General features: G+C 26.6%; 111 protein-coding genes, 1 tRNA gene, 1 rRNA gene, 1 other RNA gene and 1 pseudogene (2 of these 115 cut by a window edge). 63 read left to right on the plus strand and 52 right to left on the minus strand.

Translation table 4 applies throughout. The annotated features are described in order from the left end of the window. A protein-coding gene (locus AC1RP9_RS00255; RefSeq protein WP_481822413.1) for a hypothetical protein crosses the window boundary here: on the minus strand, positions 1–1,641 show its 5' portion. 348 nt of this gene lie to the left of the window's left edge; the window shows 1,641 of its 1,989 coding nt (coding positions 1–1,641); it begins with the start codon at positions 1,639–1,641; its stop codon lies off the left edge, out of view. Positions 1,642–2,205: 564 nt separating this feature from the next. Beyond that, positions 2,206–2,394 (minus strand): hypothetical protein, encoded by a 189-nt coding sequence (locus AC1RP9_RS00260; RefSeq protein ID WP_481822414.1) that lies wholly within the window; start codon positions 2,392–2,394, stop codon positions 2,206–2,208. 363 nt (positions 2,395–2,757) lie between these two features. Between AC1RP9_RS00260 and AC1RP9_RS00265 the strand changes: the two genes are divergently transcribed. Beyond that, the gene (locus tag AC1RP9_RS00265) at positions 2,758–3,057 is read left to right on the plus strand and encodes an HU family DNA-binding protein (protein WP_481822415.1); all 300 of its coding nucleotides are present in this window, start codon (positions 2,758–2,760) and stop codon (positions 3,055–3,057) included. On the opposite strand, the gene recU is transcribed toward AC1RP9_RS00265, so the two are convergent. Together recU and serS are read right to left on the minus strand one after the other, a co-directional pair. Continuing rightward, entirely contained in the window at positions 3,054–3,539 is a 486-nt protein-coding gene (gene recU, locus AC1RP9_RS00270; RefSeq protein ID WP_481822416.1) for a Holliday junction resolvase RecU, read from the minus strand. The two genes, AC1RP9_RS00265 and recU, sit on opposite strands and share 4 nt — an antisense overlap. A 50-nt stretch (positions 3,540–3,589) precedes the next feature. Further along, positions 3,590–4,855 carry a serine--tRNA ligase gene (gene serS / locus AC1RP9_RS00275; RefSeq protein ID WP_481822417.1) on the minus strand — a complete coding sequence of 422 codons (1,266 nt, stop codon included), beginning with the start codon at positions 4,853–4,855 and terminating at the stop codon, positions 3,590–3,592. Positions 4,856–5,050: 195 nt separating this feature from the next. On the opposite strand from serS, the gene rpmH reads away from it, so the two are divergent. Genes rpmH through yidC form a run of 3 tightly spaced genes read left to right on the plus strand, consistent with a single transcriptional unit; the run spans position 5,051 to position 7,573 of the window. Further along, positions 5,051–5,197 (plus strand): 50S ribosomal protein L34, encoded by a 147-nt coding sequence (gene rpmH, locus AC1RP9_RS00280; RefSeq protein WP_036464075.1) that lies wholly within the window; start codon positions 5,051–5,053, stop codon positions 5,195–5,197. A 5-nt stretch (positions 5,198–5,202) separates the two neighbouring features. Continuing rightward, entirely contained in the window at positions 5,203–5,535 is a 333-nt protein-coding gene (gene rnpA, locus AC1RP9_RS00285; RefSeq protein WP_481822418.1) for a ribonuclease P protein component, read from the plus strand. Further along, positions 5,519–7,573, plus strand: coding sequence for a membrane protein insertase YidC (gene yidC, locus AC1RP9_RS00290; RefSeq protein WP_481822419.1), 2,055 nt, complete (start codon positions 5,519–5,521; stop codon positions 7,571–7,573). The genes rnpA and yidC overlap by 17 nt, the downstream gene beginning before the upstream one ends. Before the next feature lie 51 nt (positions 7,574–7,624). Here the strand turns inward: yidC and rrf are convergent. Continuing rightward, positions 7,625–7,730 (minus strand): 5S ribosomal RNA (gene rrf / locus AC1RP9_RS00295). Between the two features lie 103 nt (positions 7,731–7,833). Here rrf and AC1RP9_RS00300 point away from each other — a divergent pair. From AC1RP9_RS00300 to rpmG, 4 genes are all read left to right on the plus strand, one after another. After that, positions 7,834–8,481 carry a DUF402 domain-containing protein gene (locus AC1RP9_RS00300; RefSeq protein WP_481822420.1) on the plus strand — a complete coding sequence of 216 codons (648 nt, stop codon included), beginning with the start codon at positions 7,834–7,836 and terminating at the stop codon, positions 8,479–8,481. Positions 8,482–8,770: 289 nt separating this feature from the next. Then, positions 8,771–9,511 (plus strand): hypothetical protein, encoded by a 741-nt coding sequence (locus AC1RP9_RS00305; protein WP_481822421.1) that lies wholly within the window; start codon positions 8,771–8,773, stop codon positions 9,509–9,511. Positions 9,512–9,563: 52 nt separating this feature from the next. After that, the gene (locus tag AC1RP9_RS00310) at positions 9,564–10,079 is read left to right on the plus strand and encodes a hypothetical protein (RefSeq protein WP_481822422.1); all 516 of its coding nucleotides are present in this window, start codon (positions 9,564–9,566) and stop codon (positions 10,077–10,079) included. Between the two features lie 155 nt (positions 10,080–10,234). After that, positions 10,235–10,387: a 50S ribosomal protein L33 gene (gene rpmG, locus AC1RP9_RS00315; RefSeq protein ID WP_036434678.1), complete on the plus strand. Its 153-nt coding sequence runs from the start codon at positions 10,235–10,237 to the stop codon at positions 10,385–10,387. 14 nt (positions 10,388–10,401) lie between these two features. On the opposite strand, the gene AC1RP9_RS00320 is transcribed toward rpmG, so the two are convergent. Then, positions 10,402–11,214: a type III pantothenate kinase gene (locus tag AC1RP9_RS00320; RefSeq protein ID WP_481822423.1), complete on the minus strand. Its 813-nt coding sequence runs from the start codon at positions 11,212–11,214 to the stop codon at positions 10,402–10,404. Beyond that, entirely contained in the window at positions 11,202–12,410 is a 1,209-nt protein-coding gene (gene coaBC / locus AC1RP9_RS00325; protein ID WP_481822424.1) for a bifunctional phosphopantothenoylcysteine decarboxylase/phosphopantothenate--cysteine ligase CoaBC, read from the minus strand. The genes AC1RP9_RS00320 and coaBC overlap by 13 nt, the downstream gene beginning before the upstream one ends. A 117-nt stretch (positions 12,411–12,527) precedes the next feature. Here coaBC and AC1RP9_RS00330 point away from each other — a divergent pair, with 117 nt between their 5' ends. From AC1RP9_RS00330 to AC1RP9_RS00405, 16 genes are all read left to right on the plus strand, one after another. Further along, complete coding sequence (locus tag AC1RP9_RS00330; RefSeq protein ID WP_481822425.1) at positions 12,528–13,046, plus strand: hypothetical protein; 519 nt, start codon at positions 12,528–12,530, stop codon at positions 13,044–13,046. Between the two features lie 101 nt (positions 13,047–13,147). Further along, positions 13,148–15,097 (plus strand): DNA topoisomerase (ATP-hydrolyzing) subunit B, encoded by a 1,950-nt coding sequence (gene gyrB / locus AC1RP9_RS00335; protein ID WP_481822426.1) that lies wholly within the window; start codon positions 13,148–13,150, stop codon positions 15,095–15,097. Between the two features lie 276 nt (positions 15,098–15,373). After that, positions 15,374–17,335 carry a S8 family serine peptidase gene (locus tag AC1RP9_RS00340; RefSeq protein WP_481822427.1) on the plus strand — a complete coding sequence of 654 codons (1,962 nt, stop codon included), beginning with the start codon at positions 15,374–15,376 and terminating at the stop codon, positions 17,333–17,335. After that, entirely contained in the window at positions 17,319–18,299 is a 981-nt protein-coding gene (locus tag AC1RP9_RS00345; protein WP_481822428.1) for a hypothetical protein, read from the plus strand. The genes AC1RP9_RS00340 and AC1RP9_RS00345 overlap by 17 nt, the downstream gene beginning before the upstream one ends. Before the next feature lie 86 nt (positions 18,300–18,385). Further along, positions 18,386–19,324 carry a hypothetical protein gene (locus AC1RP9_RS00350; protein WP_481822429.1) on the plus strand — a complete coding sequence of 313 codons (939 nt, stop codon included), beginning with the start codon at positions 18,386–18,388 and terminating at the stop codon, positions 19,322–19,324. A 188-nt stretch (positions 19,325–19,512) separates the two neighbouring features. Next, entirely contained in the window at positions 19,513–19,812 is a 300-nt protein-coding gene (locus AC1RP9_RS00355) for a hypothetical protein (protein ID WP_481822430.1), read from the plus strand. Positions 19,813–20,940: 1,128 nt separating this feature from the next. Beyond that, positions 20,941–21,195: a hypothetical protein gene (locus tag AC1RP9_RS00360; RefSeq protein ID WP_481822431.1), complete on the plus strand. Its 255-nt coding sequence runs from the start codon at positions 20,941–20,943 to the stop codon at positions 21,193–21,195. Between the two features lie 225 nt (positions 21,196–21,420). Then, positions 21,421–21,597, plus strand: a complete 177-nt coding sequence (locus tag AC1RP9_RS00365) for a hypothetical protein (RefSeq protein ID WP_481822432.1) — start codon at positions 21,421–21,423, stop codon at positions 21,595–21,597. After that, positions 21,560–22,000 (plus strand): S8 family serine peptidase, encoded by a 441-nt coding sequence (locus tag AC1RP9_RS00370; RefSeq protein ID WP_481822433.1) that lies wholly within the window; start codon positions 21,560–21,562, stop codon positions 21,998–22,000. The genes AC1RP9_RS00365 and AC1RP9_RS00370 overlap by 38 nt, the downstream gene beginning before the upstream one ends. Continuing rightward, positions 21,982–22,431, plus strand: a complete 450-nt coding sequence (locus AC1RP9_RS00375) for a hypothetical protein (protein ID WP_481822434.1) — start codon at positions 21,982–21,984, stop codon at positions 22,429–22,431. The genes AC1RP9_RS00370 and AC1RP9_RS00375 overlap by 19 nt, the downstream gene beginning before the upstream one ends. 47 nt (positions 22,432–22,478) lie before the next feature. Next, positions 22,479–22,733: a hypothetical protein gene (locus tag AC1RP9_RS00380; protein ID WP_481822435.1), complete on the plus strand. Its 255-nt coding sequence runs from the start codon at positions 22,479–22,481 to the stop codon at positions 22,731–22,733. After that, entirely contained in the window at positions 22,717–24,804 is a 2,088-nt protein-coding gene (locus tag AC1RP9_RS00385) for a hypothetical protein (protein WP_481822436.1), read from the plus strand. The genes AC1RP9_RS00380 and AC1RP9_RS00385 overlap by 17 nt, the downstream gene beginning before the upstream one ends. 148 nt (positions 24,805–24,952) lie before the next feature. Next, entirely contained in the window at positions 24,953–25,378 is a 426-nt protein-coding gene (locus tag AC1RP9_RS00390) for a hypothetical protein (protein WP_481822437.1), read from the plus strand. Between the two features lie 744 nt (positions 25,379–26,122). Further along, entirely contained in the window at positions 26,123–28,129 is a 2,007-nt protein-coding gene (locus AC1RP9_RS00395) for a S8 family serine peptidase (protein WP_481822438.1), read from the plus strand. After that, positions 28,113–29,411, plus strand: coding sequence for a hypothetical protein (locus AC1RP9_RS00400; RefSeq protein ID WP_481822439.1), 1,299 nt, complete (start codon positions 28,113–28,115; stop codon positions 29,409–29,411). The genes AC1RP9_RS00395 and AC1RP9_RS00400 overlap by 17 nt, the downstream gene beginning before the upstream one ends. A gap of 148 nt (positions 29,412–29,559) precedes the next feature. Then, on the plus strand, positions 29,560–30,777 hold the full coding sequence (locus AC1RP9_RS00405) for a hypothetical protein (RefSeq protein ID WP_481822440.1): 1,218 nt from the start codon (positions 29,560–29,562) through the stop codon (positions 30,775–30,777). A gap of 364 nt (positions 30,778–31,141) precedes the next feature. On the opposite strand, the gene plsY is transcribed toward AC1RP9_RS00405, so the two are convergent. The 4 genes from plsY to AC1RP9_RS00425 are packed head-to-tail and all read right to left on the minus strand — an operon-like array spanning position 31,142 to position 35,099. After that, positions 31,142–31,852, minus strand: coding sequence for a glycerol-3-phosphate 1-O-acyltransferase PlsY (plsY, locus tag AC1RP9_RS00410; protein WP_481822441.1), 711 nt, complete (start codon positions 31,850–31,852; stop codon positions 31,142–31,144). A gap of 36 nt (positions 31,853–31,888) precedes the next feature. Further along, the gene (gene gpmI / locus AC1RP9_RS00415) at positions 31,889–33,406 is read right to left on the minus strand and encodes a 2,3-bisphosphoglycerate-independent phosphoglycerate mutase (protein WP_481822442.1); all 1,518 of its coding nucleotides are present in this window, start codon (positions 33,404–33,406) and stop codon (positions 31,889–31,891) included. Positions 33,407–33,442: 36 nt separating this feature from the next. Then, a complete protein-coding gene (gene rsmG, locus AC1RP9_RS00420; RefSeq protein ID WP_481822443.1) occupies positions 33,443–34,135 on the minus strand; it encodes a 16S rRNA (guanine(527)-N(7))-methyltransferase RsmG in 693 nt (230 codons plus the stop codon). Next, entirely contained in the window at positions 34,125–35,099 is a 975-nt protein-coding gene (locus AC1RP9_RS00425) for a ribose-phosphate pyrophosphokinase (RefSeq protein ID WP_481822444.1), read from the minus strand. The genes rsmG and AC1RP9_RS00425 overlap by 11 nt, the downstream gene beginning before the upstream one ends. A gap of 130 nt (positions 35,100–35,229) precedes the next feature. Here AC1RP9_RS00425 and AC1RP9_RS00430 point away from each other — a divergent pair. Further along, a tRNA-Arg gene (locus AC1RP9_RS00430) sits at positions 35,230–35,306 on the plus strand. Positions 35,307–35,398: 92 nt separating this feature from the next. On the opposite strand, the gene AC1RP9_RS00435 is transcribed toward AC1RP9_RS00430, so the two are convergent. Further along, on the minus strand, positions 35,399–35,701 hold the full coding sequence (locus tag AC1RP9_RS00435) for a hypothetical protein (RefSeq protein ID WP_481822445.1): 303 nt from the start codon (positions 35,699–35,701) through the stop codon (positions 35,399–35,401). Positions 35,702–36,227: 526 nt separating this feature from the next. After that, positions 36,228–36,542, minus strand: a complete 315-nt coding sequence (locus tag AC1RP9_RS00440) for a hypothetical protein (protein ID WP_481822446.1) — start codon at positions 36,540–36,542, stop codon at positions 36,228–36,230. Between the two features lie 338 nt (positions 36,543–36,880). Between AC1RP9_RS00440 and AC1RP9_RS00445 the strand changes: the two genes are divergently transcribed. The 16 genes from AC1RP9_RS00445 (at position 36,881) to AC1RP9_RS00520 (ending at position 56,492) form a co-directional block, all read left to right on the plus strand. After that, the gene (locus AC1RP9_RS00445) at positions 36,881–37,555 is read left to right on the plus strand and encodes a hypothetical protein (RefSeq protein WP_481822447.1); all 675 of its coding nucleotides are present in this window, start codon (positions 36,881–36,883) and stop codon (positions 37,553–37,555) included. A gap of 200 nt (positions 37,556–37,755) precedes the next feature. Further along, on the plus strand, positions 37,756–39,042 hold the full coding sequence (mobL, locus tag AC1RP9_RS00450) for a relaxase MobL (RefSeq protein WP_481822448.1): 1,287 nt from the start codon (positions 37,756–37,758) through the stop codon (positions 39,040–39,042). Then, the gene (locus tag AC1RP9_RS00455) at positions 38,999–39,544 is read left to right on the plus strand and encodes a single-stranded DNA-binding protein (RefSeq protein ID WP_481822449.1); all 546 of its coding nucleotides are present in this window, start codon (positions 38,999–39,001) and stop codon (positions 39,542–39,544) included. The genes mobL and AC1RP9_RS00455 overlap by 44 nt, the downstream gene beginning before the upstream one ends. A gap of 2 nt (positions 39,545–39,546) precedes the next feature. Continuing rightward, positions 39,547–39,681 (plus strand): hypothetical protein, encoded by a 135-nt coding sequence (locus tag AC1RP9_RS00460; RefSeq protein WP_481822450.1) that lies wholly within the window; start codon positions 39,547–39,549, stop codon positions 39,679–39,681. 1 nt (position 39,682) lies between these two features. Then, positions 39,683–40,294 (plus strand): hypothetical protein, encoded by a 612-nt coding sequence (locus AC1RP9_RS00465; protein ID WP_481822451.1) that lies wholly within the window; start codon positions 39,683–39,685, stop codon positions 40,292–40,294. Positions 40,295–40,304: 10 nt separating this feature from the next. Next, positions 40,305–41,483, plus strand: coding sequence for a hypothetical protein (locus AC1RP9_RS00470; RefSeq protein ID WP_481822452.1), 1,179 nt, complete (start codon positions 40,305–40,307; stop codon positions 41,481–41,483). A gap of 10 nt (positions 41,484–41,493) precedes the next feature. Continuing rightward, a complete protein-coding gene (locus AC1RP9_RS00475) occupies positions 41,494–41,718 on the plus strand; it encodes a hypothetical protein (RefSeq protein ID WP_257077226.1) in 225 nt (74 codons plus the stop codon). Positions 41,719–41,720: 2 nt separating this feature from the next. Next, positions 41,721–44,384 carry a type IV secretory system conjugative DNA transfer family protein gene (locus AC1RP9_RS00480; protein WP_257077228.1) on the plus strand — a complete coding sequence of 888 codons (2,664 nt, stop codon included), beginning with the start codon at positions 41,721–41,723 and terminating at the stop codon, positions 44,382–44,384. A gap of 25 nt (positions 44,385–44,409) precedes the next feature. Next, positions 44,410–44,673, plus strand: coding sequence for a hypothetical protein (locus tag AC1RP9_RS00485; RefSeq protein ID WP_257077230.1), 264 nt, complete (start codon positions 44,410–44,412; stop codon positions 44,671–44,673). Further along, positions 44,627–45,691, plus strand: a complete 1,065-nt coding sequence (locus AC1RP9_RS00490; protein WP_257077232.1) for a hypothetical protein — start codon at positions 44,627–44,629, stop codon at positions 45,689–45,691. The genes AC1RP9_RS00485 and AC1RP9_RS00490 overlap by 47 nt, the downstream gene beginning before the upstream one ends. A 293-nt stretch (positions 45,692–45,984) precedes the next feature. Continuing rightward, complete coding sequence (locus AC1RP9_RS00495) at positions 45,985–46,341, plus strand: Mbov_0395 family pilin-like conjugal transfer protein (protein ID WP_257077233.1); 357 nt, start codon at positions 45,985–45,987, stop codon at positions 46,339–46,341. A gap of 6 nt (positions 46,342–46,347) precedes the next feature. After that, the gene (locus AC1RP9_RS00500; protein WP_257077236.1) at positions 46,348–47,985 is read left to right on the plus strand and encodes an Mbov_0396 family ICE element transmembrane protein; all 1,638 of its coding nucleotides are present in this window, start codon (positions 46,348–46,350) and stop codon (positions 47,983–47,985) included. Then, a complete protein-coding gene (locus tag AC1RP9_RS00505; RefSeq protein WP_481822453.1) occupies positions 47,986–50,652 on the plus strand; it encodes an Mbov_0397 family ICE element conjugal transfer ATPase in 2,667 nt (888 codons plus the stop codon). It begins immediately after the preceding gene. Further along, complete coding sequence (locus AC1RP9_RS00510; RefSeq protein ID WP_481822454.1) at positions 50,645–51,304, plus strand: Mbov_0398 family ICE element protein; 660 nt, start codon at positions 50,645–50,647, stop codon at positions 51,302–51,304. Before AC1RP9_RS00505 ends, AC1RP9_RS00510 begins: the two co-directional genes overlap by 8 nt. Continuing rightward, positions 51,276–55,205, plus strand: a complete 3,930-nt coding sequence (locus AC1RP9_RS00515; protein WP_481822455.1) for an Mbov_0399 family ICE element protein — start codon at positions 51,276–51,278, stop codon at positions 55,203–55,205. Before AC1RP9_RS00510 ends, AC1RP9_RS00515 begins: the two co-directional genes overlap by 29 nt. 138 nt (positions 55,206–55,343) lie before the next feature. Beyond that, positions 55,344–56,492, plus strand: a complete 1,149-nt coding sequence (locus tag AC1RP9_RS00520; RefSeq protein ID WP_481822456.1) for an Mbov_0401 family ICE element transposase-like protein — start codon at positions 55,344–55,346, stop codon at positions 56,490–56,492. 835 nt (positions 56,493–57,327) lie between these two features. Here AC1RP9_RS00520 and AC1RP9_RS00525 read toward each other — a convergent pair. The 9 genes from AC1RP9_RS00525 to rpsP all read right to left on the minus strand — a co-directional run bounded on the left by AC1RP9_RS00525 (position 57,328) and on the right by rpsP (position 64,349). After that, a complete protein-coding gene (locus AC1RP9_RS00525) occupies positions 57,328–57,753 on the minus strand; it encodes a hypothetical protein (protein WP_481822457.1) in 426 nt (141 codons plus the stop codon). Positions 57,754–57,816: 63 nt separating this feature from the next. Next, on the minus strand, positions 57,817–58,140 hold the full coding sequence (locus AC1RP9_RS00530; protein WP_481822458.1) for a hypothetical protein: 324 nt from the start codon (positions 58,138–58,140) through the stop codon (positions 57,817–57,819). Positions 58,141–58,622: 482 nt separating this feature from the next. Then, positions 58,623–59,318: a hypothetical protein gene (locus AC1RP9_RS00535; protein ID WP_481822459.1), complete on the minus strand. Its 696-nt coding sequence runs from the start codon at positions 59,316–59,318 to the stop codon at positions 58,623–58,625. A gap of 1 nt (position 59,319) precedes the next feature. Then, on the minus strand, positions 59,320–60,714 hold the full coding sequence (locus AC1RP9_RS00540; RefSeq protein ID WP_481822460.1) for a hypothetical protein: 1,395 nt from the start codon (positions 60,712–60,714) through the stop codon (positions 59,320–59,322). 188 nt (positions 60,715–60,902) lie between these two features. Further along, complete coding sequence (locus tag AC1RP9_RS00545; RefSeq protein ID WP_481822461.1) at positions 60,903–61,328, minus strand: hypothetical protein; 426 nt, start codon at positions 61,326–61,328, stop codon at positions 60,903–60,905. 534 nt (positions 61,329–61,862) lie between these two features. Beyond that, positions 61,863–62,897 carry a hypothetical protein gene (locus AC1RP9_RS00550; RefSeq protein ID WP_481822462.1) on the minus strand — a complete coding sequence of 345 codons (1,035 nt, stop codon included), beginning with the start codon at positions 62,895–62,897 and terminating at the stop codon, positions 61,863–61,865. 176 nt (positions 62,898–63,073) lie between these two features. Continuing rightward, positions 63,074–63,424 (minus strand): 50S ribosomal protein L19, encoded by a 351-nt coding sequence (gene rplS / locus AC1RP9_RS00555; RefSeq protein ID WP_257043668.1) that lies wholly within the window; start codon positions 63,422–63,424, stop codon positions 63,074–63,076. Further along, entirely contained in the window at positions 63,414–64,097 is a 684-nt protein-coding gene (gene trmD / locus AC1RP9_RS00560) for a tRNA (guanosine(37)-N1)-methyltransferase TrmD (RefSeq protein WP_481822463.1), read from the minus strand. The genes rplS and trmD overlap by 11 nt, the downstream gene beginning before the upstream one ends. A gap of 3 nt (positions 64,098–64,100) precedes the next feature. Continuing rightward, a complete protein-coding gene (rpsP, locus tag AC1RP9_RS00565) occupies positions 64,101–64,349 on the minus strand; it encodes a 30S ribosomal protein S16 (RefSeq protein WP_257043670.1) in 249 nt (82 codons plus the stop codon). A gap of 105 nt (positions 64,350–64,454) precedes the next feature. Between rpsP and ffs the strand changes: the two genes are divergently transcribed. The 4 genes from ffs (at position 64,455) to tsaD (ending at position 66,499) form a co-directional block, all read left to right on the plus strand. Then, positions 64,455–64,551, plus strand: an RNA gene (gene ffs / locus AC1RP9_RS00570) — signal recognition particle sRNA small type. A gap of 52 nt (positions 64,552–64,603) precedes the next feature. After that, positions 64,604–65,008, plus strand: a complete 405-nt coding sequence (gene tsaE / locus AC1RP9_RS00575) for a tRNA (adenosine(37)-N6)-threonylcarbamoyltransferase complex ATPase subunit type 1 TsaE (RefSeq protein ID WP_481822464.1) — start codon at positions 64,604–64,606, stop codon at positions 65,006–65,008. Continuing rightward, positions 65,008–65,568, plus strand: coding sequence for a tRNA (adenosine(37)-N6)-threonylcarbamoyltransferase complex dimerization subunit type 1 TsaB (tsaB, locus tag AC1RP9_RS00580; protein ID WP_481822465.1), 561 nt, complete (start codon positions 65,008–65,010; stop codon positions 65,566–65,568). The genes tsaE and tsaB overlap by 1 nt, the downstream gene beginning before the upstream one ends. 1 nt (position 65,569) lies before the next feature. Then, positions 65,570–66,499, plus strand: coding sequence for a tRNA (adenosine(37)-N6)-threonylcarbamoyltransferase complex transferase subunit TsaD (gene tsaD / locus AC1RP9_RS00585; RefSeq protein WP_481822466.1), 930 nt, complete (start codon positions 65,570–65,572; stop codon positions 66,497–66,499). A 12-nt stretch (positions 66,500–66,511) separates the two neighbouring features. Here tsaD and AC1RP9_RS00590 read toward each other — a convergent pair whose 3' ends face one another. From AC1RP9_RS00590 to lplA (AC1RP9_RS00600), 3 genes are all read right to left on the minus strand, one after another. Further along, on the minus strand, positions 66,512–67,312 hold the full coding sequence (locus AC1RP9_RS00590) for an alpha/beta fold hydrolase (protein WP_481822467.1): 801 nt from the start codon (positions 67,310–67,312) through the stop codon (positions 66,512–66,514). A gap of 1 nt (position 67,313) precedes the next feature. After that, a complete protein-coding gene (lplA, locus tag AC1RP9_RS00595; protein ID WP_481822468.1) occupies positions 67,314–68,294 on the minus strand; it encodes a lipoate--protein ligase in 981 nt (326 codons plus the stop codon). 104 nt (positions 68,295–68,398) lie between these two features. Continuing rightward, the gene (gene lplA / locus AC1RP9_RS00600) at positions 68,399–69,379 is read right to left on the minus strand and encodes a lipoate--protein ligase (protein WP_481822469.1); all 981 of its coding nucleotides are present in this window, start codon (positions 69,377–69,379) and stop codon (positions 68,399–68,401) included. Positions 69,380–69,458: 79 nt separating this feature from the next. Here lplA (AC1RP9_RS00600) and dnaJ point away from each other — a divergent pair, with 79 nt between their 5' ends. The 3 genes from dnaJ to AC1RP9_RS00615 all read left to right on the plus strand — a co-directional run bounded on the left by dnaJ (position 69,459) and on the right by AC1RP9_RS00615 (position 71,900). After that, positions 69,459–70,571 carry a molecular chaperone DnaJ gene (gene dnaJ, locus AC1RP9_RS00605; protein WP_481822470.1) on the plus strand — a complete coding sequence of 371 codons (1,113 nt, stop codon included), beginning with the start codon at positions 69,459–69,461 and terminating at the stop codon, positions 70,569–70,571. A 59-nt stretch (positions 70,572–70,630) separates the two neighbouring features. Continuing rightward, complete coding sequence (gene tpiA, locus AC1RP9_RS00610) at positions 70,631–71,362, plus strand: triose-phosphate isomerase (protein ID WP_481822471.1); 732 nt, start codon at positions 70,631–70,633, stop codon at positions 71,360–71,362. 349 nt (positions 71,363–71,711) lie between these two features. Then, positions 71,712–71,900, plus strand: coding sequence for a hypothetical protein (locus tag AC1RP9_RS00615; RefSeq protein WP_481822472.1), 189 nt, complete (start codon positions 71,712–71,714; stop codon positions 71,898–71,900). 101 nt (positions 71,901–72,001) lie between these two features. Here AC1RP9_RS00615 and AC1RP9_RS00620 read toward each other — a convergent pair whose 3' ends face one another. Both AC1RP9_RS00620 and AC1RP9_RS00625 read right to left on the minus strand, forming a co-directional pair. Next, the gene (locus tag AC1RP9_RS00620) at positions 72,002–72,685 is read right to left on the minus strand and encodes a winged helix-turn-helix domain-containing protein (RefSeq protein ID WP_481822473.1); all 684 of its coding nucleotides are present in this window, start codon (positions 72,683–72,685) and stop codon (positions 72,002–72,004) included. 89 nt (positions 72,686–72,774) lie between these two features. Continuing rightward, on the minus strand, positions 72,775–73,977 hold the full coding sequence (locus AC1RP9_RS00625; RefSeq protein ID WP_481822474.1) for an IS3 family transposase: 1,203 nt from the start codon (positions 73,975–73,977) through the stop codon (positions 72,775–72,777). A 222-nt stretch (positions 73,978–74,199) separates the two neighbouring features. On the opposite strand from AC1RP9_RS00625, the gene AC1RP9_RS00630 reads away from it, so the two are divergent. From AC1RP9_RS00630 to AC1RP9_RS00640, 3 genes and pseudogenes are all read left to right on the plus strand, one after another. Further along, positions 74,200–74,625: a hypothetical protein gene (locus tag AC1RP9_RS00630; RefSeq protein WP_481822475.1), complete on the plus strand. Its 426-nt coding sequence runs from the start codon at positions 74,200–74,202 to the stop codon at positions 74,623–74,625. 155 nt (positions 74,626–74,780) lie between these two features. After that, positions 74,781–75,035 (plus strand): hypothetical protein, encoded by a 255-nt coding sequence (locus AC1RP9_RS00635; protein WP_481822476.1) that lies wholly within the window; start codon positions 74,781–74,783, stop codon positions 75,033–75,035. 60 nt (positions 75,036–75,095) lie between these two features. After that, positions 75,096–76,300 (plus strand): annotated as a pseudogene (locus AC1RP9_RS00640) (IS3 family transposase). Positions 76,301–76,576: 276 nt separating this feature from the next. Here the strand turns inward: AC1RP9_RS00640 and AC1RP9_RS00645 are convergent. The 12 genes from AC1RP9_RS00645 to AC1RP9_RS00700 form a co-directional block, all read right to left on the minus strand. Beyond that, a complete protein-coding gene (locus tag AC1RP9_RS00645; RefSeq protein WP_481822477.1) occupies positions 76,577–77,293 on the minus strand; it encodes a hypothetical protein in 717 nt (238 codons plus the stop codon). 101 nt (positions 77,294–77,394) lie between these two features. Next, positions 77,395–77,808, minus strand: coding sequence for a hypothetical protein (locus AC1RP9_RS00650; RefSeq protein WP_481822478.1), 414 nt, complete (start codon positions 77,806–77,808; stop codon positions 77,395–77,397). A gap of 404 nt (positions 77,809–78,212) precedes the next feature. Next, a complete protein-coding gene (locus AC1RP9_RS00655) occupies positions 78,213–78,764 on the minus strand; it encodes a hypothetical protein (protein WP_481822479.1) in 552 nt (183 codons plus the stop codon). A 156-nt stretch (positions 78,765–78,920) separates the two neighbouring features. After that, complete coding sequence (locus tag AC1RP9_RS00660) at positions 78,921–80,324, minus strand: hypothetical protein (RefSeq protein ID WP_481822480.1); 1,404 nt, start codon at positions 80,322–80,324, stop codon at positions 78,921–78,923. Positions 80,325–80,652: 328 nt separating this feature from the next. Continuing rightward, positions 80,653–81,477 carry a hypothetical protein gene (locus AC1RP9_RS00665; RefSeq protein ID WP_481822481.1) on the minus strand — a complete coding sequence of 275 codons (825 nt, stop codon included), beginning with the start codon at positions 81,475–81,477 and terminating at the stop codon, positions 80,653–80,655. After that, a complete protein-coding gene (locus AC1RP9_RS00670; protein ID WP_481822482.1) occupies positions 81,468–82,040 on the minus strand; it encodes a hypothetical protein in 573 nt (190 codons plus the stop codon). The genes AC1RP9_RS00665 and AC1RP9_RS00670 overlap by 10 nt, the downstream gene beginning before the upstream one ends. Positions 82,041–82,197: 157 nt before the next feature. After that, complete coding sequence (locus AC1RP9_RS00675; RefSeq protein WP_481822483.1) at positions 82,198–83,592, minus strand: hypothetical protein; 1,395 nt, start codon at positions 83,590–83,592, stop codon at positions 82,198–82,200. 272 nt (positions 83,593–83,864) lie between these two features. Next, entirely contained in the window at positions 83,865–84,665 is an 801-nt protein-coding gene (locus tag AC1RP9_RS00680; protein WP_481822484.1) for a hypothetical protein, read from the minus strand. Next, positions 84,656–85,252: a hypothetical protein gene (locus tag AC1RP9_RS00685; protein ID WP_481822485.1), complete on the minus strand. Its 597-nt coding sequence runs from the start codon at positions 85,250–85,252 to the stop codon at positions 84,656–84,658. Before AC1RP9_RS00685 ends, AC1RP9_RS00680 begins: the two co-directional genes overlap by 10 nt. A 136-nt stretch (positions 85,253–85,388) precedes the next feature. Further along, a complete protein-coding gene (locus AC1RP9_RS00690; protein ID WP_481822486.1) occupies positions 85,389–86,804 on the minus strand; it encodes a hypothetical protein in 1,416 nt (471 codons plus the stop codon). 135 nt (positions 86,805–86,939) lie between these two features. Further along, complete coding sequence (locus AC1RP9_RS00695; RefSeq protein ID WP_481822487.1) at positions 86,940–87,206, minus strand: hypothetical protein; 267 nt, start codon at positions 87,204–87,206, stop codon at positions 86,940–86,942. Between the two features lie 525 nt (positions 87,207–87,731). Beyond that, complete coding sequence (locus AC1RP9_RS00700) at positions 87,732–88,178, minus strand: hypothetical protein (RefSeq protein WP_481822488.1); 447 nt, start codon at positions 88,176–88,178, stop codon at positions 87,732–87,734. Between the two features lie 472 nt (positions 88,179–88,650). On the opposite strand from AC1RP9_RS00700, the gene AC1RP9_RS00705 reads away from it, so the two are divergent. From AC1RP9_RS00705 to AC1RP9_RS00725, 5 genes are all read left to right on the plus strand, one after another. Continuing rightward, positions 88,651–89,487 carry a MurR/RpiR family transcriptional regulator gene (locus AC1RP9_RS00705; protein ID WP_481822489.1) on the plus strand — a complete coding sequence of 279 codons (837 nt, stop codon included), beginning with the start codon at positions 88,651–88,653 and terminating at the stop codon, positions 89,485–89,487. A 77-nt stretch (positions 89,488–89,564) separates the two neighbouring features. Further along, the gene (locus AC1RP9_RS00710) at positions 89,565–91,577 is read left to right on the plus strand and encodes a PTS fructose transporter subunit IIABC (RefSeq protein ID WP_481822490.1); all 2,013 of its coding nucleotides are present in this window, start codon (positions 89,565–89,567) and stop codon (positions 91,575–91,577) included. Continuing rightward, positions 91,555–91,833 (plus strand): hypothetical protein, encoded by a 279-nt coding sequence (locus tag AC1RP9_RS00715; protein ID WP_257043660.1) that lies wholly within the window; start codon positions 91,555–91,557, stop codon positions 91,831–91,833. Before AC1RP9_RS00710 ends, AC1RP9_RS00715 begins: the two co-directional genes overlap by 23 nt. Continuing rightward, positions 91,826–92,731, plus strand: coding sequence for a type I phosphomannose isomerase catalytic subunit (locus tag AC1RP9_RS00720; protein WP_257043661.1), 906 nt, complete (start codon positions 91,826–91,828; stop codon positions 92,729–92,731). Before AC1RP9_RS00715 ends, AC1RP9_RS00720 begins: the two co-directional genes overlap by 8 nt. Positions 92,732–92,900: 169 nt before the next feature. Further along, entirely contained in the window at positions 92,901–94,793 is a 1,893-nt protein-coding gene (locus AC1RP9_RS00725) for a P68 family surface lipoprotein (RefSeq protein ID WP_481822491.1), read from the plus strand. Between the two features lie 50 nt (positions 94,794–94,843). Here AC1RP9_RS00725 and AC1RP9_RS00730 read toward each other — a convergent pair whose 3' ends face one another. The 10 genes from AC1RP9_RS00730 to AC1RP9_RS00775 all read right to left on the minus strand — a co-directional run bounded on the left by AC1RP9_RS00730 (position 94,844) and on the right by AC1RP9_RS00775 (position 104,171). Then, a complete protein-coding gene (locus tag AC1RP9_RS00730; RefSeq protein WP_481822492.1) occupies positions 94,844–95,656 on the minus strand; it encodes an ABC transporter permease family protein in 813 nt (270 codons plus the stop codon). Next, a complete protein-coding gene (locus tag AC1RP9_RS00735) occupies positions 95,649–96,605 on the minus strand; it encodes a hypothetical protein (RefSeq protein WP_481822493.1) in 957 nt (318 codons plus the stop codon). Before AC1RP9_RS00735 ends, AC1RP9_RS00730 begins: the two co-directional genes overlap by 8 nt. Further along, on the minus strand, positions 96,586–97,764 hold the full coding sequence (locus AC1RP9_RS00740) for an ATP-binding cassette domain-containing protein (RefSeq protein WP_481822494.1): 1,179 nt from the start codon (positions 97,762–97,764) through the stop codon (positions 96,586–96,588). The genes AC1RP9_RS00735 and AC1RP9_RS00740 overlap by 20 nt, the downstream gene beginning before the upstream one ends. 888 nt (positions 97,765–98,652) lie before the next feature. After that, positions 98,653–99,456 carry a hypothetical protein gene (locus AC1RP9_RS00745; protein ID WP_481822495.1) on the minus strand — a complete coding sequence of 268 codons (804 nt, stop codon included), beginning with the start codon at positions 99,454–99,456 and terminating at the stop codon, positions 98,653–98,655. Positions 99,457–99,854: 398 nt separating this feature from the next. After that, complete coding sequence (locus tag AC1RP9_RS00750; protein ID WP_481822496.1) at positions 99,855–100,151, minus strand: hypothetical protein; 297 nt, start codon at positions 100,149–100,151, stop codon at positions 99,855–99,857. A gap of 447 nt (positions 100,152–100,598) precedes the next feature. After that, a complete protein-coding gene (locus AC1RP9_RS00755) occupies positions 100,599–101,297 on the minus strand; it encodes a hypothetical protein (RefSeq protein ID WP_481822497.1) in 699 nt (232 codons plus the stop codon). 19 nt (positions 101,298–101,316) lie between these two features. Further along, complete coding sequence (locus tag AC1RP9_RS00760) at positions 101,317–102,201, minus strand: ROK family protein (protein ID WP_481822498.1); 885 nt, start codon at positions 102,199–102,201, stop codon at positions 101,317–101,319. Positions 102,202–102,385: 184 nt separating this feature from the next. Further along, entirely contained in the window at positions 102,386–103,225 is an 840-nt protein-coding gene (locus tag AC1RP9_RS00765; RefSeq protein WP_481822499.1) for a hypothetical protein, read from the minus strand. Continuing rightward, positions 103,219–103,560 carry a hypothetical protein gene (locus tag AC1RP9_RS00770; RefSeq protein ID WP_481822500.1) on the minus strand — a complete coding sequence of 114 codons (342 nt, stop codon included), beginning with the start codon at positions 103,558–103,560 and terminating at the stop codon, positions 103,219–103,221. The genes AC1RP9_RS00765 and AC1RP9_RS00770 overlap by 7 nt, the downstream gene beginning before the upstream one ends. Positions 103,561–103,949: 389 nt before the next feature. Continuing rightward, a complete protein-coding gene (locus AC1RP9_RS00775; protein WP_481822501.1) occupies positions 103,950–104,171 on the minus strand; it encodes a hypothetical protein in 222 nt (73 codons plus the stop codon). 142 nt (positions 104,172–104,313) lie between these two features. On the opposite strand from AC1RP9_RS00775, the gene AC1RP9_RS00780 reads away from it, so the two are divergent. The 7 genes from AC1RP9_RS00780 (at position 104,314) to AC1RP9_RS00810 (ending at position 111,895) form a co-directional block, all read left to right on the plus strand. Continuing rightward, a complete protein-coding gene (locus AC1RP9_RS00780; protein WP_481822502.1) occupies positions 104,314–105,270 on the plus strand; it encodes a phosphate acetyltransferase in 957 nt (318 codons plus the stop codon). A gap of 2 nt (positions 105,271–105,272) precedes the next feature. Beyond that, the gene (locus tag AC1RP9_RS00785; RefSeq protein ID WP_481822503.1) at positions 105,273–106,460 is read left to right on the plus strand and encodes an acetate/propionate family kinase; all 1,188 of its coding nucleotides are present in this window, start codon (positions 105,273–105,275) and stop codon (positions 106,458–106,460) included. After that, positions 106,450–106,887, plus strand: coding sequence for a pantetheine-phosphate adenylyltransferase (gene coaD, locus AC1RP9_RS00790; protein ID WP_481822504.1), 438 nt, complete (start codon positions 106,450–106,452; stop codon positions 106,885–106,887). The genes AC1RP9_RS00785 and coaD overlap by 11 nt, the downstream gene beginning before the upstream one ends. Further along, positions 106,880–107,476 carry a ribosome biogenesis GTP-binding protein YihA/YsxC gene (gene yihA / locus AC1RP9_RS00795; RefSeq protein WP_481822505.1) on the plus strand — a complete coding sequence of 199 codons (597 nt, stop codon included), beginning with the start codon at positions 106,880–106,882 and terminating at the stop codon, positions 107,474–107,476. The genes coaD and yihA overlap by 8 nt, the downstream gene beginning before the upstream one ends. Beyond that, positions 107,457–108,572 carry an MAG1430 family protein gene (locus AC1RP9_RS00800; RefSeq protein WP_481822506.1) on the plus strand — a complete coding sequence of 372 codons (1,116 nt, stop codon included), beginning with the start codon at positions 107,457–107,459 and terminating at the stop codon, positions 108,570–108,572. The genes yihA and AC1RP9_RS00800 overlap by 20 nt, the downstream gene beginning before the upstream one ends. A gap of 159 nt (positions 108,573–108,731) precedes the next feature. Continuing rightward, positions 108,732–110,162, plus strand: a complete 1,431-nt coding sequence (pyk, locus tag AC1RP9_RS00805) for a pyruvate kinase (RefSeq protein WP_481822507.1) — start codon at positions 108,732–108,734, stop codon at positions 110,160–110,162. A gap of 119 nt (positions 110,163–110,281) precedes the next feature. After that, positions 110,282–111,895 carry a hypothetical protein gene (locus AC1RP9_RS00810; protein ID WP_481822508.1) on the plus strand — a complete coding sequence of 538 codons (1,614 nt, stop codon included), beginning with the start codon at positions 110,282–110,284 and terminating at the stop codon, positions 111,893–111,895. A gap of 79 nt (positions 111,896–111,974) precedes the next feature. On the opposite strand, the gene tig is transcribed toward AC1RP9_RS00810, so the two are convergent. From tig to gatB, 3 genes are all read right to left on the minus strand, one after another. Next, on the minus strand, positions 111,975–113,303 hold the full coding sequence (gene tig / locus AC1RP9_RS00815; RefSeq protein WP_481822509.1) for a trigger factor: 1,329 nt from the start codon (positions 113,301–113,303) through the stop codon (positions 111,975–111,977). Positions 113,304–113,377: 74 nt separating this feature from the next. After that, the gene (locus tag AC1RP9_RS00820; protein WP_481822510.1) at positions 113,378–114,535 is read right to left on the minus strand and encodes a YihY/virulence factor BrkB family protein; all 1,158 of its coding nucleotides are present in this window, start codon (positions 114,533–114,535) and stop codon (positions 113,378–113,380) included. Next, positions 114,516–115,343, minus strand: the 3' portion of a protein-coding gene (gene gatB / locus AC1RP9_RS00825) for an Asp-tRNA(Asn)/Glu-tRNA(Gln) amidotransferase subunit GatB (protein WP_481822511.1). Its footprint extends 600 nt past the window's final position; the window shows 828 of its 1,428 coding nt (coding positions 601–1,428); its start codon lies beyond the right edge, outside the window — the gene reads right to left on this strand; it ends in the stop codon at positions 114,516–114,518. The genes AC1RP9_RS00820 and gatB overlap by 20 nt, the downstream gene beginning before the upstream one ends.

Here is a 115,343-nt window from a genome sequence, read left to right on the forward strand (position 1 = left end):
TTGTTCACTTACAGCTGGTTTAACTTCTTTTGGTTCAGTGTTTTGGTTTAAAGAAGTTTGACCTGAGGTATTGTTGGATGTAACGGTACCTTCAGTATTATTTTTATTGTTTTTGGCTTTTGATAGAGTGATATTGTCTGTTGGGTTAGGACTAATGGTTAGGACTAAATCAACTAAGTATGTTTGACCTTCCAAAACATATTGTACTACTAAGTGTCCTTGTTGCACCACAACAGGCTCATGTCCATTCTTTTTATTAAAGGTTTTTGAATATACTTTGATTCCCTGTGCTGGACTACCATCCGATTTTATTCCACTTAATTGAGGGGTTCCTGCAGGAACATTTAAAATAGGGTCATTTTGTTGAAATAAATCATATGAATTAGTAGTTGGGTGGAAGTAAAGAGAAATATATCCTTTTGTTTCTGCTTTCTTTAATTCTTGTAAAAGCAATTCTTCATTGGCTATTGTGAATTTAACAAGTTCCATTTTAGGAGTTTCCATTTTCTTTTCTCTTATTTCTTTAATAGTTTCATTTGCAATTTCAATAGCTTTTGCTAACGATTCTTTATAATTAGTCAACCTTTCTGCACTAATTTCGGGTGAAAACTGAACATCAGCTAGAACATTAGCTAAATCCTCAATTATTTTTTCATCACCATTTTTTTCACCCTTATCTAAAGTTTCTGTAAGAGCTTTAAAAAAGAAATTATCAAATGATTTTTCTAGTCTATTTTTTTGTTCGGTATTTAATTTATTGGTATCAATTTTTGCATATTGTTCAAATCAGGTTTTTAAATCATTAGGTGTAGCGTTTTGGACTTCATATTTTTTAAGATTTTCAATTAGTTCATCGTTTTTCTTATTATCAAGTGCATCGTTGATGGGTTTAGACAATTGTTGCTTCATTTTTTCAAAGTAGTCTTTAAATTCTGAAGATAAATTTTGCGGAACTTGTAAATCATTAAAAATGTTCAATAATTCTTTAATTACATTTTCATTATTATTTAAAAGATTTTTCTGTACAAATAAAACTAATTCTTTAAGGAAATATTTATTTAAAGAATCAATTACCTGCAATTTTCCTTCATTAGTTGCTTCTGGACTACTTACAATTCTATAAGCTGCTTGGATATAATTTTTAAAATTTTCAACTGAAGGATTTGGAACTTCATATGTTTTAATTATTTTCTTTTGTTCTTGAATTTGTGGAATATAGCTCTTAAGTAAAGTTGTAAATTTATCCTTCATAGTTTTAAAAACCGTCTCTAAGTCAGACGGTAAACCTTGAGGGATTTGTAAATTATTAAAAGTAGCTAATAATTTATCAAGATTTTCTTCATTATTATCAGCAAAATCTTTTTGTATAAACGAAGTTAAACTTTTACTAAGATAATCAGTTATAGAATTCTTAAGTTCATCTGTTTGTTGAGTAGTTATTTTTGGATTACTTGCAATTTTAACAAATGCTTCAAGATAATTTTTATAATTATCAGTAGAAGGTGTTGTGTTTTCATAATTTTTAATTGAAACATTTGACTCTTCTTTTGGATTTTCACTGACTGTTGAACAAGATAAAGCAACAGCAACAGGTGATATAGCGGTGGTAAAAATTATTAGTGGTTTAAAAAATTTTTTCATAAATTTCCTCTAAATTTTAATTCATATTGTTTTTATAAAAAGTTATTTTTTTAATTATATGTATATTTAAAAAGATAATCAAGCAAAAACCAAAATTTATAAAAAGACATATAGATTTAAGTAAATTTTTAAAATATTTTAAGAATGTCTTTAATTTTTAGACAAAATTAAAACTTAAAAGCTATTTTTTGATTAATTTATTGAATTTAAGCAATGAAAAGTATCGATTATTTATAGAGGAGGGTTTCCTGGGGATTCTTTTTGATTAACTCCCTGATTATCTTTAAATAAAGAAATTGTTTTATCAACATCGTTTTTGTATGGGTTGAATTGTTCTAAAATCATTTTTTTAACATTATCAGGGGTTTCATCAGGAAAGACAAAACGAGAAAAATCAAAAATAGCTTGTAAACTTTCAAGTTGTGAAAGGTTTTTGTGTTTTATGGTATCTATAATTTTTTCAGAAATACTTAATTTAAAGTAATTTTCAAGAGAATTTGATAATTCTAATTTTTGCTTATTAGTTATGTTTGGTTTTGTTGATAATTTAATAAAAGCTTGGATTTAAACCCTTAAGCTATTTACATTTGGGTTGGGTCTTTCATATTTTTTAATTGAATTATCAATTCGCAACTCTTCTTGTGGAGGTTGATTAACCTTTTCTGTTTTTGGGTTGCTTGAACATGATAATGATACAGATATTGGGACCAATAAAGTTAGAGGAATATACCATCGCTTATACATTTTTTTCATAATTTCCTTTAATTTTCAATTATTTTGCTTATTTTAAGAAGTCTTTTTAAAACCAAAAAACTAATTTTTAGCTCTTTTTAAAAGCATTTTTATATTCTTTGGTTTTTAGTTAATTAATTAGCAAAATAACTATTTTATTATATTAATAATTATGAAATTTTGTTTACATTAAATGATTTTAATGACTAAAAATTAAAAATTTTGCATAAATATTGAATTTAGGTTTGAAAATTAGCCTTTTTATCAATTAATTTAGCAAGCAAAAAATATTTTTAACCACAAATCTAAGCTTTTTTAGTTATTTATTTGTCTAAAGTCTATATAATTAACTATATAAATTACCGACAAATTTAAGGAGACAACATGACCAAAAAAGAATTTATTGCCGCAGTTGCAGAAAAAATCGAAGTTACTCCAAAAGAAGTAGACAGGGTTTTCGATGCAATGGTTTTTGTTTTAAAAGAACAATTAATCACCGAAGACAAAATTCAATTATCTCAATTAGGTATTTTTTCGACTGCAATTAAACGTCCACGTAAAATTTATAATAAATTCTCTAAAGAAGAACAAGAAGGTGATGTTAAATTTGTAGATATTCCACAAAGACGTGTAATTAAATACAAACCTTCAAAATACTTACGTGAATTAATTGACTTCAACTAATCAATAAAGTTTAAATAACCAGGAAATTCTAAGGTTAACTCTTTAGAATTATCTTTTAATCAGCTAATATTCACTGATTTTACAGTATTAAAAGCCTTTTGCAATACTTCAAAAGGTATTTTAAAAAATAGATTGTAATTTGACATATATAAAATTACGAAAGCAATTCCTGATAATTTGTTGATTTGAGATAAATACAAGAACTGATGTTCTTTAATTTGATTTAGATAAAAAGAATCTCCTTCACAGGTTTTAGCTTCAAAACAAATAAAGTGACCTTTTGAATTTATTCCGATATAATCTACAGTACTCTTGCCAATAATTTGGACTGAATGAGCCTTTAATTTATTTTGAACTCGTTCAATAGTTCTAAATTTGTATGGTAAGAGTTTCTTTTCAATAAAAGCAATTTTATTAATAGCTAAAAATTCAATTGTATTATTAATAATTTCTTCGAGCAACATTCCTTTGTTTTTGTTCATATCTTAGTAATAAGATTTTTGTGTAAAAAACAAAAAATAAAGCATAAGCTTTATTTAATTATTGATATACCCATGTATGGAGTTAGAACTTGTGGGACAGTGATTGTTCCATCGCTATTTTGATATATTTCAAGAATAGCTGCAATAACACGATCTATTGCTAGAGCAGAACCATTCATTGTATGAGCGTATTGGTTTGTTCCTTGTTCATCTTTATAACGAATCATAGCTCTTCGAGCTTGAAAATCACCCATGTAGCTCACTGAAGAAACTTCACGATAACGTTGTTCACTTGGTAATCAAAGTTCCAAATCAATAGTTTTTCGTGAACCAAACCCCATATCTCCAGTACACAAAAGCACTTCGCGGTAAGGAATTTGTAGCTGTTCAAGCACATCTTTTGCATCGTTTAGCATTAGATTAAACTCTTTTAATGCATCTTTTTGGTTGGTTATTTTAACTAATTCAACTTTTTTAAATTGGTGTTGTCTAATGATCCCTTTAGTATCTTTTCCTGAGCTACCTGCTTCACTTCTAAAGCATTCAGTGTAAGCTGTTACTCTAAAAGGAGTGCTTAAATCAACAATTTCATTATTGTAATAATTAGTTAAAGTAACTTCAGCAGTTGGAATTAAATAAAAATCATCCCTATCAAGTTTGAATAAATCTTCTTCAAACTTAGGTAATTGACCAGTTCCGTATAAAGCTTTAGATTTTACTAATACTGGAGTGGTTAATTCACAATAACCCTTAGAATTGTGCAAATCCAGCATAAAACTAATTAAAGCACGTGCTAATTTAGCCCCAGCATTTTTATACATAATAAAACGTGAACCTGATAATTTAACAGCACGCTCAATATCTAAAATATCTAATTTTTTAGCTATTTCATAGTGAGGCAACATTGGTTTAACTAATCCACGACCCAAGTTTGGATGCTCAGATAAAATAACATTATCTTGTTCGTCTTTTCCAAATGGTATTTCATCAAGCGGAAGATTAGGGATTTCAAGAGCTAATTTTTGAATTTGCTCATTTAAAGCTTGTTCCTGTTCATTTAGTAAGTTTTCTTGTTGTTTGCTTTGAACAATTAAACTCTTTAACTCTTGCAATTTGTCAGGTTGATCTTTGTATTTTCCAAAATCTTTAGAAAGCTTTCCTAGCTCAGCTTTTTTGCTTTGAGCTTGAAACATTAGGCTTCCCCTTTTTTGTGCTAATTGCAAATAACGATCAAAAATAGCAAGGTTAAATCCTCTTTTTTGCAAGGATTCTCTCGTTTTTTCAGGGTTTTTTAAAACATATTTAATATCTAACATATAGCCTCATTTTTGTGATTAAAATTATACACTTTTTATCCTAAAAATAAAGCAAAAGTGTGCTTCTAAATAAGAAAAATTATACTTTTAAGTGCGAAAAATGAATAAAAAAGTTATTTAAATATGCATAACGTCTTTTTTAATCTATTTGCTATAATATATATACGTCTATTTTAAGTATTAAAAGGAGGATTTATGAGCAAGAGAACATACCAACCAAACAAACGTAAACATGCTAAAGTTCATGGTTTTCGAGCTAGAATGAAAACAGCAAATGGTAGAAAAGTATTAGCTAGAAGAAGAGCTAAAGGTAGAAAATATTTAACAGTTTCAGATAAATAATTAAAATGAAAAAAGAAAATCGACTAAAGAAAAATTGAGAGTTCAATGAAATTATCGAACTCAAACAGCAATTTTTGAATAAATATATTATTGTTTATTATCAAGAATCAAATTTTTTAAAAGTTGGTTTAACAGTTCCGAAAAAATTTGCTAATGCAGTTAAAAGGAACTATTACAAGAGACAATTACGAGCTATTTTGCAAAATATTCATATTCAAGAATTTAAATATAAGTTTGTCATTATAGTTCGTAAAGAATTTTTAATAGCTTTATTTGAAGATAAACAAAAAGCTATTAAAGAATTATTTGAAAAGTTTAAAAATGGAAAGATCAGATAAATTTAATTATTTTTTAAAAGATAAAGATCCTGTCGAAAGAAGAAAAAAGCTCTTAAAAAGAATCTGAAAATGATTCAAGGTAATTGTCGTTATTGTTGTTTTAGGATTTACATTAACAGGGTGTATTCAGTCATTTGTAATTAGACAATCTACCAATGTTGGAGCCGGATTAGAATTTACCAGTTCAAAAAATCAAATAGGACCTAAAGTTACTGTTTTAGAAAATGAAACGCAAACTTTAGAGTTACCTTCTTCAGGGGAAAATTCTGAAACAACCAAAATAAATATTAATACCTACAAACCAAATACTAATACAAACCCTTACATTTCAAATCCCACTATTTTAGATCAAATTAGAAAACAATTAAATGGAGAAAATGGAGAAGAGGGTTATTACGGAAGAGACAACACTTACTCATCAGGAATTGTTTTAAACGAAAACAAAAACACCATTTATAATAAAAATAATAATTACTTAATTGCAGCAATAAGCTCAAGAAATGATATTAAACGTTTTTTACCTGACTATCATTTTGTAAACGACATTAAAGATATTTACTTTTTTAATTGATTTGAAAAAGTAAATGACAAAATAGAGTTTTTAAAGTATCTTAAACCAAACAGTCAAAACCAAGAACTTATTTCTGACGCAAAACAAGCAACTAATAATGGTGTTATCTCTGTTGGTTGGGTATCCGGTTTATCAAAAATCGACCCATATACTGAAGAAATTTCAATTATTAATGGAGTGAACAAACAAGAAACTCAAGAGAAACAAGAGAGACTTTTGATAAGAAAATTTAACAGAGATATTCTTCAATTGTTTTATGATAAGACTTTTGCTCAAGGTTCAGATTTTGTGAAAGCTTTAGGAAAAGATCCTTCTTTATTCTTAAAAGAAAAATTTGATGAAGCACAAAAAAATGCACAAGCAAAAAATCCGGTTTTATTCACATTAACTCCAAAAGAAGAAGTATTAATTAGAAAATACATTGAAATAATGGGTTCATGGTTTTCGAGAACAGGTTTTGTATTAAATAATAAAACCGATTTAGAACCTAAAAATAATCAACCAGGCACAACAACAAACCCAAATGTTGGTAACAATTCTACTACTGAAAATAACACAGAAGCAGTAGCACAAGACAACTTTAAGAAATATTTATATGATGAAAATCTTATTAAAATATCAGACGGGAATATTCCGCTTGCTTTCCAAGATTCAATGCCGTTATTAAACATTTCTTCATGAGGAGAAGCTTGAAAATATGGGCCATTTTACGGAATTTTCGTATATCCAACATCAGCAGTTATTAATGCACTTTCTCAAGGAATTGGAATTTTAAAAGGTTGAGGAACTATTATTGTTTTATTCTTAGTTACCTTCATAATTAGGGGTGCAGTATTTGCTTTAACTTTTAAATCAACAGCTAAAATGTCTGTTCAAGAAGAGCTTAAAAGTAAAAGAGCCATAATTGAAGCTAAATATGTTGGTTTTGATAACAACAAACAAATGAAGGCTCGGAAGGCACAAGAATTACAAGCTTTAAATAAAAAGTACAATATTTCATTCTTAGATACTATTGGTGCCCAGATTCTAACGCTTCCAATTTTTATTACAATGTGAAGGGCAATTCAAATCATTCCTTCAATTAAATCAACAGAATGATTGGGAATTAACTTTAGTTCAACATCATACACAAAGGTTGGAGATGGTGAGTTTATTTACTTATTAGTGCTGATTTTGGCAGTGTTAATTCAATTACTTTCTTCAGTTCTTCCGATTATGCTAAATAAGAAAAGATTCAAAGAAAGAACATCACTCGCAGAACAACAAGCACTCAAAAAACAAGAAAGAACACAACGTATTATGATTATTGTGTTTACTGTGTTTGTTGTCCTATTTTCAGCCGGGGTTCAAATTTACTGAATCTTCACTGGATTATTTACCATTATTCAAACACTAGTAATGTGAAGAGTTAAGAAAACTGAATGATTTAAAGAACACTTTTCTCTTAAAGCACTTGCAAGACAATAAAAAATAACCGCAAGGTTATTTTTGTTTTTAAATACAAAAAATGCAATAAAAAAACAGCAACTCCCTATTTTTGCATCTCTGCTATCTTCGGCACTAACGGGCTTAACTACTGAGTTCGGAATGGGTTCAGGTGATCCCCGTTGCTACAATCACTGTGAAATAATTATAGCACAAAAAATCTTTTTTAATATTTTTCTTCAATTTTTTTAAGCGTTATTAGTATAATTAAAACATAACTATTAATATAGAAAAGAAAGAGTATGGAACAAGAATTTAAAGATTTAAAAGTAGGACAAATTATCGATGTTCAAGCTTATAAATTTAATGGATTTTTGTATCGTCAATGAAATTCGGCTAAAGTTATTTTTAACAATTCTAGACATATTGTATTATTTTTATATAAAACAAAAGTTAGTGATTATAATAAAAAAATCAATCACTGAAGATATAGTGAAAATGCACTATGATTTTTTCCAAAAAACTCATATTTCAATGCAATTTTACTCCTTAAAAAGAATTCAAAAGTTTATCATTATATAAACATTGCTTCTAAACCAATTTTTGAAGACAACACTATTAAATTTATTGATTTTGACCTAGATATTAAATGTTATCCTGGAAAAGACTTACAAATTGTCGATCGTGATGAATACATAAAAAATAGTATTCAAATGAAATATCCCAAAGGGATTAAAAAATTACTTTTTAATGAAATTCAAAATATTTGCTCATTTTATGCAAATTATAAGTATTTTTTTAATCCACAAATTCTAGCTTATTATGTTGAGATTCTATTTAAAGATAAATTGATAGATAAAAAGTTTTTTGATAAAATTCTCAAACTCAATGCTCAAGAATACAGCGAAGAATTTAATATGCTTTCTGATTTAACAGAAAAAATTATTTAAAACAAACAACAAACACCCAAACTTAGATAGCGAATCGCTTTAGAGGGTGTTTGTTGTTTTTTATTTAGAAAGAAACCATTACTAAAATATACCAAATTCATCCAAATTTACCTTTTTAGTTGATTTTTAATCAAAATATGGGAACTTTCTGGGAACTTTTTAAATGGTCAAAATTTTATATATAATGAAATTAGATTTAGGTAAACCTTTTACTATTTAATAGTAAAAAGAACTCATTTTTTATTCATTAGACAATCAAAAAGTAACAGGAGTATTATGAGAATTAAATATGATTACTACATCATGCTCACTGAGTGCTTTATTAGCTAAAAACTATTTAGAAAGTTTAAAGATTAAAACCCCTTATTTTATTAATCTAATTAGATTAAAACAACAAGAACAAGAAGTAAAAACTAACAATAGCATTATCTTTGATCAATTTGTAAAAAATTTACACAATAAATCTCATTCTAATACACAGGATAACAAAATTAATTACTATCAATACGATTTTTTAAAAGATAAAAAACAATTAATAAGCTCAAAACAAGATTTTTCCGATCATATTATTAACAAAATTAATTCATTATATCAAGAACTTAAACTCCCTAAAACTTTTTCTGATGAGCAAATTACAAAAATCTTTGAAGATGATTTTTTGAATGGTCAAAGTATTGAGAATGTTTTAAATAATAATAATAATAATAATATTCTAATTTTACAATCAAACGATGATCGCTCTCCTATTGGACTAGAATATGTTCTCAAAGAAGAAACAGAAAATCATGTAAATATTTTAAAAATTGATCCACTTGAAATCGATCAAATTGAAGCTCTTGATATAATAGCAACAATTTATTTAAGTCAAAAACCAGTCTTTAATGTTATTTTGCTTCCAAAAGGTAAACAGTTTAAACCTAAACACACAAACAAAGAAGAAAATAATCAATTATTACTTAATTTATATCAAAAATATAAATTCAGAGCAAACCAGTTTTTATGATTGATATTTTGATGACAATATTTTTAAAAAAATAAATGCTATCCAAAACAAACAAGGAATTTTATATAAGCAAAATTTATTGTTAAATAATTTAACTGACGAATCTATCGATGATTTACCTTTAAAATCAAAAATAAAGATTATCAAAAATACTGATGATTTTAATGAATTTATTGTTAATCCAATTCAAAAAGTTGCTCAAAAACTAAAGGATTCCTTGACTAAAGAAAAAGTAATTAATGATTTTGAAATAAACTTTTTAAATGCTCAAAAACTAAATAATGTCCTTAAAAAGTTTGATATTGTAGTGCAACGAATAATTGAAAAACCAAGCATGTTGTCATTAAATGATCCAGATCAATTGGTCAAATTACCTAGTTCTAATTCATCAAAAATACATTTAGCTTTTATTAATGCAAGAGAATTAATTTTTAATTTTACAGGTAAATTTCAATCTCTTAACAAAAAACCAAAGCTTTATTATCAGATTCTTGTAGTTCCAAAAAACTCACAGATAGAGATTGTAGATAAGTTAAATTTCAAAGAAACTCATCACTTTTTATTATCTAACAAAAACTTATATTTAAATAATTAGCAAAAATGGAAGTTTGACATTTAATAGGTGCTCTTAAATTACAAAATAATTTTCATACTTAATTTAATATTTTTTAATATAATAAAAAGTAAACGATTTTATTTTTGAAATATTAAAAATAAAAATCAGTTTCTATATTTATTTTAAGGAGTAATATGGCCAGAGAAGGTTACACATTAGCATGTACTGAGTGTAAAATGGAAAATTACATTTCAAAGAAAAACAAAAAAAATCATCCCGAAAGAGTAGAATTATCAAAACACTGCTCAAAATGCAACAAACACACCAATCACAAAGAGAAAAAGTAAATTCCAGAAGGAATTTACTTTTTATTAATTGCATTTAAGTATCCTAGAGCAACCATTGCTTGACAAACATGAATTTTGAGATGTGGAAATAATTGATTGATTTGCTCTTGCAAATTTTGGATAAGATTAATATCTCCTCCAGTAATAAAAATATTGTTTATAAGCTTATTTTTAACGTTTTGATTTAAAAATAAGTGTGCAATAATATAACCTAAAAAAGTTCGATATGTTCCACTATTCACTGAGTTTAAAGTATTTAGACCCATTTGTAAATTAAAGGCAATTGGATAATTTCAAGTTGCATTTCCAGATGAAGATTTTTTCAAATGTTGTTGTAATTTGTGAAAGGAAAAACCAATACCAGGAGCAATTGAAACACCAGTGATGGTTTTATTGATAATTTCAATAGCCACGGAAGCACTTCCAAACATAAACACAAAACTATTTTCAGTAAATGTATTAGCATACCCAGCACATGAGAGGATATCTAATCCAATTTTTTCTTTCCTTGTAAGAGTTTGTACATTCAAATCATAACTATGATCAATGATTTGAATGTTTTGGAGATTAAAAGTATTATTTAAAATATTTTTTAAACTCTGAGCAAATATAATTGAAGGACTTCCAATATAAATTTTTGACTTTGGTTCTAGTAAATTTTCAAGTTGTTTTTTAAGTGAATTTATAAGCTTACTTTTGTTCTTTTTCAGCAAATATTGTGAAGATCCAATAATTATTTCTGGTTGAAGTTCTTGATTAGTTTGTGTATTAAAAAGATTCATTTTGATATTAGTATTACCAATATCAAAAATAACTATTTTATTCATAATTGTTCCAATATTTTATCAATTTTTATAGCTAAATAATACTTGTCTAAATGAAGAAATTTGCTTATGTGTCCATTTTTAAGAATAATATATCCACTACTCTGATTGCTTGCTAAAGTTTGAGCATTGTTAATAATAATAGCATCCAAGTTTTTGGAAATGAGTTTTTTCTTACCATTTTCTAAGATATTTTGAGATTCTAGAGCATAACCAATCTTAATTTTTTCTGGATATTTAAGAGCAATATCTTTTAATACATCTTTCCCAATGGTGTATTCAAAATAAATTTGCTCATTCTTTTTAATTTTTTGCTCGTGAGTTTTAAAAATTAAATCACTTACAGCACAAAGAGAGATAAAACAATCATTTTGCTGAATATATTCATCAACAGCAGTGTAGTATTCTTGTAGAGTTTGAATGTTAATGATTTGTACATGAGCAGGAATTTGATTGTTTAAGTGTTCCAAATTCCCACTAATAACGGTCAAATCGTATTTTTGAGCTAGAATTTGGATTAAAGCTAATCCACTTTTTCCGCTTGAAGGAACGCAAACAACTCGAACTGGATCCAGATTAACTCTGGTATATCCAAAAGTTAATAAAACCTTCTTTTTAGGTTTATTTTCAAGAAAATCAATTAAATATTCTGGTTCGATTGCTCGACCAATACCTGTGTCTCCATCTTTAAGTTTTCCATAATTTGGACCGATAAATGTTGCCCCGAGTTGTTTAAGTTTTGCTAAATTAGCTTGTAAAAAGTCATTTTGATACATTTTAGTATTCATAGCCGGTGCAAAAATTACTTTATTAAAACTTACAAGACTTAATGCAGTGGTAACAAAATTATCAGCTATCCCACTAGCAACTTTTCCAATAGTATTAAAAGTAGCTGGATAAACAATTATTCTATCAGCTCATTTTACAATATCTACATGAACAGAATTATTCTTTTGATATCAATTATTTGCCAAACAATTTTCTAGCATGAATTGAGGAACAAAATTACGTGCAGAAGGCGAAAGGGCATATTGAACCCTGTGCTTTTGTTTTCTTAAAACCTCAATAAGTTGTGGAGATTTAATCGCGGCAATGCTCCCTGTAATTAGTAATAAGACTTTCATAAATGCATTATAATTATAAACAATATGTCCTTCTTGCAAATATTTAATAAAACGAAGAACCACAAATTTAAGCACTTTTTTGATAAAACAAGAGTTTTCAATTCGGTTTCGTTTGTAGTTTATTTAGCCATTTGACTTTGCTTATTCGTTTTATTAACATTTACACGCACTGGTCTTATTCCACTAGGACCAGTGAGTATTAATTTAAATACCATTTTATTAATTCTAATGGGAATTCATTTAGGGTTTAAAGGAGCTATTTTTGGTGGTTTGTTTTTAGGTTTTTGTTCATTTTTCGGAGCTATGACTTTTGGTTCGATTTTGTTTATTTATCCATTAATATCGATTTTTCCTCGCTTTGTGCTTGGATTTTTTGTGTATTGATTGTGTTATCAAGCCCGGAAAATGATTGATTATGCAACTAAGAAAAGCAAAAAGAATTTATGAATGATTAAATTAACTTGTTATTTTTTAGTTGGTGCTTTAAGTGCTTTAGCAAATACAGTACTTGTTACATTTGGATTATTTTTACACAAATTAATTTTTGGACTTGAAAGCATAGGATCATTTGAAATATGAATTGGATTAATTTGAATTCAAGCAATTTTTGAGTTTTTATCAATTGGTCTTTTATGTTTAATAATGTCTAGTTTTTTATACTCGCTTTCATCAAGGAAAATATCGTTTTATTCCCAAAAAATTAAATGATAAGCAGTTATGTTTTTGCAATTGTTTTTTATCTTAGAAATAAAGCCTAATGTTGATTTTTGCTCATTTTGGTATAATTTAAAATAATTATTATAAGGAGCAAAATGGAAGCAAAAAAACACAATTATGATGCAAGTAATATTAAGTTTTTAGAAGGATTAGAACACGTTAGAAAACGTCCTGGAATGTATATCGGAACTACATCAAAAACCGGACTTCACCACATGATTTGAGAGATTGTAGATAACTCAGTTGATGAGTGCATGGCCGGATTTGCAACTCGAATTGAAATTACCATTACTAATGACGAACATATTATTGTTGAAGACAATGGTCGCGGAATTCCAGTTGGTATTCACGAACGTTTTAACATTAGTGCTTTAGAAGTGGTTTTAACTAAATTAAATGCTGGTGGGAAGTTTGAATCAAATGCATATAAAGTGTCAGGAGGATTGCACGGAGTTGGTGCCAGTGTAGTTAATGCATTAAGCGATTCAATGAAAGCCTGAGTTAAAAGAGATGGTAAACTTTACTATGCTGAATTTGCTAATGGTGGAAATACTGTTCAACACACTCATGTTATTGATGAGGTTCCAGAAGGAATTACTGGAACTAAAATTGAATTTCATCCAGATTATTCAGTCATGGAAAAAGTGCCTTTTGATAAAGAATTAATTATTGACCATGCTAAACAAATTGCTCACTTAAATAAAGGACTTTTTGTCTCGGTTACTGATCATCGAGACAATTCGTATCAAGAATTTCAATACGATAATGGAATTATCGATTATGTCAAAGAACTAAATGAAGGACAAACTCCAATTAATAATGAAATTATTTATGCTTCAGGAGATTTTTTAGTTAATTCAGATAACAATAGCAATCCAGTAAATATTGGAGTTGAAGTTGCTTGTCAATATTTGCAAAATTTTTACAGAAGCAATATCATTTCATATACTAACAATATTTCAACCCACGAAGGCGGCACCCATGTTTTAGGGTTTTATGATTCTTTAATTAGAATTGTAAATAATTATGCAATTGAAAAAGGTTATGTTAAAACTGATGCTGAAAAATTTGCTCGTGAAGATTTAATCGAAGGATTGACAGCAATTATTTCAATTAAGCATCCTGATCCACAATTTGAAGGACAAACTAAAGGTAAATTAGGTTCTAAAGATGCTCGTCAAGCTGTTAATAGAATTTTTTCTCAAGTTTTTGAAAGATTACTGATTGAAAATCCTGATTTAGCAAAGAAAATTATTGATAATGCTATTTTAGCTCGTAAAGGAAGATTAGCTTCAAATGCTGCCCGTGATAGTGCACGTAGAAAAAGTGCTTTTGATAATGGTGGCTTACCAGGTAAATTAAGCGATTGTTCAAGTAAAAACGCTGAAATTAGCGAACTTTATATTGTCGAGGGGAACTCAGCTGGGGGTAGCGCTAAAATGGGTCGTGATCGAACTATTCAAGCAATTTTACCACTTAGAGGTAAAGTAATTAATGTTGAAAAAGCTCGTCAAGAAAGAGTTTTTGAAAATGAAGAGATTATGTCGCTCATTACTGCTCTAGGAACTGGACTTGGTGATACATTTAACATTAATAAACTCAGATATCATAAAATTATTATTATGACTGATGCTGATGTTGATGGTTCGCACATCCGCACCTTACTTTTGACATTTTTCTACCGTTATTTCCGTGAATTAATTGAATATGGATTTGTATACATTGCTCAACCTCCTCTTTATAAAGTGCAACAAAACAAAACTGTTGAATATGCTTACAACGATGCTCAAAAAGACCAAATTATGAGCAAATTAAATCCAACACAAAAAATCAACATTCAACGTTATAAAGGACTTGGAGAAATGGATCCAGCTCAACTTTGAGAAACCACTATGAATCCAGAGAATCGAAAAATGCTCCAAGTGCAAATTAAAGACGCACTCAAAGCTGATAAAGCATTCACCACTTTAATGGGTGAATTAGTTGAACCAAGAAGAAGATTTATCGAAACCAATGCCAAATATGTCAAAAATATTGATTTATAGTTTTAAGCAAAAATTAAACTCAGAACGGGTTTAATTTTTTGTCAATTTTTTGCCTTTAGATTAAAATGTGGAAATTTTATGGAAATCTTTTAAGGGGTAAAAATTTTATATATAATAAAGTTAGCCATGGTAATTTTTACTTAATAAGTAAAAACATTATTTCGTTCTTTTATAACTAGTTTTACAATTATGCTGATTAAGATATTTATCTTATAAATATTTTAATCCCTGTTCTAATTTTATTTAACATCAATAACATTTAATCAGGAGAAACACATGAAAAGTAAAAAAAGATTAATAACAAGCACATTATCAATTTTAGCTTTAGGAACTATTGTTTCTACAGCAATAGTTTACACAAGCAAACACAGCGTTAAAAAAGAATGATATGACGGAATTAAAAACGCTAAATTTGAAGTTAGAGAGGCTTTCTCTCAAAGTCAATCAACAAATTCGAGCGTTAGAAATGCTAATAATGACTTTGAATTAAAGTTATTATTGAATCATAAATATGATAATTTCAATGATTTAACAAATTCAGAATATTTAGAAAAACAAAATCTCAATTTTGTTAATTTAATTAAAGACAAGAAATTAAAATTTAAAGATTTTATAATCAGTAAAGAAACACCAATTGTTTGATTTTACTTTAATAATGAGCAAGAAAGGGAAAAATTTGTAAAAAAACTACAAGAAAATGAAAATATTTACAAATTTATCGTATACAAAAATAATTCTTCTAATAATACAAAACAATTAAGTTATTCAAATTCATATAACAATTTTTACTATAACAATGGTATAGATTTAAATCAATATGACATTTTAAATAAAAATGATGTTTTTAGAACAGTTAATTTTAGTCAACAAAGAGACCGTGATTTGAAATGAAAAAGTTCAAATCCACATTCAGTAGCTGTTTTAGAATTTGATGGTGGCTTTATACCATCTCTAACTACTAACAATTTCGAAAAAAACGAAATTGAATTTTTAAATAGAAATGCAGAAACAGATAAACATTCCATTATTGTTTCTTCTATTGTAAGCGGTGAGGAAGGTATTGATACTAGATCAAAACTCTATTTTTCACAATGAGAAAAAGAAGGTGTATGACAACAAAGACTTGAAGATCTTATTAAAAATAATGTAAAAATTATTAATCACAGTTATGGAGCTGGAGATGATTGAGCCAATAGATTTTATGGGGAAAGAAGCTATATAATCGATTATCTTTCGAGAAAATATGGTGTTGTTAATGTTTTTGCTGCCGGTAATAGTTACGGTTGAATAAGCAGAGAAGCGCTATCATATAATTCTATTGTTGTTGGTGCTCTTGATGAAAAATATAGAAATGACGTGCGTGATAACAAAGTATTTGATTATTCAAATTATAAACTTGATGAATCTGTAGAAGATTTAGCAAAACCTTTTGTAGTTGCTCCTGGTCATTATGAATTTAAAATTGACAATTACGACGGAACAAGTTTAGCAGCTCCTGTTATTACTGGTCTTATATCGACATTATTACGAATTAGACCATGATTAGATAATGATGATTATAGAATTCCTTCAATTAAAAGTATTTTAAGTGCTTCAGCGGTTTCGACCAATGATACTGAGCAAACAACAAAAAGAAACGGTTTTAGCAATAAATATGGTGCAGGGATTCCTGACTTTGAAAAAATGAAAGAAGCTACTGATAATTTAAGACGCTTTAGCGTTGATTTTAACGATAAACGTGATATAGTTGGAGAGTCAAATAGTATTTATCTTTCTTCGGGAAAAACCATAAAAGCTTCCCTTTCTTGATTGTTTAATGCTGGATTACTAAACAAACAAGAAAATCTACCTACCTACAATCCTAATGTAAATTGATGATGATTCTTATTCCCTATTGGTGGCATTGTAGCTAACATAGTTGAAGGTGATAGACTTAATAGAGAGACTGCTAATTGATACCAAACACACCGTAATTCCGAATGATTAAAACAAGCAGAAGCTTTAAAAAGGCAAAATTCTAAATTTTCTGATTATGATTTATTGTTACAAAAATATGAATATGGTAGAGGTTGAGTAACTGTTAAAAGTTCTGCCTCAATAAAATCTAACGATGAATTATTAGAATATAAGGTGACTGAAAGTGGTTCATATAGAATTGTTGTTAAAAAATATAAATCTGCTTTATTTAATAATTCAGCACCTGACAAAGGAGCGTTTACATATGTCATTAAGGAATAAATTATTAAAAATCACTTTAATTGGTGCACCAGCATTATCAACAATTATTACATCGTCTTGTTCGTTTAGTTTTTTAACAAATAAAGATTATTTAGAAAGCATAAGATATAAAACACCTTATTTTATCAATTTAATTAGAACAAAACAACAAGATCAAGGAATCAAAACCAATAATAGCTTAATTTTTGATCAATTTGTTGGAAGTTTGCATAATAAATATTCTCATTCAGATACACCTGAGATCAAAAAGAAATATCGTCGTTATAACTTTTTAAAAGACAATCAACAATTAATTAGTTCAAAACAAGATTTTTCAAATCATATTATTAACAAAATTAATTCATTATATCAAGAACTCAACCTTGATAAAACTCTTTCTGATGAGCAAATTACAAAAATCTTTGAGAATGATTTTTTAAATGGGCAAAGTATTGAGAATGTGCTAAAAGATAACAAGATTCTCATTTTAGAATCAATACATGATGAGGTTCCTATTTGATTAAAATATGCTTTAAAAGAAGAAGTAGAAAATAATATAAATGTTTTATGAATCGATCCGTATCAAATTAAGCAAGACGGAGATTACGATACACGATATATTATTAGACCTAATAGAAGCATTTTCAATGTTATCTTAATTCCAAAAGATAAAAACTTTACAATTAAAGAGACAAGAAAGGAAGAAAACAATAAACTATTAAGTGATTTATATCACGAATATAATTACAAAGCAGACCAGTTTTATGATTGATATTTTTCACGCGTTACAGGTAGAATAAATATCATTCAAAATGAACAAGGAATTGCATATAAACAAAATTTACTACTAGATAATTTAACTGATGAATCTTTAAGTGAATTACCTTTAAATTCTGAGATGAAAATTATTCAAAATTCTAATGATTTTAATGAATTCATTACCAACCCAATGCAAAAAGTTGCTCAAAAACTAGGAAATCCTTAACTGATCAAATAATAATAAGTGATTTTGAAACAAATTATTTAAATGCTCAAAAATTAAATGAGGTACTTAAAAATTCTGATATTGTAGTGCAACGGACAATTGAAAAAGGGAACATACTCTCGTTAAATGATCCAGACCAATTGGTAAAATTAGCAAATCCTAATTCATCAAAAATAGAATTAGCTTTCATTAACGCAAGAACATTAATTTTCAATTTTTTAGGTAAAGGTCAAGCATGACATTACTTTGTAAATAAAAAACCAGAGATTTCTTATCAGGTTTTAATAGTTCCGAAAAGCGCTCAAGTAGAGATTAAACCAAAATTAAACTTTAAAGAAACAAGCGACTTTTTATTAAATAATAAAAGCTATTATATAAAAGCTGAGAAAAAATTTTATTTAGAAAACATGCTTGAAAAAACGACTCATCTTATTAATTTAGTTAGAATGAAACAAGAAGATCAAGGAATCAAAACTAATAATAGCTTAATCTTTGATCAATTTGTTGAAAGTTTAGATAAAAAAGCTTTTGATAAAGAAAACCCTAAAAAATTAAAGGGTAACTATAATAAATACTCTAAATACAATTTTTTAAAAGATAATCAACAATTAATTAGTTCAAAACAAGATTTTTCAAATCATATTATTAATAAAATTAATTCATTATATCAAGAACTTAAGCTTGATAAAACTCTTTCTGATGAACAAATTACAAAAATCTTTGAAACTGATTTTTTAAATGGACAAAGTATTGAGAATGTGCTAAAAGATAACAAGATTCTCATTTTAGAATCAATTGATAATCGTTCTGGTATTGGTTTTAAATACGCTCTCAAAGAAGAAACAGAAAACCATGTAAATGTTTTATGAATCAATCCGTTTGAAATTAAGCAATATCAGAAATTTGATGATATCAATACAAGCTCATTTAAACCTAATAGAAGTGTATTTAATGTTATTGTGATTCTAAAGATAAAGAATTTACAGTCAAAAAGACAACTAAAGAAGAAAATCAACAATTATTAAATGATTTATACTATCAGTACGATTATGAACCAGATGAGTTTTATAATTGATATTATAATGATGATATTTGAGAAAAAATAAACAAGATACAAAATAAGCAAAAAATTTTCTATATACAAAATTCACTATTAAACAATTTAACTGATGAATCTGTAAGTGAATTACCTTTAAATTCTGAGATAAAAATTATGAAAGAAATTAAGGACTTTAACGAATTTATTGTCAATCCAATGCAAAAAGTTGCTCAAAAACTAGGAAAATCTTTAACTAATCAAGTAATCCTAAACGATTTTGTGAAAAATCATTTAGGAGGTTATCCATTAGACAAAGCACTAGAAAATTATAATATTATCGTGCAACGTTCAATTCAAACAGGAAAGACATTTTCGCTAAACACTCCAGATCAATTGGTTAAATTATTAAATCCTGATTCACCAAAAATAGAAGTAGCACTGGTTAATGCAAGAGAATTGAATTTTAATTTTTAAATAATAATGAAGAAAAATTCAATCGTCTTAATAACCAAACCCCAAAGATTTTTTATCAAGTACTTGTAGTACCAAAAAATACTCAAGTAGAAATCAAACCTAAGTTAAACTTTAAACAAACAAATAAGTTTTTATTAAACAACCAATAATTATATTCAAACAATTAGTCAAAAATAAACAAGAACAATATCTGGTTAAAATAGAAGAGATTTCCTTGTTTAGCGTAATTTACTAATTAAAACAGAATAAACTTTTTATTTATAGAACAAAATATTATTGCATTTTTTGATACAAGCACATTCAGTCAAGTAATAAACACAGTTGGATATAGTATTTTATTATTGGCGTTAAAAGTAATTATAATCGCAATAACAGTAGTATTTTCTGGATTTGCTGTTTATCATTTAGAGATCTTTAATTTGGACTTGGTTTATTCTAAAATTTTTACATTAATAACAAATTTTAAAAACAAAAATGTCTTAATCTCTGTAAATTAAAGTTTTATAGTTAAAAGAATAAAAACCGTTTATATCCTTTAAATGTGGATAAACGGTTTTTTAATTACTAAATATTATAAATGTTAACTTACTAAAGTTAATTCTCATACAATTTTTCCATTTCGATAGCTGAATTATTTTACAACTCATTTTTTCTTGTTATTTTTTTCTTTTAAATATGTTTAATTAAAATATGAAAAAAATGTGGAAATTTTATGGGAATCTTTGTAAGGGGTAAAGTTTTTATATATAATAAAGTTACATATAGCAAGATTTTACTTAATAAGTAAAAACATTATTTCGTTCTTTTATAACTAGTTTTACAATTATGCTGATTAAGAGATTTTTAAGATAAATATCTTAAGCTCTGTTCTAATTTTATTTAACATCAATAACATTTAATTAGGAGAAACACATGAAAACTAAAAAAGATTAATAACAAGCACATTATCAATTTTAGCTTTAGGAACTATTGTTTCTACAGCAATAGTTTACACAAGCAAACACAGCATTAAAAAGAATGGTATGACGGAATTAAAAACGCTAAATTTGAAGTTAGAGAATCTTTTATCAAAACCAATCAACAAATTCAAGCGTCATAAATATTAACAATAACTTTGAATTAAAGTTATTGTTAAATCACAAATACAATAATTTCAATGAATTATCAAATTCAGAATACTTAGAAAAACAAAATCTCAATTTTGTTAATTTAGTTAAAGAGAAGAAAGTAAAATTTAAGGAGTTTATAATTAGTAAAGAAACACCAATTGTTTGGTTTTACTTTAATAATGAGCAAGAAAGAGAACAATTTGTAAAGAAATTACAAGAAAATGAAAATATTTACAAATTTATCGTATACAAAAATAATTTTTTAATAAGATAAAACAATTAAGTTATTATAACTCTTACAATAATAATTTTAGTTATAACAGTGGTGAAGATTTAACTAAATATGATATTTTAAACAAGAATGATGTTTTTAAAACAGTTAATTTTAGTCAACAAAGAAAGCGTGATTTAGATTCGGGTGGTTGAAATTCACATTCAGTAGGTGTTTTAGAGGTTTATGACGATGAATATCCTTCAGCATCTAATACTGACAATTTTCATGCACAATGGTTTTACTTCGTTAGTAAAAGATAAATTAAAAACAATAAGAGAACATGGAATTAAGGTGTCTTCTGTTCTAGGAGGTGATGAAGGTATTGATACTCGTTCTGAACTTTATTTTTCTCAATTTGAAACAGATGCTGAATGACAAAGAAAAATTCGAAGAACTCATTAAAAATAATGTCAAAATTATTAATCATAGTTATGGAGCTATTAATGATATAAAGCATAGATTCTATTCAGAATGAAGTTATATAGTTGATTTTCTTTCAAGAAAATATGGTGTTGTTAATGTGTTTGCTTCCGGAAATGAAAACGATGATGGAATAGATTTTGAAAGTCAAATCGAACATGGTTGAATAAATAATTCTGCTTTATCGTATAACTCTATTGTTGTTAGAAATTTTGATAAAAATTATAAACAAGATGTTCGTAATAATAAAATAGACCGTTATTCAAATTATAAACTCGATTCATCTGTAGAAGATTTAGCTAAACCTTTTGTGGTTGCTCCTGGTCATTATGAATTTAAAAGTACAACGAGCGAAGCGTACAAGTTATGCAACGACCTGTTGTAACTGGTCTTATATCAACATTATTAAGAATTAAACCATGATTAGATAATGATGATTACAGAGTACCTTCAATTAAAAGCATTTTAAGTGCTTCTGCAATTGCTACTAATGACGATACACAATGAACAAAATCAAATGGTTTTAGCAATAAATATGGTGCAGGGATTCCTGACTTTGAAAAAATGAAAGAAGCTTCTGATAACTTAAAACGCTTTAGCGTTGATTTTAACGATAAACGTGAGATAGTTAATGAGTCAAATAGTTTTTATGTTTCTTCAGGTAAAACTATAAAAGCATCACTTTCTTGAATGTTTAATGCTGGATTGCTTAATAAACAGGAAAATCTACCTACTTATAATCCTAATGTAAATTGATGATGATTCTTATTCCCTATAGGTGGTATAGTTGCTAATGCAATTGAAGCGATCGATTAAAAAGAGAAACTGCAAATTGATATCAAACACACCGTGATACTGAATGATTGAAACAAGCAGAAGCTTTAAAAAGGCAAAATTCTAAATTTTCTGATTATGATTTGTTGTTACAAAAATATGAATATGGTAGAGGTTGAGTCACTGTTAAAAGTTCTACATCAGGAAGTTCTAATGACGAGCTAATAGAATATAAAGTTACTGATGGTGGTCTATATAGACTTGCAGTAAAAAAATTTAGCTCTGCCCTATTTAATAATTCAGTACCTGACAAAGGAGCGTTTACATATGTCATTAAGGAATAAATTATTAAAAATCACTTTAATTGGTGCACCAGTATTATCAACAGTTATTACACCATCTTGTTCATTTATTTTTTTAACAAATAAAGATTACTTAGAAAGTGTAATGTTAAAAACACCTTATTTTATCAATTTAATTAGAACAAAACAAGAAGAACAAGGAATCAAAACTAATAATAGTATTATCTTTGATCAATTTGTTGAAGGTTTGCATAGGAAATATTCTAATTCAGATATACACGAGATCAGAAGAAAATATCGTCGTTACAATTTTTTAAAAGATAACAAACAATTAATAAGTTCAAAACAAGACTTTTCAAATCATATTATTAACAAAATTAATTCATTATATCAAGAACTTAAACTCCCTAAAACTCTTTCTGATGAGCAAATTACAAAAATCTTTCAAGATGATTTTTTAAATGGTCAAAATCTTGAAAATGTATTAAAAAACAACAATATTCTCGTTTTAGAATCGATTAATGATTTTTCTCCTATTGGATTGAAATATGCTCTTAAAGAAGAAAAAGAAAATCATCTAAATGTTTTATGAATCAATCCGTTTGCAATTAATCAAAAATATGTTTATAATAAAAATGCCGTTATTAAACCCAATAGAAGTGTTTTTAATGTTGTTTTAATTCCAAAAGGTAAAGAATATACATTTAGAAAAACAACCGAGGAAGAAAATAATCAACTATTAAGTGATTTATATAATAAACATAATTACAAAGAAGACCAGTTTTATGATTGATATTTTTCGGATGTTAAAGGGAGAATAAATATCATTCAAAATGAACAAGGAATTGCATATAAACAAAATTTACTACTAGATAATTTAACTGATGAATCTTTAAGTGAATTACCTTTAAATTCTGAGATGAAAATTATTCAAAATTCTAATGATTTTAATGAATTCATTACCAACCCAATGCAAAAAGTTGCTCAAAAACTAGGGAAATCCTTAACTGATCAAATAATAATAAGTGATTTTGAAACAAATTATTTAAATGCTCAAAAATTAAATGAGGTACTTAAAAATTCTGATATTGTAGTGCAACGGACAATTGAAAAAGGGAACATACTCTCGTTAAATGATCCAGACCAATTGGTAAAATTAGCAAATCCTAATTCATCAAAAATAGAATTAGCTTTCATTAACGCAAGAACATTAATTTTCAATTTTTTAGGTAAAGGTCAAGCATGACATTACTTTGTAAATAAAAAACCAGAGATTTCTTATCAGGTTTTAATAGTTCCGAAAGGCACTCAAGTAGAGATTAAACCAAAATTAAACTTTAAAGAAACAAGCGACTTTTTATTAAATAATAAAAGCTATTATATAAAAGCTGAGAAAAAATTTTATTTAGAAAACATGCTTGAAAAAACGACTCATCTTATTAATTTAGTTAGAATGAAACAAGAAGATCAAGGAATCAAAACTAATAATAGCTTAATCTTTGATCAATTTGTTGAAAGTTTAGATAAAAAAGCTTTTGATAAAGAAAACCCTAAAAAATTAAAGGGTAACTATAATAAATACTCTAAATACAATTTTTTAAAAGATAATCAACAATTAATTAGTTCAAAACAAGATTTTTCAAATCATATTATTAATAAAATTAATTCATTATATCAAGAACTTAAGCTTGATAAAACTCTTTCTGATGAACAAATTACAAAAATCTTTGAAACTGATTTTTTAAATGGACAAAGTATTGAGAATGTGCTAAAAGATAACAAGATTCTCATTTTAGAATCAATTGATAATCGTTCTGGTATTGGTTTTAAATACGCTCTCAAAGAAGAAACAGAAAACCATGTAAATGTTTTATGAATCAATCCGTTTGAAATTGAGCAATATCAGAAATTTGATGATATCAATACAAGCTCATTTAAACCTAATAGAAGTGTATTTAATGTTATTGTGATTCCTAAAGATAAAGAATTTACAGTCAAAAAGACAACTAAAGAAGAAAATCAACAATTATTAAATGATTTATACTATCAGTACGATTATGAACCAGATGAGTTTTATAATTGATATTATAATGATGATATTTGAGAAAAATAAACAAGATACAAAATAAGCAAAAATTTTCTATATACAAAATTCACTATTAAACAATTTAACTGATGAATCTGTAAGTGAATTACCTTTAAATTCTGAGATAAAAATTATAAAAGATGCTAATGATTTTAATAAATTTATTACCAGTCCAATGCAAAAGGTTGCTCAAAAACTAGGAAAATCTTTAACTAATCAAGTAATCCTAAACGATTTTGAGAAAAATCACTTAGGAGGATATAAATTAGACAAAGCACTAGAAAATTATAATATTATCGTGCAACGCTCAATTCAAACAGGAAAGACATTTTCGCTAAACACTCCAGATCAATTGGTTAAATTATCAAATCCTGATTCACCAAAAATAGAAGTAGCACTGGTTAATGCAAGAGAATTGAATTTTAATTTTTTAAATAATAATGAAGAAAAATTCAATCGTCTTAATAATAAAACCCCAAAGATTTTTTATCAAGTACTTGTAGTACCAAAAAATACTCAAGTAGAAATTAAACCTAAATTAAACTTTAAACAAACAAATAAGTTTTTATTAAATAACCAAGAATTATATTCAAATCATTAATCAAAAATAAACAAGAACAATATCTGGTTAAAATAGAAGAGATTTCCTTGTTTAGCGTAATTTACTAATTAAAACAGAATAAACTTTTTATTTATAGAACAAAATATTATTGCATTTTTTGATACAAGCACATTCAGTCAAGTAATAAACACAGTTGGATATAGTATTTTATTATTGGCATTAAAAGTAATTATAATCGCAATAACAGTAGTATTTTCTGGATTTGCTGTTTATCATTTAGAATCTTTAATTTGGACTTGGTTTATTCTAAAATTTTTACATTAATAACAAATTTTAAAAACAAAAATGTCTTAATCTCTGTAAATTAAAGTTTTATAGTTAAAAAGAATAAAAACCGTTTATATCCTTTAAATGTGGATAAACGGTTTTTTAATTACTAAATATTATAAATGTTAACTTACTAAAGTTAATTCTCATACAATTTTTCCATTTCGATAGCTGAATTATTTTACAACTCATTTTTCTTGTTATTTTTTTCTTTTAAATATGTTTAATTAAAATATGAAAAAAATGTGGAAATTTTATGGGAATCTTTGTAAGGGGTAAAGTTTTTATATATAATAAAGTTAGCCATGGCAAGATTTTACTTAATAAGTAAAAACATTATTTCGTTCTTTTATAACTAGTTTTACAATTATGCTGATTAAGAGATTTTTAAGATAAATCTCTTAATCCCTGTTCTAATTTTATTTAACATCAATAACATTTAATCAGGAGAAACACATGAAAACTAAAAAACGATTAATAACAAGCACATTATCAATTTTAGCTTTAGGAGCTATTGTTTCTACAGCAATAGTTTACACAAGCAAACACAGCGTTAAAAAAGAATGGTATGACGGAATTAAAAACGCTAAATTTGAAGTTAGAGAGCCTTTTTATCAAAACCAATCAACAAATTCAAGCGTCATAAATATTAACAATAACTTTGAATTAAAGTTATTGTTAAATCACAAATACAATAATTTCAATGAATTATCAAATTCAGAATACTTAGAAAAACAAAATCTCAATTTTGTTAATTTAGTTAAAGAGAAGAAAGTAAAATTTAAAGATTTTATAACAAGCAAAGAGACACCAATTGTCTGATTTTACTTTAATAGTGAAAGCGAAAGAGAAAAATTTGTAAAAAAATTGCAAGAAAACGAAAATATTTACAAATTCATCGTATACAAAAATAATTTTTCAGATACTAAAAAACAATCGAATCATTATAACTCATACATTAATAATTCTAGTTATAACTATGGTAAAGATTTAACTAAATATGATATTTTAAACAAGAATGATGTTTTTAGAACAGTTAATTTTAGTCAACAAAGAAAGCGTGATTTAGATTCAGGTAGTTGAAATTCACATTCAGTAGGTGTTTTAGAGGTTTATGACGATGAATATCCTTCAGCATCTAATACTGACAATTTTCGCCACAATGGTTTTACTTCATTAGTAAAAGATGGAACAACAATAAGAGAACATGGAATTCAGGTATCTTCTGTTCTAAGTGGTGATGAAGGTATTGATGTTCGATCAGAACTTTATTTTTCTCATTTCCCGACAAACGCTGAATGACAAACAAAATTTGAAGAGCTTGTGAGAAAAGAAAATTTAAAAATTATTAATCATAGTTATGGATACAATTTTAAACATGATTGAGAACACAGATTTTATGAAGAAGAAAGTTATATAGTTGACTATCTTTCAAGAAAATACGGTGTTGTTAATGTTTTCTCATCCGGTAATGCAAACAAAAAATATTATAAAGGTCAAGGACGAGGTTGAATAAGTGGTGGAAAATTATCATATAATTCTATTGTTGTTGGTGCCCTTGACGAGAATTATAAAAAAGATGTTCGTGATAACAAAATAGCTGGTTATTCAAATTATAAACTCGATTCATCTGTGAGAGATTTAGCTAAACCTTTTGTAGTTGCCCCTGGTCACTATGAATTTAAAAGTATAACAGACGAGGGTACAAGTTTTGCTGCACCTGTTGTGTCTGGACTTATATCTACATTATTACGAATTAGACCATGATTAGATAATGATGATTACAGAGTTGCTTCAATTAAAAGTATTCTAAGTGCTTCAGCAGTTTCGACTAATGATACAGAACAAACAATAAAATCAAATGGTTTTAGCAATAAATACGGAGCAGGGATTCCCGACTTTGAAAAAATGAAAGAAGCTTCTGATAACTTAAAAAATTTTAGTGTTGATTTTAACGATAAACGTGAGATAGTCGATGAGTCAAATAGTTTTTATGTTTCTTCAGGTAAAACAATAAAAGCTTCACTTTCTTGAATGTTTAATGCTGGATTGCTTAACAAACAAGAAAACAAACCTACTTATAATCCTAATGTAAATTGATGATGATTCTTATTCCCTATTGGTGGTATAGTTGCTAATGCAATTGAAGGTGATAGACTAAACAGAGAAACTGCAAATTGATACAAAACACATCGTGATACTGAATGACTGAAACAAGTAGAAGCTTTAAAAAGACAAGGTTCTAAATTTTCTGATTATGATTTATTGTTACAAAAATATAAATATGGTGAAGGTTGAGAAACTGTCGAAAATTCTACATCAGGAAGTTCTAATGACGAGCTAATAGAATATAAAGTCACTGATGGTGGTTTATATAGACTTGCAGTAAAAAAATATAAATCTGCTTTATTTAATAATTCAGTACCTGACAAAGGAGCATTTACATATGTCATTAAGGAATAAATTATTAAAAATTACTTTAATTGGAACACCAGTATTATCATTGATTACCGCATCTTGTTCATTTAGCTTTTTACAAAATAAAGATTACTTAGAAAGTATAAGATACAAAACCCCTTATTTTATTAATTTAATCAGATTGAAACAAGAAGAACAAGGAATCAAAACTAATAATAGCATTATCTTTGATCAATTTGTTGAAAGTTTGCATCAAAGAGCTTTCTCTAGAGATCAAGAAGTAACAGAAGAGAAAAGAGACGAAAATTATAGAAAATATGTTCAATACAATTTTTTAAAAGACAATCAACAATTAATTAGTTCAAAACAAGATTTTTCAAATCATATTATTAATAAAATTAATTCATTATATCAAGAACTTAAACTCCCTAAAACTCTTTCTGATGAGCAAATTACAAAAATCTTTCAAGATGATTTTTTAAATGGTCAAAATCTTGAAAATGTATTAAAAAACAACAATATTCTCATTTTAGAAACTAACGGTGATGAAGATCCTAATGGTTTACCATATGCTCTGAAAGAAGAAAAAGAAAATCATCTAAATGTTTTATGAATTTACTCATCTGAAATTAATCAAGATGGACGTTATTATACAAAAACAGTTGTTAGACCTAATAGAAGCATTTTCAATGTTATCTTAATTCCAAAAGATAAAAACTTTACAATTAAAGAGACAACAAAGGAAGAAAACAATAAACTATTAAGTGATTTATATCACGAATATAATTACAAAGCAGACCAGTTTTATGATTGATATTTTTCACGCGTTACAGGTAGAATAAATATCATTCAAAATGAACAAGGAATTGCATATAAACAAAATTTACTACTAGATAATTTAACTGATGAATCTTTAAGTGAATTACCTTTAAATTCTGAGATGAAAATTATTCAAAATTCTAATGATTTTAATGAATTCATTACCAACCCAATGCAAAAAGTTGCTCAAAAACTAGAGAAATCCTTAACTGATCAAATAATAATAAGTGATTTTGAAACAAATTATTTAAATGCTCAAAAATTAAATGAGGTACTTAAAAATTCTGATATTGTAGTGCACCGAACAATTGAAAAAGGGGACATACTCTCGTTAAACGATCCAGACCAATTGGTAAAATTAGCAAATCCTAATTCATCAAAAATAGAATTAGCTTTCATTAACGCAAGAACATTAATTTTCAATTTTTTAGGTAAAGGTCAAGCATGACATTACTTTGTAAATAAAAAACCAGAGATTTCTTATCAGGTTTTAATAGTTCCGAAATAGCACTCAAGTAGAGATTAAACCAAAATTAAACTTTAAAGAAACAAGCGACTTTTTATTAAATAATAAAAGCTATTATCTAAAAGTTGAGAAACAACTTTATTTAAAAAACAACAGTCAAAAAACAACTGATTTTATCAATTTAATTAGAATGAAACAAGAAGGTCAGGGAGTCAAAACTAATAATAGTATGATTTTTGATCAATTTGTTGAAAGTTTAAGTAAAAGAGCCTATGATAAAGAGGATCATAAAAAATTAAAGGATAACTATAAAAAATACTTTAAATACAATTTTTTGAAAGATAACCAGCGATTAATAAGTTCAAAACAAGATTTTTCAAATCATATTATTAACAAAATTAATTCATTATATCAAGAACTTAAGCTTGATAAAACTCTTTCTGATGAGCAAATTACGAAAATCTTTGAAACTGATTTTTTAAATGGACAAAGTCTTGAGAATGTTTTAAAAAATAACAAGATTCTCATTTTAGAATCAATTAGCTCTAGCTCTCCTGCTTATTTTAAATACTCTCTCAAAGAAGAAACAGAAAACCATGTAAATGTTTTATGAATCAATCCGTTTGAAATTGGGCAATATCAGAAATTTGATGGTATCAATACAAGCTCATTTAAACCTAATAGAAGTGTATTTAATGTTATTGTGATTCCTAAAGATAAAGAATTTACAGTCAAAAAGACAACTAAAGAAGAAAATCAACAATTATTAAATGATTTATACTATCAGTACGATTATGAACCAGATGAGTTTTATAATTGATATTATAATGATGATATTTGAGAAAAAATAAACAAGATACAAAATAAGCAAAAAATTTTCTATATACAAAATTCACTATTAAACAATTTAACTGATGAATCTTTAGGTGGATTACCTTTAAATTCTGAGATAAAAATTATAAAAGATGCTAATGATTTTAATAAATTTATTACCAGTCCAATGCAAAAAGTTGCTCAAAAACTAGGAAAATCTTTAACTAATCAAGCAATCCTAAATGATTTTGAGAAAAATCATTTAGGAGGTTATAAATTAGATAAAGCATTAAAAGAATACAATATTATCGTGCAACGTTCAATTCAAACAGGAAAGATATTTTCATTAGACACTCCAGATCAATTGGTTAAATTATCAAATCCTGATTCACCAAAAATAGAAGTAGCACTGGTTAATGCAAGAGAATTGAATTTTAATTTTTTAAATAATAATGAAGAAAAATTCAATCGTCTTAATAATAAAACCCCAAAGATTTTTTATCAAGTACTTGTAGTACCAAAAAATACTCAAGTAGAAATCAAACCTAAGTTAAACTTTAAACAAACAAATAAGTTTTTATTAAACAACCAATAATTATATTCAAACAATTAGTCAAAAATAAACAAGGATATTATCCGCTTATAACGGAAAGGGTATCCTTGTTTTAATTTAATTATCTAATTTTGATTCATCAAAAATAATTTTAGGTTTGATCAATAACAGGGAAATTAATTTTAATTTTATAAGGGAAAATGAAGTATATAATCGCTTTTCTAATAAAAAACCAAAAATTTATTATCAGGTTCTTCTAGTTCCAAAGGGTACTCAAGTAGAAATCAAAGATAAATTAAACTTTAAAGAAACAAATGACTTTTTAGTATATAACGAAGAGTTCTATTTAAAAAACTAGTTAAATAAATATATAATAAAACACAAAAAACAAACCTAGACAAGCAAATTATGAGCGTCCAGGTTTGTTTTTAAACATATCTCATTTGAATTTAGATTCATTTCCTTTGAGTAATCTTTTAATATTAGTATGGTGCTTAATAATGATTAAGACAAGTGGAATTGTTCCAATAATTGAATTTATTCATCAATAAGGGCTATTTTGTCCGCTTGTAAAAGCTAAGATTCCATTACTAATTCACGGAATGTAGAGCAATGGAATCATGACAATTGCTGTGGTTATACTTGCGAGCGAAACGAACTTTTTTCATTGTAAAAGCAAAAAGAAAATAAGTGCAGCAACAAAGAAGAGTGTAATATTGATTGAAATAAGCAATCCAACTGATGAAGCCACTGCCTTACCACCCTTAAATTGAAAAAAGACAGGAAAAACGTGACCAAAAATATTACCTACTCCTGCAAGAACCGGAAAAAAAACAACGGTTGGATAATTATCGAATCAAGCATAAGAAATAAAATAAGCAAAATAAATAGCAATCACTGTTTTTAAAATATCAATAATTAGCACAATCAAAGCAAACTTTTTACCAAATGTCCGGAGCGAATTAGTTGCTCCGGCATTTTTTGAATAATGATTACGTACATCGTCTTGTTTGTAGAGTTTGCTTAATATAATTGAACTATTAAGTGAACCTCATAAATAACCAATTAAAAAAGTCGATAAATTAGCAATAATTGAATAAAAAATAATTGTACCCATTTAATAAGAATTATAACAAAATAAAAAATGCTCATTTTATGAGCATGAACATTTTACAAGGAGCGATTCTTCGTCCATTTGTGGAGCTTTGTCAATTCCGAGGTAATCTAAAATGGTTGGAGTAATATTAGCCAATTTTCCATCTTTAAGTTTAAGTGACTTATCTGTGGTAATGAGCATAACTGGACTGCTAGTATGTTTAGTTGCTGGTTGTCCGTTTTCATCTTCAGTTATTTCAGCATTTCCATGATCAGCAGTAATAAAAACAGTAATGTTGTTTGCTTGAGCAAATTCAACTACCCGAGCAATTTGTTGATCTAAAATTTCAACTGCTTTAATTGTGGATTTTAGGTTTCCAGTGTGTCCAACCATATCTGGATTAGCATAGTTCATAATGGTTACATCATAATTAAGTGCATTTTCAATTAAAGCATCAGTAATTCCTTTTGCTGACATTTGCGGAGCATCAGCATAAGATTCCACTTTAAGCGAAGGAACCATGATACGGTGTGAGTTTTTAAATTCAATATCATTTCCTCCATCCATAAAGTAAGTTACATGAGCATATTTTTGAGTTTCAGCGAGTCTTAATTGCGATTTACCAGCTTGTTCAAGCACTTTACCGATTGGAGTTTCAATTTCCATTTCAGAAAAAGCCACCATGGTTTCAATTCCTTCATATTTCATCATTGAAGCAAATTTATCAATTTTCACTTTTGTTGTACTTTCAACAGTATATAGTGGAGAACCGATGAATAAGTGAGTCAATTGACGAGCGCGATCAGGTCTGAAATTAAAGAAAATGATACTATCATTATCTTTAACAAAGTATTTTGCTTCAAGGGTGTTATTATATGCTGGAATAAAGAATTCATCAGTAATTCCTTGGTCATAACTTTGTTGAATGTATTCTTGAACATTATCAAATGAATTTGGTGATTTACCTAAAAGTGCATCAAACCCTTTTTGGACACGATCAAACATTTTATCACGATCCATTGAGTAAAAACGTCCAGCAATTGAAGCGATTTTATATCCATATTTATCAGTAATTTGAATTAATTGTTCAAGTGAATTATTAATTGAAGCAGGAGCCACATCTCTTCCATCTCCAAAAATGTGCACTGATACATTCTTAACTCCGTTAACATGTGCTGAGTCCAAGATTTCAAATAAATGCAAATCTAGTGAGTGGACACCACCATTTGAAAGAAGACCCATAACATGTAAGGTTGCATTTTTTTCTTTAACACTTTCAAAAACTTGAACAAAAGTTTTATTAGTTTTAAATTTACCTTGAGCTAATTCTTTAGCAATTAGTGAAAGACCAGTGTAAACAATAGTACCAGCACCTATGTTTAAATGACCAACTTCTGAATTACCCATTTGACCCTTTGGAAGACCAACGTATTCACCCGAAGCTTGAATTAGAGAGTTTGGGTATTCTTTAAATAAACGATCAAAAGTAGGAGTTTGAGCAAGAGCGAACCCATTTCCTTGGGTTTCTTGTCTCAAACCCAAACCATCAATGACCATTAAAATAACTTTTTTCATATGTCTCCTTAGTATTTTCTGTTTTTATATGTTTGATTAAAGATGATTATCTTTATTAAATTTAAGAATATCTTTTCATTTATAAGGGAATTGTTTTGGTGTACTTCTTTTTTTAATAATTTGTACAATGGTATTTTGTTTATTATCTATTTGTTCTAGATTTAATAAATTAATTTGTGTGCTCAGTTGTTTTAAAATTATTTGAGCTTGGTTTAGTTCTTGTTGATATTTTTGTCCTTTAATCAAGCACATTTTTCCATTAACTTTAACTAAATGAAAACTAGACATTAACATAGTAGCTATGTTACCAACAGCTCGAGCAACTACAATATCAAAAATATTCTTTTCCTGCACATCTTCTGCACGAAAAGGAAAAACCCCCACATTTTTTAAATTTAATTTTTCAATCACTAAATTTAAAAAATTAACTCGTTTTTGCAAGGGTTCATAAATAGTGATTTGTTGTTTTGGATTAACAATTGCATAAGGAATTGAAGGAAAACCAACACCTGAACCAATATCAAGAATTTGTTCATTATTATCTTTGATAATTTGCTTCATAAAGATTAATGATTCATAAATTCCTTCTTCTCAAAGCTTATCACCTGTAAAACCAGTCAAATTCATAACTTGATTTTTTTCTTCTATTAATTGTACATATTCGTTTAATTGTTCAAAATCCCAATTTTCTTGTGTGCACAAATTAATTACCTTTTGTTTATTCAGCACGAATTTCTTCTTTCATTAATCTATACACATCTGAAACACTAGTTCCTGAATATTGTGCTTCAATAACTTTTGCTAAAAATTCTCCTAGAGAAACAATTCTAAGTTTTTTATATTTTGATGCTAACTCTCTATTATCGAGACTATCAGTAATAATCACTTGTTTAATTGCGTCATTATTTTCAAAAATTTCAAATCCTTTGGTAAATAAACCGTGAGTAGCGGCCAAAATAATATCTTTAGCCCCGTTTTTCTTAAGTGCCTCAGCAGCTTTAACAATAGTTCCACCTGTATCGATAATATCATCAATAATTACAGCATTTTGGTTGTTAATATCACCAATTACTCCCATAATTTCACTTTGATTTATACCGGTTCTGCGTTTATCAATCACGCAAATTTTAGCTGTATCATCTATAATTTCAGCAAGTTTTCTTGCTCGAACGGTTCCACCATGATCTGGCGAAACAACAGTAAAAGGTTCTTTATATGTTTGTAAAGCTTGAGCAATTGTGTATTGAGCACGTAAATCATCAAGTGGTATATCAAAGAATCCTTGAATTGATGGGTTGTGTAAATCAACACAAATTAATTTAGTTGCTCCTGCTACTTGTAGTAAATTAGCCACTAATTTAGCACCAATTGGTTGACGACCACTTGCCTTACGGTCTTGACGGGCATATCCATAATAGCTTAAGCATACAGTTATAGTGCTAGCACTTGCTCTTTTGAGTGAGTCAATAAATAAAAGCAATTGCATAATACTATCGTTAACAGGCCGACCTGTATTTGCGATAATAAATACATCTCTTCCACGGACGGTTTGCTCTGAAACGAGCATATTTTCACCATCAGCATATGTGATTTTTTCGATTTTAGTCAAAGGAATTTGCAACATTTGTGAAATTTTTTGAGCTAGTTCAAGTGAATTATCCATTCCAAATAGAATAATATTTTTCTTTTCCATTGTTCCTCTTAATTATTTATAATATCAATATCCTAATTATATTCTTAATTTACCTTAAACATTGTAAAATAAGGGGAGAAATAATCTTTTTGCTTTCAATTTTCCTAAATTATTATAAAATTATTTTAGTGGTCGCGTAGCTCAGCTGGATAGAGCACAAGCCTTCTAAGCTTGTTGTCACAGGTTCGAATCCTGTCGTGATCGCCATTTTTTATTTTTTCTTTTCAATAATACAAAAACCAAAAATAGAAAAAGTCTATTTTTGGTTTTTAATTACATTTTTCATATATTTAAGTAAATTATTTATCGTAAAAGTGATCTAATCTTTTATTTTGATAATACTTTTCTAGTTCAAGAAAATATTGGATATTTGCTTGGTAGTTGGGATTGTAAAATTTTTCATCTTCTTGTTCAGAATACACAACCATTAAGTAATGAATATATCTAGCTTGTTCCTTGTTACCTTCTAAAACGTGAGTGATAATATCACGGTTAAGCAAAAAAGCTTGTTTCATTTTGTCAAAGTAGCGATTGTTATTAATTAAATAATTTTGCGAATAATTTTCATTTTGTTCAAAACTATTAACATTAAAAATTCGCATATTAGTGTTTTCGATTAAACCGTCATGATTGATGAAACATTAAACCTATTTTTTAAAGGAGTCTCAAACATCATAGCTTTTTTGTTTATATGAACATTTTTCGATAACTTTCTGATTTTTGATATTTTTCTTTGTCAAGAAAGGTAAAAAGATATAAAAAATATAAAAACTACAATTCATACAATTAAAAAGCATAAATGTAGCAGAATAAAAAAATTGATTTTTCATTGAATAATATATATAGGTACGGTAATAGCAAAGAAAACAAATCACAACAAATACGTATTAAATATCTTTTTGATAGCACCTTTAAAAGATATAATGATTGAATCAATTCCTTTTACAAAAAAAGAATGAGGTTTAATATTATTTGTCAATACAAAATTAATTTTCATAGTTGCTATAATTGATCAGTCTTTTTTGATTTTATAAAAAAGAAAATCTCTCATTCTTCAAATTTCTATAGATATGAACAAAATGTCAATTAAGAAAATTATTATTTTCAAAGAAAAGGCACTTATATTCATTAAATTTCCTCGTAATTTTTTATCATTTGTTCATTATCAAATACAAAATACGGTGCATTAATGTTGTTAATATCAAAGATATAAAGATACATAAGAGTTTTTGTGTGGTTTCCTAAAAGGTCAACAATTGCACTTTGGGACAGAATAATGGTTTTGGTTTTGGAACCAATCATAGTTTTTGTTTTAATTACTAATAGTTTCCAGTGAATCGGATTAATTGGTATTCTCTTTGTTTTGAGATGACTTATTTGAGTAAAGTCAAAAACACCAAGCTTTTGTATTTCTTTTTGAAATTTAAAAAGTTTGTAAAACAAAAACGCTCAAAAACAATAATGTCCAAACAAGAAAAAATTTATATTCCAGAACAAAAAATCTTCTTGAAATTTCAATCAATTAAAGCTTCAGAACCAAATAAAGTAACAACATAAAGAATTAAAAATAAAATCAAAAATTAAATTGATAATAAGAACCCTTTTGTGGAACCAATCTAAAATTTGTCAGTAAACTCAGAACACATCTCGCAAGGGATGTGTTTTTTTCTTAAGCAGGAAGGAATGGAATGAAACATTTGCTAAAAAACTTTAATTTTAAAATTGATTATGCTGTTTTGTATAAATTTCAGAGATCCGTAAATGCATTTGGTTTGTTCGTTATGTTGAACAAGTATTTGGAAGATCATCCAGAACAAAAATATGTTGACACAATGACTGCTCGGTCATTTGTTTTTGGTGATTGAGATAATGATGAAATTATCACAATTAAAAAATCAAGTTTTTATGATGCTATATATGAATTGCTTGAATTAGATTTAATTGAATATAACGATTCTTTAATCTATGTTAAACGTCCTTTACATTACAAAGGATGAAAATATGCTCATATTGATGAACCTGAAATTATCAAAACAATCGGTTTAGTGAGTGCTAAATTCTTCCTGACTATGGTATTAACAAAAAAGTTGATAAACAAACGCTCTAGTGTTATTGATGTTCTTTCTGAAGAAGTAAATTTGAAAAAAAGAACAGTCACTTATAAAAAAAGAGTTGTGCAACAAATTTCATATGCATACTTTAGAGCAAGAAAATTTTCTAATGGTGTTATTAGAAGAATTTTAAAAAGTGATTTGTTCAATCAAATTATGAGTAGAGCGTTTGAAACATTTGAATTTATTCAATCAAAATATTTTGATTCTGAATTTAATAAAATCAAAACTCGTTCTTTCTTTGTTTTTGAGTTTTCTAAAACAAAAAGAATGAAGTTTTGAAATTTGAATTTTTTAAATTCTGCTCCAGTCCGTGAATTGAACTCCTTTACTTTGTTTAAATAAATTTAAACTATGAAGTAACCCATTCATTATTTTTTTCTATTTCTATTAAATTAAACTTAATATCAATTTTTTGTTAATTCATTTTCTTCCTTTCTTTTTATTTTTTATCTTAAATCTATGTTCTTTAAACATTATTTTTTATCATTCTTTAAACACTACTACATTTTTGTCTTTTAAAGAGTTTTTATTCAAGGAGTTGATTGTCTAAAAAAGACCAGATCATTTTTAAAGTTATTCGTTTTGTTAATAAATACAATGCACATCAAGGAATGGATGAACATAACAATCCTGTTAACTGGAGCTTTTACACCACAAAAGGTCTCAGAAACATTATTGATTATTTAACAAGAAAGAGTGCATGTTTAAAAAATGATATGAGCAGTGAACAAATGCTTGAATTGATTAAACAAAACAACAATGATGTAGTAGGAACTTATAAACAACTTTTATCAAAAGAAAAAACTAATAGTGGTTTGTTTCAAATTCAAGGTAAGCATGATTTTAAAACCATTTCTAAGCATAAAGCAAAATCTATGCTTAAAAAATTAGATGACAAACAATTTGTTTGAGATATGGTATTTAGCTTTACGAATAATTTAATGCATAAACATAAATTGTATTCACAAGCAGATATGATGAACTTTCTTTCAAAACACCTGGATTGATTTTTAAAAAAAGAAGGTTTGCCTTATGACAATATAAATCTTTTTGCAACCATACATGCTGATACTGAACTTCCACATGTTCATTTAGTCCTTTTTGAAAAAGAAAAGAGAAACATTCATTCTCAAACTGGTGAATTAACTTTTAAACCACAAGGGAAATTAAAAAAAGAAAACATTGAAAAGTTTTGAATGTATTTAAATTCATTAAAAAGTGAAGAAGAACAAGCACAAATTTATCAAAGTAAGAAAACTTATTTTGAAATGAAAATGATGCTTAAACAAAACTATAAAGAAAAAATCCACAAACAGGAATTTGTTTATGGTTTAGAGCAGGAATTTTTACAACTTAAAAAAGAAATTGCTCAAAGCAAAGTTAAGCGTCTTTATCAATTAACACCTGAACAACAAACAAAAATTCATAGTTTAGTTGAAAAAGTGATTGACAAGGCACCAGATTTAAAACAAGAGTTTACTAAAATTAACAAGCAACTTAGTGAAATATCAAAACTAAGCGTAGATAAACGCTTTGAGCAAAAAGAAAACCAAGAAATTAAAAACAATCTTGCTAATTTGTTTTTTAGAGAAATGCAAAAACCACTATATGAAAGAATTGAAAATAATTTTTTAAAACAAAATAGCTCATCGGTTCAACAAGAACCAGAAATTAAACCTTTTCAAAGACTGCCACTGATTGTTTGAGCTTTTTTAAAAGCATACCGTGAGGCAATTGCAATCTTTGATAAATCACAAAATCAAATTAAAAATATCAAGGAGAATCATGAAAGCAAAAGTCACTTTAATTGGAAGAATTTCAAGTATTAATAAAATGACTGAAAATCCAAGCTTAGGTAAAAAAACACTATTCTACAATATTGCATTAACTAAAGAAGGGGCTGATAAATCATTATTTTATGAAATAACAGCATTTGATAAGAAAGCAGATTTTATTTATAAGTATTTAGAAAAAGGAGATTTAGTACACATTGAAGGTTATATAGAACCACGCATTAATTTTCAAACACAAAAGCAACAAACTGGCGTTTATAGGATTATTACTGAAGAAATTAACTCACTTGAAAGCAAACAATCAAAATTAGATCGTAAAAAACGTTGGGAGGAAACTAATAATAACTCCAGTATAAGTAATGAAAGTAAACAGTACATAAATAACGCTGCTGAAGTGATTAGTGATATTTATAATAATCAAAATTCAACTCATGAAGATTTTCGTGCTCTTTATTGAACAACACAAGATATAAAGGATGAGGAACAACAAGAGGAACAAGTTCAAAAACAAACAAAAGCAAAAGTTATGGTGATGTAAAAATGAAAATTATAGCTTTAGGAAGAAAAAGTATGAATACTTTACATGAATATAGAGTTAAAGTTGATGAATTTATTGTTTGAGATGAACAAGAACAAAAATTAATAAAAAGAAAGGTAAGAAGTAAGAATATTTAACATGGAATTCAAAATTACACCACAAGGAAAAAGAAATTTAATTTATTTAAATGAAAAAGGAATAAATGTTTCTTCAATAATTACAAATATAGGTAAAAATGCAGGGGAATTTAATGAAACAGATATAGATAATATGTTTTATTTATTTAATGAAACAAATGTACAAGACATTAACGTTCAAACAGCTTTTTCTATTTTACAAATGAATCAAACAAAAGAACAAGCTAGAGAGCTTAGAAAAATTTTGGAATTTGACTTTAGTGAACATTCAGAATTAGAAGCAGAATACTTAGATCAAGAGGGATTTATACTTGGTGAAACTTGAAAAGATTTCATTAAAGATGATATTGCACAAAATGGAATGGATGAAAGTAAATTTAAATGAGTATTAGATGAAATTAATTCTATAGAAGATGATCAAATGTATAAGATGAATGCATATGAAAATCATTTTGAAAAACTTGAACATAAAGAATTGCAAGAATATATTCTTAATCATGTCTTAGAAAATGTTCAAGAGCAAACACAAAAGAAAACACAAAAGAAAACACAAAAGAAAACACAAAAGAAAACACAAAAGAAAACAAACAAAAACATCTTAACAAGACAATAAGAGGAATATTATGAGTGATTGAAAAGAAGTTTTAAATCGTGCAAATTTTATACTTGAAAGAGAAGATTCTTCAGTTGCACAAGAACTAAAAGGAATAGTGAATTATTATAACAATGGATTGATGTGAAAAAAAATAAATGAAGATCTTCAAAGAACTAATCAAAGAACTGCAGATTTAGCTTTTACTTTAATCTTATTAGATAATAATGAACAAACTATAGATGAAGTAAAAGCTATTTTAAATTTTGATTTTGATTATTCAAAATATGCACAAGAGTATTTTAAAGAAAACAATATTTACAAAATAGATGATTATTATGAAACTCTTAAAGAAAAAATAAAAGATTTTGGTTTTTGATTGGATAAAGAATGATTTGATTTAGGGAAACAAGTTCGTTGAAAAATTTCTAATGGAATATATGAATATATGCAGGTTGACAAAAGCTTGAATGCGAATTTTTTTGAAAACGCAAATGAGTTTGTAGAAAAAATATTAGAACATGGAATTAAAGAAAAAATTAAAAATATTCAATTTAATTTATCAAGTGAACATTTTGAAATTGATGAACAAGGAGCAAGAAATATTCTTAATGCAAAATTGTTTGATAATGTTTCAATTACTAGTTTTTGTAATCAGATTGAATCAAACATCAAATTATTAAATCAAAATAATGAAGAGAAAAAACGTGATTTATATATTCAGTATGTTGAAGATATTGTTAATGATCTTTGAAATGAAGGGTTTGCTTATAAAACTTTCAAAACTTTAGGTTTGGATGCATCTTTTGAAAATGTTGTTCAAGTGCATGATTTATTAGATAGTGAATATGAAGATTTGCAAAAATTAGATATTGTTAATGAGTATATTGATAATTATGAAGCAATTCTTAAAGACGCTGAAAGTTGAGAAGATTTTATTGAAGAAGAAATTAAAGACGGTATTAATGATAAAAAAATTGATCCATTTTCATTTATTAAACTTGCAAACAAAGTTTATAACGAGACAGAAGATAATGAATTTTATGCATATGATGAACATTATTTATTGATAAAAATTCCACGTGAAAAATTTATAGATGGAGTGATTGATTATATGTACGAGAATAAAGTTCAAGAGTTGCAAGAAAAACAAAAACAAGAAGAAGAACAAGTTCAAAAACAAACAAAAGCAAAAGTTATGGTCATGTAAAGGAGGTTAAGTGGGAAATTTATTTAAAGACATTGAAACTGAATATATGAAAGCTAAAAGAGAAATTGAAAAAATAGAAAGAAGAAAGGAAAAATTAGAACAAGATCTTGAAAAAGCACGACATGAATATGTTGAGTGAACTAAAATAACTAAAAAAATTGAAAAATTTATTGATCAATTTGAAACAAAAGAAATTGCTCAAACAAAAAAACAAACACAAGAAAATGGTGTTTAGTTATGAAGAAGTTTAAATTTTTAAGCAAAAAAGAATTTAAAAAAGGTGTATTTTTTGGTTTTTTATGTCTTATAGGAATTTATATTGTTCTATTGTTTCTTTATACATTAGCAATTTTTATTTTTCAACACAAGATTAATTTAAAACTAAGTGTAGGACAAAACGTCAATGAGTATTTTGCTTTAATGTGAGAATTATTCAAAGCACATGGACATTTGTTGCTTGCTATAAGTATTGTTATTCAATTAATATTGGATATCTTTATCTTAGTTAAGAAAAAAGATAAAAAATATGAAAAAGAATTTGAAAATCAGAATGTTTGATTATATGACGCTATAAAAAATAAAGGTTCATATAGAGAATATAAAAAACTTTATGGTTTAAAAAATGATGCTCCTGCATGAGTTATTGCTTATGAAAAAGTGAAAGGGAAGTTAAATTGATATGGAGTTAATTTAAAAGACAACCCACTTAATTTCAAAATCCTTGGTGGTACTCGTTCAGGGAAAACTCAAAAGTTTGTTATTCCAATTCTTAAATATAACATCAATCTTAAAGATATTAATGTTCGTCCTAATTTAGTTGTTGCAGACCCTAAGGGTGAGCTGAATTCAAATGTTAAACAAGATTTAAAGGATAATGGATATAGAGAGATTATTTTGGATATTTCGAACCCTTTATCATCAATTGGTTTTAATATGCTTAATATGGTTTGAGATACATTTCATTCTAAAAGTGGTAATTATTTATCAAACCAAGGAAACGCTTTAAAAATGCTTAATGAAATTATTGCTTCTTTAAAGGAATGAAATACACGTGGTGAAAGCTCTTCGTGAGACGATGCTGCAAAACAAATTTTATATGCAATTGGTAAATATTTACTTTATTTTTCAGTTTATCGACCAGATAAATTCAAACGTCATAATTTTAATTTAGCAACTTTTTCACAATTTCTAAATACTACAATGTTTAGTCCAACATCAAAATGAAAACAATTTTTTGAAAATTTAAACAATATAGATATGGATGATAGTTCGTTTGATTTAAAAAAAGATGCCTTAAATGAATTAAAAACATTATACCGTGATGATTTAAAAGCAAAATTTGAATTAGCTGAACAAACATTAACAGGACAATTATCAAATGCAATTCTTGCTGTTTCTATGTATTCTTCTAATTTAGAACTTAAGAGCTTTACATGTAGAAATGATTTAGATGTTAGAGAGATTATTCGCTTAAGTGATCCACTGTATAAAAATAGCAAACATTATTATGAACAAATTCAAACTTTTGAACAAGAAATTACAAAAAATCAAAATGCAATTATTCAAACACTCAATATGTTTAAAAATGAATTAGATTTTATTGAAATAACAAATCTTCAAAAAGAGCATTTAGATTTTAAAAATAAATTGCTCGCAACCAGAAATCAATGAATTACAAATGAAATTAAGTCATTAGAAAATAAAGGTATAGTTGATCATTTTAAAAATTCAATTGAAGATAAAATTAATGAATTAATTGCTAAAGAAAAAAGTCAATCAGATTGAACAGTTGATAAGTTATTACATTTAGTTAATGAGTATTTATCTTTTAATAAAATGATTTCTTATTATCAATCAAAAATTGAATTGTATAAAGAGCAAGCAAAGCCGTTTGCATTATTTATTAAATTCCCTGATCACGAGAAAAGCAAAAATTTAATGGTCAATATCATTATTGAACAAATTTATAAAAATGCTATTGAAATAGCTCAATCAAATGGTGGAGAGTTAAACCGTTTTGTACTAAATATTTTTGATGAGTTTGGAAACCTTCCTGTCTTAAATGATTTTGGTTCAAAGCTTTCAATTGCATTATCACGTAAAGTTATGTTTTTAATTATTTTGCAATCATATGCTCAATTAGAAAAGTATGGAAGAGATAATAAAAACATTATTTTAGAAAACACAGGATTAAGTGCTTTTATTAGTTCAGACAATGAAGAAACAGTTAAAGAAATTGCAAGTGCTCTTGGTAAAGTTCAAGTTGAACGCTTTTCTTATAGTGAAAATGCTGATAATAAAAATAGTAAATCAATTTCGCTTGCTGAGCGTGAACTAATGAATACCTCACAAATTAAACAATTAGACAAGAAAACGCACCTTATCTTTAGATTGCAAAATCTTCCACTTAAACTTAAATCTACATTAGCATTTAACGTTTGAAAAACTCAAAATATTGAACAAGAAGAAAAGCAAGTTTTTGAGTTTGATGAGAAAGAATACATTGTCGATTTTGAAGAAATATTCAAAAATGATTCTAAAGAGAATTTAGATAATTTCTTAAACAATAATCCTCATGTTAAATACACAGGTGATGATCAACTCCCTGAACCTTCAGAATTATCACTTGAAGAAAGAAAGAAAATACAACAAAACACATACAAGAAGGTTCATAAAAGAGTTGAACAGATAACAAAAGTTCTTAAATCTAAACAAACAATAGAAAAACAAATAACAAAAGTTTTAAAGAACCTTGAAACTTACAGGGAACAACTTGAAGTGGAAACTATGCCTGATGTTGTTGACACTATTAAACAGAGAATTTTAAATTATGAAGGTGAGTTAGAGGAATTAAGAGAAAACTTAAATCAACTCAATGAAGCACAAGCTTTAATTAAATAATAATTTAAGAAAGGAGCCGATGAATATGGATAAGACAATTATGAAACAAGAAGCATATATGAAAATTATGAAAAATAAACAAAAAATTGAGCAAAGAATTGAAAAAGTTTTGCAATTAATTCAAAGGTGTAAAGAAAAAATAAATAATGAAAATTTCATACCTTCCATTCAAAAATATTATCAGCAAATTGATAAATATAATGATGAATTAACTACTCTACAAAGTACATTGAAAGAAATTAATGGGATTAAAATCAAATTTTTTAAAGATTTCAATAATATTGACTAGTGCTTTAAGTGCTAGTAGTCTTGTTTCATGTGCTTACATTCCTGATAGAGGTTTATATATTCAAAAACTACAAAATACTCATCCACAAACAGGAAACAATTTCACATTAAATCCAAGTTCCAATTATGAAGATATTACTAAACCATACACTGTTGATAAAAAACTTGAAAGCAAGAGTATTTCAATTTATTATCAATATTTAGAAAATTTATTGCTCAAACCATTTGATCAAGATTTGTTTACAAAAGTCAAACATTCTTTACAAGATAATGAACCAAGAATTATTGAACAATATGAAGGATTTAAACAATCATATACTTCCATTGATGAAAACAATAAACAAGTTGATTTATATGCTCCAACGGTTGATTTTTTAAAAAATCAATCAAGGAGATTTGTATTTAATGGAGATTGAAATCAAATGAGTTTAAGTTTAGATAGCTTGCAAAAACAAGCAAGTGGAAATATTGAACAACTTTTTGCTATTCAACCCGTGATTACTAATGAATTAAATATTAAACAATTACACTTTTATCAATCATTTATTAGTTATATTGAAGATTTACAAAGATTGTTTGATGATGATAATTACACTGTAGAAGAAACTATTTCTAATGCTCAAACCAACGATGAATGAGATGTTTATGAGCAAGATTTCAAAGAGTTTATTGATAAAGGAATTGATTTATTAGACATAAATAATTACTTGTTATTAAGAGCACCAGATTTAATCTTTGGTGGTCAAAAATCTATGAATGAGTTTGAAAGCTTATGGTATGGAATTTTTAACTTGTTCACTAAACAATTAAGCAGACTTTATTTTCTTTTTCATATAGATTATAGTGTTTTGGATGATTGATGAGCTAATAACAAAGACTTTATACACGAACACATTAATAAAGACCTTGAGTATGAACCTGTGAGTGATTTGACAATGAGTCAATGACAAACACAAGCAAACGACCTTTTAAATAAATTCAAACTTAATCACTTAATTAGATTTGCAGATTACAACTAAACAACTCAAACCGTTTGTTAAGTGGTTCGGTGGAAAAAGAAAAGTGATTATCACAAACTATTAAACAATTATTTTTTAGGATTTAAATATGGATTATAAAATAGCAAAAATTGCATGAGCTTGTATTTTTATATTAATCTATTGAATTATTATTTTATTTTATATTAGAAAACTCAAAAAGAACAAAGTTTCTTTTTGGTCAATTAAAATTTGAAAAAAATCTTTAATAAGCTTAATTGGGTTTTTAATCCATGGAGCACTTATTAAAGTAATCTTAAGTTAGGAGAAAAATTATGATACAAACAATTACAAGATTATTTGCAGATGCTGCAGGTGTAGCACAAAAGGACACTGCTACTCAGGTTATTGATAATATAGGACATAGAATTTTTAATATTATAGTTCCAATGCTTGGTTGAGTTGGACTTATTGTTGGATTTTCAGCAATTATTTGAGTAATTATAACTGCAATTAAAGTTAAATATGCCTCAGACGCTAATGTTAGGGCTCAACGAGTTAAACACCTTCAAATTGGAATAATTGCTATTATTATACTTATTATTGTATTTGCAATAGCAGGGTCTTTTTTAGGACAAGCTCTATTCCTTGGGAAATCGGCCGCGGCAGAAATTAGTAAAGTGCAAATATAATAGTTTATGGGTTGATTATTAAATATTTTACTTGCTGCACCATTTTTGCTCTTATGAGAAATTTTGGTCGGTCTTCCTTTAATTATCTTATCTTACATTTCAACAATATTTAACAAAATTGGAATTGAATTAGTGATTAGATTATTATTCGGTGATAGTCTTTTACAAGACGGAAAAATACAAATCCATTATGTTTACATTGCAATGGGAGTATTAGCTGCTTTTGCATTCCTGGCTGTTTTAATAGGTTCATTATTAAAAGCACTGTTTGATAATGAAGATAGTGCAAAAAAACAAAAAACAATTTATAGAAAGATTCTTCCAGCTCTTGGTTCAATTATTTATTATCCATTCGTTACTGTGTTATGACTGTTGCTCTTATTTAATTTGCAAACGATTATGCAAATACTCTTTTTTGGTGAATCTGGATATGACTTTAAACTTGGACATAGTTTATTTATGGCTCTAAAACCGGATGCTTATTCTGAAAAAGAGTGATTAGATATTGCTAATAATTACAATTATTATGTAGGATTTTCATTCCTGTTTAAAGTTTCAAATGCTTTTGTAGTTATGTCATTTTTTGCAGTATTAGCAATATTGGTTCTTTTTCAAATGTTTACATTAGTCTTTTCATTAATTTCACAAACCATGTCTACTTTTGGTCTATTCTTAGTTCATCCTTTAGTGAGTGTTTGACGTTTATATGATGAAGATAAGTTATATAGAAAATGAAAACAAATCTACAATCAAAAATTATCAATTGTTTTTTCATATTCCTTTGCAATGAATATTTTTATTTTATATATCAACTTTGTTTCAAAAATAGAATTAATTCATGACGGTGGATGATTTGGAAATGCAATCGCACAAGTGATTTTAATTGGTGGAGCAGTTGGTGGTACTCAAGTGCTCATTGGAGATATTTCACAATTATTCGGTGATAGACAAAGTGTAAAATCAGGGTTCCAAGTTGCTCGACATGCCACTGCTACTGCTGCAGGAGCTGCAGCTGCTGTTGGGACAGGAATTGGATTTGCAAAAGGTGGAGCACAATCCTTTGCAAAATTATCAAAAGCAACTAAAAATAATCTTATTGGGGAAAACTTAGCAAAAGCAGCATTAAAACACAAATACAAAAGTGGTGATATTTCACGTTCTGATTATGCATTAGGAAAAAGTCAACTTAGACAAGAACAATCACAACGTAGAATAGAAAATAAAGAAAAAATTCAAGCTCTCAAAGCACAAATGAAAGGTGCTTCAAAACAACAAAAACAAGAACTTAAACAAGCAATTAAATATCATAAAGCAGCAAGTGGGTTCTTTGCTAATAGACAAAGAACTGGTCTAGGTGGAGCTATTGAAAATAAAGGGCGTGCATATTTAACAAATGTTCGGAACGCAAAAAGTTCAATTGCTAATTGAGCTGCTGATAAAGGAATAATTAGCAAGCAAAGAGCTGAAAAAATTAACTCTAAAGTGAATCATAAAAATAATTGAGCTCAAGCAAGAGAATGAAGTGCTCATTCAACAATTGAAAAAGCAAATAAAATTAAAAATTCAACTAGTCCAAGAAGTGATATTTATTCTAAAGAATTAGACAGACAAAAAGCTAATGAACAAAAGAAAGGGAAAAAATAGATGAAATTACAAACAGATAAATTAAAAAAATATAAGCAATTAAAACTCTTTAAAAATCTTACTCCTGTTGATTGTTTACTCATCTTTTTGATTGGTTTGCTTACTGCATCAATTGCTTTTATTAGCACAAACATTCTTTTAATTAGATTAGTTATATTTGTCTTTCTTTGTCTTATATCTTCTACTTTATTTATGACTATGAAAAGTCGTGGAGTAAGAACTTATGTATGAGTGTATTGAGTGATTAAGCATATACTTAGAGTGAAAAAATATAAAACATCAGGTGCTTTTAACACAAAGAACCTAAATACTTTACAAAAACTTGAGGGGAAATATTTCAATTTATTATCAAAAGGAAACTTCCTTAAATCTAATTTCACAACATGAGGAATGGTACTTGAAGTTTTTGGAAAAGATATTAGCACTAATAATTATCAAGAACAAGATTTATATTTAGATTCATTAACTGAAACTTTAAATAGCATTGAAACTAAAATCTTTATTGTTAAAATTCCAACCTTTTTAAATACAAAAGATAATTTAGGATTAGAAAAAGTCAAAGATAATCAGGTTTTTGCAAAATTAAAAAAAGATTGAGAAAATGATTTAAACGCAGCTGGTAATTATCAAAAAATAGACAAATACTATATTGTTGTACTTAATAAAGACAAGCAAGAGTTATATAATCAAGTCATGCAAATTCAATCAGGTTTAGCAAAGGCTGAACTTGAAAGCGTGATTTTAGAAAATCGTTCATTATTAAATTTTTTAAATGATTTATATTTATTCGGGAATGATTTAAATGAACAAGCGATTAAAGATATTTTACAAACTGGAGATCTTGCAAAATATTTTACTTATGATAATGTGTATTTTAAAAATAAATACTTTATCACTCAAGGAAGAGATAGTCATGTATATAACTCGGTGCAAACTATTTCAGCATTTCCATTAAAATTAAATCAAAACTGAATCCAAGAAACATTTAACTCTAGTTCAGTAGTAGTATGAAGTTTAAATCCACTTGATAGTGCAAAGAAAGATAAAGTTTTAAACACTGCTGAAATTAACTTAGAAGTGAATTCAGAAAATATTTTCAATAGATCCTTTAGAAGAAAACAAAGAAACAATCAAGAGGCCTTAGAAAATGTTTCAGAAGCTGTTTCGTGAAATACTCAGCAATTATTCGAAAGTTCATTAATGCTTTGAAATCGTGCTTTTGATTTAGAAACATTAAAAGAACAAGAACAAGAAAACATCCTCAATATTAAAAAGTGAAAGGGATTGAATAATAATTTACATTTTCGTCAAATTGAAGCATATTCATCCATTTTGTTTAAACAAACTGATATGCTCAATGAATATACTGAACAATTAAGTGAAAATATTGGTTCCGGTTGAGTATTCCACAATCAATATATTAATGATCAAATCTTTTCTATTATTGGGAATGCACTTTTTAATAAAAATATTCCTGTATTCTTTGATCCATCAATTAAAAACGCTAAGCGTGTAAATCAAAATATGTTTGTACTTGGGACTAGCGGAAGTGGAAAGAGTACATTTTGTAAAAAGCTCCTTGTTCCACGGGTTGCAATGAATGATAAAGTGATTATTTTAGATCCACAAGGGGAGTATAAATCTAGCATGAGTGCTCTTGGTGGAAGAGTGATTAAAATGGGTGTTGCAGAAGATTTACGTTTTAATCCACTACAAATTATTAAGCTATTTAATCCACGTCAAGAAGACTCAAAGAAAGAACAAAAGATAACAAATTCAAACGAACAAATCTTAACACTGAATGAAGATTTTATTCGTGAATGATTTATGTTATTATATCCAGAGTTTACAGCTACACATATTAAAATCATTGTTATTGCTCTAAAGAAAGTTTGAGCAAGATTTGGATTTTTAAAAGCTCAAGACGATATCACTAAACGTGATAACAACGCTTATCCATTAGTTAGTGATTTAATTGAAGAGCTTAGAAAGATTAGAAAAGAAGATTTATTTTTTGATAATGCTATTGAAATTTTAACAGCATTAGAATTGGATTTTTTAGATAATGGGCGCTTTCATAAGCTATACAATCAATACACCAATATTGACTTAAGTGATAATTTAATTGTTTTTGATACATCTTCGTTAATGCATCAGAAAAAAGAAGTTAAGAATAGTTCGTTTTACTTAATCATCTCATTTATAAAAGGTATAATTTCAGATACATATAAAAAAGATTATCGGGTTTGATTAATGATTGATGAAGCACATAAATTTATTGACGCTAATTCACTTTCAACATTAGATTTTATTTATCAAACCGTGAAAGAAGGTCGTAAATATAACTGTGGAACAATTATAACAACTCAAAATCCTCAAGACTTTACAAAAACAGATGACATTAAACAAAAAGGTCAAGCAATTTTAGAGAATTGTCAATATGCCGTATTTTTAAAACTCACTCCTGGTTCAACGAGTGCAGTTGATACACTCTTTGAAGCTGCAGGTGGATTATCAGAAACAGAAAAACACTTTTTAATTCATGCAAAAGTAGGAGAGGGAATTCTTGCTTTAAATTCAAAAACTAGAATTGCAATTGATACTTATTATAACGACACAGAAAAAGAACTATTTTTTGAAAGTGGGGATTTAAGAAAATATGAATAAACTTAATCAAGCACAAGAACAGAAAAAACAAGTTCAAAAAAAGATAGACAACATTATTCAACAAACTAATTCAAGAACTTATTTTCAACATCGTTTTAGTGGTCGCATGCGAAACCAAGAAGAAGCAGTTAAATTTGAAAAATGAAAAAAGAAAATTGAAAAGAGTGGAATTTCACTTAATAGTGCTATATGCAATGCATTAATAGAATATATAGATAATGAAGAATTTAATGAAGTTATCGATGTAGTTAAAGAGCGTTTGCACTACTATTTTAGAAAAGCAATTTTCACTTCCACTAAACCAATTCATAATAGATTAAAACATCATTTTAAATATTTAAATTTAAGATTAGATATCTTAGATTATAAACTCAATGCAATTTTAAATATTGCACTTAATCAAGTAAATGCTCAATTAGCTAATCGTGAAGACATTAACAGTAAATTATATGAAGAAAGCATTGCATTTATTAAAATGAAGAAAATGATTTCTACTTATATGGATGAAGAAGAAGCTATAGATCGCAAAGAAGAAGAGCAAATGAGCTCTAATTTAAATAGAACATATAAGGATTTACTTGATAAACATGAAAATAATTTAGATGTGAAAGGAATGTATAAAAATGAGAAAAACAAAACGGTTAATTCTTAGTTCTTTAGTAGTTGCTCCAACTACTATTTTTTCTATTCTTGGGGTTTCAGCAATATCTAATGATAGTGATTATACAAATATTCCTCAAACTTCTTTTGATGAAATTATCGATAGACAAAATACTCCAATTGTAAAAAGAGAAACAATAAATGCAACTATAAATATTGTTGAACAAAGCAATCGAAAAGAAGGTATAGAATTAGAAACCTCACAAAATGCTTTTATTGCAAATCAAATTACTTTTAATCATAATAAAAGCCCGTGAAATTATGAATTTTTAAATAGAGGAGAAATAAAAGCCACTAACAGACCTGGTGGAGGTTGAATATCAAGTGCTTTGGGTTGATTGGCAATAGGTAGTACTTTTACTGATTATGAAAATCATAATTCACACATATTAAACAATAATATTAATTTGAATATGGATGCAAATGAATTTATTGAGAAATTTGATGATATGGATATAAATTTTTCTATAGGTAAAGAAGATTATAAAGGTAAACGTTCTTGAATTTATAATGAAAATATTTTTAATAAAATTAATTCATCTTTTTTTTCTAAAATAACAGAAAAAATAAATATACTAAATTCTTTTGCAAAAACGAGTCAAAAATTAGATCAGAAAATTTTAGTTGAATCTATGAAATTAAGTTTTGATATTGATACAGAACATTCAATAGATAATAATCCTTTAAATTTAAAATGAGGTGGTATCAGACTCAAAAATATTAAAGCAAACGTAGAATTGAATTTAAAAATTATAAAAACATATAAAAACAATCAAAATTATTTAAATTTATTAAAAATTAAAAATGAGTTTGATAGTTCTAATTTTAAAAAGACCAATCAAATTTCAGTTTCAACTGATATCGGTGGTAATTATGGAGTGACAGATACAAAAATTGCTTCAGATGATAAAAGTAATCGAGAATATTTGGAGGAAGAATTAGATAAAATTTCTTTTTACAAAAAATATAAGAATAGTTCAGAATATCTTGTTGGATATGAACCAATTAATAGTGATACACTAAGATTTTATTTATACTTTGAAAACAATCAAACAGGTAATATTGAAAAAGTTATATTGAAAGAATTAAAAATTAATTGAAAAAACACGAATAAATTTGAAAACAAAAACTTACAAAATCGTTTACAAATTATTCCTAGTAAATTTTTAGATATCACTCAACCTGTAAGTTATGATTTAGTCGAAGATGAACCTGAGCGTATTGAAAACGACCAACAATTAAGTGATACATATGGTGGAACTTGAATTTATCATGCTCCTGCCAAAATAGCTTTCAATACAACTTTAAGAGAAGATGAAACATTAATTATTAATGGAAATAAAATTGATGTTTTAGATCAAAAATTTCGCTATGATTTAAAAGACTTGCGTAGCGAAAAAAAAGAAAAGCAAGCTGAAAAAAATAAACCGAATCAATATACCATTGAGCTTGTTAAATATGATAAATCAAGCATCAATGGTAATAATCAACATGAATTAAAAAGATATAAAATCGTTTTAATTATTAATTCAGTTGGTGCAGATATTAATGGAAAATGATATGCCTGAAATCCTGAAATTAATCCACAACAGCGAGAATTAATTGAACCATATTTAAAAAATGAACATGGCGATTTTATTTTAGATTCGCATGAAAATAAAATAAAAAATCCTAAATATGATCCATTAATTAATCCTAAAACAGGAACTAAAGAAGAAGTTTTGTGAGTAGATTATACAGGATATAACAACCTTCCACAAAATACTCGATTTTTGCAAGACCCATTAAATTTTAATGGTAAAGTAAGAACTAAGAACGAAAGAAATATGTTTGGATTTATTGCTTCAGGTGCTGTTGTTGGTAAAGGGGTTAATGTTTCTTCAAATACTAAAATTGATTTAGCTCAACGTTTTAAAATAAATACATCTAATAATAAATTTACAACTAATCAACAAGCAAAGGTTAATATAATCAATAATGAAAATGATTATTTTTCAACATCGGGATTGTGATTATATACTTTAAGAGATAAAGGAAATACAGATTCGTATAAACTGTTTTATATCGGAAACACAAATCCTCAATCTAATTTTAGTGATGTATATAAAAATGAACATGTTAAACCTTTTTGAACAACTTATCATGGTAAAAACTTGCAAAATTATTTAATTAAAAATAAATTAGTTGCGGAAGATAATATTAAATCACTTAAATATGAACAAGTGATTAATTATTGAAAACAATATGTTTCAAACATGGACGAAATTATTTTTGGAAGAAAAAATAAAAAAAATGAATTAGAAAAAAGTTGAGATAATTCAAACGAAAATATCAATAAAATGAATTTGAATTATCTCTTAGATAATGAAAAACTAAAAGATTTGGCTTCAAACACACTTTCAGAGGATTTTGATAAACTAAATAAAAAAACATTAAAAGATTTATTAATTCAACATAATAAAGATAATTTAGATTTAGAATTGGTAAAAAACAATAACGAAATTAATGTTGTCATTAAACCTAAAAATCCCGCTGCATATGAAGGGTTGCATTTTCATAATATAACTACCACTATTCCTGTTAAATGAAAAGAAGATGTTGAGTTTGAAGCTAAAACTCAAAAAACTAAAATCACTCCGTCTATTTCAACTGATTATCTAAATTCTTTATTTGAAAATGCAACATCATATCAATATGTTTTAGATAATATTGATGATGATTTATTACTTGATTTTGATAACAAAGATAAAGTGAATTACACAATTGAAAAAACTTTTGATAATAAATTTAGATTTATTTTTAATGTAAAAGAAGACTATTACAAAGACTATTATATTCCACGTGATGAAATGGTGTTGTACTATGAACATGAAAAAATAGATCCTAATTACAAGAGCAATTTAATTAATGTTTTTGATAATTTCAATTTAAAACAAATTAATTTAAATGGAATAACAGATTTACAAAAAGCTAAAGATTTTATTAAACAAAATATTGAAAAGACAATGGATAAAGCTTTTGTTTTAAATAGAGATTATGTAATCACTAACTTAGATGCTGTTGCTCGACAAGCAATTAGCAATGTATCAACCTTTGATAATCCTGTATATTTTAATTTAAATTTAACTGCTAATACTGATAAATTAAATCAATTAATTGGATTTAAAACTATTAAAGTTTACAATAGCGTACTTAATAATCATATACCACGCGAAAGCAATTTGGTTAACTATAACATTAGCAATAAAAGCTTTAGAAACATAAATACTTTTGAAGATATGTATAACAATTTAGTCCAAGAAATTGATAAAGATTTAGCAATTTATGGAATTAATTTTAAAGATTATTTAACTTTTGAAAATGAACAAGAGCTTTATAAACTAATTGTTCCTAAGAAAATTAATAAGATTAATCTTAAACTTATTCCTGTTAATAATCTTTTAAATGGTGATAAAACTATTGAAATTACAAATGATAATACTGGAGTTTCTTCATCCCCTGATGTTGATGAAAACGGGAAGATTATTGAAAAGAAAATTGATTATTCTAAGCTTGCGCAAGAAAAAGAGCAAGCTGATGAAACATATATCAATAGTAGAAACTTTGAAAGTGAAAAGCAAGAATTTAAAGATAATCAAATCAAAAATGAATGAGAGATTGGTTTTAAACCTCCTGTACTCCCTGAAGGATTTAAACTCCCTGATTTTAATGCAATTAATCCAGGTATATCAAACATAAACAATAATGCAAATATTAATCCTGCCGAGCAAGAACAATCATATTTTAAAAAGAATTGAACTTGAATACTTCCAACTATTATATTATCAAGTGCTGGATTGTTCCTTCTTGGATGAGCAATTTACACAAGGTATTTCAACCGTGGTATTAAATAATATTTAGACAAAATATCATCAATCGATGATATTTTTTTGTTCCTTTTCAATTTTAATTATTTTCAATAATGAACTCCCTGTTTGTTTATCTAGTGATAAATTTATAATATTTATATGAACACAGGATTAAATCATCAAATGGCTAAAGAGTTAATTGAAAATCATTTCTTTCAATTAGAAAAAGAGTTTGCTCGTTCACAAGAACGCAAAGATAAAGGATGAAATATTTATCGTGTGAGACCTAGAATTATCAAAAGCATTTATGGACAATTAACATTAAAACGTTATTTATTCATTGATAAACAAAGGAATTTTCATCATTTTGATAATCCTTTTTATCAAATAACAAAACACAAAAATATTGATAATGAATTAAAAAATAAAGTTTTTTCAATGAAAATGCAAGGGAATTCTAATCATCAAATTTTAAAGGATTTATCATACAAAACCATATCAAAAGCAAGCATTGCAAACATAATTAAAGAACAAAAACTTAATGATAAAATCAATTTTGAACGTGTTCAAAACACAACAAAAACGCTATATATTGAAGCAGATGATACATATGTTAATCTAAAACTTGATAAACATAATACACAAAAAACAAGAGCAAGAATGATTGTTTTACATCAAGGATTGGATGAAAATAAACGCATTCTTAATAAAACGACATTAATAGAATTAGCTAAAACCAATTCAAAAAGCAAGACAATCAGTAAGCAATTTATTGATAATATTAAAGCTAAAATTGAACAATTTTATGGTTCGGATTATGAACAAATTGTTGTTTATGGAGACGGCGCTCACTTTATCAAAAGCTTAGCAAAAGCACTTAATGCTAAATACATTTTAGATAAATTTCACTTGCTGAGAAAGCTATTTATACTATGTGGTTTTAATAAATATAACACAGAAAACAAGCGTTTGTTTATTGATTATTTAGCACAAAACAACACTACTTTGTTTGCTAAAATTAGAGATTTATTGCTTAATAATCAAGCACAAGAAGCGTTATTTTTACTTGAAAATGAATTTGAAAATAGATGAAATTCACTTTCAAAACTAAAGCAAAATCAATATATGGACTTTATCAAATACATTAAAAATAATCGTCAATTTATCATTCATTACAATCGTGATTACAATATTGGTTCACACACTGAGTCATTAATTTGTCATCAAATTAAGAAAAATGGAACAAAAAAATTCACTACATATGGCATTGAGACATTTAAAAAAATACTCATTTTTAATCTAAATGAACGTGAAAATTTACTCTTTATTTAATTTTAAAAACGTCCATTTTTGATCACTTGAAAATACTCAAAAATGCTAATTTTCTTCAAAATTAAAAAATTGTCATTTTATTGTTGGTTTTTTCTAAAGTGCAAAAGTGGCAGATTTTTGCATAAAGAAATTCAGGGTTTTAATATACTATGTATATTACTTGTTTGGAATATTACATTTTGCATAAAGATTTTATGCACACTGAAATTTTTGCATAACAAGTGGAGCAAAATTATGCAAAATTCTATTACATAGTAATAGCACGAATAAGAGATGCCTGCGTTAAGCAGATTTGCATCACCTTATCGTGCTTTAAAGCATGCATGTGTACACGTGCGCGCGTTGCACTCAAATTTTGCACTTTGCATAACGTGTTTTTGGACATGTATTTTTTACATGAAAAACCCTGAATTTTTTTCTTAGCATATTGATGATTTGATATAATTTTTATGCTTAAGAGATGTATATGCTCTTTACTGACAAATTTTGGATTTCACTCCCTTTTGTTATGATTGTTAATTTTTATTAAAGTTCATATAGCTTTTTTAAAATTTAAATCTAAATATCAGGTCTTTGGATTAAATTTTATCTTTTGAATAGATAAATGCGTTAAGTGTACATACAATTTTAATGAAGAAGTTTTTTTATAATTAAAAAGCAAGGTTTTTGTAATAAAAAATACTACAAAAAATATGAACAAATAAATATTACCGCTAAAAAACATTCTAAACTATATTATAAACCTGGACAAACAAATTGGTAGCATGTCCAGGTTTATCTTTAGATATTTTTTGTTTTTTTATTAAGCAAAAGGTTTTAACTATACATTTTGACTTTAGTTATTGATTCTTGATTCTTCTAATGTTTTTAATGAAAGCGTAGTTGCTTTTATGGTTTTATAATATAAAAAAAGTGATAAACCAGGAATAAAATATGCTTTATCAGCAATTTTTGATAATATATCATATTCTTGTTCTTCTTGATTATTTGCTAAAAGCATATAATCAGCCTTAATATCTTTAATTGTTGATGCTAATTTTACATAAAAAAATTGTGATGTTATTCCAACAGGTAATGAAATTCCAATTGAGATATAAAGTAATTTGAAATCAAATAATTCATATCAGTCTTCGACTGCTGAACGAATAAGAATAACAAGGCAAACAAACATGAAAACAAGACACGCAAAGACAAGAAAAGCAATAAAGAAAAGTATTTTAGATAATCGGTTTGCTTTTTGAAGTTTTTGAGAAATTTCCATTTTATCCTTTGATAATAGTATTGTTGAAACTAATTATACACAATTATTAAGCACAAAAGTTATTTAGTTTTGATTTTGATAATACTTTTCTAGCTCAAGAAAATATTGGATATTTGCTTGATAATTTGGATTGTAAAATTTTTCATTTTCTTGTTCAGAATAAACAACCATTAAGTAATGAATATATCTAGCGTGTTCCTTGTCCCCATGTAAAATGTGGACAATAATATCACGGTTTAGTGAAAAAGATTTCATTTGCTTATTAAAAAAATATTTTCTATCATAGCGTAATTTTCAAGCTACATCATAATCATATTCAATATTATCTAATACAGAACCACCTACAACAAGATTTTGAATGGAACCATCATGATTAATAATATTCATTTTATTTGAGATATTAATTCGAAATAATGACACCCTAGAATTGCTATTTATATTTTTAGTTAATTTAATTATTTTATTAATTCTCCCACTTCAGTAAAGATAAAAAGAAAAACAAAACAATACTCAAAAAATCCACAAACCAGAAAGAATTAAATGAAAAAGAATCGGTGTACTTACTTTAAATCAGACAAGATACAAAATATTTGTGATAAAAAAGTAAAAAAATCATTTTAAAATTCAATAAAAAACTTCTTTTATAGTATCTTTTAGTGTTAAAACAAGCGAATTAACACCCCTAACGAAAAAATGGTGAGGATTAATTTTATTTTTTAAAACATAATTAATTTTGCGAATTACTATACTTAACCAAATATTTTTTACTTTATAAAGTATAAATTTTTTAATCTTATAAACAAAAATATATAAAAAAACTAAGTCAATTAATCATAACATTGATTGAAAATAAAAATTATTCAAAATCATTACATTTCCTCATATTTTTTAATAAGATTCTCGTTTTCAAAAACAAAATATGGAGCATTAAAATTATCTATGTCAAATATATAAATATATATTAATGTTTTAGCTTGATTACCTAAAAAATGCATGATGTAACTTTTTCACAAAACAAAGGTTACTGTATTTTTAAAAACCATTCCTTTTATTTTAAACAAAAAATTTTCTTCGTTTTCGCTTTTATATTTTATTGATTTTATTTTGAGTAGACTTATTTCTTGAAAATTAAAAACTTTTGTTTCTTTAATTATTGATTCAAACTTAGAAATTTTATATATATAAAATATTCCGGCACCATAATAACCAACTAATAAAATGTTTGTTACTCAAAACGCATATTCTTCTGGAAAGTTAGATTTATTAAAATTTCAAAACCAAATAAAGTAAATGAAAACAAAATTAAAAATAAATTCAAAAATTAAACCAAGAAAAATCACCTTTTTGTTGTGTCGATTAACTTTTAATAATGTTCATATAGCTTGCTTAAATTTTCCATCTAAATATCAGGTATTTTGATTAAAACTTATTTTTTGATAAGCTAGTATCGATAAATAAACAATAAACTTTAATGAAGGAAATTTTTTAAAAGCAAAAATACCGATTCTTATAACAAATAAAATAGAAAATATTATAAATAAAGTAGTATTCCCTGTGAAGAGCATTCTATCCTAGATTATCCTCTTTAGTATTATTTCTAATTTTTCTAATATAAGTACCTTTTTTAGGGTCGTGAACTCTTTGAAGCTCTCAAGCTCTCAATTCTCAGTCGTTATATTGTAACATTTCAGAAATGGTTTTTTCTTCTTGTGTTTGAAGGTTTCTAAAAACTAAGTTTCTCCCACCTGAACCACCATTTCAGTAATAATCGGTTTGTTCTGTTTCATGAATTACAACTCAGTTATATTTTTTAAGTTCTTCGAATCTTGATAATGATTTATCTAAATCTTTACTCACTTCTAACTCTTTTTGATTGATGTAATTTATTTTTTCGTTTGTTTCTGCCAAATCCTTAGCACTTCAAATGGTTTGGACGGCATCAACCCCAATAGAAAAAAATTTAAAAGCAGATGATTTAACTATATCATAAAAGGTTTTTATTACTTTATTTTTTGTTAATAAATTAAATCTCTTTACAATCCTTTCGAAAATTGTTGAATGAAATGAAGTTGTAGATCAGCTTTTTGTAAATTCACCTTCAAATCGGTCAATAATACCTGGTTCATCAGACACGAATTCAGAATACATTTTGATTTTTTCTTCTGATAATCTAATGTTATCATCAACGCTAGAAATTAGTGTGCTAATAGATACCGAAGTCAGTGCTAGAGTAGCTGTTGCTCACCACAATCCCGGTATAATAAAGGAAAAAAATCCAACAAAAACTGAAGTTACACCGGTAGCAATGGAAGCAGCAAGTAGGGCTTTCTTTTTATTAACTAAATGTTTTAAATTATTTTTGATTTCATTCCTTACTTCTATTAAATTTTTTATTGTTTTCTTTAAATTTTCAAATTCAAGTGAAGCCTTTTTTGAATTTATTTCTCCATCTACAATATTTAATTTATAATTTTTCTCCCTATCTAAAGCTTCTCTTTTGAGTTTTTCTTTGAATTCCTTTTTTGTTATTTGAATTGATTTAAGTGTTTTCTTAGTATCAATAGAAAATCTTTTAATTTGTGTCTTTAATTGTTTTGCTAGATTATCTGAAATTTCAACATTTATATATTTGTTATATTCTTGTTGTGAGATTTTTCCATCTTTTAACAATTTATCTAAAAAAGTTTTCGAAATTCTTTTTATTTCCTCTTTTGTTATATTATTGCTAAGTTTAGTCCCTGATACATTTTTATCTAGCATTAAATCTGTAATTTTTGTAATAGTTTTATTATTCTGATTTTGCAACTCTTGCTTAAATTCATCCATGAATTTTTCGTTAAGTATTATCTTATTTTGTTTTGCTGTATTAGTAGTTTGTGAACTAATATTATTTGCAACAACCGAAGAAAGTTGAGCAACATTAGAGATTGGTTCTCCAATCTTAAAATAAATTTTTTTCATTTTTATTTCCTAAATTATTGAATATTAATATTTAAATTATATTTAATTTCTAATGAATAAAAATATTTAATATAAAAATATACCCCTTTTTAAGTTAGATTTAGTGTCTAACCTTTGGAGTTAATATCATTTTAAGTTATATTTTTTTGTTTAAGTTTTAGGGTACATATCAAAGGGTGCTTTTGGTTTTAATGTATTTCTTCATTTCCTGATTTTATTATTGCATTAGCCTTGTTATTTAAGTAATTTAATGTTTTTGTTATTTTAAAAAGCATAAATATTCATCAAGGTAGAGCTAAAAATAAAATAAAAGTAAATGTTATAGTTCAACGGAAGTAAAAATTATAGTTTTGATATAATTTTTCTTCTTTTATTGATCGAAAAAAGTTTTTTATTTTCTTTGTTATTTTAATAAAAAAAACAACACAAGCAACCCAAATTATAAATAAGATTAATTGATGAATTTGTTCCCAATTCCACCTAAAAGATGACAAAACAAATAGATACAAATATATATTTATAAAAAACCAAATATATAAAATACTATTAATGCAAGCTAATAATCTTGCTCCTAATAGCAATTGCATTACCTCTTCCACTTTTTTTAAATTCATTTTAATCTCCTTGATTAATTAAAATAATTTGGATATATAAAAATAATTCCTAAACCTGGACAATTTTTGAAATCTTTTAAATATTTATATCCCATTCTTTTCAATTTTGCTAACATCAACTTTTATTATTGTTCTCTTCAAAAATTTCTTTGTAAATTTCAAGAATTTTAATTATCTGATCCATAGGGACTTTGGTACAGTCAATTTTTTGTTTTCTTTTCGGTCTCCCGCTACCCTTACCTTTTTTGAGTGATTTACCAGTTTTAATATAAATCACATCATTATTTTTTAAAAAATTATTGTATTTAGGATTGAAATATCTTCTTATTTCATCAACTTGAAAGTTCTTATTAAATTCCTTTATAGATATAAACTTAAATTCACTGCATTATATTTCGTTTTCTTGATATTTTTTATAATATTCAAATCATTTTAATCATTGTTCAGGTTTTAATTGACTCATAATTGCCTTTATTTTAATTATAAATTAAAAAAACACGCTCAAATTTGCGTGTCTAGGTTTATTTCCAAGGATTAGTTATTTGCTTTATTATTAGCATTTAATAATTGTTTAGCAATATTTCCAAATAATTGAACTGAAACTTTAGTGTTTGGATACATTTGATGAAAACTTTTGTAATATTCTTCAATTTTTGTTTGTAATTCTAAAAAGTTTTCAGCATTAGCATCTAAGAACATTTCAGGTTTTAATTGGTCAAAAAATTTAGTGACCTCATTTAATTGTGCTTGAAAATCTGTTGGACTGTATTTATTAATTTCTTTTCAAAGCTCTACTAAATTCAATTGAGAGACATAATTAATAAATTCGTCATTAGTAGGAATTGAGAAACGAATTAGTTCGTGTAATTTATCTTCAATCCCTAATTCTGACCCACTATCAGATTTTAAATGATATGCTTTCAAGAAAACGTTTTCAAAAAATTTAAAATCCACATTATTTTGCATTTGAATTTGTTCTTCATCGTCAAGCGTTTTATTAAGCTTTTCGATAACTTCATTTAAATTAAGAGTACTTTTATTTTCGTTAAAGATTTTTTCTAATATTTTTGTAAAACTCTCTGTATTTGAATCAAGATTTTGTTTTGAAGCTAATTCTGTTAATGCACTTACATTTGTTATTTTAAAAGTCGTCATTAAAAAGTCGTCTAGAAGTTTAACAATTTTCTCTTTTAAGTTAGTGTTTTGATTTAAAATCAATTGAATATTTTCTTGTTTGTGCTCTTGATAGTATTTTTGATTTTCTTGTGCAGGTGTTAAAGGTGTTTGAGTGTTATTTCCAGGGTTTTCTTCAGTTTTAGGTGGTTGTTTTATAGAACTATTATTTTCAGGATTTACAACATCATTGTTATTCATTGGCGGTTTTGTTTCGGCTGAAGGATCTTGATTATTAATTGGGTCTTTTACACCTGTTCCAGGGTTTGGTTGTGAGTTCGGAGCAGGTTTTTGTTCTGTGCTAGGAGGTGTTGTTTGTTGTGTTGTTGAACAAGAGATTAAAGCAATCGGAGCAAGCGATAATAAGCTTGTTAAGTAAAATTTATTTAATTTCATATAATTTCCTTCTTTCTTATACTTAAATTATATTACAGATTAGGTATATAAAGTTTATCAGAATAAATTAAAAAACAAAATCTATTTAATTTTTTTATGGGGACTCCAATACTATTATAATTTGTGGATAAAAATTAAAAAATCGTCCGAAAGGACGAGATTGGTTTATCTGATTTTTATCTTTTAATTTCTTTAAGACGAGCACTTTTTCCAGTGCGGTTTCTCATAAAGTAAAGTCTGTGTCTTCTTACTTTATTTGAACGAACTACTTCAATACTTGCAATTAAAGGTGAGTTAAGAGGAAATGTTCTTTCCACTCCAACTCCGTATGAAATTTTTCTAACTGTAAATGTTTCACGAGTTCCTGATTCTTTTTTAGAGATAACTAAACCTTCAAAAATCTGAATACGTTCTTTTTCACCTTCTCGAATCCGAACGTGAACTTTAACATTATCCCCAGTTTGAAAGTCAACTAAATCTGTACGTAATTGTTTTTCTTCAACAAGCTCTATTAATTTATTTCTCATGTTTAATCCTTTCGATAATATCAGGTCGATTTTTGAGCGTTTTTTCTCATTGAGCCTGATCTTTTCATTTTTGTATCTCGCTATGATTTCCGTTAAAAAGTACTTGAGGAACTTTCATTCCTTTATACTCTCTTGGGCGAGTATATTGTGGATAATCCAATAAACCTATTCCTTGAAATGAATCGTTTTGGTGCGACTGTTCATTAATCACGCCATCAACTAGTCGAGTGATTGAATCGGCCATAACCATGGCTGGGAGCTCTCCGCCAGTGAGGACATAATCTCCAATTGATAGTTCAATATCAACTAGTTCTACAACTCTTTCGTCAAACCCTTCATATCTTCCGCAAATAAATGTAATTTGTTCATGACGTGAAAGTTCTTGAGCAATTTGTTGATTAAAAACTTTACCTTGAGGCGAAACTAAAATTTTATATCCGCCCTGATTTTGTAGCGATTCAAGAGCCAGGTCAATTGGTTCAATTTGCAAGAGCAACCCATGACCACCGCCATAAATTTCATCATCAACCTTATGGTGTTTGTTTTTGCTAAACGCTCTAAAATCAATAACATTAATCTCAATTAAATTTTTAGCAATTGCTTTATTAATGATACTTTCAGAAATAAAAGGGTCAAAATACTTTGGGAATAGAGTTAAAAAATTAATTTTCATTGCTTATTTTTTAAGTTCAGCTGTTAGCTTGTTAGCTCTAAAAAGATTTGAAACAGTTTCAGTAGTTTTGGCACCTTTAGCAAGTCATGCTGCAGTTGCTTCTTTATTTAATACAAGTTCTTTGGTAGAAGGATTGTAGTGACCTAAAGCTTCGATAAATCTCCCATCACGTGGAGCACGTGCATCAGCAGCAACAATTTTGTAGACAGGTCTAAATTTGCTTCCCATGCGTCTAAGTCTAATTTTTACCATAGATTACCTCCTTTACTGTCAAGCAAAAGTGCTTGACACTTATAACTAAGTAAGTTAATTATAAACTAAAAATATAAAAGTGAAAATATTTTGATTTTGATATAATAAATAAGCCGTTAAAACAATAACCCACTAACCTGGTCAGGACAGAAATGGAGCAGCCAAATGAGGAAGTGTTGTGTTTAACGGTTTTTTTATTTGCATAAAAAACACTCTTAAAGTAGAAATTGGTACAATAATACTTAAAGGAATATATGAGTCAAGAGCAAAGTTTATACTATAAAACGGAACAACAAGAAAGTGTTGATTTATTTATAGATTTAATTTTTCCACATATCCAAGAATGCAAAATGGTTTTATTACAAGGTGATTTAGGTGCAGGTAAAACCACTATTGTTAAGTATATAGCTCAAAAACTCCAAATTAAAGATAATATCACTAGTCCGAGTTTTTCATACATGAAAACATATCCTGGATTAGTCCATATTGATTTGTACAATTATAAGGGCGATCTGGATGAATTTGAGGATTATTTTGAAGATAATATTGTTGCAATTGAATGATCAAATTTAAAGAAGTTAGCATATCAGAAATATGTTTTAATTGACATTAAAGTTAATAATAACAAAAGAGATTATCAAGCTTGGGTGGTGAAATAATGAATGTTTTTCTTGATACAGTCGCAAGTGATTTAGTGATTATTTTATTTGATGATTCTTTTCAAGTTCACAATTATATTCACGTTATTGGAGTTAAAAAGAAAGTAGAATTACTTACAGAGCAATTTGATAGTTTGCTAAACAAGCATAATTTAAAGTATCAAAATATTGAGAAATTTTATATTAATAAAGGTCCTGGATTTTTTACTGGAGTACGTATTGCTTTAGTTTTTGCTCGCACCATTGCATTATGAACCGGAGCTCAAATTTATACTACTAATTCATTTTTGATTTTAAATAAACAAATTATAAAAGATACTTTCGTTTTAGATGCAAGTGGTGGTAAAAAATACTTATTACCTCAAAAAATGCTAGAAAACAGAAATATTAATCATATTCAAAACAGCATTAAGGTTGAAAAAAGTGATCAACAAGTTGATCAAATTAATTATCAATTACTAATTGATAATTTTGCAATCTATCAAGATATTTTTACACAAGAAAAATTATTGGATATTACTCCGCTATATATAAAAATGCCCCAGATTGGAGAAGTATAAAATGACCATTTTAGGAATTGAAACTTCACATGATGATACATCAATTGCTGTTTTAAGAGATGGTCAGGTTCTTGATATGTGAACGATTTCTCAAATTGATATTTTTGAAAAATTTGGTGGGACTATTCCTGAATTAGCTTCCCGTGAGCATGTTAAAAACATTTCACTAATCCAAAAATTAATCATGGAGAAATATTCTCAAAGTGATTTTGATTATGTTGCTTATACTAAAGAACCAGGATTAATAGGAACCTTACAAATTGGGTATTTGTTTGCTTTTGCTACAGCAAAAACTTTTAATATTCCACTAATTCCGATTAACCATTTGCATGGGCATTTCTTATCGGCCGCATTAACCAATCAAATTACTTATCCAGCACTTTGTTTATTGGTTTCAGGTGGGCATACCCAATTAATTTATGCAACTTCGCATTCGAATATTGAAATTATTGGTGAAACTTTAGACGATGCAGTAGGAGAAGTGTTTGATAAAGTGTCTTCTCGGCTTGGAATTGGATTTCCTGGTGGTCCATTGATTGATAAGATTTTCCAACAATATAAGGGTGAATACATTGATTTCACCATTCCAAAAACAAAAAATGAATTTGATTTTTCATTTAGTGGAATTAAAACCCAAGTTCTTAATTATCTTAATAAGCTAAAAATGAATAAAAAAGAAATTAATACTCAACAAATTGCTGCTAGTTTTCAACGCATTGCCATTGAATATTTAATTCAAAAAACTAATTGAGCACTCAGCAAATACAAAGTTGCTTCATTAGTGCTTGGAGGAGGAGTTTCAGCTAATTCACATTTAAGAGAAGAATTTGTTAAACTTCATCCAAATACTATTATTCCATCAATGAAATATACCACTGATAATGGAGCAATGATTGCTCAAGTTGCTTATTTAAATTTGACAAAAAAATAGGTTTTTATAAACCTATTTTTTAACTAATTGATTGAGCTCTTTCACAACCTCTTGCGGTCTTTCAGTGATAATTGCATGTCCAGTTTTTGCAATTATTTTAGTTGGGATTTGATATTTATTTTTAATCATTTCCATTTGTTCTGCAGGAGTAAATCTATCTGTATCCCCACTAAATACTTGCACATTAGTAGCATTTGCATATAAATTAGCTACAACAGTTGATCGATATTCTTTACTCATTATTTGTTCAGTAACCATATATTGGAATTTATTTTTCTTAATAGTATACCCTTCAGGAGTTCCTTGACACAAGTATTTAGCAACTGCTGAAACTTTCGGGGTTTTTTCATAAAATAAATTTTCGCAAGCATCAATGCATCCTGCTTCATCATCAGGAAGCAATCATTTAACTACATCTTCTATTTGCTCATTTATACTTAAGAATTCATTAAATGGGGATAAAAGTAAAGTTTTTTTAACTCTTGGTTCTTTATTTAAAGATAAAGCACTTGCTGAACCAAGAGAGTGAGAGACCAAATAAATATCTGTTTCGTTTTTTAGTACAGTATCTAAAAAATTTTTAACTAAATCAAAATATTGTTCTAAAGTGATATCTTTTCCTGATGAGCTATCTCCACAACCCGGAAAATCTAATGCTGCAAATCTAAAATCACGTTGCAATCTTAATAAAGGTAAAAATGTTTTATATGTACCACCAAAACCATGGAAAAATAAAACAAGCGGTTTATTTAAATCAGTTTCGTTTTCATAGTGATAAGCTATTTCAAAATTGTTAATTGTTACTTTGTTCATATTACTCAAAAATTAATCCTAAAATTTCTTCCTTTTTAATTCCACCAAAATAATCATTTAGATTAATTTGGTCTAATATTTTTTCAAATTCTTCTTTCTTAAATTCAATTCCTTTAAATAAGTTAATAACACCACTTATTTCTTTTAAGCTCAAAAAATCACCTTCGAACATAATATCATCAATTTTATTTTCAGAAACGTTCAATTTAACAGTTAAAATTCCATTTTCAAACTTTTTAGTGTTTTTTGCCTTAAATTGTGGATTTTTACCATAAATTCACTCTTCTGACGAACGGAAAGCAATTAATTTTTTTAAATCTTTATCGTATTTATCTAAGGGAATTTGCTCCAACGTTGCACCAAAATTATCAATAAAATATTGAATTAATCCATCAATAAATTCGTGCACGCTTAATGGATAATTTAACTCATGAGCAATGTTAGTCACTCTTTGACGAGCTGATTGAATTCCTTTAGATTCCATTTTAAGTTTAGAAGGATTTAATGCATTTGATAACTTAGTTAAATCAACGTCAAACAAGAGTGTTCCGTGAGAAACAATTCTTTTTCCTTTGATAAATTGTGCATTTCCGCTAATTTTAGCTCCATTACACAATAAATCATTTCGTCCATGAAATTGAGCATTTAGCCCAAGTGAATTTAAGTAACCAATGATTGGATTAAGGAAGTTTTCATAATTATTAGTTTTATCATTATCTTTGATAAAACTAAAACTAATATTCCCAAGATCTTCATAAACCGCCCCACCACCACTCATTCGGCGAGCTAATTCAATTTTATTTTTCTCAATATAATCACGTTTAATTTCTTGGTGAGCGTTTTGGTTTCTTCCAATGATTACAGCATTTTCTTGTTGGTATAAATATAAAATATCTCCTGTTTGTTCTGAATCTGCAACAATTAATTCTTCAATTGATAAATTAACATATGCAGAATAGCTTTTACTAAAGTAAATCTTCATGCTAGTTTAATTATATTAAATTAGCAGTTTAAAAAGTATCTATTTATAAAGAAATAAAAAACACAAAAGAAAAAATTGTGTCTTTTGTGTTTTTGTTCTAATAATTATTCAAAAATCAAATCTAGAATTTCTTCTTTTTTAATTCCACCAAAATAAATATTTAAGTCAATTTTATCTAAAACTTGTGCAAATCTTTCTCTTTTAAATTCAATCCCTTTAAACATATCAATAACATCAGTCATTTCTTTTAAGCTTAAAAAATCACCTTCGAATAAAATGTCATCAACTTTATTTTCAGAAACATTTAATTTAACGCTTAAAATTCCATTATCAAACTTTTTAGCAGCTTCAGCGTGGAATTTTGGATTTTTTCCATAAATTCAATCTTCTGATGAACGAAGTTTTACTAATTGATCAAGATCTTTTTGGTATTTATCAAAAGGAATCTCTTCAAGTTTAGCACCAAAATGTTCAACGAAGTATTTTACTAATCCATCGATAAATTGTTGAGCATTTATTGAATAATTTAATTCTTTAGCAATGTTAGTCACTCTTTGACGAGCTGATTGAATTCCTTTAGATTCCATTTTAAGTTTAGAAGGATTTAATGCATTTGATAACTTAGTTAAATCAACATCAAATAATAAAGTTCCGTGTGACGAAATTCTATTTCCTTTGATAAATTGTGCATTTCCGCTAATTTTAGCCCCATTACACAATAAGTCATTTCTTCCATGAAATTGAGCATCTAAACCAAGCGATCTTAAATATCCAATAATTGGAGTGAGGAAGAGTTCATAACCACTATTGTTTTCTTTATCAGTAATAAACGCAAAATTAACGTTTCCACGGTCGTGATAAACAGCTCCTCCACCACTCATCCGACGAGCCAATTCGATTTTATTTTCATTAATGTAATCACGTTTAATTTCTTGGTGAGCGTTTTGGTTTCTTCCGATAATTACAGCATTTTCGTTTTGATATAACAATAAGATATCTTCAGTTTCTTTAGGGTCGCTAACAATTAATTCTTCAAGAGGTAAATTTGTATATGCAGAGTAGTTTTTACTTACGTATATTTTCATGGTTTATATTATATTAAAAATTCAATTGATATAAATAAATTTAGCAGTTTAGATAAAATTGTGCTAAAATTAAAACATTATGGCAGAAAAAAGAGATTATTATGAAGTTTTAGGAGTTTCAAAAGGAGCGAGTGCTCAGGAAATTAAAAGCGCTTATCGTAAATTAGCAATGAAGTATCATCCAGATAAATCAAAAGAAGCTGATTCAGAAAAGAAAATGCAAGAAATTAATGAAGCGTACGAAGTTCTTTCAGATGAGCAAAAAAGAAAGAATTATGATCAATTTGGACATGCAGGAGCTAATGCTCAAGGATTTGGTGGAGGACAAGGATTTTCTGATTTTGAATCTTTTGGTGGATTTGGTGATTTCTTCCAAGATCTTTTTGGTTCATTTTCAGGGTCTTCACGAAGAAATTCAAATGCACCACGCAAGGGAGAAGATAAGTCATTATTGTTTGAGATTTCGTTTTTAGATGCATATAATGGATTTTCTGAAACTAAAAAATTTCCAAAATATGAACTTTGTTTATTCTGTAATGGAAGTGGTGCTGATTCAAGTGAAGGAATTAAAACATGCACTACCTGTGGTGGTAAAGGACATGTTCAAAAACGAATCAACAGTATTTTCGGTGCTCAAATAGTTTCAAGTGAATGTCGCTCTTGTTCAGGAACAGGAAAAATAATTGTCAAACCTTGTTCACATTGTAAAGGACAAAAATACATCAAAACCCAAAAAGAAATCAAAATCAACATTCCAGCAGGGGTTAATAGTGGAGTGATGCTTAAATGTACTGGATTTGGTCATCCAGGAGATAACGGTGGTCCAACCGGAGATTTATATTTAAAAATTCATGTAAGTCCACATAAATACTTTTTAAGATCAGGAGATGATTTAATTTTAGATTTTCCAGTTTCATTTGCAGATATTTTACAAGAAAAAGTTGTTGAAGTACCAACTCCAAATGGAGTGCAAAAAATTCAATTGAAAAAATCATACCTTGAACCCAAAACCATTTCTCTTCCAGGTCTTGGATTTAAACACGGAAGCAGAACTGGAAGCATGAAATTAAACTTAAAAATAGTCATTCCTGATTATTCTTCAAGACAAAGAAAAGAAATCAATAAGATTTTAGAAAATATTCAAGATACAGTAAATCATGATTTTGTTAAAATGGTGAAAAAAGCAAGTTAAAAGAACGTTTTACGTTCTTTTTTTAATATAATGTAAATAGCATTTGAACAAGGAGTAAAATGAAAAAAACAGTTATTATTGGTAATTGAAAAATGAATAAAACTTTTAGTGAAACTAAATCATTTTTAAGCGAATTATCAACACTTTTAGAACAAAATCAAAATCAAATAATTAGTAATTTAGACTATGCAATTGCTGCACCATTTACAAATTTAGCCGCTTTTAATCCTCAAAAAAGTACATTAAAATTAGCAGCTCAAGATGTTTCGCAACATTTAGCTGGAGCATACACTGGGGAAGTTTCAATTAGTATGCTTAAAGATTTAAATGTTTCTTATGTAGTTCTGGGACACTCAGAAAGAAGAATGTATCATAATGAAAGTAATGAATTAATTAATGAAAAAGCTAAAGTTGTATTACAAAATGGATTAACACCAGTGATTTGTGTTGGTGAAAGTTTAGAGCAATACGAACAAGGAATTACTAAAGAAATTATTCAAGAACAAATTGAAAAATCTTTACAAGATTTAGATTTTTCAAAAATTATTGTTGCTTATGAACCAATTTGAGCAATTGGTACTGGAAAAGTAGCGACTCCTCAAGTTGCTCAAGAAGTGTGTCAATTTATACGTTCAATTACTAGCAAAGATTTAATTATTCAATATGGTGGAAGTGTATCACCAAGTAATATACAAGATTTACACTCACAAAAAGATATTGATGGGTTTTTAGTTGGTGGTGCTTCACTTGAAGCAAGCGGCTTTGTTAAATTATTAACTCTAGGTAAATAATTTCTCATTTAAAGGATAAGTGGTTTATTAAATAAATCACTTTTTTATTACCTTTATTTAAAATTCTTTTCAGTTTTTAAACACCTTAAATTAATTGAAAAAAATTAAGCAAAAATTTTTTGAAAATATAAATTAATACTATAATTATTACGATGTAAAAATAAGAGTGATGTTGACTAAAAACATCAAAAAAGACTATTTTTTATATCAAAAACAAAAGAAATGGAAAAAAAGTTAAAAAGTATAATTTCCGAAAATTCAACACAAATAAATGAATTTGATAATCTAAAAAACATTCTTTTTTACTTATTGTTTCCATTAATAAAAATACAAAAACAAGGAGACAAAAATGTCACACTGCGGATGCAAAGATAAAGAAAAAGAACAAGAACAAAAACAAGCTTGTTCAATGAAAAAAGAATCTTGTCCAAAAAACGGAGAATGCTCTAAAGAAAGCACTTGCGATAAAGGTACTTGTCCTAAAAAAGAAGAATCTTCTTGCTCAACAGGTACTTGCTGCAAATCAATGGACAAGTAATAAAAAATAGCATAATCAATGCTATTAAAGAATTAAATTATTAGAGCAGGAAGTTCCTGCTCTTTTTTGTCTTTAAAACAAGGTAGACTATTTATATTGTATTATGAAATTTTATTTATTGAACCAAATTCTTGATGAAAAAATTGAAAATGGTCTGGGTGAACGTATAAAGTTCCTGCTATCGAAATAGATTCAGTGTCATATCCGTAAAAATTAATAACTACAAGCTTTTCAAATCCAAATTTATTAACATCTTGATACTCTAAAAAGTAAATAATGTTATTGAGCATTTTTACTTCGACTAAAGTATCAGTGATTGATTCATTTAAATTAATTCCAGGAATAAGGTCAAATAAATTATTTGACACATAAGTAACTCCTTCAGCGATTTTAACACCATTTTTAAAATACTCTTTTTCAAAAGCTCGGAAACCATTAACAAAAATAACGTTTTTGGTTTCAAATCACTTAGGAGCTTGTATTTGGTCAGTTACTTCAATTCCTTTTTGTTGGTCACATTTGAGCATGTACGAAAGTGGTTTAATCAAATTGTGAAAGTTTTCAGCCACAAAATGACCACGTTTATTGATTGAATATACAGCTCCCAAGGCAGCAAGTTTATTATAAGCACTAACTACCACTCCTCGCGAGCAATCAAAGCGATTCATCAGTGAATGTTCAGAAGGCATCACTTTATTTACCGGAATCTTTTTACTCTTAATTAACTCGAGCAAGTAATCGATAATTTCTTGTGTTTTACTAATATCATTTCTTGAATCTTTCATTTTTAAATTATATTAAAAAATACTAATTAATAATAAAAATGTGGATAGAAGAAAAGCAACTAAGTAAACTAGGACAAGTTTTTTAGACTTTAATAAAAAATATTATAAGCTTCTCAAATTTCTTGAGGAGTTTTTCATTTTAATATCGATTGAAATCGTTCGTTGTTATATCAGTCGATATATTTTCCTATTAATGATTTTAATTCTAGAAAATCAATTTTATTGTAATTTATATGATTTAACAACTCAGTTTTTATAATCGAAAAGAAGTATTCAACTTCCTTATTATCAAGTGAGTTTCCGATTCGACTCATTGAAATAATTCCTTTGTTTTCTTTTACTATTTCTGAATAAATTTTTGAAGAATATTGAAAACCATGATCAGAATGAATGATTCAATCATTTTTAAATTTAATTTTTTCAATGTGAGAGATCACCAAATCAACGTCGTTAAATCTACTAAGTTCTCAACTTAGTATTTTTTTAGTTTTATGATGAATTGCCACTGATAAGAAAACATGATTTTGATTTAAATCTTTTGGTGACTTTATATATGAAACATCAGTAGCAACAATATTAGCTAAATTTCCATTATAATCTCTTCTCACTAAATCAGGAAATCTTACATTTGTGTTTTTAATTTCTCTTTTTCTTTTTGCTTTTCTAACAATGCAATAAAGTTGCAATTCGTTCATAATTCTCCCGATTTTTCTGTAGTTTATGTTTTTGTTATATTGTTTTTCAATATACTTTTGGAGTCTTTTTCTTCCATAAATCATGTCATTTTCATGAAACGCTTTTTTGACAATTCTTTCTTTTTCAATTTCTTCATCACTTTTAGGTTTAGGTTTGCTTTTAAGTTGATAATAATAGGTTGATCTTTTGATTTTAAAAACATTAAGAAGTAACTTTTTCGGAGAACTACTCTCTTTAATCTTTTCACTTTTAATTTTTATTTTATTTTCATCAATTGTTTCTTGCAAAATTCTTATAATCTCAAGCAAATCTTCACGAGAAGCATCGTTTAAATTTGTTGATTGTTTTCTTTTCGGTCTCCCACTACCTTTACCTTTTTTAGGTGATTTGCCAGTTTTGCTATAAATAACGTTAGGATTTTTTAATAAAAGTTGATACTTTTTTGATGCAGTTCTAAAAACTTCAAGGTCATTAAAATTTTTCCCAAACTCTTGGGTCGCAATTTCGACAAGTTGTTTTTTTGTGATTTCAAAAGTTCTATATTTTTTGTAATATTCAAAATATTTTAATCATTGTTCCGGAGTAAATTGTTTCATATGATTCCTCTAAATAATTATAAATAAAAGGACAGGATGTGTCCAATTTTCCTGTCCTAGTTTATTCCATTATTAATTTGATTTTTATTTATTTTTATATTTTTAACTCTAAGTTTAATATACAATTGAATTCCTAAATATATCCACCAGATTCAATGATCTTTTTTAGCTATTTGAATGATTTGATTTTTTGGTTGAATCTTTTTTATTATCACAAGAAATGTGAAAATAAAACAAATTAAACAATTAGCAAAAGAACTAGTTATAAGGTCAGATACTAATTTGTTTGATATAAAATGAGATTCAAAAGAAATGATTAAGACTGATGTGAATAACATTTGAAATTCAATTCAGATATCTAATCATAGGTCTTTTGGACTGTGTTTTAACCTTGAATTGAAATATCAATATTTTTCTCAAACTAAAAACAAATTACTTAAAAGTCGAAAGCATTTTTTTCTTCTTAATAGAGATATATTATTAAATCAATTCGACGGTGATAAGCAAAAAGCAAGAGAACTTCATTATTTAATACTGGTTTACTCTAATTATGATGAAGAATATTTTTATATTCCTACTTTTAAAAAAGAAATTCAATATTTTTTAGAACTTGAAAAATATTATACTTTTACTGAAACAAACAAATAAAAAGCTATTCAGGATTATCATAACAAAGATACAAAATGATAATTATTTTATTTTAAAATTTATAAAATATTTTAGTAATTTACTTGCTTACTTCTATTGTTAATATAATTAAAGTGCATTATTTAAATAATCTAAAAAATGAAAGAGGTATATGTATGAAAAAAATATTATTCCAAATCGGTGAGCCTATTTCTAATGTTGTTCAATTATCTTCGGTTGTTTCTCATAATATTGAAACAAAAAATCTTTCACAAATACAAAAAGAAATCAAAACACTAGATAAAAAATTTATTTTAGAAGCTTCAAATGAAATAGAAACCAAAAATAGAAATATTTTTAACAAATTAAGTAATTCACTACTAGATAAAAAAGATTCTGATAAAAAAATAGCAGAAAAACTAAATGAATAAACCTGGACACGTAAATTGGAGAGCGTGTCTTTTTAATTTATAATTAAAACGAGGTATATTATGAGTCAATTGAAACCTGAACAATGATTAAAGTGGTTTGAATATTATGAAAAGTATCAAAATAACGAAATATCAAAAAGTGAATTTAAGTTTATCTCTATAAAGGAATTTAATAAGAACTTTCAAGATGATCAGATAAGAAGATATTTCAATCGTAAATACAATGATTTTTTAAAAAACAATGATGTGATTTATAGTAAAACTGGTAAGTCACCCAAAAAAGGTAAAGGTAGTGGGAGACCAAAGAAAAAACAAAAAATCGATTGAACCAAAGTTCCTATGGATCAGATAATTAAAATTCTTGAAATTTACGAAGAAACATTCGAGGAAAACAATATAAATGTTGACATTAGTAAAATAGAAAAGAAGGGAATTTGCAAAAAGCTTGCATTTAACCAATTTAGAATTAGTTCGTCAACTTATTATTATCAAATTAAGAATAAGCAAAAACCAATCAAGCACAACACAAAACAATTGCAAATAGAAGAAATTATTACTAAATCTTTCTTTGAAAACAAAGAAAATTATGGAAGAGAAAGATTATCTGTTTATATTAAAAGAAGATACAATATTTACATAGAACCCAGAAAAATCGGGCGAATCATGAAAAAATTAACTCTTATTTGTCAAATTAGAAAAGCAAGAAGAAAACTAGAAATCAAAAATACAAATGTACAATATCCAGATTTAGTAAAAAGAGATTATAACGGAAAAAGTGCAAATATAATAGTACTGATGTGACATATATTAAAGCACCAAATGACGTGAATGAAAATCACGTTTATTTATCTGTAGCTATTCATCATCGAACTAAAAAAATTATCAATTGACAAATTGGTAAAACAAACGATGTTAACTTAGTATTGTCTCATATTAAAAACATTAAATTTAATGATAAATGAATCATCCATTCTGACCATGGGGTTCAATATTCTTCTAAACTCTTTGTTGATACAATTAAAGAAAATAACGGAATAATATCAATGGGTAGAGTCGGAAATTCATTAGACAACCGAGAGGTAGAATATTTCTTTTCAAACATTAAAAGCGAATGTTTGAATAAATTAAATTACAGCAAAATAAATTATCAAGAACTTAAAAATGAAATAGAAAATTACATCAATTGATATAACACTGAACGATATCAATCAATATTAAAATGAAAAACACCTCAAGAAGCTTGAGGTGAAACTATAAATATTTAAAAGATTCCAAAAAACTTGTCCAGGTTTAAATATTGAAATATCAAACAATCTTATTTCCTTTTTTAATTAAAAATTCAATGTTGTTAATCCCTTGAATAAAAAGCGGATTAACAACTAAATTGTGTTTTATACTAAATTTTACTTTTCTCAACACAATATTTAATATATCTTTATTGACAGATCTAATAATTCAGCTAAAAAGATAAAAGAAATCACAAAAACCAAAAATTAACAAGTTTACACCTATTGAAAAACCAAGTAATATTTCGTTATTCATTATCACCGCACCTCGTTATAATTTATCATCATCTTTTTATTATCAAACACAAAGTATGGAGCATTAAAATTATCTATATCATAGATATAAATATACATAATTGATTTTGCATTAACTCCCAAATTTTCTTTTATAGCTGATTCATTAGTAATTATGGTTTTTCAATTTTTACTAAAAATACTTTTACTAATTATTGTAAAAAGTCTTCCTTGCATCACATTTTTAGGAAGTTTGTTTTTAGTTTCTGCTTTTATATTTTTAATCACAAAAGAGTTTGTTTGCTCTATTCTTTTCTCTAGTTGTTTAATTTTATAAAGAAAAAATACCATAAATCATATTGATCAAATATTAAAAATAAAAAAACATAGTGGAACAATTATGTTAATAGTTAAAGCTATATTAGGATAAATTAAGTTCCCTATAATTAAAAAAGATATATAAGCAATGAAGGTCAAAAATTCCATTATTAACTCATAATAAATTCTTCTTTTAGTTCTTTTGATTTTTCTTAAAAAGTCAAAAATTCCTTGCTTGAACTTTTTATCAAGTGTTCATTTATTAAAGTTAAGTCTTAATTTTTCGATTAATATGTCAATTAAATGAATGTAAAACTTATATCTAAACAAAGTATCTAATCCAAATAATAAATGACAAAGACTCGAAATGGTGCAAAAAAATGTTATTACCAGAATTGTTATTGTTTCATTATCACTCATATAAACACCTTTTTAAGTAATATCTAATAAATTATATTATCTAACTCTTTGATATCTTATTTTAAAGTTATCATGTTTTATACATGTTTTTGGTTTACGACCTAAGACAAACTATAATATTTTTCAAGTTCTAAAAAATACTTAATATTCTCTTTATATTTAGGATTATAAAATTCATATTCCTTGTAATTAGAGTATACAAGCATTAAATAATGAAGTGCTCTGGCTTTATATTTATTTCCGTTAAATTGATTTGCTAGTATATCTCGGTTAAGAAGAAATTTATGTTTTTTATCACTAAATAAAGATGATGTTTTTTTATCGTAATAATGTAAATGTGTTTCAAAATTTGTATCAATATCTAATAGATAATAATTTGTTGTTTTAAGGGATTCTCAAATATTTGTTCTATGATTTATATTTATTTTTTGGAAGTTAAATTTTGTATCAAATAATTGAAGTTCTGGATTTACCAAAAGTTGTTTACTTAATTTTCTTATTTGCTTTATTTTCACATTTCTTAGGATAATAAGACAAACTCAAGCAGAAAATCAAATCAATCAAATTCCAAAACCAACTCAGTTGATAGCTTGTATATAAATAGAAATGAAATTGTAAATAATGCCTAAACTTAAAAAAATTAAAATTAAGGAAAATCAAAGAAGCAAAGGAAGATTTCAATAGAAAATAGTTTTGTTTCTTTTTTTAATCAATCAATCAATATCATCAAGAGCTTGAATGAATAGTAAATTAACTGGTATGTTCATTTTTATACTAAAATTAATTTTTTTTAAAGCTATTTGGAGTATATCTTTATCTAATTTTCTAAACCAGTTCAAAAAAATAATAATAATTAAATACCAAATAAAAACCATAATGTTTAAAAAAATAGAATAAATTCCTAAAAGAGTTTCGTCTATTATCATTCAACCTCATTATAATTTGTAAGCATTTCTTGATTATCAAAAACAAAATACGGAGCACTAAAATTATCAAGATCATATATATAAAGATACATAATTGATTTTGCTTGTTTACCCAAATATTCTTTAACGGTACATTCATTTAATATGATTGTTTTTGTTTTCTTAGAAAAAATTCTCTTAGTTACAATGATAAAGGAAAGCCCTTCGTATTCATTTGCTGTGTATTTGTATCTTGCTTCTGGCTCAATTTCTTTAATATTAAAATAATTCTTTTCCATAAGAACCTTTTCTGTTTGTTTGATTTTAAAAATAAATATTATTAAGAATAACACTCATCAGAGATTTAAAAGTGTTAAAAAAACAGGAATAAAAATATCGAAAAACAAATAAAAATTAGGATAGACAATATTTCCTCAAATTAACAAATATATTGATAAAATCAAAATGCAAAGTTGGAACCCTAAATCTCTATATGCAATTTTTTTATTTCTTTTTATTTTCTTTAAAAAATCCAAAATACCTTGCTCAAATTTTTTGTTAAACATTAATTGGTCAGAATTAATTTTTAATTTTAGAAGCACAAGATCAATTAAGTTAATTAAAAATTTAAATCTCAAAAATCAAGGGAATACAAAAACTAGAAAGTAAAATACTAATCCAGTAATACTAAATGCAAAACTAAAATTCATATTTTAAAATTATTAACCTAAATTATCTTCTTTGATTTCGTTTTTAATTGTACGAATATAAAAACCTTTTTTTCTATCATAAATTTTTTCAAGGTTTCAAGCTCTTAATTCTAAATCTGTGTATTCAAGCATTTCGTCAATTGTTTTTTCTTCTTCTGTTTCAAGGTTTTTAAAAACAAGATTTTTACCTCCGGTTCCTCCATTTCAATAATAGTTGGTTTGAACAGTTTCGTCAGTAACCACTCATTTATATTTTTTTAATTGTTGTAATCTTGAAAACATTTCTTCTAATTTTGTATCAAATTCTTTCTCAAGTTGGTCAATTTGACTCATTTCTTTATTTATTGATGAAATATCATCAAATCCTATTCCCACTTCTAGAAGGTCATTAGTAATAGAAAAAACAGCTCAACCTTTAGCAAATGCACTAGCTTTTTTAAGACCCATCTTATCTCATCACTTAAATTTTTTATTTTTAATGTTTTTAATTACTCTATTTGAATCATAAGCTGATTTTCTAAAAGAAACAGTAGCTCATAAATAAGCGTGAACTTTCTTTCATGTAATATTATTTCCACCTTTATTCCCTGTAAATTCTGAATAATATTCTAATTTTTTCTTAGAGATATCTATATTTTTGTCGATTTTATCTATCAATAAATTAACAGCAATTGAACCAGTAGAGGCCGCAAAAGACAAAAACACTGCAGGAGGAAAGAAAAAGGAAAAAACAGTGCAAACTACAGACGTAAATCCTAGACCTATATTTGTTCATGTTAATATTTTTTTAATTCTATACAAGTTTTTTAAGTTATTTTCAATTTCTTCTTTAAGTATTGCAATGTTTTTTGAACTTTCCTTCAGTTCGTTATATTCAACTAAAAACTTTTTAGAATTTATTTCACCATCTATAAGATTAACTTTATAACTTTTTTCTTTGTCCACAACTGTTCTATGAAAGCTCTTTTGGAATTTTTTGTTAATTAATTCCTTGTTCTCCAATTCTTTTTTTATTTTTAAAGAATATTTTCTAATTTGTGTTTTAAATTCATTTAATTGATTATCTGTTACAGGTAAATACAATTCTTCATTATATTTTTCTTGTGAAATAAGCTTTTCTTTTAATAATTTAGCTAAAAGTGTATTTTTAAATTGGGTTAAATTATCTTTTCCGAATTCTCTACTAATTTTTAACGATGATACTTTTTTATCTAACATTAAATCAGTCAATTTATCAATAGTTTTTTCATTTGTTTCTTTTAATTCTTGAGATAATTCTTTTAAAAACTTTTCTGCATCAAATTTCTTAGGACTTGATATTTTGTTAATATTATTAGTATCAATGTTATTAGCAACAACAGATGAAACCTGAGCAATATTAGCAACAGGCTCTCCTATTTTTAAGATATTTTTCATCTCAGATCTCCTTTGTTGTTGTGTTTTTTTATACAAAAATTATATTTTATAAAATAAAAAAACGAAAAAGGTTTGTTACCATGATTTAATAATAAAAAAATAGAGCAATGCTTAAAAACAGTGCTCTAGTTCAAGAAAAATCATATTTTGTTTGTAATTTAGATTGTAAAATTTTTCGTTCTCATAATTCGAATATATTATCATTAGACAATGTGTTGCCCTAGCTTTTTGTCTATCGCAATTAATTTCATGCGCAAAAGATCGTTTAAACCTGGACATATGTAAATTGGATTAAGCCCAGGTTTAATTTATGTTTTTCCTTGTTTATTTAAATAAAATTATAATATTTTTCAAGTTCTAAAAAATGTTTAATATTTTCCTTGTATTCAGGATTATAAAATTGTTCTTGTTTTTGATTTGAGTATATCAACACGAGATAATGCACAGCTCTTGCTTTGTGTTTATCACCATTAAATAGTTCATTTAAGAAATTTCTATCAAGTAAAACTGTTTGTTTACATGATTTGAATAGTGCGTTTTTTTTCATTGAAAAATAATATTCCCTTAATTCAAAATTTCAATTTATACCAGGTGAAAACGCAGATAAACCTTTAATATTTTTAATTAGGCTTATCGAGTTTGAACAAGCTTCATTTTCATTTAAATTTATTTCAAAATCAAATAATTCAGATCGGTTACTTATTTTTAGTTTTCTAGTTAGTGTTTTTAGTTTTTGTAATTGATTATTGCTTGTTCAAATTCGATAAGCTAACCACACACTTTTTAACATTCACATAAGAACATACAATCACTGGATATACATTAAAAAAGAACCATCAAAATTGTTCATTAAACTTCAAATTAGAAAAATAATTAGAGATATAAAATATCAAAATCAACTAAAATTTAATAAAACAAATTTCATGTTTTGTTTTTTAACTAAATATTGAACACTATTTATAGCTTGAATAAAAAGTTTATTGGTTAGTAAATGATTTTTTATGATGAATTCTTGTTTTTTCACAGTTATTGCAAGTAGGTCATTTCCTACACTTTTTGTTCATGTTTTTACAAAAAGCATTGTACTAATCACGGTAAAAAATGAGCTCGTAAAGAAAATTAATGCATATAAAAATACTGGACTTAATATCATTTTATTTCCTTATAATTCTTGATCATTTCTTGATTATTAAACACAAAATAATCTTCCTTGAAATTATCAATATCGTATATATAAATGTACATGATTAATTCTGCTTGCTTACCCAAATATTCTTTAATTAAACTTTCATTAATGTACATGGTTTTGGTTTTTTTAAAAAGTAAACTTCTTGCAACTATCACAAATAATTTATCACTTGGTTCATAAGAAATGCGTTTTTGTTTCTTTTCAACCTTAACTTCCTTTCAGTTGAAAACTTTTTCTCTTTTTATTGCTTTATGAAATTTATAAATTTTAAAAATAAAGAGAAATAAGTAAATATTTAGTCAAATATTCACTATTAATAAGACTGTAGAAATTAATAAAGTTGCAATTAATCAGATTTCAGGATTATTAATATTTAAATAAATAATAAAAATCACAGAAAGTATTAAAAAAGATAAATGAAAAAAGAGTTCTAAAATAGCGATCCGTTTATGATATTTTAACTTAGCAATTAAAGCATATATTGATTTTTTTAGTTTAATATCTGATTTTCACTTTTCTTTATTCACTGATATTTTCTTGATTAAAAGATCAATAAAATAAAGATGAAATTTACAATTATCATAATATGAATTTATACGAAATAAGACAAAATAACCAAGATATGAAACATAAAAACCCACAGCTAAAAAAATAAAAAAAGTTTCCATATTTTAAATGATTTTATTATCCTAGATTATCATCTTTTGTTTTATTAGGAAGTGTTCTTATATAATATCCCTTTTTAGAATCGTGAACTTTTTGTAAACCTCAAGCTTTAAGTTCTCAATTACTATATTCAAGCATTTCATCAATAGTTTTTTCTTGGCTAGTTTGAAGGTTTCTGAAAACTAAATTTTTTCCACCTCTTCCACCGTTTCAGTAGTAATCGGTTTGTGGTGTTTCGTTAATAACCACCCATTTGTATTTTTTTAAGTTTTCCAAATTTGAGCAAATATCAATAATTTCTTTATTAAGTTTTTCTTCCCTTTTATTAATTTCTGATATTTTATAATTTATTCCTTTTAATTCTTTAGCACCAAACGCTACTTGTGCACTATCGTTAATTAACGAAAATAAAGCAAGACCTTTTGCAAATTTAGTCGCATTTTTAAAACCTTTTAGATTGAACCATTTTTTCTTTTCGGTATACACTTCAACAGACTCCCAAGAAGAAAAAACGGCGGAATCAAATGATCATATATAACTATGAAACATTACCAAAGTATCTTCTAGGCTGTCATTTTTTGAAACCATTTGTGAATATCTTTGCAATTTTTGTTCAGCAAGTCTAATATTTGTTTCTAGTCCTTTAATTCTAGCAGTAATTATTATTGAAGATACAGAGCTTGCTACAGAAACAAAACTTAATCAAGGAAAAAAGAATGAAAAAATGGTGGAAGCAATTGAAATAGCACTAACTGCAATACTAGCTTTAATTCAATCTCTTTTTACTTCACTTCAGTATTTTAAATTATCTCTTATTTCATTTCTAATTTCAATAGCTTCTTTAGCTTGTTTATTCATTTTATCATATTCAAGTGAAACTTTTTTAGAGTTTTGCTCTCCCTCAATAATATTTAGAAAGTATTGTTTGGCCTTATCAAGCTCAACCCTTTCGTATTTTTCTTTAAATTCTTTGGTTTTTAAAGGATTCACCAAAACTTCATTTTTCATTTCTAGTGAATATTTCTTAAACTGTATTCGAAATTGCTTAAGCATATCATCTGAAATATTCAAATTTATATGTCTTTCATAATCTTGTTGAGAAATTTTCTTTTCTTTTAGTAATTTATCTAAAAAAGGCTTTGCAAAATCTTTCACATCTTCTTTTTGAATTGTTTTACTAATTTTTGTAGATGATATTTTTTTGTCTAACATTAAATTAGCGAATTTATTAAGTGTATCTTTATTTTCCTTTTGTAAGTCTCTTGATAATTCTTGAAGAAATTTTTCATCAATAATATTTTTGTTTTGCGAATTTTTAACTATATTTTTCGAATCTAAATTATTAGCAACAATCGACGATAATTGTGCAACGTTAGAAATAGGTTCACCAATTTTTAAAAATAAATTTTTCATTATACAATCCTTTAAGTTAATTTTATTTTTATAAATGAATTATATTCAATAATAAAGAGGAAAAAGTAAAAACACCTCTTTAAATATTTTTTTACTTAAATTAACTTGATTATAATTTTGATGCATTAATTGGTTTTCAAATATAAAATATAGAGAATTAAAATTATCTATATCATAAATAAAAAATACACCCCTTTTAAGTTAGTATTTGCTGTCTAACTTTTGGGGTGCATATCATTTCTTAAAAATAATATACAAAAGTTATGTTAATTTTAATAACAGCGTTCCAAGCTGAGAAAAAAGTTGATATTTTGTTTGTAATTTAGATTGTAAAATTCTTCGTTCTCATAATTAGAATATATAAGTATCAGATAATGTGTTGCTCTAGCTTTTTGTCTGTCTCAATTAAATTTCATGCACAAAAGATCACGATTTAAAAGTACCTTTTGCTTATTTTCTTCAAACAAATCTACATCTTGAAAACCTTTATATGTTCCAGCAAGATTAGCAGTAAGTTTTATGCTATATATAATATTAGGTCAATCAGGATAATTTTGAATTGAGCCTGTATGTTTTGAATTTGATGAACTTATTTCATTTAATTTTAAATCAAATAAGTTCATTTTTGAGCTAACTATTAATTTTTGAGTTAATGTGTTCAATTGTTTAAGCTTATTTACTCTAGAAGAAACAAAATAAATTCATCAGACTAATTGAATTAAAAAGTAACCAAAAAACAATAAGTAACCAATAAAATATCCAAGATAAACAAAATTTAAGCTAATCATGTAAATCATAAAACCAAGTAAAGCAATTCAATATCCAAAGATAAAAAACACTTTAATTATAATTCTTTGATTAGTTATCTTCACAATTCATGAGATTGCATGGATTCCCTGAACAAATAAAGGATTCACTTGAATGTTGTTTGCTAATGTAAATTTTACCTTCTTAATAGCAATTAATAAAAGATGATTTTCAAGTTTTTTTCATCAAAAAATTCCAAAGATTGACAACGAAAAGATGAAAAATAAGAGACCTACAACAAGTCATATTATGTAAGTTATATCCATTGAATTTCCTCGTAATATTGATTCATTAATTTATGTTCACACACAAAGTATGGTGCATTACAATTGTTTATATCGTATATGTAAATGTACATAATATCCTTTGCATTATCTTGGAAGAAATTCTTTATTTTCTCTTCACTAATAATTCAGATTTTTGTACGCTTGGTAAAGGTATCTTGAACTACTCAAATGAATAAAGAACCAGGAATATAGGCCTGATTCTCTTTAGGGATTTTATTTGATTTTTGAGTGTTATTTTTGCTTCTTTTCATTAGAATAATGTTGTATTTTTTAGCTAGTTTTTCAAATCTACAAATTCTTAAAAGATTTAGACTTGAATAAATAACCAAAAACCCTGTTAACGGAATTCCTCCTGAAGTGGAAAATGCTATATTAAATACTATAGCGTAATCTGAATTAATAGCATTAAAAACAGTCAATATAGCAACGTAAGAAATAAAGATAGGCAAAAAACTAAAGAAAATAATTGAATGAATTTTCTTGCTATATTTAACGGTTTTACTAAAACAAGAAATGGAATTTATAAACATTGAATCTGAAATTCATTGTTTTTGATTGAAATTCATTTTTTGAATAATTAAGTTTACAGCACATGTGCACGCTCTTAATTTTGGAATATATTTAGTACCTAAAAAAATAATTATATAAGGAAGAATAATCGAAAAAAAAGCGATCAGAATAGAAAAAATAAAAGTATCCATATTATCCTAAGTTATCTTCTTTAGTCTTATTTGGAATAGATCTGATATATCACCCCCTTTTACGATCGTGAACTTTTTGTAAACCTCACTCTCTAAGTTCTCAATCACTATATTCGAGCATTTGACTTAGAGTTTTCTCTTCTCCGGTTTGTAGGTTTTTAAAAACTAAATTTTTTCCACCTCTTCCACCTTTTCAATAATAATCGGTTTGCGGTGTTTCGTGAATAACGACTCATTTATATTTTTTCAAATTATCTAGTGATTTTAAAAATTCGGAAATAACTTGATTAAGTTCTTGTTCTTTCTTATTTATCTCTGCGATTTTTTGATTTTCATATTCTAATAAAGAAGTGTTTCCGGCTATATTATTAGCATTTTCTACTATAGAATAAAAAGAAAAAGGTTTATTTAAAAGTTTATCTCTTAAATTAACTAAAATTTTAAAAATAATTTTTGTGCCACCTATCTTCTTATCAATATAATTTAGTAACCCCTCATCTGAATCTTTTTTATCATCTTGTTCCAAATCTTTATCATAAATTGTCTGAATTGATTTTCACCAATTGTCATTTTCAGTGATTAATTTATCATATTCTTTTATTTTCTGCTCAGCATTTCTAATGTTATCGTTAATAGCTGAAATTCTTAAATCCAAAGTAACAGAACCTCCAAAATCCGCAACCGTACCAACTACTGCACTTAAAGGAAAAAACACACCTATAACATTAAAAACAGTAGTGGCAACACCTAAACCTAAACCACCTTTAATCCAATCCCTCTTTACCTCGTGTCAATATTTTAAATTGTTTTTTATTTCATCTCTTATCGATATAATATTTTTAATTTGTTTATTTAAATTTTGATATGAAACCGCAAAAGATTTTGAATTAACTTCATCTTTAATCAAATTCACTTCATATCCTTTTTCAAGATCTGATGAAACCCTATTATAATCGGACTGAAAATTTTTAAGACCAATTAAAGGAACCCCTAATAATTGGATCATAAACATAATATTATCTATTAATAAAAATATTAATTTTTCTAAATTTTCAATCAAAAGAATATTCTGTTTATCAAAAACTTCATTGTATTTTTGTTGAGTTATTTTATTTTCTATTAATAATTTATCAAGAATTGTTTTAGCAAAATCATTTACTTCTTTCCGATCTAATTGTTTCGCTATCTCTTTACGAGTGATTTTTTTCTTTAAAGTTAAATTAGTAATTTTTTCTATAAAATTTTTGTTTTTAGTTTGAATTTCTTTCGAAAGTTCTGAAAGAAATTTTTGATCTATAGTTTTGTTTATTTTTTCGAATTCGAAAAAATTTTTTGTATTAATGTTAGTAGAAACAATTGAAGATAATTGTGTTACACTAGAAACTGGTTCACCAATCTTAAATAAAATTTTATTCATGTTAATAATACCTCTTTTCGTTTAATATAAATTTGTCATTATATTGGTAATTATATTTTTTAAAACAGTAATATTAAATTCTTTCAAATATTTCATAAATCAAAAAATACTTTAAAAATTCATAATTTTAAATTCTTAAGAAATTTCTTCACTTCAATTAACTTGATTATAATTTTGATTCATTAATTGGTTTTCAAACACAAAATATGGAGCATTAAAATTATCCATATCATAAATGAAAATATACATAATCTCTTTAGCGTCTTGTTGGAAAGCATTTTTTAATTTTGTCTCATTAATAATTAAAGATTTTCTATTCTTTCAAAAACGATCTTTAACAGAACAAATAAACAAAAGACTCGAATGGTTGATTTTTAAATTATTTCTTTTTGGTGGGAACACAAATTTTAATCTAATGCTTTTAATATCTGCGTTAATATCTGCTTGGATATTTTGCTTTTGAATTATTTTTTGTAATTGAAATATTTCTCAAATATGAAAAAATAATAAAATGACTCAAAAAGTAGAAAATAAAGGACCAAAACCTCCAAACGAAATCCAGGCAGTGATTCTTTGAGATGGGTAAAATAAATAAAAAAGAATTAGTGCAATAATATAACAAAACAAAAAAACAAAATTAATAATCAGAATTAACAAAAGTTTTTTCTTAACCGTCTTTATATGAGCTCAAAAAACAGAAATTGATTTTTTTAGTAAAGGATTTAAAAACCACTTTTTTTGATTAAAATATATTTTTTCAAAAAGAAGATTTAATATTAACCTATAAAAAGGTAATTTAGATATGATATTTCGTGCAAAAAGTAAAGGTACGATACAACAAAAAGACACAATAAACAAAACAAACAAAGTTATAGCTGTGTTCATAAAAATGTGCAACCCTTTCTTAATTTCAAATCATATAAAAAATTAATCTTGATAATATTTTTCTAATTTTAAAAAATAAAGCATATTATTTTTATAATTTGAGATATAAAATTCTTGATCTTGGTAATTGGAATAAACCAACATTAAATAGTGAACATATCTAGCTTTTTGTTTATTAAAATAAAATTTATAATAAAGAATATCTCGGTTTAAAAATACCATTTGTTTATTTTTTCTAAATAAATCATCACTATAATAAGCTCTATATGTTTTTCTTAATAAAGAATTTTTGTTTATATTACGTAAATATTCATCCCCATCTTGAAAGTTTGATGTTGTTCCTGTATGATGTAAGTTTTGGAGATTGTCTAATTCTAAATCCACATCAAATAATAAAGCATCATTATTAATAGTTAATTTTTGCTTTAATTGATATATTTGTTTAATTTTGATAGTGTTTCAAAAAATAAAGAATATTAGCAATATCATTCAACCAACTAAACAAACAAAGGATACTATAACAAATATAATAACCCTCAATTCAAATGATTCATTTAATATAAATCATATGAAAAAACAAACCAAAAGAACAATGTTTAGAGTAGCGAAAAAAGTTATAAAAATTAATTTTGTCCGAGTTTTTTTGATAAGAAGATAAATTTCTTCAACACCTTTAATAAAAAAACGATGAACAGAAAAATTTTGAGATAAAACAAAATTAATTTTTTTAATAGCTATGATTAATAAATGTTCGTCAATCTTATTTCATCACATTCTACGCATTAATATGATAGAGATAAATAAAAAGATACAATTCATTCATAATAAAATACAGAAAACAACAAAACTATCAATCACAAACAAATCCTTTATTTTTCTAAATATTATCTAAAATTATATTATTTTTTTGCAATGGAATCTCTTTAATAAATTATGTAAAATTAATTTTAAGGAACACACAATGAAAGACACTGCATACACATTTTTTAGTCAAAAACAATTAGATAAGTTAACTAAAACTGAACTAATTTTAATCAACTTTGCTCAAAAGCATCCAGAAAAGTTTTATCAATGCTCAATTAAACAACTTTCAAATAATACTGGAATTTCTTTATCAATAATTAGCAAGGTTGCAAAAAAGTTAGATTTTGATTCATTAAAAGATATGCAGTTTTATGTGTATCATAATTTTTTAAACACTGATTTAAAGGTTTTAGAAAACATTAATTACAAAAAGCTCATTTTAAAACAATTGTTCTTATTTTATAAGGAAAGCATTTCCCAAACATCACATTTATTGAACTTAAATGAAATTAATCAAACAATTGAAAATATTTTATCCCATGAACGTATTTATTTATACGGAGCAGGTTCTTCATATTTAGCTGCATCAGAATTAGCGACAAATATGCAAAAATTAGGAATCAATTCAATTAGTTTTAACGATTTTCATTCACTTCTTTTAATCACCACTCAAATTGATATTAATAATAAATTCGTGATCTTGTTTTCAAAAAGTTGCAACACGAGAGAAATTAAATTTATTATTAATTTATTTATCAAAAACAAGATCAAATTTTGTTTAATTACCTCAAATAAACAAGCAAAAGAAAAATATGAAAATGTAATTTTGTATTCAACTATTGAGCAAAGTAAGCGATTTATTTCAATTTCGTCCAAAATAAATCAACAGTTTATTGGAGATTTAATCTTTTTAATTCTTCAACATGAAAAAGTTAAAAATTATAATGATAAGTTTGCTTTTAACCTTGATATTTTAGAACAATGAAACAAATAATTTTGTAGCTATTAAACAATTTAGCGAAATTATTTTCTTTTATCAAAATATAAAAATACTCATTATAGAATTCAAGTATGAAAGAATATGAAGTATTTAAAAGTGATTATGTGTTTATAGAAAATAATTTAAATAGCATTGATGAGGTTTTTGCTTTTGTTGCTAAACAAGCAAAAGACTTAAAAATTTCTCAATCAGAAAACAATGTTATAAATGCGTTAAAAGAACGCGAATCACAATTTTCTACTGGGTTAGAAAAGGGATTTGCAATCCCGCATGCTCAGAGCAAAGCAATCGAAAAACCAAGTTTGTTTTTTATTAAAACAAACGGACAAATAGAATGAAATACCTTTGATAAGTCAAAGGTCAATTATATATTTGTTATCTTAATTCCAGACCAAAACAAAGAAACCTTGCATATGGATATATTAACCAAAGTTTCCACGATTTTATTGGATAGCAATGTGGTGAATAAACTTACTCAAGATGTATCAAAAGATGAAATATATCAAATCATAAGTAGTTTCTTAAACAATAAAACTTTAAATAATACCAATGTTTCAAGTAGTAAAAAAGTGGTTGGGATTACTTCTTGTGCCGTAGGAATTGCCCATACTTATTTATCTGCTGAAACACTTAATAATAAATTAATACAACTTGGATATAGTCCTAAAATTGAAACACGAGGTTCAGTTGGAATTCAAAACAAACTTAGTTCACAAGATATTGATCAAGCCGAATTTGTTATTATTGCTTCAGATGTGCAAATACCATTAGATGATTTTGATGGTAAAAAAGTTTATGTTACATCAACCAAAGAAGCAATTCACAATCCAAATCAAGTTATCCAAAAAGCACAAAATGCAAGTATTTATCAATCAAATAAAGTCAAAACAACTTTAACCAACCAAACCAATCAAGGTGTACTAAGACACATTGTTAATGGGATTTCATACATGATTCCTTATGTAATTTTTGGTGGAATTATGATTGCTCTTTCGCTAGGTCTTGGGAAGAGTATTTATGGAAATAATACGAGCGCTCCCAAAGGTGATTTTCTTTGATGAATTTTAGAAATTGGAGTAGTTTCATTTACTTTAATGATCGGGGTATTGGGTGCATATATTGCATATTCAATTGCTGGTCGAGCCGCCTTAATGCCTGCATTTGTAGTCTCATTTATTGCTAATAAAAGTGATTTATTCTTTAGCATTGGTGGAATTTCTGCTGTTACCCCGATGGGATTTATTGGAAGTATTTTATTCGGACTTATTATTGGTTATACAGTCAAATGAATTACTAATTTTAAAATTCAAAAATCAGTAAATGCTCTCATTCCAATGTTTGTTATTCCAATTGGTGTCACCTTGTTTTATTCTCTTTTAGTTATTTTTATCATTGGGGCACCAATTGGTTGAGTCATGGATAAATTTATCGCTGCACTGCAAGGTATTTTTGTTGATAATTCGAATATTGGAATCTTTGTTTCATTGCTTTTAGGAATTTTACTTGGTGCAATGGCTGGTTTTGATATGGGAGGACCAATTAACAAAGTTGCATTTTTAACTTCAACTGCATTAGTTTCGCAAAAAATCTTCCAACCAATGGGAATGGTTGGAGCAGCGATCCCAGTTGCACCTTTAGGTATGGGATTGGCAACATTGATTTTTAGAAGGAAATTTAATAATAATGAAAAATCTTTAGGTGCTTCAGCTATTTTCATGGGATTTATCGGAATTTCAGAAGGAGCAATCCCGTTTGCTGTAGCAGATCCTAAACGTGTGATTACAGCTAATGTAGTTGGTTCAGCAATAGCCGGTGGTTTAGCTGGGGTATTAAGTGTTACTAATGCTGCTGCTCATGGTGGGCCAATAGTTGCAATTTTAGGTGCAGTTGGATCACAAGCTCATGGAACTGGGTTAGGAATTTTGTTCTTCTTTATTAGTATAATTGTTGGGACAATTATTACTGCTCTAATTTATGGTTTTTGAAAAGACAATGATCTTAAAAAATCACCAAAACTAGCGTTAATTTTAGAGAAAATCAATTTCTTTAAGAAAGGAAAACATGACAACCAAAAAACTCTCTAAGGGTAAATTATCAAAGGATATGATAATTTTAATTACATTATTAACAGTTGCTATTAGTTTATTAATAACAGGAATAGTTTTGGTTGTTTTAGGAAGTGGTGATTATCTAAAATTTGTTGAAAATAGCTCAGCACAAATTCAAATTTCTCAATTTATTTATGGCCTTTTTTCTTTAATTTTGTCAGTTCTGTTATTTATTTTAACTGGATTATTTGCAAATTCACGATTTAATAAAAAACTCAATAAAAATGAATAAAATAATATTTTTAAAACCATATTTTAAAAAAACCCTATGAGCAAATGACAACATTAAAAAAATGTATCACTTGCAAAATAATGTTGGTGAAGCTTGACTTATTTCTACAATAAATAAACATGAATCAATAGTTAAAGGCAGTGAGCAAAAATTTAGTGATTTTATTAAAGAAAACCCAAGTTTCTTTAATTTAACAAAAGAGCGAGTTCAGACATTTGTTTATCCGAATTTAACTAAATTTTTAGATGCTAAGTTGCCATTAAGCATTCAAGTGCACCCAGATGATGAATATGCACAAAAATTAGGAAGTTTAGGTAAAAATGAGTGCTGATATGTGTTAAAAAATAGCCAAGAACCATTTATTTTAGGCACTAATACTACTGATATTAGGATAATTGAACAAAATATAAATACTAAAAATATTGAGCAATATTTAAACAAAGTTCCATTGCAAGTAAATGATTTTGTTTCAATTGAAAGCGGTTTAGTACATGGTATACCAGCTGATACTTTAGTTTTTGAATTACAACAATCTAGCGATATAACCTATCGATTGTACGATTATGAGCGTGTCGATGAATTGGGCCAAAAAAGACAAATACACATTAAAGAATCTTTAGAAACCATTAAATTAAATTTAAAACCCAAGGTTCAAAAACAATTAACGAATGGTTTTTACCAAACTAAAAACTTTAATCTAACCAAGCTTGAATTAAACAATCAAGAACTGAAGGTTTCCACTCATCTAGCAAAACATTGTGTAGAAATAGTGATCTATCAGGGAGAAGGTTTTATTAATTCTATAAAGATAAAAGCTGGTGATGTACTCATAGTCAGCAAACAAGCACTAAATTTTAAATTAAAAGGACAAATAAAATTATTTTTAAATTATTTGTAAAAAACCCAAACAAACCCAAAAGATAACGAAATTCTCTTTTTGGGTTTTTATCTATTTTTTAATTGAAATTATTTTGTTTTATTATAAAATTTTATTTTGTCAACAAACGCATTTTAGAAAATGTGTTTTTTTAGTTATAAATATTTTAATTCTTCTATAATATAATAATATGAATAAAATTAGAAGAATAAAATCTTTGACATCTATTCTTGCTCTATCATCAGCAGGTGTGCTAGCAGCAAGTTGTCAATCAAATCAAGTTAATACAGTTAATTATCCAACAGACAAGGCTGCTTCGGATAATAAAATTGTGCTCGCAACAGCACAATCAGAAGTTTATCCATTAACAATGGCATTAAAAAGTCTAGTTCCACTTTATAATGAGCAAATGAAGAATGAACCAGGATTTGTAAAAGTTGAATTTCAACCTTCAGAGATAACAAAAGTTGATTCTGAACTTGGTTTAACTAGTCAAAATGAAAATTACATTAAATCAAATTCTGACAAATTAGCCAATTTATTGTTAGGAAACCAAACCACAGCTTACGTAATTAATAAATATGGAAAAATATTAGATACTAGTTCAGTTTTATCTCCAAGTGATTTCCCAGAAAAAATTCTTGGAGCACACAATCGATTAGTGGGAGAACAATTATCAAATAACAAAATATACAATTTACCTTTTGACGTTTCAGATACAAACGGATTTAGTGTAAATATAGACTTATTAAATAAAGCATTAGATTTAGCTAAAGAAGCTGGTGCTACAGTTGATAAAACCGGAAAATTTTTCGAATACCTTGAAGCACAAAAAGATAAAGGAAATGAAATTCCAGAAAGTTCAGCCATTAACTTTTTAAAAATTAAACCAAATAGCTTAAAAGGTTACACAATTAACGAGAAAACTTTTAAAGGTTTAAATGGTTTATTTGAATTTGCTAGAAAATTAAAATCAGCATTAGAAGTTGATACAGAAAAAGTTGCAAAATATGGCGATAAGAAAATTATGAATTTACAAGTATTTTCAATTGATTATCAAGAAAAAGAGTTTCTTAAATCTCTTAACAACCAACTAAAAAATAAAAAATTATGAGAATTAGAAAAAACTAATGGTAAATTTGATTTTTCAAAAGTTAAATATAATATTAAAAATGATGAGGAAATCAAAAGAGTATTTAAAAATACTTTTGATCAATTTGTAAAAGAAAATTCATCAACCGTTGTGCAACAAGCTACCGGTGGTAGTCAAAATCCAACATTATTTAGAGACGTAAAATATGAAAACAATGTTTCTACTGATGGAGAATGAGCTTCTTGACACATGAGACAATATCAAACCATTTTTGCTTCTGTTGCTTCTGTTGGTTTACCGCAATCAATTGATTCACCGATATCTCGTGGCATTAAATTATTCAAAGGTCAAGATCCTAAAAATTGAACAACCGCAGATGATGTTTTCTTACAAGAACAAATTACAAAAAACAATGCCGATGATACATTCTCGACATATATCGAAGGTGGTTCAACTTTAATACCGGTATCAGTTGATAATAATGGTAAAGAAGACAAAGGGACTTTATTGTTTTTAAAATGATTATATAAACAAAATGTTAATTATAACGGTGAATCAATCGCTGTTAAAGATTTATTAACCAGAAAATCAGCATACTTTATCCCAACAAAAGAAGTGACTGATCGAGGTCTTAAGTTCTATACTGATTCAGAAAAACAATTTAAAGATAAAATTTCTAAAAACAAACAAGAATTATCACAACTTAACGAGAATGATCCTAAAAAAGAAGAATTACAAAAAGAAATTAATCAGTTAACAAGCAATAGTTTATACAATCAATCTGGTTCTTTATCAGTTCAATCAATGCTTGATTTCCTAAAAAATACTAACGAAGATATATTGAACCTACCACAAAACGAAAAAACCAGCAAAATTATTAGTGCAATTACTCGTTTATTATTAGATTCAACCTTAGATAAAAATCCACAAAAAACAACCGGAGAAGCCGCTTTACAAAAAGTATTAGAGATTATTGATAAACCAAATTAATCAAAAAATCAAGAAATAAAATTAGGACTAAAAAAGTCCTAATTTTTTGTCTAAATTGATTTAACAATCTTACTTGAAAAAATAGAATAAACAAGTAAAGGAAGAGCAACAACTACTAAAGCACCAGCAGATTGAATATTTAAGAAATAACCACCAGCTGGAGAAGGTCCAATTTGTCTGAATCAAATACCAACAGTTTTAGTTTGTGTTCCACTTAGCAAATAATTGGGTCATAGAAAGTCATTTCAAATTGAAACAAAAGAAAAGACAATTAATAATAGATAGATTTCTTTCATTTCTTTTCAATATACTAAATACATTTTTTGTAATATGGTTAAATTATCAATTAAAGCTGCCTTGTGATATTTTTGTTTATTTTTTTCAAAATTAATCGATAAGTTATACATAAAAAAGTAAGAAAAAATTCCATTGGTCACTAAAGAAATTGGAGTTAATGAGTTGAGTAAATTTAAATCATTTAATAATTTATATAGTGAAAAATAAATAGTAAATTCCGGGATAAACGAAAAAAATAACACCATAATTCAAATCACTTTAGTGGTTGTTTTATTTAATTTTGATAGTCCAATTGCAAATAATGAATAAGAAATCAAACGAACCAAAATTAAAACAAGCGAGCTTTCCAAGGTAACTAAAATTGCATTTCAAAACACCTTATCGCCAAAGAAACTAAAATTTGAAAAATCTAATTCTCTGAAAAAAAGCGAATATTCTTTGCTAACAGTGGCTGAAGTAGACATAAATCCCATTATAATGAGCATATAAAGCGGGAATAAAATAATAAAAATCAAAAGTAAAACAAAGGTAAAGATTAATGTATCTTTAATGATTTTTTTATACATTTAATCCCCCATTTTTCTTGTTAATGATTTTGCGAATTAACATCTTAATGCTAAAAAAAGCAAGTCAGGTAATGATAAATAAAAATAATAAATATAAAATAACTATCATGCTGGCTGCATATGCTTTATTGGAATCAACAGTTAATGAGCCAGCAAAAGGTTTAATTAACGAGTAAACATAACTTGCTAGCGTATGAGCTTTAGTAGATAGAATTCTGCTCTCATCCATAATTGCTCCAGGATACAGTAAAAACGAAAAGACTAAATTTGTATTAGCAACCAGAATAAAGGATTTACTAAATTCTTTGTAATATAAATATTTTAATTTATCTCAAAAGCTTAAATTATCAATTTTGATTAGCTTTTTGTATTTTTCATTAATTCGAGCAAAAATAAAACCGAAAATAACAATATTAAAAGGCATCGATCTTCAAAGTTGAAAGATAAACAAGTATAATTGAATACCTAATTTATGCTCTCCTAATATAAAACTTTGACTTGAATTAAAAAATCTAAAAAATAAGTTTTCTTCTCCAAAAAGTAAGATAAATGCCAAACCAACCGTAAAACTAGAAATGAAAAATTGCGAGTAGATTAGCTTTAAAAAGAAATTTTTTGTTCTTTTTAAAGTTAAGGTACTAATTGAATAAGCAATAATAATTGAGAACAATAATGAAAAGAACGTTGGAACAAAGAACAGGAATGTTGAATTCGAAATTGCTACTTGAAAATCAGGGTCAATAAAAACTCTATGATAATTATTGGTTCCATATTGGTAAATATTCTTTTTAGTTTCACTAGGAAAAGTGACAAATGATTCACTCAGAACATTAATAATTGGATAGATATAAAAAATAATCACAATGGCAAATAGTGGAAGCATATACAGAGCTGCAATACTGTATTTTCTTGCTTTTTCTTGGTCTCATTTAAAGTTTAATTTCTTCATTTTTAAATCTCAATATTTTTGATTGATCTATTTGCACATTTACCATATCACCAACACTTAGTTTGTTATTAGTGCTTAGTGTTGTATAAGTTAATTGCGAATTATTCACTTTATAAATTGTTAAATCACCAATATTTTCCTTATTTATAATTGTTCATTGACTAGTTGAGCTTTTAGTTTTACTAATGTGAATGTCACGTGGTTTGATAAAAGAAGTGCTATGATCATCTTGTGAAAGGAAATTTAGTTCAGGTGAGCAAAAAAAGTTTGCCACAAAAAAGGTAGCAGGAAAATCCAACACATTATCTTTTGTATCAAATTGCTCAATTTTTCCATCTCTCATGACTAAAATATAATCACTAAGTTTAAGAGCATCGTTTTGATCATGGGTGACTAAAATAATTGATAAATTAAATTCGTGCTTAATTTTAGCGATTCATTCAATGGTTTTTTCTTTAATTTTCACATCCAAAGCAGAAAAAGGTTCGTCCATTAGGATTAATTGCGATTTTTTAACAATAGCCTTAGCAATTAATACTCTTTGTTTTTGTCCTCCGGAAATGTTTTTTGCCTTATTATTTAAAATTTCGGTAATTTCCACTTTTTTTGCAATGAAATCTAAATCCTTTTTAAAAAAGTTTTTTAGTCTCAATTCCTTAATAAGTTTTTTTACAAAATTAAAGTTTGTAAAAAAATAAAAAATAAACATTAAAAATCAAATTCATATAAAAAGAGTTTTTTCTTTTTTTGGATTGCTATTATTTAAATACTTGTCTACTTGATTATTTATATATTTATATTTTTTATTTTCTGAATTTTTATAATCTTGTAAAACTTGGCTTCGCTTTTCTTTACGTCATATAAAGGAATTTTTAGCGCTTAAATAAATGTTTTGAAAAACACTAATTTCTTCATATAAGAGGTTATCCTGTAAAATATATCCAATATCAGAAGTTGTCATATCATTATATAATTTGACTTGTGCGTTTTTGACAATTTCAATTTTAGATAGCAAATTTAATAAAGTGGTCTTTCCAGCACCGGAAGGACCAACTAAGGAAATTATTTTATTTGGAGGTAACTTTAATTCAGGAATATCTAAGATAATTCGTTTATCTTTCTTTAAAACGACATTTTTAATACTTGCAATTTCATTCACATTTAAATTATAGTATTTTATCAAAAATGCTTAGTTAATAAACTAAGCATTTCACTAATTTTTGTAATTAAATGAATATTTATTCAAAATGTATTAATTCTTCTGAATTAATTTCGTTGTAGTTTTTAATCATTAATTCGTTTTCAAACACAAAATAAGGTGCTTTAAAATTATCAATATCGTAAATATAAATATACATAATTTCCTTGACATTGTTTCCTAGAGCTCTTTTGATTTCATTTTGACTAACAATTCAATAGTTTTCAATCTTAAAAACTTAACTTTTAATGATTCAAATAAACAATGTACCAGGAATGTAAAATTGTTTACTCTTTTTCTTTGAATAATGCTTTAGTTTTAATTTAAATTTCATTTTAGGTATATTTGCTAGAGTTGAAGGAAAGATTTGATATTGTTTAGTTATTTTTATAAGTTTAGAAAATTGTAAAAAGTTCACTAAAAAACAAAGCAAAAAACAAACTATTATTAAAAGTGTCGCACCACATATTATATTAATAGGAATATTAATAAACGAATCTGTCAAATTACTCAAAATTATAAAAATAATATACAAAAGCAAACAAAGAAAAGAAACTGTACAAGATAACAAAATTCTCTTTTTAACAGGAATAATGTACGGAAGGAAAAGAGAAAAAGATTTTTTAAGTAAAGGATCTGAAAATCATTTTTTTTGATTAAATTTTATCTTTTCTAAAGCCATATTTGTTAATAAAATGTACAAAAATAGGTATTCTATACCACCTATTAGAATAAAACAAGCAAATAACGAAAATAATGAAAGAACTAAGATGGCTATGTCCATTAATACTATCTCCTCCCTTTTCTTTTAAGTAAGTATTTTAATGTGTAAACTTTAAATTTTTATTTTTAATCTTGGTAATATTGTTCGAGTTTTACAAAATATCTCATATTTACCATGTAATTAGGATTATAAAATTCCTCTTTCTCATAATTAGAATAAACAAGCATTAAGTAATGCACAAATCTAGCTTTTTGTTTATTGTTATTAAATTGATAACGAAGAATATCCCTGTTTAAAAATAGTTTTTGCTTATTATTTTCAAATAAATTATCATCCTCATTCTTGTCATATTCTTCTGTTAATAGCGAGCTTCAATCTAAATTCATTATAGAGTTGGCTCCAATTTTAAAATTTGCTCAAGAACCCGTGTGTTTTAATTCGTTCGAATTTTGTGGATTTAAATTAACATCAAACAATTTAATTTCTTTATTAACTTTAATTTGTTTGATAAGTTTATTTATCTCTTTAATTTTAATAACATTTAAAACAAGTAAGCGAATCCATGAATACATTTCAAAAGTTAATAAAATAAAAAAGAAACCAAAAATCAGGATTAATCCTCAAGAAAATAATCCAACAAGCAAAATCCAAACAACTGAACCTATCATGAATAAGTAGCTTAAAAGTACTAAAATTCCTTTCACGAACATTTTGAAATTTTTCTTTTTAATCCAATCCTTAATTACATTAATACCAATAACAAAAAACGGATGCACTTGGATTTGGTTGTTTATAGTAAATTTTATTTTTTTATTAGTTATGACTAATATATGATTTTCTACTTTGTTTCATCATAATTTGCTTAATCATACAATTGAACCTACCGAAAAAAAGAAATTTAAACCTACTAAAATTACGAAAAAAAACATATTGTTCCATATTATTTACCTTTTTGATAGTATTGTTCTAGTTCTAGAAAATACTTGATATTTTCTTTATATTCAGGATTATAAAATTCTTGAACTTTATAATTAGATAATAAATGATATGCACCCCAAGAGTTAGACAGCAAATGCTAACTTAAAAGGGGTGGATATCAATTTTTAATTGCTTGTTTTAACTTATTATCTAATCTTCAATTCTGATTGTTTATTTTTATTTTTTCATACAAAAGCTCCATTAGGTGGATTTGAAATTTTCATCTTGCATACCTTTTTCAACAAATGCAATAACCATACAAAAAAACGTATAAAGCACAAAGCAAAATAACACCCACAAGAATCCAATGGTCATATTGTGAATGATCAAAACTATTCATGGTTTTCTCCTAGGTTGCTTTGGTTGCAATTTCTTCTTCTAACAATTGATTTATTTTATTGTATAAAATCTTTGAATTTTCATAGACTATAACTTTATCGTTTTTAAATAATTCAGTCCCAGCAGCAAGAAAATAAAGCACATTTAAAATATCCAAACCACCTACTTGTATTAAGTCTATTAAGTTTACGTTTTCATTTCCAAGCTTAAAGTTTCTCAGTGGTGTCTTTTCAACTTTATTAATTTGATAATTCTCAGGTAATAAATGAGCATTTGAGAAATTAATTTTTTTTAAGATTTGTTTCAAATCTCTTAAACTCTTTATTTACAAATACTCAGTTTTTAGGGAAAAGAAATACAATACTTAAAAACAAGAAGATAAAATATTCAATTTCTTTATCTTGTAAAAAAAACAGACAATAGTAATACTTAATTGTAAAAATACACAAATAATATAAATTAATAACATTATCAAAGAAACGTTTTTAATCTTTAATATTTGTTTTTTAATTTGTTCATATCCATCCAAAAAACGTGGGTGAAAAGATAAATTTGTTTCACTTAGAACTAAAATTTGAATGTTTCTAGCAACATATTGAAATATCTTGATGTATTTTTTGCTCGGTAGTTTCTTGAAAAAGAACCAGGATTGAATAATAAAACAAATAAAAAATAAGGGAATTGATATCCCGAGATATAAACTTAAATAAAACAAACTCATAATGTTAATGCATCTAAAAGTTAAAAAACAAAGCTAATCATTTTTTATTGTTAGCAATTCATTTATTTGATTATATAAAACTCGAGAATTCTGATCAATTATTGTTTCTTTGTTTTTAAATAATTCAGTACCAGCTACAAGAAAGTAAAGGATACTTAATTTGTCAAGTTCATCATTTTCAATAAATACCAATAAGTTGATTTTTTCATTTCCAAGATTAAAGTTTCTTAATGCTAATCTATGAACTTTTTCTGACTGGTAATTTTCAGGTAATAAATGAGTATTTGAAAAATCGATTTTATTAAGATTGGTCTCAAAATCTTTTAATTCTTTTTTAAATAGAAAGGATTTTAATGGGAAATATCCACCAGCGGTAATCAATACCCCAGTAAAATAGTAATATTCTCTTCCAATCATATCAACATAAATAATTGAAATAATTAATTGCAAAATAGTAAAAAAGACATTAATTCCTACCAGGATAAAAATAATCTTTCTCATCTTTAATATTTGTTTTTTAATTTGCTCATATCCATCCAAGAAACGTGAATTAAAAGATAAATTATCTTCACTGAAAATTAGATTTGCTATATTTTTAGATACATATCTAAAAAGACTTGTATATCGTCTACTTGGCAGTTTCTTGACAAAAATAAAAATACTAATAGCAGCAGAAACGATAAATAATCCAAAAGTTAAACCTAAATATAAATTTAAGTAAAAAAGACTCACAAACACCTTACCTCCAAATTTAAATTAATTCATTTAAACCAAATAGAGCCAAATCTTCACCCAATTGGTCTATTTTATAGTCAAGCACTTGTGCTTGAGAAGTCCACATCAATTGCTTAGCTTGAATAAATGCTTGTTCAATAATAAATGCTTGTTCAATAATAAATGGAGCATTAACACTAATTGGTCCACTAAAAACAAGCAGATTTGGATTAATAAACGCAACACTTGTGGCAATAACTTTAGTTAAAGTGTATATTGCATTTTCAATTATTTCTTTTGCATAAGATAATCCCACATGATAATGTTGCAAAATTTCTTTAGCACTAGTATTGTAACCTTTTTGTTGAGCTTGCAAGCTTCATCCAGTCCCTGATAAATATATTTCGCTAGCGTATGGAGATAAATGAAAAACAGGTTGTGCTTGTGGCCCAAGGGGTAATTTTGCAAGCTCTTGCGCTTGAAAATTAAAACCATTAACAATTTGATTATTAATAACTAATCCTCCACCAAAACCCGTACTGAGCGTAAAAAACTGAGTATAAGAACCAGTTTTGTTGTATCGATAATGTGCTCCAAGAGCAGCAGCATTAGCATCATTTTGAAAAACAATCTTTTGGAGTGAAGAATTATTAAGCAAATGTTGTTTAACGTTTAAATTTCTCCAAGCAGGTAAATTTGGAGTGTCTAAAATAATTCCGCTTTCATAATTTGCTGGACCAGGAATGCATAAAGCTAACGAGACAATTTTAAACTTTTGACTAAGTTGAATAATCTTATTTAAAGTTTCAAAAGCATTATTTGGATTAGTTGCAAATTTTTCTTTAAAAATGATTTGATTATTTTCAATTATTGCGAATCTTGTGTTTGTACCACCTATATCAACCACTGCTTTTTTGAACATATTACTCCTAAAATAGCTTGCAAAATTTTTGCTCTATAAAAATTTTATCTTATTTTCTCAATACCAAACCAGAGATATGATTAGACAAAAAATAACAGATTATCAAATATACCCCCAAAATTTATACATTCAATTTAAGTAGAAAGGGGTATATTCAATTTCTGTTATTTTTGATTTTATACAATTAACTATTTTTAATATTATTATTTGTTTGATAATATGTTTCGTACTCTAAAAAATATTTAATATTTTCTTTATATTGAGGATTATAAAATTCTTCATTTTCATAATTAGAATACACAAGCATGAGATAATGAAGTGCTCTTGCTTTTTCAAAATCGCCATTAAATTGATCTAATCATATGTGTCTGTTAAGTAAAATGGATTGCTTTCAAATTGAAAATTTAGAGTTTTTTGCATCTGATAAATAATATCCTCTTAATTCAAAGTTTCAGTTTAGATCATAAACTCTATAGTTTCATATATCATCATTTTCTAAGATGTTTGTTCTTTGAGATATATCTATTTCTTTAGTTCCAAAGTTTATATCAAATAATGGCATATTATCTTTTACCGTAAGTTGTTTAAGCAGTTTTTGCATTTCATTTATTCTCATCTTTTTAGAAAGCATAAAATAAATCAAAAAACTCAAGCGAATCAATCAAATAATTAAACATATTCATTGAATAATCTGGATATCAAGCTCGATTGAATTATAAATTAGTCCAAAAATCAAAAAGATAAAGATTAATAAAAATCAAATCATTAATGGAAGATATGCGATAAATAATCATTTATTTCTTTTTGTACTTAATAATTCAATATTATAAATACTTTGAATAAATAATGAACTTACAGGGATTTGATTTTTTATAGCAAAAGATATTTTTCTAATTGATAGATAAATCATATCAATATCGATATTTTTGTGTCAAGTTCATATATGTAAAACAGAATATAAAATGAAAATCATTATGTTTATAAAAATCGAAAAAATAAGTAAATAATCTTGGTTTATTATCATTGAACCTCATAATAATTTTTGATCATATCTTTATAATCAAACACAAAATATGGTGCTTGAGCATTATCAAGATCATAAATATAAAGATACATAATTGATTTAGCTTGTTTTCCTAAATGTTCTTTAATGGTATATTCGTTTAATAAAAGTGTTTTTGTTTTTTTACTAAAGATTTTCTGGGTTCTAATTATAAAAGAAAGACCTATAACCACATCTTTTGAAGCTTTTTGTTTAGCTTCTCATTGAATTTGATCCATATCAAAAACATTTGCTTTTTTAACTTGCTTTATTAATTTTTTGCTTGATAAACAAAAATTATTAACAAAATTAATCATCAAATATTGAGAATAGATAAAAACACCACACCAAAAGAATTAATAATAGCTAGAACAGTTCGATCAATAACAACATAATCTAAATTTATTAATATTAAGGAAATAAAAGAAAAGAAAAAAATGAAAATTTGAAAAGATAATTGTCAATAACTTTGTTTTTGATTTTTTTAATTTTACTTAGAAAAACCAAGAGTGATTGTTTAAATTTTTCATCTAATTGTCATTTATTCGAGTTGATTGATAACTTTGGAATCAATACATTAATAAAGCCAATTAAAAAATTTAATCGAAAACAAAGATCTAACACAAAGAAAAGAAAATTTCCCACCAAACATAAAAGTATAAAACCAAAAACATAAAGGGAAATATAATTTCAGTCCATTTTTATCCTAAGTTATCCTCTTTAGTATCGTTTTTAATTGTTCTAATATAAAAACCTTTTTTCTATCGTGAACTTTTTGCAGATTTCAAGCTCTTAATTCTAAATTTGTATATTCAAGCATTTGACTTAAAGTTTTTAACTCATCTGTTTGTTCTCTTGCATATCAAAGTACTCATTTATATTTATTTTTAGTTAAAAATTTAAAAACAAACATATTTATTTTAAGCATAATTTTTCCATCTATAATTTCCTTTTTTATATTTTAATTATCAATATTTTGAGCACACTCAAACAACTTTATAACGTTTTTCAACACATATTGTAATAAAAATATAAAATAAATAGTATATATATTTAACAAAGGAGTAATTGTGAATTTTGAATTAGCATTACAACAAAAAACTCAAAATTTAAGTAATGTAAAAACCATTGTTTTAATTGATGGTGATGACCCTAGAATGGTCAGTGCTGCACGTGAATTACAAAAATTTTCAAACATTAAAAGCATTTTATTAGTTGAAGATAATCAACACAAAGTCGAAGGCCTACATTTTATTAATATTTTTGAAGACCAAGAAAAATTAGAATTATTAACTAATAAATACCTTGAACTAAGAAAAGGAAAAGAAACCCTTGAGCAAGCTCAAAAAGCTTTAGCAACTCGTCCTTTTTATGCAATGATGCTTTTAGCTTTAGATGAGGCCCATGGAGTTGTGGGTGGATTAAAATATGCTACAGCAGATATTTTAAGAGCTGCATTTAAAGCAATTGGTCCAAAACCAGGAACTAAAACCATTTCATCAGCTATGATTATGCACAAAGATGAGAGTAATTTTATTTTCTCAGACATTTCAGTTAACGTTAAACCAAACGCTGAGCAATTAGCTGAAATTGGGTTGAATGCTCAAGAGTTTGCTCAACAAATGGGATTTGATCCTAAAGTTGCTTTTCTGTCATTTTCAACCAGTTTTTCAGCTAAAACACCTGAATCTGAATTAGTGAAAGAAGCTACAGATTTATTTAATCAAAAATCAAACAATCAAGCAATTGGAGAAATTCAACTTGACGCAGCGATTGATTTAGAAATTAGAAAAAGCAAATATAAAGAAGCAAGTTTTGATCAACCAGCTAATGTTTTAATCTTTCCAGATTTAAACGCAGGAAATATCGGATACAAACTAGTACAAAGATTTGCTGGTTATGGAGCGATTGGACCTGTTGTAGTCGGTACCAAAAAACCAGTTAATGATCTTTCTAGAGGTTCAACCGTAAATGATGTAGTTAATACCGTACTTATTACTGCATTGCAAAGCGAAGGGAATAAATAAACATGAACAAAATTTTAGTTATTAATGCCGGAAGTAGTTCGATAAAAATGAGTCTGTTTGAAAAAGACACATTAAATGTTATTGCTACAGGTTTAGCTGAAAGAATTACTTTACCACAAGGTAACATTACTATTAAAACTAACCAAAAACACGAAAAAGAAGTTTCAATGCCTAATCATGAAGTAGCTGTTGAAGAAGTGTATAAATTAATGCAAGAAATTAATTTGATTAAAGATAAAAATGAAATTGAATACATTGGATTTAGAGTGGTTCAAGGAGGAGAATTCTTTAGCAAATCATCAAAAATTGATGATAAAGCAATCGAAATTATCGATCACTGCTCAATGTATGCACCTCTTCATAATCCTGGAGCTGTTCAAGCAATGAATGGATTTAAAAAAGTGTTTCCTAATGCCAAATTAAGTGCTAATTTTGACACAGCTTTCCATACCACTATTGATAAAGTGAATTCAACTTATCCAATTCCTAAAACTTTAACTGAACAATACAAAATTAAACGTTATGGAGCACACGGAATTAGCCATCGCTTTATTACTTTAAAATTGCAAGAAATTTTAAATAAAGATAAAGTTACTTTTGTTAACTTGCACATTGGAAATGGAGCTTCACTTTGTGCTGTTAAAGATTCTAAATCATTTGATACAAGCATGGGATTAACTCCATTAGCTGGAATTATGATGGGAACTCGTTCAGGTGATATTGATCCATCAATTCACGAATTTGTGATGAAACAAAATAAAATGAGCATTTCAGAATTTACCAATATGCTCAACAAAGAGAGTGGATTATTGGGAGTATCTGGAATTTCTTCAGATATGCGTGATGTGACAGAAAAAGCGTCTCAAGGAAACCAAGATGCACAATTTGCCATTGATTTATACACTCAAAAAATTGCTGATTACACCTCAATGTACTTTAACAAATTAGGTGGAAAAATTGATGCTCTTGTGTTTACAGCTGGAATAGGTGAAAACTCAGTATTAATTAGAGAAAAAGTGTTAAGCAAATTACACTTTAGAAACATTATTTTAGACAAAGAAATTAATCAAGGAAAAATTGGTGAATATCAATTAATTACTACCCCACAAAGTGAAGTTGCAGTATATGTAATTCGTACTAATGAAGAGCTTTTAATTGCTCAAGATGCATTAAAACTATATGAAAAGTAAAATTGCGATTTATCCTGGTTCATTTGACCCAATTCACACCGGACACATTCAAATCTTAAAAAAAGCTCTTTTATTATTTGATAAAGTCTATGTGATTGTGAGCGTTAATCCAGATAAATCCAAACAAAACGATATTAACCAGAGGTTTGAATATACCAAACAAAAGTTAGCAAGGTTTAAGAATGTTGAAGTTTTAGTTAATACTAATAAATTAACCGCTGTATTTGCAAAACAATTAAAAGCCAAATTTATTATTCGCAGTGCTCGTAATATTAAAGATTTTAATTATGAAATTGAATTAGCAGCTGGAAATAAATCGTTAAATAAAAATCTCGAAACCATTTTAATTATTCCTAATTATAAAAGTGTTAAATATTCGTCTACACTAATTAGACACAAAGAGAGAATGAGCAAAGAACATGTTTAAATTTATTAAATCTTCATCAAATCAGTCAAATTGGTATGAACATTCAAATGGTGAAGTAGCATTTTGAGGTCGTTCAAATGTGGGTAAAAGCAGTTTGATTAATGCTTTAACTAACAATTCTAAATTAGCTAAAGTCTCAAAAACTCCTGGACGCACTCAATTAATTAATTTTTTTGAGAATGAATATGGTGCAGTGTTTGTAGATTTACCAGGATACGGTTATGCAAAAATTTCGCATCAGCAAAGAGAACAAATGACCTTGATGATTGAAGAATATTTGTTATATCGCAAAAACTTACAGAATTTATTTTTACTCATTGATAGTCGACATGGACTAACTAAAATTGATTTACAAGTAATTGAATTTTTAAATCTTAACCACATTGATTTTACAATTGTTTATACTAAACTTGATAAACTTAAACAATCAGATAAAAGCAAATTACTCAAAAACAATAAAGAATGAACTAAAACATATCATTTGAATAATACTTATTTTGTTTCAAGTCAAACAAAATTTGCTATTAATGATTTAATTAATTTTATTAACAGTATTTTAGGAGCAAATCATGAAAAAAGTCGCTGATAAAGTTAAATTTTTATTATTAGGTGGTGCTACCTTGAGTTTAACTACTATTGTAATTGCTGTATCAGTTGTAATTGGTACAAAAGAAAAATCTTTAGTTAAAGAAAATATTTTATCTGATTTTGAATTTAGCTCTTCGAATAAAGTTAAAGAACAATTAGCTTCAAATTATGCAACCGAAAATAAAACTAGCAAAGTTCTAGTTAATCAAAGATACTGAGAAGAACAATTATTTTTTACTTCAATCCCAAGCCAAAGTGATTTTGCTCAAAGAGACTTTGTTTTAAAAGGAAAAAAATCAACCCTTCTTAATTCACTAAAAGATAAATATGTTATGAATTTTGAATCATATGCTAATGATATAAACGGAGAATTGTATTTAAAAGTAACTTTAACTGATCGTTTGACCAAGATTGGAACTCCACAAAAAATTGTAAAAGTCTTTACTCTAGGAGGATTTAAAAAAGCTACTTTTGATAGTGATCGATTATATACAAATTCAGCACAAATTAATCTTGAAGGACTATTAAACTTTAATTCTTTTAATCAAATTACAGAACAATATAACAAAGATAATCAAGAAGATAAAGCAAAATTAATTAAATCATTAATTAATTATGATTTACCAATTTCAACATCAATTGATTATTCCAAAAGTCAAATTAGCTTTGAAAATGATCAAATTAAAATCAAACCTTATTTAGTTGCTAATGTTAATTTTGCAAGTCTGGATAATTTAAACAACACCACGACATTATCATCAGATACCAATCCTGTTTTAGGAAGCGAAAAAGCTCTAAGTTTTAAAAATTACTTTGATATAAAAAGCTCTTGAGGAACAAAGGTTAGTGTAACTGGAGCAAATAAGAAATTATCCGAACTCACAATTGATGAGGTTAAAAAGTCATTTGATCAAAAAACACAAAATTATAAAGAATTAAAACTTAATAATATTCCAAGTCAATTTACATATAAATTTTCTGAAAATATTGTTGAAAAAGATGGTACTTTAACATTTAAGTATTTTGTTTATTCTTCGACTCAAGAATTAGCTTATGTTGGAGAGGTTAAATTAAACAAAACCGAGTTTAAAAATTAGTGCATTGTAATGCACTAATTTTTCGAAAAGTGTATTAAAAGTGTATGGAAACATTACCTTTTTTAAGAGCGAATTTTAAATTTTTTAAATTGGTAAATAAATTCAATCGATAAATTGGTACAATTTAAATGATTAATATACGTATACAATGGAGTAAAGATGAATGTACAGAAAAGAACAAAATTAGTTGCCACAATTGGTCCTTCAAGTGATAATTACGAGATTTTGCGTTCACTAATTGAAAACGGAGTATCTTGCGTTAGAGCTAATTTTTCACACGGAGATCACCAAGAACAGTTAAAAAAATTCCTTATTACCAAAAAAGTATCAAGTGATTTAAAAGTTCCATTATCACTCATGCTTGATACTAAAGGTCCTGAAATTAGGGTTGGAAAAATGAAGGACGGAGCTCAGTTAATTCAAGCCGGTTCTCTTTTAACTGTTTATACAACTCAAGACAAATATACACATTTTGAAGGAACACAAACTGAAATTACCGTTGCTTATGACATGTCTAAAGACTTAAAACATGGAAACCAAGTTTTAATTGATGATGGAAAATTATCGACTGTAGTTGAAGAAGTGGGGCAAGGTTTTGTTAAAGTTAGAGCTGAAAATAATCATGTTTTAAAAACTAATAAACGAATCAATCTTCCCGGAGTAGAGTTTAGTTTACCATTTTTAAGTCAAAAAGATAAAGATGATGTTATTTTTGGAATTAGACAAGGAATTAACTATGTAGCTGCTTCGTTTGTAAACTCAGCTAAAAATGTGCTTGAACTAAGAAAATTGCTTGACGATAACAATGGACAACACGTGCAAATTATTTCAAAAATTGAATCCTTCCTTGGTGTTAAAAACATTGATGAAATTATTCAATATTCAGATGGAATTATGGTTGCGCGTGGTGATTTAGGACTTGAAATCCCTTATTATGATGTACCTTATTATCAAAAAAGAATTATTCGCAAATGTCGTGAAACTGGTAAACCAGTAATTGTAGCAACACAAATGCTTGATTCAATGGAAAAAATTCCGCACCCAACTCGTGCCGAAGTTACTGATGTTTATTATGCTGTTGAGCTTGGAGCTGATTCAACTATGCTCTCAGGTGAAAGTGCTAATGGTTCATTCCCGCTTGAAGCTGTGAAAACTATGACAGCAATTAGTAAAAAAGCTGAAAATGAATTCTATTCAAGACAATATTATGACAAACAACTCGATATGAACCTTAAAAATTCAGACGCTAACGATGTTAGAACTCTAATTGCTTACTCAATAGCTAATCGTACCAAAAGTGGTGATTATAAGTTTGTAGTAGTTCTTTCAAAAACTGGAACTTTAATTAAACAAATTGCTAAATTTAGACCAAATTCAACTGTTGTGGGAATTGTTGATGATGAATTATTAATCAACGGATTTGGTATATATTCTGGTGTTTATGTATCATTAGAATCAAAGAAATTATTTAACGAAGTTAAAGCCGATCACAAAAATGGTCAATCTGCATTATTACCTTTTAGTGTTAAAAAAGGTGACAAATATCTTGTTGTTGAAAACACTAAAATTACTGAACATATTTTTCAATAAAAATAATAATTTTCCAAAATAGATAGATTGATTAATCTATCTATTTTTATGTAATTAATTTGTGGAAATATAAATAATTAAAAATACACTTTTTTGTAATAGTTATATAATTTATTATTATGAAGAGAAATAAATTATTAAAAAGTTTTTTTGTGTTAGGGACTCCTGTAAGCTTAGTACTTACTGCTATTTCGTGTTCTAATTCTGAAACTAAGACACCAGAAAAACCAGTGCAACCCCAACCCCCAACAACCGAGCCAGCACCTGCCCCAGTAAATCCTCCTGCTGATAAACCAAATCCACCGGCTACAGATGGTGAAAAACCAGGCCAAGGTACTCCAACTCCCGCACCTGATAAACCTAAACCAAGTCCAAAACCAGAAGAACCCACCACATCGAACCCACCTGCAACAACTACACCAAGTACACCAAGTACTGGAACTGGGAGTGAGGAACCTAAACCTACACCTACTCCCCCTACTCCCGCACCAGTAACTACAGTTTTTACTCAAAAATTGAAGGATGAACTTCCAAAATGAACTTTTTTGGAAAAAGTTGCTAAAGAAGCTGGTGTTAAGAAAGAAAGTCTTAATGACAGCCAAGTTCTTGCACAAAAAATTAAAGAACATAATTTTGATAGTTATTTTGCAAATCTTAAAAAACCAGTTGATAATACAAATATAAATAGTTCATACTCATTGGAAGATTTCCGTGCAGATATTTTTATTTTACAAGATGCATATAAACAAGTGGTCGATTTAGTTAAAGAACTAGATAAGAATAATGATACAAGCTTAAAAGAATATCTTGATAAAGTAAAAAGCAGGGATAATACAATTTTTAAAGAAGTAAATCAAGGAAATGAAAAACAATTAGAACTTGATACTGATTGATTAAATGATATTTCGAAAAAAGTAACTAGCAAATTACTTAACTCAATTCCTAATTTTGTTCATTTACCAGGATTTGGATTCCAATCAGGTGACTTACAACCAGAGAAAAAAGAGAAAAAACTAGGGTTAGATGAACCCAAACTTGATATTCAAAAATACGTTGCAAAAGTTAAACAGATATTAAATACTCCTAAACCTAGACCTTTATTTGAAAAATTAAATAAACAGGTTCAAGACTTGAGTATGTATAAAAGAGTTTTAGATGCAATAAAACAAAAACAAGAAAAAGCAACAAATAAACAAACTACATCATCTACAACTGTACAAAATGGTAAAAACGGCATGTCAAGCTCTACACCAGAGAAATTGGATTCTCTTAGTGAGTTCTTTACAAATATTAAAAAATATTTACCAAACAGCAACCTAAATAATCAATACACTAAAGAAGATTTATATGTTGACATTTGGCTTTTAGAAAATGGTTACCATCAAGTCGAAGAATTGATTCAGATCTTACAATCTAAAGATTATGATAAATTAATTGCATTTGTTAATGATCAAAGAAACAGATTAAACTCAATTTTAAAACAAACAGGCAAAGATTTTGAACTTGATGTGAAAAAATTGAATGATTTATATGAAAAAATTCGTGGCAAACTTCAAAATTCAGTACCGATACAAGATTTTGGATTTCCAGGATTCGGAACACTACCAGCACCAGATGACAAAAACAAACCTAACTCAGATCAGTTCTTAAAAAAACTAGAAGCTAAGCTAATAGAATTACAAAACAAGATTAAAGAAGAAACCCCAAACACAACATTAACAATCACACCTTAATTGTTCTTTTTAAATAATATATAAAAAATAGCTAATTCAAAATTTTAGCTATTTTTTATCGCTTTGATTGTGGTTAAAACTATTTTAGTAAGTTTGAGTATGCTTTTTCTAATTCAGGAATTGATTCTTGATCAACAACTTTTAAAATAGCTTCAAAGTATTTTTTAACCCATAAGTTTTGTTTCTTTTGCTCATCTTTAACAAAAGATAATTTGTATTCTAAACCTTTAATTTCCTCATCAGTAATTTCTGCTGGTCCATAGTTAGTTAATAAAAATTGATTTGCAAGTTCATGTTTAACTTCATTTTCAGCTGCTTGTTCAAGTTCTGCTTTAAGTTTTTCTTCACTTGATTTAACAAGCTTTAAGTATTCGTGTTTTTTAACCCCATAATTTTTAAGTGATTCATTGAAATTCTTTTCTAGCTCTTTATATTTATCACTTATTAAAACATGCGATACTTTTAATGCTTCTTGACTTGTTAATTGATCAAGGATTTGCTTCATAAAATTGTCAAGACTGGTTGAAAAAACTTTTAATTGCTCACGTTTTCTAAAGAAATCTTTAAATTCTTCAACTGTTTTCGCTTCGTCAAAGTTTAGATTTTTCACAAATTCATCATCAATTTCCATTGGTTCAGTTCTTGTAAATGAATGAATAGTAACTTGGAAAAGAGCTTCTTTGTCTCTAAAGTCTTCCACATAATAATCCGAAGGGAAAGTAACTTTAACATCAACTTTTGCTCCAGGTCTTTTATCAAGAAGTTGCTCTTCAAAACCAGGAATAAATGATTTAGAACCAAGTTTTAATTCATAGTTTTGAGCTTCTCCACCTTCAAATGGTTCATTATCAATAAACCCTTTAAAATCAATATTAACAACATCATCAAGCTTAGATGTTTCTCCTGTCTCATTATCAGTGGTAAAGAGGGAAGTTTCTGCGTAAGGAGCAGTTATTTCTTGGATTCCTTTTTCAATATCGTGATCATCAACCTCTTTAAAAACTAATTTAGCTTTAACACTTTTTAAATCTAATGCATCTAAATCAGGAAGTAATGTGTATTTGTAAGTTAATAATCAATTTTCATTTTCATCTTTGTTTAAATCAAGTTCAGGAGCAGCAGGGAGAATCATTACTTTACTTTCTTTGGCAAATTCGATTGCTTTATCAAACACTTTTGAGTAATTTTTGTGTGAAAAAGAATCTAGTGTCTGAGCTTGCACAACACCTTTATTTACGGCTGCTTCAAGCTTGTTCAATGGAGCTTTTCCAGGTCTAAAACCAGGAATTTTAACTTTGCTTAAAGCTAATTTGTAATTTTTCTCAAATTCTTTTTCATATTGTTCCTTTTCCACAGTCACTGTGACTAAAAGTTCTTGATCTTCCTTGTTTAATTTTGTTTCTAACATGAAATCATCTCCTTTTTTAAGTTAGTTTAAATAATTAAATATATTTTACCTGATTTTGTAGCTTAACGTTTAAATTACCAAATATAAAATATCTTATATCCACGATTATAGGTTTTTTGGTTGTGAAACATCTTGTAATATGCTTGGTTAAATAAGATACCAAAAAACATCAAATTAACAAATCAAGTAATAAAGAAGGCTAGCGTTAGCACAAATCCAATGCTTCCATAACGATCATAATTAAGGTTTTCATTAATTCAAAATGAAAAGATAATAACAAAAATCAAATTAGGGATGGTTGAGAAAAGTGCTCCACGTAAAATGTGAACGAATTTAATCTGAAAGCTTGGAGCAAATTTAAATAATGCAATAAACAAAACTAATAAAAACACAAAGGTTCAAAATATAAAGAATATTTTTGATAATCTAGGTGATTTTCTTTGTGATAAGTAAAAATCTCCAGTGGCAATTGCTTCGGTGAATGTTTGTAAGTTTGAAAAGATTCATAATAAAACACTCACCATTAGCACCAATGCAAAACCTTTAGCACGATTTCCTAAATAAGTTCCTACTTTTTTATGATCATACATATAATTAACAGCTGCAACTAATTTACCGTATCCATTTGAAGCAAAAAGGGATGTAGTGACAAAGAATAAAGAATGAGTAAGGATAGCTGAAAGATCCAATGAACCATCGCTAGTATTAAAAACAATAACTGAACCAACATAATTTGGTACATCTGGAAAAAAGTTTCCTAAAGTGCCGTTAATAAATCGATCTCTAAATACTGATTGTTCAGGAGTGTTTCCATAAATAATAATTCCTAGTAAGATATTTAAATTTAAAATAATGTATATAACAGGAATAAATGAAATTAAGAAATAAAAAGCAATTGTTAGTCAAGTAAAATTAAACTCTTTGGATATAAATTTGACAAAAACAATATCAACAACCCCTCTTCGCTTACGATGTAATTGATTAATCTTTTGGATTTCTTCAAAACTGTGTTTTTGACGAAAAATCAAAAATTTCAAATATCTAAATCCTGGAAATGTTAAGAATCAAGCGAAAATTGTGATGATTAGTTTTAAAATATATTCAAATCATAATGCAATATATTTATATTTATCATCTCAAATTAAATTCGTTGACCAATATATATATTTACGACTTCTTCGTTTAAAAGATAATATTTTTTTATATGGATTCTTAGTCTTTAAATTTATCATCTAAAATCTCTTTTACTAATTGATCACTTAAGATCGGATTAACTTGTCCGTTTGTTTTTTTCATTAAGTTTCCAAGAACAAACTTTAACACCCTTTCAGGTCGAGCAGGGTATTCATTGACTAATTCAAGATTGTTTTGGATAATTTGCTCAAGGATTTGTTTAATTTGAGCAGGATCCGAAATTTGTTTAAGATTATGTTTTTCTAAAAGAGAGTTAATTGATTGTTCGGTAAAATTGCACAATAATGGAATTAGTTTTTTAATTGATTTACCTGAAATAATTTGTTGATCGAGCAATTCTAAAGTTTGTTTAATGTGCTCTGGTTGAATATTAAGTTTAGTTGGATGCAAGTCTTTAGAATTAGCTAAAGACACAATTTCAGCAAAGAAAACCTTTGAGAGCTTTTCTTTATCTGGGTATTTAATTGAATCAAAATATTTTGATAGTTCAATATCATCCACTAAACTTTTTACATAAATATCGTTTAATTGTGCGTTTAAGTATCTTTGTTCTTTTTGTAAAGGTAATTCAGGAACAATTACTGAATCAACAAATTCTTTTGAAAGTTTAATAAATGGAATATTTGGTTCAGGAAAGTATTTATATTCAACTGTTCCGGTTTTAGTACGCATTACTACGTTAGTATTATTTTGGTCGTTAAATCTCTTGGTTTGTTGTAAAATAGTTTCGTTTGCAAGTAATTTTTGTGTTTGTAACTTAATTTCATATTCAATTGCTTTTTTCACATTTGACAGTGAATTCATATTTTTGATTTCAACTTTAGTTCCAAATACTTTGCTTCCATA

The sequence above is a fragment of the Mycoplasma sp. 3686h genome (assembly GCF_056781225.1).